This is a genomic window from Neobacillus rhizophilus (assembly GCF_018343535.1).
GTDB classification, from domain to species: Bacteria; Bacillota; Bacilli; order Bacillales; family Cytobacillaceae; genus Neobacillus; species Neobacillus rhizophilus.
The window spans coordinates 953,173-1,068,515 of the sequence record NZ_JAGYPF010000002.1 but is presented as its reverse complement, the minus strand read 5'-3'; the positions used below and the strand labels follow the sequence as shown (position 1 = coordinate 1,068,515).

General features: G+C 41.1%; 111 protein-coding genes, 1 other RNA gene, 3 pseudogenes and 2 riboswitches (1 of these 117 running past the window's edge). Of the genes and pseudogenes, 34 read left to right on the top strand and 81 right to left on the bottom strand.

From position 1 onward, the window contains the following. Positions 1–417: 417 nt before the first annotated feature. The 10 genes from sufB to KHA99_RS12850 all read right to left on the bottom strand — a co-directional run bounded on the left by sufB (position 418) and on the right by KHA99_RS12850 (position 10,846). Positions 418–1,815: a Fe-S cluster assembly protein SufB gene (gene sufB, locus KHA99_RS12895; RefSeq protein WP_213117837.1), complete on the bottom strand. Its 1,398-nt coding sequence runs from the start codon at positions 1,813–1,815 to the stop codon at positions 418–420. Between the two features lie 71 nt (positions 1,816–1,886). Continuing rightward, on the bottom strand, positions 1,887–2,324 hold the full coding sequence (gene sufU / locus KHA99_RS12890; protein WP_213117836.1) for a Fe-S cluster assembly sulfur transfer protein SufU: 438 nt from the start codon (positions 2,322–2,324) through the stop codon (positions 1,887–1,889). Next, positions 2,314–3,543 (bottom strand): cysteine desulfurase, encoded by a 1,230-nt coding sequence (locus tag KHA99_RS12885; protein ID WP_213117835.1) that lies wholly within the window; start codon positions 3,541–3,543, stop codon positions 2,314–2,316. Before KHA99_RS12885 ends, sufU begins: the two co-directional genes overlap by 11 nt. After that, complete coding sequence (sufD, locus tag KHA99_RS12880) at positions 3,543–4,853, bottom strand: Fe-S cluster assembly protein SufD (protein WP_213117834.1); 1,311 nt, start codon at positions 4,851–4,853, stop codon at positions 3,543–3,545. Before sufD ends, KHA99_RS12885 begins: the two co-directional genes overlap by 1 nt. 24 nt (positions 4,854–4,877) lie before the next feature. Next, positions 4,878–5,663 (bottom strand): Fe-S cluster assembly ATPase SufC, encoded by a 786-nt coding sequence (sufC, locus tag KHA99_RS12875; protein WP_213117833.1) that lies wholly within the window; start codon positions 5,661–5,663, stop codon positions 4,878–4,880. A 373-nt stretch (positions 5,664–6,036) separates the two neighbouring features. Next, positions 6,037–6,867, bottom strand: a complete 831-nt coding sequence (locus KHA99_RS12870) for a MetQ/NlpA family ABC transporter substrate-binding protein (protein WP_213117832.1) — start codon at positions 6,865–6,867, stop codon at positions 6,037–6,039. A gap of 15 nt (positions 6,868–6,882) precedes the next feature. After that, positions 6,883–7,548 carry a methionine ABC transporter permease gene (locus KHA99_RS12865; RefSeq protein WP_213117831.1) on the bottom strand — a complete coding sequence of 222 codons (666 nt, stop codon included), beginning with the start codon at positions 7,546–7,548 and terminating at the stop codon, positions 6,883–6,885. After that, positions 7,541–8,566, bottom strand: coding sequence for a methionine ABC transporter ATP-binding protein (locus KHA99_RS12860; protein WP_213117830.1), 1,026 nt, complete (start codon positions 8,564–8,566; stop codon positions 7,541–7,543). Before KHA99_RS12860 ends, KHA99_RS12865 begins: the two co-directional genes overlap by 8 nt. 122 nt (positions 8,567–8,688) lie before the next feature. Continuing rightward, positions 8,689–8,794, bottom strand: a riboswitch (SAM riboswitch). Between the two features lie 125 nt (positions 8,795–8,919). Then, positions 8,920–10,236, bottom strand: coding sequence for an O-acetylhomoserine aminocarboxypropyltransferase/cysteine synthase family protein (locus KHA99_RS12855; RefSeq protein WP_213117829.1), 1,317 nt, complete (start codon positions 10,234–10,236; stop codon positions 8,920–8,922). Positions 10,237–10,305: 69 nt separating this feature from the next. After that, positions 10,306–10,408, bottom strand: a riboswitch (SAM riboswitch). Positions 10,409–10,489: 81 nt separating this feature from the next. Continuing rightward, on the bottom strand, positions 10,490–10,846 hold the full coding sequence (locus KHA99_RS12850) for an SCP2 sterol-binding domain-containing protein (protein ID WP_249366672.1): 357 nt from the start codon (positions 10,844–10,846) through the stop codon (positions 10,490–10,492). Positions 10,847–11,136: 290 nt separating this feature from the next. Here KHA99_RS12850 and KHA99_RS12845 point away from each other — a divergent pair, with 290 nt between their 5' ends. Next, positions 11,137–12,006, top strand: coding sequence for a nuclease-related domain-containing protein (locus KHA99_RS12845; RefSeq protein WP_249366608.1), 870 nt, complete (start codon positions 11,137–11,139; stop codon positions 12,004–12,006). Between the two features lie 791 nt (positions 12,007–12,797). Here KHA99_RS12845 and KHA99_RS12840 read toward each other — a convergent pair. The 8 genes from KHA99_RS12840 to KHA99_RS12805 form a co-directional block, all read right to left on the bottom strand. Beyond that, a complete protein-coding gene (locus KHA99_RS12840; RefSeq protein ID WP_213117826.1) occupies positions 12,798–13,112 on the bottom strand; it encodes a thioredoxin family protein in 315 nt (104 codons plus the stop codon). Positions 13,113–13,120: 8 nt separating this feature from the next. Continuing rightward, complete coding sequence (locus KHA99_RS12835) at positions 13,121–13,477, bottom strand: toprim domain-containing protein (protein ID WP_213117825.1); 357 nt, start codon at positions 13,475–13,477, stop codon at positions 13,121–13,123. 145 nt (positions 13,478–13,622) lie between these two features. Beyond that, on the bottom strand, positions 13,623–13,862 hold the full coding sequence (locus KHA99_RS12830) for a YusG family protein (RefSeq protein WP_213117824.1): 240 nt from the start codon (positions 13,860–13,862) through the stop codon (positions 13,623–13,625). Between the two features lie 109 nt (positions 13,863–13,971). Then, positions 13,972–14,355: a glycine cleavage system protein GcvH gene (gene gcvH, locus KHA99_RS12825; RefSeq protein WP_213117823.1), complete on the bottom strand. Its 384-nt coding sequence runs from the start codon at positions 14,353–14,355 to the stop codon at positions 13,972–13,974. A 73-nt stretch (positions 14,356–14,428) separates the two neighbouring features. Continuing rightward, positions 14,429–14,788 carry an arsenate reductase family protein gene (locus tag KHA99_RS12820; RefSeq protein ID WP_213117822.1) on the bottom strand — a complete coding sequence of 120 codons (360 nt, stop codon included), beginning with the start codon at positions 14,786–14,788 and terminating at the stop codon, positions 14,429–14,431. Between the two features lie 180 nt (positions 14,789–14,968). Then, on the bottom strand, positions 14,969–16,750 hold the full coding sequence (locus KHA99_RS12815) for an acyl-CoA dehydrogenase FadE (protein ID WP_213117821.1): 1,782 nt from the start codon (positions 16,748–16,750) through the stop codon (positions 14,969–14,971). A 70-nt stretch (positions 16,751–16,820) separates the two neighbouring features. Continuing rightward, complete coding sequence (locus tag KHA99_RS12810; RefSeq protein WP_213117820.1) at positions 16,821–17,996, bottom strand: acetyl-CoA C-acetyltransferase; 1,176 nt, start codon at positions 17,994–17,996, stop codon at positions 16,821–16,823. A 107-nt stretch (positions 17,997–18,103) separates the two neighbouring features. Continuing rightward, on the bottom strand, positions 18,104–20,491 hold the full coding sequence (locus tag KHA99_RS12805; RefSeq protein ID WP_213117819.1) for a 3-hydroxyacyl-CoA dehydrogenase/enoyl-CoA hydratase family protein: 2,388 nt from the start codon (positions 20,489–20,491) through the stop codon (positions 18,104–18,106). 220 nt (positions 20,492–20,711) lie between these two features. Here KHA99_RS12805 and KHA99_RS12800 point away from each other — a divergent pair, with 220 nt between their 5' ends. After that, complete coding sequence (locus tag KHA99_RS12800; protein ID WP_213117818.1) at positions 20,712–20,843, top strand: YuzL family protein; 132 nt, start codon at positions 20,712–20,714, stop codon at positions 20,841–20,843. A 167-nt stretch (positions 20,844–21,010) separates the two neighbouring features. Here the strand turns inward: KHA99_RS12800 and KHA99_RS12795 are convergent, their stop codons facing one another. The 5 genes and pseudogenes from KHA99_RS12795 to KHA99_RS12775 form a co-directional block, all read right to left on the bottom strand. Then, positions 21,011–21,259, bottom strand: a complete 249-nt coding sequence (locus KHA99_RS12795; RefSeq protein ID WP_213117817.1) for a DUF2573 family protein — start codon at positions 21,257–21,259, stop codon at positions 21,011–21,013. Continuing rightward, positions 21,219–22,013 carry an IucA/IucC family C-terminal-domain containing protein gene (locus KHA99_RS12790; RefSeq protein ID WP_213117816.1) on the bottom strand — a complete coding sequence of 265 codons (795 nt, stop codon included), beginning with the start codon at positions 22,011–22,013 and terminating at the stop codon, positions 21,219–21,221. The genes KHA99_RS12795 and KHA99_RS12790 overlap by 41 nt, the downstream gene beginning before the upstream one ends. Further along, complete coding sequence (locus KHA99_RS12785) at positions 22,006–22,827, bottom strand: ABC transporter ATP-binding protein (RefSeq protein WP_213117815.1); 822 nt, start codon at positions 22,825–22,827, stop codon at positions 22,006–22,008. The genes KHA99_RS12790 and KHA99_RS12785 overlap by 8 nt, the downstream gene beginning before the upstream one ends. Positions 22,828–22,852: 25 nt before the next feature. After that, positions 22,853–23,913, bottom strand: a pseudogene (locus tag KHA99_RS12780) (FecCD family ABC transporter permease). Next, on the bottom strand, positions 23,910–24,914 hold the full coding sequence (locus KHA99_RS12775; RefSeq protein ID WP_213117814.1) for a FecCD family ABC transporter permease: 1,005 nt from the start codon (positions 24,912–24,914) through the stop codon (positions 23,910–23,912). The pseudogene KHA99_RS12780 and the gene KHA99_RS12775 overlap by 4 nt, the downstream one beginning before the upstream one ends. Before the next feature lie 253 nt (positions 24,915–25,167). On the opposite strand from KHA99_RS12775, the gene KHA99_RS12770 reads away from it, so the two are divergent. Continuing rightward, on the top strand, positions 25,168–26,157 hold the full coding sequence (locus KHA99_RS12770; RefSeq protein WP_213117813.1) for an ABC transporter substrate-binding protein: 990 nt from the start codon (positions 25,168–25,170) through the stop codon (positions 26,155–26,157). Between the two features lie 221 nt (positions 26,158–26,378). Here KHA99_RS12770 and rodA read toward each other — a convergent pair whose 3' ends face one another. Then, positions 26,379–27,548: a rod shape-determining protein RodA gene (rodA, locus tag KHA99_RS12765; protein ID WP_284036269.1), complete on the bottom strand. Its 1,170-nt coding sequence runs from the start codon at positions 27,546–27,548 to the stop codon at positions 26,379–26,381. Between the two features lie 102 nt (positions 27,549–27,650). Then, complete coding sequence (locus KHA99_RS12760; RefSeq protein WP_213117812.1) at positions 27,651–28,409, bottom strand: DUF4931 domain-containing protein; 759 nt, start codon at positions 28,407–28,409, stop codon at positions 27,651–27,653. Positions 28,410–28,605: 196 nt separating this feature from the next. Between KHA99_RS12760 and KHA99_RS12755 the strand changes: the two genes are divergently transcribed. Beyond that, positions 28,606–29,388: an undecaprenyl-diphosphate phosphatase gene (locus tag KHA99_RS12755; protein ID WP_213117811.1), complete on the top strand. Its 783-nt coding sequence runs from the start codon at positions 28,606–28,608 to the stop codon at positions 29,386–29,388. 36 nt (positions 29,389–29,424) lie between these two features. Here the strand turns inward: KHA99_RS12755 and KHA99_RS12750 are convergent, their stop codons facing one another. Next, positions 29,425–30,087 (bottom strand): FMN-dependent NADH-azoreductase, encoded by a 663-nt coding sequence (locus tag KHA99_RS12750; RefSeq protein WP_213117810.1) that lies wholly within the window; start codon positions 30,085–30,087, stop codon positions 29,425–29,427. Positions 30,088–30,323: 236 nt separating this feature from the next. On the opposite strand from KHA99_RS12750, the gene KHA99_RS12745 reads away from it, so the two are divergent. From KHA99_RS12745 to KHA99_RS12725, 5 genes are all read left to right on the top strand, one after another. After that, positions 30,324–31,268: a helix-turn-helix transcriptional regulator gene (locus KHA99_RS12745; RefSeq protein ID WP_213117809.1), complete on the top strand. Its 945-nt coding sequence runs from the start codon at positions 30,324–30,326 to the stop codon at positions 31,266–31,268. Beyond that, positions 31,265–32,134, top strand: coding sequence for an ABC transporter substrate-binding protein (locus tag KHA99_RS12740; RefSeq protein ID WP_213117808.1), 870 nt, complete (start codon positions 31,265–31,267; stop codon positions 32,132–32,134). Before KHA99_RS12745 ends, KHA99_RS12740 begins: the two co-directional genes overlap by 4 nt. 62 nt (positions 32,135–32,196) lie before the next feature. Continuing rightward, positions 32,197–32,895 (top strand): ABC transporter permease, encoded by a 699-nt coding sequence (locus tag KHA99_RS12735; RefSeq protein ID WP_213117807.1) that lies wholly within the window; start codon positions 32,197–32,199, stop codon positions 32,893–32,895. Beyond that, on the top strand, positions 32,892–33,635 hold the full coding sequence (locus KHA99_RS12730; RefSeq protein ID WP_213117806.1) for an ABC transporter ATP-binding protein: 744 nt from the start codon (positions 32,892–32,894) through the stop codon (positions 33,633–33,635). Before KHA99_RS12735 ends, KHA99_RS12730 begins: the two co-directional genes overlap by 4 nt. A 363-nt stretch (positions 33,636–33,998) precedes the next feature. Further along, entirely contained in the window at positions 33,999–34,757 is a 759-nt protein-coding gene (locus KHA99_RS12725) for a (S)-benzoin forming benzil reductase (RefSeq protein ID WP_213117805.1), read from the top strand. A 39-nt stretch (positions 34,758–34,796) separates the two neighbouring features. Here KHA99_RS12725 and KHA99_RS12720 read toward each other — a convergent pair whose 3' ends face one another. The 5 genes from KHA99_RS12720 to KHA99_RS12700 form a co-directional block, all read right to left on the bottom strand. Continuing rightward, positions 34,797–36,170: a HAMP domain-containing sensor histidine kinase gene (locus KHA99_RS12720; RefSeq protein ID WP_213117804.1), complete on the bottom strand. Its 1,374-nt coding sequence runs from the start codon at positions 36,168–36,170 to the stop codon at positions 34,797–34,799. After that, entirely contained in the window at positions 36,148–36,858 is a 711-nt protein-coding gene (locus tag KHA99_RS12715) for a response regulator transcription factor (protein WP_213117803.1), read from the bottom strand. The genes KHA99_RS12720 and KHA99_RS12715 overlap by 23 nt, the downstream gene beginning before the upstream one ends. Before the next feature lie 362 nt (positions 36,859–37,220). Next, positions 37,221–38,522 (bottom strand): group II intron reverse transcriptase/maturase, encoded by a 1,302-nt coding sequence (gene ltrA, locus KHA99_RS12710; RefSeq protein ID WP_213116059.1) that lies wholly within the window; start codon positions 38,520–38,522, stop codon positions 37,221–37,223. 570 nt (positions 38,523–39,092) lie between these two features. Then, positions 39,093–41,087 carry a galactosyltransferase-related protein gene (locus KHA99_RS12705; RefSeq protein ID WP_213117802.1) on the bottom strand — a complete coding sequence of 665 codons (1,995 nt, stop codon included), beginning with the start codon at positions 41,085–41,087 and terminating at the stop codon, positions 39,093–39,095. 40 nt (positions 41,088–41,127) lie between these two features. Then, positions 41,128–41,928, bottom strand: coding sequence for a UTP--glucose-1-phosphate uridylyltransferase (locus KHA99_RS12700; RefSeq protein ID WP_213117801.1), 801 nt, complete (start codon positions 41,926–41,928; stop codon positions 41,128–41,130). A 285-nt stretch (positions 41,929–42,213) separates the two neighbouring features. Between KHA99_RS12700 and KHA99_RS12695 the strand changes: the two genes are divergently transcribed. Beyond that, positions 42,214–42,663, top strand: a complete 450-nt coding sequence (locus KHA99_RS12695; protein WP_213117800.1) for an ATP-binding protein — start codon at positions 42,214–42,216, stop codon at positions 42,661–42,663. Between the two features lie 11 nt (positions 42,664–42,674). Beyond that, positions 42,675–43,604 (top strand): ROK family protein, encoded by a 930-nt coding sequence (locus KHA99_RS12690; RefSeq protein ID WP_307852054.1) that lies wholly within the window; start codon positions 42,675–42,677, stop codon positions 43,602–43,604. 121 nt (positions 43,605–43,725) lie between these two features. Here the strand turns inward: KHA99_RS12690 and floT are convergent, their stop codons facing one another. From floT to KHA99_RS12665, 5 genes are all read right to left on the bottom strand, one after another. After that, positions 43,726–45,243: a flotillin lipid rafts scaffold protein FloT gene (gene floT / locus KHA99_RS12685; RefSeq protein WP_213117799.1), complete on the bottom strand. Its 1,518-nt coding sequence runs from the start codon at positions 45,241–45,243 to the stop codon at positions 43,726–43,728. A 27-nt stretch (positions 45,244–45,270) separates the two neighbouring features. Beyond that, positions 45,271–45,813 (bottom strand): NfeD family protein, encoded by a 543-nt coding sequence (locus KHA99_RS12680; protein WP_213117798.1) that lies wholly within the window; start codon positions 45,811–45,813, stop codon positions 45,271–45,273. 380 nt (positions 45,814–46,193) lie between these two features. After that, positions 46,194–46,928 (bottom strand): amino acid ABC transporter ATP-binding protein, encoded by a 735-nt coding sequence (locus KHA99_RS12675; RefSeq protein ID WP_213117797.1) that lies wholly within the window; start codon positions 46,926–46,928, stop codon positions 46,194–46,196. 270 nt (positions 46,929–47,198) lie between these two features. After that, entirely contained in the window at positions 47,199–47,894 is a 696-nt protein-coding gene (locus KHA99_RS12670; RefSeq protein ID WP_213117796.1) for an amino acid ABC transporter permease, read from the bottom strand. After that, positions 47,881–48,711 (bottom strand): amino acid ABC transporter substrate-binding protein, encoded by an 831-nt coding sequence (locus KHA99_RS12665; protein ID WP_213117795.1) that lies wholly within the window; start codon positions 48,709–48,711, stop codon positions 47,881–47,883. The genes KHA99_RS12670 and KHA99_RS12665 overlap by 14 nt, the downstream gene beginning before the upstream one ends. A 651-nt stretch (positions 48,712–49,362) precedes the next feature. On the opposite strand from KHA99_RS12665, the gene spo0A reads away from it, so the two are divergent. Further along, on the top strand, positions 49,363–50,136 hold the full coding sequence (gene spo0A / locus KHA99_RS12660; protein ID WP_213117794.1) for a sporulation transcription factor Spo0A: 774 nt from the start codon (positions 49,363–49,365) through the stop codon (positions 50,134–50,136). A gap of 46 nt (positions 50,137–50,182) precedes the next feature. Here the strand turns inward: spo0A and nadE are convergent, their stop codons facing one another. Next, the gene (nadE, locus tag KHA99_RS12655) at positions 50,183–51,004 is read right to left on the bottom strand and encodes an NAD(+) synthase (protein WP_213117793.1); all 822 of its coding nucleotides are present in this window, start codon (positions 51,002–51,004) and stop codon (positions 50,183–50,185) included. Between the two features lie 123 nt (positions 51,005–51,127). Here nadE and KHA99_RS12650 point away from each other — a divergent pair, with 123 nt between their 5' ends. Further along, positions 51,128–51,640, top strand: a complete 513-nt coding sequence (locus KHA99_RS12650) for an acyl-CoA thioesterase (protein WP_213117792.1) — start codon at positions 51,128–51,130, stop codon at positions 51,638–51,640. A gap of 56 nt (positions 51,641–51,696) precedes the next feature. Here the strand turns inward: KHA99_RS12650 and KHA99_RS12645 are convergent, their stop codons facing one another. After that, entirely contained in the window at positions 51,697–52,698 is a 1,002-nt protein-coding gene (locus KHA99_RS12645; protein WP_213117791.1) for a DUF3231 family protein, read from the bottom strand. A gap of 158 nt (positions 52,699–52,856) precedes the next feature. After that, the gene (locus KHA99_RS12640; RefSeq protein ID WP_213117790.1) at positions 52,857–53,828 is read right to left on the bottom strand and encodes a cation diffusion facilitator family transporter; all 972 of its coding nucleotides are present in this window, start codon (positions 53,826–53,828) and stop codon (positions 52,857–52,859) included. Between the two features lie 123 nt (positions 53,829–53,951). Here KHA99_RS12640 and KHA99_RS12635 point away from each other — a divergent pair, with 123 nt between their 5' ends. Further along, positions 53,952–54,659 carry a DNA alkylation repair protein gene (locus tag KHA99_RS12635; protein ID WP_213117789.1) on the top strand — a complete coding sequence of 236 codons (708 nt, stop codon included), beginning with the start codon at positions 53,952–53,954 and terminating at the stop codon, positions 54,657–54,659. A 21-nt stretch (positions 54,660–54,680) separates the two neighbouring features. Here KHA99_RS12635 and KHA99_RS12630 read toward each other — a convergent pair whose 3' ends face one another. The 4 genes from KHA99_RS12630 to KHA99_RS12615 all read right to left on the bottom strand — a co-directional run bounded on the left by KHA99_RS12630 (position 54,681) and on the right by KHA99_RS12615 (position 57,690). Continuing rightward, a complete protein-coding gene (locus KHA99_RS12630) occupies positions 54,681–55,118 on the bottom strand; it encodes a GtrA family protein (protein ID WP_213117788.1) in 438 nt (145 codons plus the stop codon). Between the two features lie 114 nt (positions 55,119–55,232). Beyond that, on the bottom strand, positions 55,233–55,466 hold the full coding sequence (locus tag KHA99_RS12625) for a ubiquitin-activating E1 family protein (RefSeq protein ID WP_213117787.1): 234 nt from the start codon (positions 55,464–55,466) through the stop codon (positions 55,233–55,235). A gap of 86 nt (positions 55,467–55,552) precedes the next feature. Next, the gene (locus tag KHA99_RS12620) at positions 55,553–56,554 is read right to left on the bottom strand and encodes an AI-2E family transporter (RefSeq protein ID WP_213117786.1); all 1,002 of its coding nucleotides are present in this window, start codon (positions 56,552–56,554) and stop codon (positions 55,553–55,555) included. A 137-nt stretch (positions 56,555–56,691) separates the two neighbouring features. Next, positions 56,692–57,690, bottom strand: coding sequence for a polysaccharide deacetylase family protein (locus tag KHA99_RS12615; protein ID WP_213117785.1), 999 nt, complete (start codon positions 57,688–57,690; stop codon positions 56,692–56,694). A gap of 315 nt (positions 57,691–58,005) precedes the next feature. On the opposite strand from KHA99_RS12615, the gene KHA99_RS12610 reads away from it, so the two are divergent. Further along, entirely contained in the window at positions 58,006–58,227 is a 222-nt protein-coding gene (locus KHA99_RS12610; protein WP_213117784.1) for a hypothetical protein, read from the top strand. A gap of 69 nt (positions 58,228–58,296) precedes the next feature. Then, positions 58,297–58,926 (top strand): DUF2085 domain-containing protein, encoded by a 630-nt coding sequence (locus KHA99_RS12605; protein ID WP_213117783.1) that lies wholly within the window; start codon positions 58,297–58,299, stop codon positions 58,924–58,926. Here the strand turns inward: KHA99_RS12605 and KHA99_RS12600 are convergent, their stop codons facing one another. The 9 genes from KHA99_RS12600 to KHA99_RS12560 all read right to left on the bottom strand — a co-directional run bounded on the left by KHA99_RS12600 (position 58,927) and on the right by KHA99_RS12560 (position 65,656). Further along, the gene (locus tag KHA99_RS12600) at positions 58,927–59,265 is read right to left on the bottom strand and encodes a helix-turn-helix domain-containing protein (RefSeq protein ID WP_213117782.1); all 339 of its coding nucleotides are present in this window, start codon (positions 59,263–59,265) and stop codon (positions 58,927–58,929) included. It lies immediately after the preceding gene. A gap of 63 nt (positions 59,266–59,328) precedes the next feature. Further along, positions 59,329–60,258 (bottom strand): type II secretion system F family protein, encoded by a 930-nt coding sequence (locus KHA99_RS12595; protein ID WP_213117781.1) that lies wholly within the window; start codon positions 60,256–60,258, stop codon positions 59,329–59,331. Positions 60,259–60,263: 5 nt separating this feature from the next. Next, positions 60,264–61,223, bottom strand: coding sequence for a type II secretion system F family protein (locus tag KHA99_RS12590; protein ID WP_213117780.1), 960 nt, complete (start codon positions 61,221–61,223; stop codon positions 60,264–60,266). 2 nt (positions 61,224–61,225) lie between these two features. Beyond that, on the bottom strand, positions 61,226–62,569 hold the full coding sequence (locus KHA99_RS12585; protein WP_213117779.1) for a TadA family conjugal transfer-associated ATPase: 1,344 nt from the start codon (positions 62,567–62,569) through the stop codon (positions 61,226–61,228). 13 nt (positions 62,570–62,582) lie between these two features. Further along, entirely contained in the window at positions 62,583–63,764 is a 1,182-nt protein-coding gene (locus KHA99_RS12580; protein WP_213117778.1) for a CpaE/TadZ family protein, read from the bottom strand. Further along, entirely contained in the window at positions 63,761–64,384 is a 624-nt protein-coding gene (gene cpaB, locus KHA99_RS12575; protein ID WP_213117777.1) for a Flp pilus assembly protein CpaB, read from the bottom strand. Before cpaB ends, KHA99_RS12580 begins: the two co-directional genes overlap by 4 nt. Positions 64,385–64,535: 151 nt before the next feature. Then, complete coding sequence (locus KHA99_RS12570) at positions 64,536–64,898, bottom strand: TadE/TadG family type IV pilus assembly protein (protein ID WP_213117776.1); 363 nt, start codon at positions 64,896–64,898, stop codon at positions 64,536–64,538. Beyond that, a complete protein-coding gene (locus KHA99_RS12565; RefSeq protein ID WP_213117775.1) occupies positions 64,898–65,404 on the bottom strand; it encodes an A24 family peptidase in 507 nt (168 codons plus the stop codon). Before KHA99_RS12565 ends, KHA99_RS12570 begins: the two co-directional genes overlap by 1 nt. A gap of 81 nt (positions 65,405–65,485) precedes the next feature. Continuing rightward, complete coding sequence (locus KHA99_RS12560; RefSeq protein ID WP_213117774.1) at positions 65,486–65,656, bottom strand: Flp family type IVb pilin; 171 nt, start codon at positions 65,654–65,656, stop codon at positions 65,486–65,488. A 233-nt stretch (positions 65,657–65,889) separates the two neighbouring features. Between KHA99_RS12560 and KHA99_RS12555 the strand changes: the two genes are divergently transcribed. Together KHA99_RS12555 and KHA99_RS12550 are read left to right on the top strand one after the other, a co-directional pair. Beyond that, complete coding sequence (locus KHA99_RS12555; protein ID WP_213117773.1) at positions 65,890–66,216, top strand: DUF192 domain-containing protein; 327 nt, start codon at positions 65,890–65,892, stop codon at positions 66,214–66,216. A gap of 71 nt (positions 66,217–66,287) precedes the next feature. Further along, entirely contained in the window at positions 66,288–67,160 is an 873-nt protein-coding gene (locus KHA99_RS12550; RefSeq protein ID WP_213117772.1) for a pilus assembly protein TadG-related protein, read from the top strand. 355 nt (positions 67,161–67,515) lie between these two features. On the opposite strand, the gene KHA99_RS31380 is transcribed toward KHA99_RS12550, so the two are convergent. Next, entirely contained in the window at positions 67,516–67,731 is a 216-nt protein-coding gene (locus KHA99_RS31380; protein WP_307852064.1) for a 2Fe-2S iron-sulfur cluster-binding protein, read from the bottom strand. Positions 67,732–67,848: 117 nt separating this feature from the next. Continuing rightward, positions 67,849–68,014, bottom strand: a pseudogene (locus tag KHA99_RS31375) (bacteriocin); the annotation flags it as partial. 164 nt (positions 68,015–68,178) lie between these two features. On the opposite strand from KHA99_RS31375, the gene KHA99_RS12540 reads away from it, so the two are divergent. After that, positions 68,179–68,868, top strand: coding sequence for a spore coat protein (locus tag KHA99_RS12540; RefSeq protein ID WP_213118002.1), 690 nt, complete (start codon positions 68,179–68,181; stop codon positions 68,866–68,868). Between the two features lie 59 nt (positions 68,869–68,927). Here KHA99_RS12540 and KHA99_RS12535 read toward each other — a convergent pair whose 3' ends face one another. The 21 genes from KHA99_RS12535 to rpoN form a co-directional block, all read right to left on the bottom strand. Next, positions 68,928–70,109, bottom strand: coding sequence for a M20 family metallopeptidase (locus KHA99_RS12535; protein WP_213117771.1), 1,182 nt, complete (start codon positions 70,107–70,109; stop codon positions 68,928–68,930). A gap of 22 nt (positions 70,110–70,131) precedes the next feature. Further along, the gene (locus KHA99_RS12530; protein ID WP_213117770.1) at positions 70,132–71,190 is read right to left on the bottom strand and encodes an alpha/beta fold hydrolase; all 1,059 of its coding nucleotides are present in this window, start codon (positions 71,188–71,190) and stop codon (positions 70,132–70,134) included. A 224-nt stretch (positions 71,191–71,414) separates the two neighbouring features. After that, complete coding sequence (locus tag KHA99_RS12525; protein WP_213117769.1) at positions 71,415–72,731, bottom strand: MFS transporter; 1,317 nt, start codon at positions 72,729–72,731, stop codon at positions 71,415–71,417. A 27-nt stretch (positions 72,732–72,758) separates the two neighbouring features. Beyond that, complete coding sequence (locus KHA99_RS12520) at positions 72,759–74,345, bottom strand: class I adenylate-forming enzyme family protein (RefSeq protein WP_213117768.1); 1,587 nt, start codon at positions 74,343–74,345, stop codon at positions 72,759–72,761. A 14-nt stretch (positions 74,346–74,359) separates the two neighbouring features. Further along, on the bottom strand, positions 74,360–75,124 hold the full coding sequence (locus KHA99_RS12515) for an SDR family NAD(P)-dependent oxidoreductase (protein ID WP_213117767.1): 765 nt from the start codon (positions 75,122–75,124) through the stop codon (positions 74,360–74,362). A gap of 237 nt (positions 75,125–75,361) precedes the next feature. Next, on the bottom strand, positions 75,362–76,780 hold the full coding sequence (locus KHA99_RS12510) for a sigma-54 interaction domain-containing protein (protein WP_249366606.1): 1,419 nt from the start codon (positions 76,778–76,780) through the stop codon (positions 75,362–75,364). Positions 76,781–76,872: 92 nt separating this feature from the next. Further along, positions 76,873–77,181, bottom strand: a complete 309-nt coding sequence (locus tag KHA99_RS31515; RefSeq protein WP_372447599.1) for a sortase domain-containing protein — start codon at positions 77,179–77,181, stop codon at positions 76,873–76,875. A gap of 325 nt (positions 77,182–77,506) precedes the next feature. Then, positions 77,507–77,842: a transfer-messenger RNA gene (ssrA, locus tag KHA99_RS12505) on the bottom strand. A 177-nt stretch (positions 77,843–78,019) separates the two neighbouring features. After that, positions 78,020–78,487, bottom strand: coding sequence for an SsrA-binding protein SmpB (gene smpB, locus KHA99_RS12500; protein WP_213117765.1), 468 nt, complete (start codon positions 78,485–78,487; stop codon positions 78,020–78,022). A gap of 288 nt (positions 78,488–78,775) precedes the next feature. Then, positions 78,776–81,163: a ribonuclease R gene (gene rnr / locus KHA99_RS12495; protein ID WP_213117764.1), complete on the bottom strand. Its 2,388-nt coding sequence runs from the start codon at positions 81,161–81,163 to the stop codon at positions 78,776–78,778. A 36-nt stretch (positions 81,164–81,199) separates the two neighbouring features. Then, on the bottom strand, positions 81,200–81,946 hold the full coding sequence (locus tag KHA99_RS12490; RefSeq protein ID WP_213117763.1) for an alpha/beta hydrolase: 747 nt from the start codon (positions 81,944–81,946) through the stop codon (positions 81,200–81,202). Positions 81,947–82,145: 199 nt separating this feature from the next. Then, positions 82,146–82,379, bottom strand: coding sequence for a preprotein translocase subunit SecG (secG, locus tag KHA99_RS12485; protein ID WP_213117762.1), 234 nt, complete (start codon positions 82,377–82,379; stop codon positions 82,146–82,148). A gap of 117 nt (positions 82,380–82,496) precedes the next feature. Beyond that, positions 82,497–83,039 (bottom strand): DUF6241 domain-containing protein, encoded by a 543-nt coding sequence (locus tag KHA99_RS12480; protein ID WP_213117761.1) that lies wholly within the window; start codon positions 83,037–83,039, stop codon positions 82,497–82,499. A 237-nt stretch (positions 83,040–83,276) separates the two neighbouring features. Further along, positions 83,277–84,575 carry a phosphopyruvate hydratase gene (gene eno / locus KHA99_RS12475; RefSeq protein ID WP_213117760.1) on the bottom strand — a complete coding sequence of 433 codons (1,299 nt, stop codon included), beginning with the start codon at positions 84,573–84,575 and terminating at the stop codon, positions 83,277–83,279. A gap of 207 nt (positions 84,576–84,782) precedes the next feature. Further along, complete coding sequence (gene gpmI, locus KHA99_RS12470; RefSeq protein ID WP_213117759.1) at positions 84,783–86,315, bottom strand: 2,3-bisphosphoglycerate-independent phosphoglycerate mutase; 1,533 nt, start codon at positions 86,313–86,315, stop codon at positions 84,783–84,785. Further along, positions 86,308–87,069: a triose-phosphate isomerase gene (gene tpiA / locus KHA99_RS12465; RefSeq protein ID WP_213117758.1), complete on the bottom strand. Its 762-nt coding sequence runs from the start codon at positions 87,067–87,069 to the stop codon at positions 86,308–86,310. Before tpiA ends, gpmI begins: the two co-directional genes overlap by 8 nt. Positions 87,070–87,220: 151 nt before the next feature. Then, the gene (locus KHA99_RS12460) at positions 87,221–88,405 is read right to left on the bottom strand and encodes a phosphoglycerate kinase (RefSeq protein WP_213117757.1); all 1,185 of its coding nucleotides are present in this window, start codon (positions 88,403–88,405) and stop codon (positions 87,221–87,223) included. A gap of 164 nt (positions 88,406–88,569) precedes the next feature. After that, complete coding sequence (gene gap, locus KHA99_RS12455; RefSeq protein ID WP_213117756.1) at positions 88,570–89,577, bottom strand: type I glyceraldehyde-3-phosphate dehydrogenase; 1,008 nt, start codon at positions 89,575–89,577, stop codon at positions 88,570–88,572. 66 nt (positions 89,578–89,643) lie between these two features. Next, entirely contained in the window at positions 89,644–90,666 is a 1,023-nt protein-coding gene (locus KHA99_RS12450; protein ID WP_213117755.1) for a sugar-binding transcriptional regulator, read from the bottom strand. 143 nt (positions 90,667–90,809) lie between these two features. Next, the gene (locus KHA99_RS12445; protein ID WP_213117754.1) at positions 90,810–91,058 is read right to left on the bottom strand and encodes a glutaredoxin family protein; all 249 of its coding nucleotides are present in this window, start codon (positions 91,056–91,058) and stop codon (positions 90,810–90,812) included. Positions 91,059–91,113: 55 nt separating this feature from the next. Continuing rightward, positions 91,114–92,436 carry an RNA polymerase factor sigma-54 gene (gene rpoN, locus KHA99_RS12440; RefSeq protein ID WP_213117753.1) on the bottom strand — a complete coding sequence of 441 codons (1,323 nt, stop codon included), beginning with the start codon at positions 92,434–92,436 and terminating at the stop codon, positions 91,114–91,116. Between the two features lie 301 nt (positions 92,437–92,737). On the opposite strand from rpoN, the gene KHA99_RS12435 reads away from it, so the two are divergent. The 4 genes from KHA99_RS12435 (at position 92,738) to KHA99_RS12425 (ending at position 94,412) form a co-directional block, all read left to right on the top strand. Further along, positions 92,738–93,364 carry a hypothetical protein gene (locus KHA99_RS12435; RefSeq protein ID WP_213117752.1) on the top strand — a complete coding sequence of 209 codons (627 nt, stop codon included), beginning with the start codon at positions 92,738–92,740 and terminating at the stop codon, positions 93,362–93,364. 8 nt (positions 93,365–93,372) lie between these two features. Next, positions 93,373–93,648 (top strand): alpha-helical endospore appendage domain-containing protein, encoded by a 276-nt coding sequence (locus tag KHA99_RS31700; RefSeq protein WP_504740123.1) that lies wholly within the window; start codon positions 93,373–93,375, stop codon positions 93,646–93,648. Positions 93,649–93,722: 74 nt separating this feature from the next. Then, positions 93,723–93,950: a hypothetical protein gene (locus KHA99_RS12430; protein WP_213117751.1), complete on the top strand. Its 228-nt coding sequence runs from the start codon at positions 93,723–93,725 to the stop codon at positions 93,948–93,950. Between the two features lie 177 nt (positions 93,951–94,127). Further along, positions 94,128–94,412 carry an alpha-helical endospore appendage domain-containing protein gene (locus KHA99_RS12425; RefSeq protein WP_213117750.1) on the top strand — a complete coding sequence of 95 codons (285 nt, stop codon included), beginning with the start codon at positions 94,128–94,130 and terminating at the stop codon, positions 94,410–94,412. 664 nt (positions 94,413–95,076) lie between these two features. Here KHA99_RS12425 and KHA99_RS31510 read toward each other — a convergent pair. Next, positions 95,077–95,145, bottom strand: a pseudogene (locus tag KHA99_RS31510) (sugar phosphate nucleotidyltransferase); the annotation flags it as partial. Between the two features lie 450 nt (positions 95,146–95,595). Between KHA99_RS31510 and KHA99_RS31370 the strand changes: the two are divergent. The 7 genes from KHA99_RS31370 to KHA99_RS12375 all read left to right on the top strand — a co-directional run bounded on the left by KHA99_RS31370 (position 95,596) and on the right by KHA99_RS12375 (position 104,012). Beyond that, entirely contained in the window at positions 95,596–96,408 is an 813-nt protein-coding gene (locus KHA99_RS31370) for an alpha-helical endospore appendage domain-containing protein (protein ID WP_307852050.1), read from the top strand. Between the two features lie 1,032 nt (positions 96,409–97,440). Continuing rightward, positions 97,441–98,568, top strand: coding sequence for an alpha-helical endospore appendage domain-containing protein (locus tag KHA99_RS12405; protein ID WP_213117748.1), 1,128 nt, complete (start codon positions 97,441–97,443; stop codon positions 98,566–98,568). A 649-nt stretch (positions 98,569–99,217) separates the two neighbouring features. Continuing rightward, a complete protein-coding gene (locus tag KHA99_RS12395; protein WP_213117747.1) occupies positions 99,218–100,417 on the top strand; it encodes a glycosyltransferase in 1,200 nt (399 codons plus the stop codon). An 89-nt stretch (positions 100,418–100,506) separates the two neighbouring features. Continuing rightward, positions 100,507–100,839, top strand: a complete 333-nt coding sequence (locus KHA99_RS12390; protein ID WP_213117746.1) for an alpha-helical endospore appendage domain-containing protein — start codon at positions 100,507–100,509, stop codon at positions 100,837–100,839. Between the two features lie 233 nt (positions 100,840–101,072). Next, on the top strand, positions 101,073–101,399 hold the full coding sequence (locus KHA99_RS12385) for an alpha-helical endospore appendage domain-containing protein (protein ID WP_213117745.1): 327 nt from the start codon (positions 101,073–101,075) through the stop codon (positions 101,397–101,399). 1,652 nt (positions 101,400–103,051) lie between these two features. Next, on the top strand, positions 103,052–103,810 hold the full coding sequence (locus tag KHA99_RS31365; RefSeq protein ID WP_307852049.1) for an alpha-helical endospore appendage domain-containing protein: 759 nt from the start codon (positions 103,052–103,054) through the stop codon (positions 103,808–103,810). A 58-nt stretch (positions 103,811–103,868) separates the two neighbouring features. Continuing rightward, on the top strand, positions 103,869–104,012 hold the full coding sequence (locus KHA99_RS12375; RefSeq protein ID WP_213117744.1) for a hypothetical protein: 144 nt from the start codon (positions 103,869–103,871) through the stop codon (positions 104,010–104,012). A gap of 558 nt (positions 104,013–104,570) precedes the next feature. Here KHA99_RS12375 and KHA99_RS12370 read toward each other — a convergent pair. The 4 genes from KHA99_RS12370 to KHA99_RS12355 form a co-directional block, all read right to left on the bottom strand. After that, entirely contained in the window at positions 104,571–105,389 is an 819-nt protein-coding gene (locus tag KHA99_RS12370; RefSeq protein ID WP_213117743.1) for a hypothetical protein, read from the bottom strand. Between the two features lie 298 nt (positions 105,390–105,687). Further along, positions 105,688–106,962, bottom strand: coding sequence for a group II intron reverse transcriptase/maturase (ltrA, locus tag KHA99_RS12365; RefSeq protein WP_213115845.1), 1,275 nt, complete (start codon positions 106,960–106,962; stop codon positions 105,688–105,690). Between the two features lie 528 nt (positions 106,963–107,490). After that, positions 107,491–108,093 (bottom strand): recombinase family protein, encoded by a 603-nt coding sequence (locus KHA99_RS12360; protein WP_213117742.1) that lies wholly within the window; start codon positions 108,091–108,093, stop codon positions 107,491–107,493. A gap of 611 nt (positions 108,094–108,704) precedes the next feature. Next, positions 108,705–109,715 (bottom strand): hypothetical protein, encoded by a 1,011-nt coding sequence (locus KHA99_RS12355; protein WP_213117741.1) that lies wholly within the window; start codon positions 109,713–109,715, stop codon positions 108,705–108,707. Positions 109,716–110,231: 516 nt separating this feature from the next. On the opposite strand from KHA99_RS12355, the gene KHA99_RS12350 reads away from it, so the two are divergent. From KHA99_RS12350 to KHA99_RS12335, 4 genes are all read left to right on the top strand, one after another. Continuing rightward, on the top strand, positions 110,232–111,020 hold the full coding sequence (locus KHA99_RS12350; RefSeq protein ID WP_213117740.1) for a hypothetical protein: 789 nt from the start codon (positions 110,232–110,234) through the stop codon (positions 111,018–111,020). Continuing rightward, entirely contained in the window at positions 111,021–111,827 is an 807-nt protein-coding gene (locus KHA99_RS12345; protein WP_213117739.1) for a radical SAM protein, read from the top strand. It abuts the gene before it with no gap. A 446-nt stretch (positions 111,828–112,273) separates the two neighbouring features. Further along, entirely contained in the window at positions 112,274–113,356 is a 1,083-nt protein-coding gene (locus KHA99_RS12340; RefSeq protein WP_213117738.1) for a hypothetical protein, read from the top strand. A 437-nt stretch (positions 113,357–113,793) separates the two neighbouring features. After that, positions 113,794–115,002 (top strand): protein kinase domain-containing protein, encoded by a 1,209-nt coding sequence (locus tag KHA99_RS12335; protein ID WP_213117737.1) that lies wholly within the window; start codon positions 113,794–113,796, stop codon positions 115,000–115,002. 247 nt (positions 115,003–115,249) lie between these two features. Here the strand turns inward: KHA99_RS12335 and KHA99_RS12330 are convergent, their stop codons facing one another. Then, a protein-coding gene (locus tag KHA99_RS12330) for a hypothetical protein (protein ID WP_213117736.1) crosses the window boundary here: on the bottom strand, positions 115,250–115,343 show its 3' portion. It continues 671 nt past the right edge of the window; the window shows 94 of its 765 coding nt (coding positions 672–765); the start codon falls outside the window, past its right edge — the gene reads right to left on this strand; the stop codon is at positions 115,250–115,252.

Here is a 115,343-nt window from a genome sequence, read left to right as displayed (position 1 = left end):
ACTTTGCTTTAATCGCATCAGCTATAAATCAAACATCCGTTGTTGCGCTATCACCATATTCAACATAGTGTTTCTAGGATTTGCACATTGCGTTGTGGTACTAGCACAAAAACTATCAGACCCTCTGAATAAGCGATGCTGTGCATGGAGGTATTTTAAGGAATTATACAAAAGACAAAATCCCCCAATATAGTCTCCTTATGTTCTTCATCATTCACATGGGGGGCATTTACTTAAAACTGGTGTAAATAAAAATACGTATCCGTGCGACTCAGGCATGTCAGAACCCAAGTCACATCAGATACGTATCTACACATTAAAGAATTGAATACGATGCATTAGCAATGTACACCAGTTACATCGAAAATAAAATGACAAACGCTTCAGAAGGCTCATGATAACCTTGATATATCTAGGTTATCCTATACTTCCTTCCATCTCGAACTTGATCAAGCGGTTCATCTCAACGGCATATTCCATTGGAAGTTCCTTTGTAAATGGCTCAATGAAGCCCATGACGATCATTTCAGTAGCTTCCTGCTCGGAGATACCACGGCTCATCAAGTAGAATAATTGCTCTTCAGAAACCTTAGAAACCTTTGCTTCATGCTCAAGGGAGATGTTGTTATTTAACACTTCGTTGTATGGAATCGTATCTGAAGTAGATTGATTATCCATTATCAAAGTATCGCATTCGATATTAGAGCGAGCGCCATCTGCTTTACGGCCAAAATGTACCATGCCGCGATAGTTTACACTTCCGCCATGCTTAGAAATCGACTTTGATACGATCGTTGAAGAAGTATTTGGTGCTAAGTGAATCATCTTAGAACCTGTATCCTGCACTTGGCCTTTGCCAGCAATCGCAATGGATAAGGTCATCCCGCGAGCGCCTTCGCCTTTTAAAATAACAGCAGGATATTTCATCGTTAATTTAGAACCGATGTTACCGTCAATCCATTCCATTGTCGCATTTTCTTCGCAGACAGTCCGCTTTGTTACAAGGTTATATACGTTATTTGCCCAGTTTTGAATCGTTGTATAACGGCAGTAGCCGCCTTTTTTAACGATGATTTCTACAACTGCACTGTGAAGGGAGTTAGTTGTATAAACAGGTGCTGTACAGCCTTCAACATAGTGGACATGGGCACCTTCATCAACAATGATTAGCGTTCTTTCAAACTGCCCCATGTTTTCCGAGTTAATCCGGAAATAGGCCTGTAATGGTGTATCCACCTTAATACCAGGCGGTACATAAATGAAAGAGCCGCCGGACCAAACAGCTGAGTTTAGTGCAGAAAACTTGTTATCAGTTGGCGGAATAACTGTTGCCCAGTGTTTGCGGAAAATATCTTCGTTTTCCCTTAACGCAGAATCGGTATCTTTAAAGATGATTCCTAATGCCTCAAGGTCTTCCTTCATGTTATGGTAAACAACCTCGGATTCATATTGCGCAGAAACTCCAGCAAGATATTTTTGCTCGGCTTCTGGAATTCCAAGTTTGTCAAAGGTCGCTTTAATTTCTTCCGGTACTTCATCCCATGACTTTTCTGATTTCTCCGATGGTTTTACATAGTACGTAATTTCATCGAAATTCAATGAGTTTAAGTCACCGCCCCATTGCGGCATTGGTTTACTGTAGAATATTTCAAGTGATTTTAAGCGGAAGTCAAGCATCCACTGAGGTTCACCCTTCATTTTTGAAATCTCTTCAACAATCTCACGTGTTAAACCACGTTTTGATCGGAATATGGAAACGTCTTTATCGGCAAAACCATATTTGTACTCGCCAATCTCCGGCATTTTCTTCGCCATCGCAAGTATTCCTCCTTTTTTTACGAGAGGTGAAAGCTCCAGGCAAGAGGCCGGATACTTTCAGAACCGTTTTAATCTTGATTCTCTTCTTTTAAGCTTTTTTCCATAGCCTTCCACGCCAATGTAGCGCATTTAATTCTGGCTGGAAACTTGGCAACCCCTTGAAGCGCTTCGATATCGCCTAAATCGATATCATCATCCACTTCTTTGCCTTGCATCATATCCGAAAAAATCTTTGACAGCTTTAATGCGTCTTCGATTTTCTTACCTTTAATGGCCTGTGTCATCATCGAAGCAGATGACATGGAAATCGAACAGCCTTCCCCTTCCTGCTTGGCATCAACGACAATGCCGTCCTCCACCTTCAATGTTAATTGAATACGATCACCGCAGGTCGGGTTATTCATATTGATCGTATGGCTTCCATCCTCCAAAATCCCGCGGTTGCGCGGATTTTTGTAATGGTCCATGATTACTCTTCGGTAAAGTGCATCTAAGTTAGAAGACATCGCTGAAATACTCCTTCGTTTTGACAAGCCCTTCTACGAGTTTATCAATATCTTCTTCTGTGTTGTATAGGTAAAAGCTGGCACGAGCTGTTGCCGATGCCTTAAGCCATCTCATCAGCGGCTGGGCGCAGTGATGGCCGGCGCGGACAGCGATTCCTTCCGCATCCAGAACCGTCGCTACATCATGCGGGTGAACATCGCTTAAATTGAAAGTCACTAGACCAGCGCGTTTAGTCGGATCATGCGGTCCATAAATCGTGATGCCTTCAACAGTTGACATTTTTTCAAGCGCATAAGCAGCTAGCTTATGTTCATGCTCGACAATATTGTCTAAACCGACTTCATTCAAAAAGTCAATTGCCGCGCCTAAACCGATGGCACCAGCAATGATTGGCGTTCCACCCTCGAACTTCCACGGCAGCTCTTTCCAGGTTGATTCATATAATTCCACGAAATCAATCATTTCACCGCCGAATTCAACCGGCTCCATTTTTTCAAGCAGATGCTTTTTCCCGTAAAGGACACCAATCCCGGTTGGTCCGCACATCTTATGGCCGGAAAAAGCAAGGAAATCGCAATCTAAATCTTGAACGTCGATATTCATATGCGGAGCACTTTGTGCACCGTCAACTACCATGATGGCGCCATTTTCATGGGCAATCTTGGCGATTTCTTTAACAGGATTGATGACGCCAAGCACGTTGGATACCTGCATCACCGACACAATTTTTGTGTTTGGTGTGATGGTCACGCGAACATCATCTAATGAAATTGTTCCATCCTCTTGGAGCGGAATGTATTTCAACTGGGCACCAGTCCGTTTAGCTATCTGCTGCCATGGGATGATATTGCTGTGGTGCTCCATATAGGTAATGACGATTTCGTCGCCTTCCTTCAGGTTGGCGGCGCCGTAGCTTGCCGCCACAGTGTTAAGGGAGGTCGTCGTTCCTCTTGTAAAAATAACTTCCTGAATGGACTTGGCATTGATAAACTTACGAACCTTTTCCCGTGCTCCTTCGTAAGCATCAGTTGCTCTTGTTCCTAGTGTATGCACACCGCGATGAACATTTGAATTGTACTCGCGGTAGTATCTGTCAAGTGTTTCAATAACTTGGACGGGCTTCTGCGATGTCGCAGAGCTATCCAGATAAACTAATGGCTTACCGTTAACTTCTTGGTCTAAAATAGGAAACAGTTTGCGAATATCCTGGATATTCATTATCTTACTTTCCTTTCAATAACTTCCACTAATTGCTGTTTTACTTTTTCAATTGGAAGCTGATTTACCACCGGTGCAAGGAAGCCATGAATGACTAAACGTTCCGCTTCCTTCTTCGGAATACCGCGGCTCATCAAATAATATAATTGCACTGGGTCAACGCGTCCTACAGAAGCAGCGTGGCCAGCCATAACATCATCTTCGTCGATTAATAAAATTGGATTCGCATCGCCGCGAGCTTTTTCACTAAGCATTAACACGCGTGATGTTTGCTCAGCGTCAGATTTAGAGGCGCCATGTTCAATTTTTCCAATTCCGTTGAAGATAGAAGTAGCGTTATCCTTAACAACGCCATGATTTAAGATATTTCCTATTGTATGTCTGCCAAAGTGAACAACCTTTGTCGTAAAGTTCTGGGTCTGCTCACCACGTCCGACCACAACAGTTTTAGTATCCCCATTAGAGCCGTCACCAAGGAGATTGGTAGTATTTTCAGAAATAGTATTGCCTTCATTCATCATGCCAAGCGCCCACTCGATTCGGGAATCGCGGCCGGTGACACCGCGGCGGTTCACATAGGTTGTGATGCCTTTTGCCAAAGTATCAACAGCACCGTATTGCACCTTTGCATTTGTATTGGCAATTACCTCTGTCAGGATATTCGCCAAGGTATTAGACTCTTCCACTGTGGAAATATAGTTTTCCACGTATGTCAAAGAGCTGTTATCTTCTGCGACGACAAGAACATGGTTAAACAGGTTTGCTTCCGCATTGTCATGAACGAACACTGCCTGAATAGGTTCCACAATTTCGATGTTCTTCGGAACATACAGGAAGGCTCCGCCATTGACAAATGCTGCATGAAGAGCAGTCAAACGGTGCTCATCAGCATTGATCGCCTGTGTCATATAATATTTTTTCAGTAAATCGCCGTGCTCTCTAGCAGCAGTGAAAATATCGGTAAACACAACACCCTTTGCCTTTAGGTCTTCTGATAAGGAAATAAAGGCTGGCGTTTGATTGCGCTGAATATATAAATTTTGTTTTGCCGCATCCAAATCAACTAATGCTTTAACCTCTTCTGGCAGTTCTGCCAAAGATGTATATGGAGCACTTTTAACTGTATGCTGCTCAAACTGCGTAAAATTCCATTTATCTATTTTTGTTTTATCTGGCCGAGGCATCGGCAGTTCGTGGAAATGCTCAAGTGCCTTCAGACGAAGCTCTTCAAACCAAGCAGGCTCGCTCTTTTCTTTTGAAAAAGAGCTCACAAAACCCTTATCAAACGGTAATGTTGTTTCTGTTGTCATTGCTAACCCTCCTAACAAAAGCTTTTAAGCTTCTTGCTCAACTGTTTCATCTTCAATACCAAGCTCTTGCTTGATCCAGTCATATCCTTCTGCTTCTAAGCGCTGTGCAAGCTCTGGCCCGCCGGATTTTACCACACGGCCTTGCATCATTACGTGCACATGGTCAGGAGTGATATAGTTTAACAGACGTTGATAGTGAGTAATAATTAAGCAACCGAAATCCTCACCGCGCATTTCGTTAACACCTTTCGATACTACCTTTAAGGCATCAATATCAAGACCGGAGTCGATTTCGTCGAGAATCGCAATTTTCGGTTCCAACATCATTAATTGCAGGATTTCATTACGTTTTTTCTCACCGCCGGAGAAGCCTTCATTTAGGTAACGCTGCGCCATATCTAGATCCATTTCAAGGTATTCCATTTGCTTATCCATTTTACGAATGAATTTCATTAAAGAAATTTCGTTGCCTTCGCCAAGACGGCTGTTGATAGCTGAACGCAAAAAGTCAGCATTCGTTACACCGTTAATTTCGCTTGGGTATTGCATGGCTAAAAATAGTCCAGCACGAGCGCGCTCATCTACTTCCATTTCTAAAACATCTTGCCCATCAAGCGTAATGCTGCCGCTTGTTACTTCATATTTAGGGTGACCCATGATAGCAGAAGATAATGTAGATTTACCAGTTCCGTTAGGACCCATAATGGCGTGAATTTCGCCGCCTTTTATTTCAAGGTTGACACCCTTTAAAATTTCTTTCCCATCAATTGCTACATGCAGATCTTTGATTGTTAAAGTTGATCCAGCCATATTCATACCTCCGAAAATGTATTGTATCTTTGCAGATAGATTTTTTAAGATCTTCCGCATTCATTCTCACTTTATTCTCATTACAATCTTATAACAAATGAAATTTGTTAGCAACTTTTTAATAGTAATAACTAGCATGTATTTTCACTAAGAACATGCTAAATGAGAATAGCAGGAAGTTTTTAAAGTAATTGCAGATAAAGACTTTTTATGTAATACAAGCCCGAATAAAATGATACCTTATTTTTTGCTAAAATGCCATCGGTGGTTATGGCATCTATTTTTTACTGAATAATGGGCTTTCATGTAATGAATACAGAAAAGCCAGTGAATCCTCACTGACTTTCCTTCAATATTCCTACTTATTTAATAATTACTCAGTTGCTGCGATAACAGCACCCTTGTATTTATCCTTAATAAAATCTTGAATTTCTTTCGATTGAAGAACCTCTACAAGTGTTTTGATTTCCTTACGGTCTTTATCCTCTGAACGAACTACTACAAGGTTTGCTGGAACCACGTCACTACCTTCAAAGGCAATACCATATTTTCCAATATCAATGCCGCCTTCTAATGCATAGTTGGTATTAATGGCAACCGCATCACCCTCACCGTTTTCGAAGGAAGATGCTAGTAATTTTGCTTCAATTAATTTAGGGAACTTCAGGTTCTTTGGATTTTCAACGATATCGTCTATTCTTGCGTTTGCACCCACGCCTTCTTTAAGCTTGATTAGTCCAGCCTTTTCAAAAATAGGCAGGATACGGCCGTGGTCACTTAAAGAATCGCTCATAATAATGGTTGCACCATTTGGAAGATCTTTTAGACTTTTATACTTTTTTGAGTAAATGCCGATTGGTTCTTTATGAACCCCACCCACACTGACAAAATCAAAATCTTTATTTTCTTTCATCTGCAGATCTAAATACCCAGGTGTTTGGAAATAGTTTGCATCTAATTCTTTATCCTTTAATGCTACGTTTGGCAGAATATAGTCTTGGAAAACTTGAATTTCCAAATCAACACCTTTTTTCTTCAATATTGGTTTTGCTGCTTCAAGTACTTCTGCGTGTGGTACAGCAGTTGCACCAACAACTAATTTTTTGTTCCCATCTTTATCTGCTGAATCATTTTTTGCACCGCCGCAGGCCGCTAAGGCAAATACGGTAAACGCAATGAAAATCAAACCCAGAACTTTTTTCATTCTTTTCTCCTCCTGTTATCGTTTATCTGTTTTCTTTGTGAAATAATCTCCAATAAATTGGATAATAAAAACTAAGATTAAAATAGCAATCGTTGCCACTAATGTAACCATTGGCCTGTTGCGTTGAAAGCCTTCTAGATAGGCAAAATGGCCAAGTCCACCGGCTCCAATGACCCCAGCCATTGCAGTAAAGCCAACAAGTGAAATCGTGGTAACGGTAATCCCGGAAATTAATGCTGGCAAGGATTCAGGTATTAATACCTTAAAAATAATATGTCCATGTGTGGCACCCATTGATTGTGATGCTTCAATCACCCCTTTATCAATCTCCCTAAGGGCGATTTCCACCATACGCGCATAAAACGGAGCTGCTCCAATAATCAGTGCCGGCAGTGCAGCATTGGCACCGAGCATTGTCCCAACGAGAATTTTAGTAAAAGGGATTAATAAAACAATTAAGATAATAAAGGGAATGGATCTAAAAATATTTACAAAGCCGGCAGTAATAATGTTTACCCCACGATTTTCCCATATGTTTCCTTTACTCGTTAGAAATAGCAGCAGGCCTAGTAACAAGCCCAAAATAAATGTGGCAAGGACCGAGATAGCGGTCATATAGATCGTTTCACGTGTTGCCAGTAACAGCCCATCCCACTTAACTAATTCCATAAAGTCAGCCATTACTGATCACCTCCACGCCCACTTGCTGCGAGTGAATAAATTCGATGGCTTTCTGAATTTCATTTGCTTGGCCATCTAAATGAATAAATAATGTTCCATAAGACCCGTTTTGCGTATGTGAAATATTCCCTTGCAGAATATTTACTACGACATCAAAATCACGAATAACACGTGTGATTAAAGGCTGTTCTGTTGCTTCCCCAAGAAACGATAGTTGAATGACCTTTCCATGCGGATAGCGCTCAAGCAAATGCTCTGCTGTCTCTTTTGTTTTTTCCGGTTCGGTTACCTGCTGCACGAAACGCTTCGTGATCGGCTGCTGCGGGTTTTTAAATACATCAAGCACCGGCCCAAGCTCCACAATCCGCCCGCTTTCCATGACAGCAACGCGATGACAGATTTTCCGAATGACATGCATTTCATGGGTGATGAGGACGATTGTTAGACCAAATTTTTTATTAATATCAACTAAAAGGTCGAGAATAGAGTCAGTGGTTTGCGGGTCGAGCGCTGATGTTGCCTCGTCACATAACAGCACCTTTGGGTTATTGGCAAGGGCCCGGGCAATCCCGACCCGCTGCTTCTGCCCGCCGCTCAACTGTGAAGGGTAGGCGTCACCTCTGCCCTCAAGGCCAACTAACTTGATCAACTCTTCAACTCGTTTTTTCCTTTCCGGTGCGCTCACACCGGCAATCTCTAATGGAAAAGCGATATTTTCGCTGACTGTTCTTGACCAAAGCAGATTAAAGTGCTGGAAAATCATGCTGATTTCCTGACGGGCCTTTCTGAGCTCTGCACCCTTTATTTTTGAAATCTCCCGGCCAGCCACGTTGACAGTTCCATCCGTAGGCAGCTCAAGGCCATTTAACATGCGGATTAAGGTACTTTTACCAGCCCCGCTATATCCAATCACACCGAAGATTTCTCCCTCTTTTATATCCAAGTTTACTTCATCAACTGCTTTTAACAGTCCCTGCTTGGTAGAGAAAATCTTTCGTACATTTTTAATTGAAATCATTGAATCACCTACTTCTTATCCTTATTTTAGGATTTGATAATTTTCACGAAAGGATTCTATTTTAGTAAAATAAATAGCCTCTCTGCGCAGGCAGAAAGGCATCATCATTAAATGAATCCTTCCTCCCATCTCTCAAAGCCGTAAGCTTTGTGTGAATTGGCACCATTTCAATAAATTGACGGTTGCCGGGCTTCATAGGGCACATCCCTCCACCTCTCTTGATAAGAGCAAAAGCTATCCTATATTTAATTATTCATTCATTAATACTATTATTATGAAAGTAATAGTATCACGGTTAGAAAGTAGTGTCAACGACAAAATTCTACATTTTCAAAAAACTTTTTTAGAAAAATTCAGGCATTTGTTTTTAAAGATGTTAGGCCAGTTGCAGCTTCGATTGCGTCCTCTAAATCTTCCACTAAGTCCTCAACATTTTCAATTCCAATGGAAAGACGGATTAAATCCTCGGAAACGCCTGCTGCCTTTAAGCCTTCCTCATCCAGCTGCTGGTGTGTGGTGCTTGCTGGGTGGATAATTAAGCTCTTGGCATCGCCAACATTGGCCACATGCGCCCATAAGGTGATGGCATCAATTAATTTCGCACCAGTTTCCCTGCCGCCTTTAATGCCAAATACCACCATAGAACCAGCACCCTTAGGCAAATATTTTTGCGCCAATTCATAGTCAGGATGTGATGGATGCCCCGGATAAGAAACCCATTCAACCGCAGAATGATTTTGCAAGTATTCCACTACCTTTTGGGTGTTGGCAACATGCTCTTTCATCCGTACATGAAGCGTTTCTAAACCAAGAACAAACTGGAATGAGCTTTGCGGGCTTAAAGCCGGCCCCATGTCGCGGAGAAGCTGTACGCGTGCTTTAATAATATAAGCTACCGGTCCAAGTGCCTCAGCATAGACCAGGTCATGGTAACTGGCATCTGGCGTTGTAAAACCAGGGAATTTTGGCGAATTCCAATCAAACTTGCCGCCGTCGACAATAATGCCCCCTGTAGTTGTTCCATTTCCTAAAAGCCACTTGGTGGCGGAGTGAACGACGATATCAGCGCCATGCTCAATTGGACGGCACAAGTATGGTGTCGCAAATGTGTTGTCCACGATAAGAGGAACCCCTGCTTCATGAGCAATATTAGCTACCTTTTCAATATCAAGGATTCTTAAGCTTGGGTTGCCTATTGTTTCAGCGAAAACGGCCTTAGTTTTTTCGGTAATGGCGGCACGGAAGTTTTCCGGATTCTCAGGGTCTACAAACTTCACATTAATCCCGTATTTTGGGAGGGTCACTGCAAATAGATTATAGGTTCCGCCGTATAGGTTGGATGCTGCAACAATTTCATCGCCGGCTTCGGCAATGTTTAAGATGGCCAATGTGATGGCTGCCATGCCGCTGGCCACTGCCAGTGCGCCAACGCCGCCTTCTAGAAGCGATACTCTTTCTTCAAAAACGGTAGTGGTTGGATTGTGAATCCGCGTATATATGTACCCAGGCTCTGCTAAGGCGAAAAGGTTGGCGGCATGCTCTGTGCTTTTGAATTGGTAGGCGTTATTTTGATAGATAGGTAGCGCCCGTGCTCCTGTTACAGGGTCTGGTGTGAGGCCACCGTGAACACTTAATGTTTCAAACCTTAACTTCTTTTGTTTTTCTGACATAGTTCTTATTCCCTCCCAATATAAAAATAAAACCCATGCTTCCTATAAGAAGATGGGGGTTCTCCGCTCTTCTTATCTTTCAGAGCCTGTTTGCTCTGCTGGATTTAGCACCGTGTGGTCTACCGGTTGCCGGGCTTCAACGGGCCAGTCCCTCCGCCGCTCTTGATAAGAATGTTTATTTAGTTCTTTGATCGTTGCTTGAATATTCTAAAAAAATAATACCTGAAGTTTAATTCCGAGTCAATACCTTTGATTAAATTATTTCGGCAAGATTTGTCTGAGCTTTAGTTAAATAAAATAGTGATTCCAGTAATAATACTGTCCTTAGTGCGCCTTTTACGTTCAGGACTCCATTCCGTTGCAGTACCCTTAATCTTTCTTTCCCTTCAAGAAGTTGCTTTAGTTCTTGTAGGCCGCCGTGGATTTGGCAAATCGCCTGATCCTGTTGTGATTCATAGAGGGCGAATATTTCCCCGTTTTTAATAACCAGTTGAACCGATTGCTGTTCGGTGGTACTTAGGCTAATCCTAAGTTCTGCGTGCTGAATTAGCGGAAGAATATGTCCTTGGTCTTTAAATGTTTTTAAAAAGCTATTAACCTCTTCTATCATTTTAATCACTCCGAAATCCTCGTCTATACCAATTACTATTCAGCAGTGATTTATTTATTCCTTTATGATTTGCTCGACATTTATCTTCGGACGGATGGGGAAATATTAACATTTCCCGAGAAATATGTCGGACTATGCTGGATGCTGGTAATGTTAACAAAATATTCATACATTCTAATTTGCGTTTCAGTAAGTTGGAGTAAAATTGGATATGGGTATTTTAATTATTTGAGAGGATGTGGACTATGCCTACACCAAAAAAATCGCGCCGAGTAACAAAGGAGTTGCTTATGTTACGGGCATTAAACCCGCGTATGGCACTTACTGATACAGACAGGAAAAAGTATTATGCTCTTGAAAAAGGCTATCAAGGAGAAGTGATGTTTGATGCTTTAACCGAAGGATTGAAGAATAACTGCATCGTTTTAAATGGCTTGCTTTTTAAATTGAAAGAAAAGCACTTTCAAATCGACACTATTATTATTTTTCAAAAAACAATTTACCTAATTGATGTTAAAAATTTTGAAGGAGACTATATTTATAAGTCTGACCCCGACCGTTTTTGTAAAAATGATACCGAAATTGACGACCCTATCCTTCAATTGTTTCGAAGCGAGTCAAAACTGCGGCAGCTTCTCGATGAGTACAGATTTAATTTGCTGGTTGAATCCTACGTGGTTCATATCAACCCCACGTTCACCTTATACAAGGCTCCTCAAAACAATCATGTTATTCTCCCAACACAAATCAATCGCTTCATAAGAAAATTAGAAAATATCCCATCAAACCTGAATGGTGGCCATGAGAGGTTGGCAGACCTGTTAATTTCTTTGGATCAAGGTGATTATCCTAATGCTCCAAAGCCGACTTATTGTTATGAGCAGCTAAGAAAAGGTACTTGTTGTTCGAAGTGCAACTCATTTTCGGTTTCGGTTGGGGAGAGGAAAATGGTTTGTAATTTGTGTGGGTTTGAGGAAAGACTGGAGTCGGTAGTGCTGCGCAGTGTTGGGGAGTTAAGGTTGCTTTTTCCGGAGTTTAAGATTACGACTAATTTGGTGTTTGAGTGGTGTGGGGATGTTTTTTCTAAGAAAATGATTCGAAGGGTTCTTAAGGCAAACTACACACTAGTAGGACATGGGCAATGGTCGTTTTTTGAGTAAATAATTACCTTTTTGAGTATCGGGGGATAATAGGTTTACGGCCAGGGCACCCATTCCCTTTATTGGTTACCTTTCCTCTTGGTTTTGCGGCGGACCTGGCACCCATATCCCCTATTGGTTACCCTTCCTCTTGGTTTTGTGGCGGACCGGGCACCCATTCCTTTCATTGGTTACCTTTACTCTTGGATTTACAGCGGTTCGGGCGCCCATATCCCCTATTGGTTACCCTTCCTCTTGGTTTTGTGGCGGACCGGGCACCCATTCCTTTTATTGGTTACCCTTCCTCTTGGTTTTATAGCGGTTTGGGCACCCATATCCCTTATAGGTTACCCTTTCTCTAGATTTTAAGGCGGACCGGGCACCCATTCCTTTTATTGGTTACCCTTCCTCTTGGTTTTACAGCGGTTTGGGCACCCATATCCCTTATTGGTTACCCTTCCTCTTGTATTTACAGCGGTTTGGGCATCCATATCCCTTATTGGTTACCCTTCCTCTTGGTTTTACGGTGGTTTGGGCACCCATATTCCTTATTGATTACCCTTCCTCTTATTTTTGCAGCGGACCGGGCACCCATATCCTTTTATTGGTTACCCTTCCTCTTGTATTTACAGAGGTTTGGGCACCCATTCCCTTTATTGGTTACCCTTCATCCCGGTTATCCGGCCGTTCAGGCATCCATTCCCTTTATTGGTTACCTTTCCTCTCGGTTTTTCAGCTGGCCGGGCTCTATGACCCTTTAATGCTTATCTCTTTCCTCAAATAAAAAAACAGACGCCTCACCCGGCGTCTGCTCATCCTCTCAAATACCCTTTTATCTTCTCTAACAAGTACGGAACCGAATGAAATGCGTAAAGCGTCTCTGCCACACGCCCGCCTTCAACAAACAACAGGCACGGCACACTCTCAATCGCAAAAGACTCAGCCAGATCAGGGTAGTAATTTAGGTTCATTTTTCCAACACTAAAATCCCCTAGGGCAGCCTCCACAACCATAAGCATTTTTCCGGCCACCTGGCAGGTCCCGCACATGGGTGTATAAAAGTAAACTACACCGCGCTCGCCGCTCTCCCAAAACGCGGAAAATTCATTTCGATTCCACTCTAACATCTGTAACTTCAGCCCATCTCTAAAAACTCTTTATGCACGTCAATGTTTGCCCCAAGCAAAACTGTTGCTAAGTGGTGCTCTGGGGCGGTTGCCACTTCGCGGTACATTCGGTCTATATATAAATGCTCTGCATTTGGAAATTCTCTTTTAAAAAGCTTGCGCAGCTTTTCGCCTGCTGCATCGGCGTCGACAAGAATGTAGACATCTTTGTCCTCAAGAATATCAATCCATTCATCCAACTTTGTGTGACTAATGGTTCCGTTTGTACAAATTATTTCGACGGGCTCTTTTAAAATATTCTTGACTTTGTTTTTGTCCGATTTTCCTTCCACAATAAGAACTTTGTCAACATACGAATCATTCATCATCCATCACCTGATATGAAGTGGTTTACTGTTAACATATTCCGGAATTCCTAATACGTGTACACATCTTTGTATGTCAACTATACCATCATTGTTATTTTTAAAATAGGAATTTGCTTATAAGATGATGAAATTCTTTTATTTCTCAGCACCATCCGCCATCATCACAGTCTGTATACTTAGCATCCCTGCCCTCTGTTGTGGAGACATGCTGATATATCTTTTGGCCTTCGGCTTCAAAATGGTGTTCGAGATTCATTTGAATATTATCTGGAAGTTTACAAATGCCGATTGACTGATTTTCCAAAAATAGCTCTAATTCTCCATTTTTGAGCTTGCCCACGACCCTGTCTGTTACGTCTATCTTATGTTGATTCAATGCCATTTTTTCCACCTGCCATATAATTTTATTTATAGTTTCCCCATTAACGCAGAAGAAAAAGTGGTAATAAAAAGAAAAAGCACCCGCAATAGGCGCTTTTTCGCTCAAAAAATTAATCTGCTTTAATCATTTCCTCGTATTGCTCAGCAGTCATCAGATCATCCAGCTCGCTGCTGTTTGAGACTTCAACCACAATCATCCATGCCTTTTCATAAGGAGATTCGTTCACATATTCAGGGTTATCATTCAAATCTTCGTTAATTTCCACAACCTTGCCGCTTATAGGGGAGTAAAGTTCGGAAACCGTCTTAACAGACTCGACGCTGCCGAATGGTTCGCCGGAATTGATCTCATCGCCGACTTCAGGAAGTTCAACGAAAACGATGTCTCCTAATTCATGCTGTGCAAAGTCGGTGATTCCTACACGCACGCGGCTGCCTTCCGTTTTTACCCATTCATGCTCTTCAGTATAACGCAATTCTTTTGGTGTGCTCATTGTCTAAATCCCTCCATAATTTTTCTAAAAATATCTATCATCGAAATATATCGATTGCCCTTTTAATGACGGACTATTTCGTCCATACTTTCTCAAACTCATCTTCTTTAAAGCCGACAGTGACATGTTCACCGTCTGTTAAAATCGGCCGTTTCAGCAACATGCCGTCAGACGCAAGCAAGTCTAACAGTTCATCTTCGGAAGCGGTCTTTAATTTGTCTTTAACGCCTAATTCACGATATTTCATTCCGCTAGTGTTAAAAAACTTCTTTAATTCCAAGCCGCTTTTTTGATAAAAATCTCGAATTCCCTCACGGGATGGAGGATTTTCCACGATATGTACAGGCTCATAATTAACTTCATGTTGGTCAAGCCACTTTTTTGCGTTTCGACATGTTCCGCACTTCGGATACCAGTAAAAAGTCAAAGACATCCTTTTCACCGCCTTTTACTAAAATTCAGTCATAATTGAATATTACCATAACTATTTTCAAAAGAAAAAATATCCATCCAACAAATTCGACTAATTTCGTGAAAATCCTGCCAAGTTTCGAAAATATTCAAAAATAAAAGGCCCCCACAAGAATGAACAAAGGGAGCCCTGTAAAAGGTATTAAACTAGATAACGTTCAGCTTCGACGATGACATCAGCAGCTTCGCGTTTTTTTGCAATTACGTTGATTGGAGTGTGGCGAGTCAGCTTTCTTAGTGTGGAAAGCATCATGCGCAGCATGTCGCCTTGTTCAACAGCCACAAGTGTTTCTTTCGCAACAGCTTCGATGCGGTTGAACGCTTCTTGGCAGAAGATTTGAGTGTAAAGAAGCTTCTGCTGGTTCTTTTCTGCGTCGTCTTTGGCAATTGCTTTTTCAGTACGCAACACAACAGATTCCATTGAATATACGTCTGAAATGATATCAGCGATATTTGCAAGGATTTCCTGCTCTTTTTCAAGGGCCTTGCCAAATTTTTGAGCTGATAAACCAGCGGCAACTAGCGCAAGTTTCTTAGCTTGCTTTACTAGATATTTTTCCTGTGCTAATGGCTCATCGCCTGGCTCTTCAGGCATTAACATCATTAATTCTTCTTGAAGAGCCATTGCTTTTTGGAATAATGGAAGCTCGCCTTTAATCGCTTTTTTCACAAGAGTACCTGGAACAAGAAGACGGTTGATTTCGTTTGTTCCTTCGAAAATACGCTGGATACGGGCGTCACGGTATGCTCTTTCAATTGGATACTCCTGCATGAAGCCGTAACCGCCATGGATTTGAACGCCTTCGTCAACCACATGGGCAAGTACTTCACTGCCGAAGAATTTGTTTAATGAACACTCTATTGCATATTCAGCGATTGAATCCGCAAGTTTCTTAATATCTTTAGTTTCTTCATCGGAAAGCTTGCCTTGGTTTTCTTCATATAGGCCGATTGTGCGCCATACGGAGCTTTCAGCCGCATAAATTTCAGAAGCCAATGTTCCGAATTTTTCTTTTGTTAAATTAAATTGAGAAATTGGTGTTTTGAATTGCTGACGGCCGTTTGCATATTTTACAGTCATTTCAAATGCTTTCTTGGAACCGCCCACAGCACCGATTGCAAGCTTGTAACGACCGATATTTAAGATGTTGAACGCGATAACGTGGCCTTTGCCGATTTCACCTAATAGGTTTTCAACTGGAACTGGGACATCTTCTAAAATAAGGGTCCGAGTGGATGAGCTCTTGATACCCATTTTCTTTTCTTCAGCGCCGGTAGAAACGCCAGGGAAGCTACGGTCTACGATAAATGCTGAGAACTTTTCACCGTCAATTTTAGCGTATACAACAAATACATCTGCGAAGCCGGCGTTCGTAATCCATTGCTTTTCGCCGTTTAGAATATAGTGAGTGCCTTCTGCATTTAATTTGGCAGTAGTTCTTGCGCCTAGAGCGTCTGAACCTGAACCTGGCTCAGTTAATGCGTAAGCAGCTAGTTTTTCACCAGATGCAAGGGCTGGTAAATAGCGATTCTTTTGGTCTTCGTTACCGAATAAAACGATTGGCAGTGAGCCGATACCTACGTGTGCACCGTGGGAAAGAGCGAAACCGCCTCCGCCGGCCATTTTTTCAGTAATTAGAGATGAAGTGATTTTGTCCAAGCCTAAACCTTCGTACTCTTCAGGTACGTCAGCAGCTAAAAGACCCAGTTCGCCAGCTTCCTTTAAAAGCTTGACTGTGATATCAAATTCATGGTTTTCAAGACGCTCAAGAACAGGATGAACTTCTTTTTCCACAAAGTCTTCAGCTGTCTTGGCTATCATTAAATGTTCTTCAGTAAAATCTTCCGGGGTAAAGATTTGATCATAAGTAAGATCTTCAATTAAAAAGGCTCCGCCTTTAACGATTTTTTTAGTTTCAGTCATCGAAAATTCCTCCTAATTTAAATTGGTAGGGTGGGGGCGACTCGCTCGAGGGCAGGGCCGCCAAAAAAATTTAAAGTAATTCAAATACGCCTGCAGCACCCATTCCGCCGCCGATACACATGGTAACGACACCGAATTGTTCCTGTCTGCGTCTTAGTTCATTGATTAGCGTTAAGGTTAATTTTGCACCTGTACAGCCAAGCGGGTGACCTAATGCAATCGCACCGCCGTTTACATTCACTTTCTCTTCATCAAGGCCAAGCTCACGGATAACCTGAATGGACTGGGAAGCAAATGCTTCGTTTAATTCAAACAGGTTGATATCGGAGACTTCAAGGCCAGCAAGCTTAAGAGCCTTTGGAACGGCAACAACCGGACCGACACCCATGATTTCCGGCGGAACGCCGCCGACAGCGAAGGAGCGGAATCTTGCCAATGGCTTAAGGCCAAGCGCTTCTGCTTTTTCACGATCCATAATCATTACTGCAGCCGCACCATCACTTGTTTGTGATGCGTTACCAGCAGTTACTGAACCTGTTACCGAGAATGCAGGACGAAGCTTTGCCAATGTTTCAAGATTTGTTTCCGGACGAACACCTTCGTCTTGAGAAAACTTGATTGTTTTTTCAACCAGTTTATTGTCTTTGCCGACAGAGCGGAAAGTAACATCAACTGGAACGATTTCATCAACAAATTTGCCTTCCTGGATGGCTTTGAAAGCGCGTTGATGGCTTCTTACTGCAAAAGCGTCCTGCTCTTCACGGGTAATGCCGTATTTTTTCGCTACCTCTTCAGCTGTATGACCCATTCCCATGTAATATTCCGGTGCGCTTTCGACTAGTTTTGCGTTTGGCCGGATCACGTGTCCGCCCATTGGCAGCAAGCTCATTGACTCTACTCCGCCAGCGATGGCTGTGTCGATGTGCCCAAGCATAATGGATTGTGCCGCATACGCAACGGCCTGCAAACCGGATGAACAGAAACGATTGACAGTGATGGCTGGAACCGTGTGCGGAAGTCCTGCCAATGCCCCAATATTTCTTGCCACGTTCATGCCCTGCTCTGCCTCAGGCGTCGCGCAGCCAATCACTAAATCATCGATATTACCGTCATAATTTCCGGCACGCTTTAATGTTTCTTTTACGACTAATGCCCCCAAATCATCAGGACGAACTTGGGCAAGCGTTCCTTTTTTCGATTTGCCGACCGGTGTTCTTGCGCCGGCAACGATTACCGCTTCTCTCATGCAAGTTCCCTCTCTTTCTTCCATTCTTGGAATATACGAATCTATATGTCTGCCAAGGGCGAGGGCCCCTGGCTGTCTCATAATTTTTAATGCTTAGAGCTCGTTTTCTAGTTTCTTAACGGCTTCCCTTTCACAAGCATGTGCTGCATGCGCTTCTGTGTTTTCGGTTCTTTGATTAAGCTTAAGAAAGCTTCTCTTTCAAGGTCTAATAGATATTCCTCGTCGACCTCAGTACCATATGGTACTTTACCGCCGGCAATAACGTAGGCTATTTTCTTCGCAATTTTTAGATCATGCTCGGAAATATAGCCAGATAGCTTCATCGCTTCTGCGCCAAGTAAAAGCGTGGCATAACCAGTTTCACCAACAACTGGAACCTTTTTCTTCACGCGTGCTTTGTAGCCTTTCTCATGCAGTGCAAGAACAGCCTGCTTCGCATCGTATAAGAGATGGTCGCCGTTGACGCTGATGCCGTCGGCTTTGCTTAAGAAGTTATTTTCGCGTGCTTCTTCACCTGAAGTGGAAACCTTCGCAGTGGCAATTGCTTCAAAAACTTTATTGGCAACCTGCTGCAGGTCAAATTGTACGCCGTTTGGAATGTTTTCCAAGTGCTTAATGTAAAGTTCTTTGTTTCCGCCTCCGCCAGGCAGTAGACCGACACCGACTTCAACAAGACCCATATACGTTTCAGCAGAAGCTTGAATATGTGCAGATGGCAAGCAAACCTCAGCACCGCCGCCAAGTGTCATGCCAAATGGTGCTGCGACAACCGGTTTGGCGCTGTATTTTACTTTTAATAATGCTTTGTGAAGCTGACGAACTACCATGTCGAGTTCCCAATAGTTGTCATCCTGGGCTTCCATCAGCATCATCGCCAGGTTTGCACCTACACAGAAGTTCTTGCCTTGGTTACCGATGACAAGGCCCTTGTAGTTTTTCTCCACTTCATCAATAGCAAAGTTGATCATTTGGATTGAGTCCATACCGAGTGCATTGTTTGGTGAATGGAACTCTAAGAGTGCTACACCATCACCGATATCGATTAAGCTTGCACCGCTGTTTTTCTTAATAACGCCTTTTTGCTTCTTAATTTTCTTAAGGTCAATCACCTTTGGATTGAACTCAACAAGCTTGTATTCACCTTTATCGTAGTAGTAAAGCTCGTTGTTTTCTTCTTTATAGAAGGTGGTGAAGCCTTTTTCAAGCATTTCGGTTACCCATGCAGGGATTTCCATGCCTTGTTCCTTCATCTTCGCTACTGATTTTTCAACACCGATTGCATCCCATGCTTCGAACGGTCCGTGCTCCCAGCCAAAGCCCCATTTCATGGCCCGGTCGATGGACACGATATCATCTGCAATTTCTCCTAAAAGCATAGCCGAATAAACTAAGTTTTGAGAGTTGGTATTCCACAAGAATTGTCCTGCACGGTCATTTGCATAAACAAGCGCTTTCAATTTGTTGCCAGTGCCTTTTTCCTGTTTCGCCAACTCCATGGAAGGAGTGGACAGTTTTTTGCGCGGTCCGTATTCAAGTGTATGTGGATCCAATTCAAGAATTTCTTTACCCTGTTTCTTGAAGAAACCTTGCCCAGACTTGCTTCCTAACCAGCCGTTTTCAATCATTTGCTTAAGGAAAGCAGGTACTTCAAAAACTTCCTTCTCATGGCCTTCGACTTTTTCGTACACGTTTCCAGCAACGTGATAGAAAGTATCAAGTCCAACTACATCAAGAGTTCGGAAGGTAGCACTTTTTGCACGACCAATTAGTGGACCCGTGAGGGAATCAACTTCACCGACACTGTACCCGCCCTTTAACATTTCGCGGACAGTTACGAGCAGGCCGTAAGTTCCGATGCGGTTGGCGATAAAGTTTGGTGTATCCTTCGCTACTACAACACCTTTACCTAATACATCCTCGCCAAATGTTTTCATGAATAAAAGCACTTCTGCATCAGTATATTGTGTAGGGATAATCTCTAATAATTTCAGGTAGCGCGGTGGGTTGAAAAAGTGTGTTCCAAGGAAGTGCTTTTGGAAATCCTCTGAACGGCCTTCCACCATCGCTTCAACAGAAATACCGGAAGTATTAGAACTAATGATGCTGCCTGGTTTGCGATATTGGTCAACTTTTTCAAAAACTTGCTTCTTAACATTGAGGTTTTCAACGACTACTTCGATCACCCAGTCTACATCTTTCAGTTTCTCTAGGTCATCCTCCAGGTTACCTGCTTCGATTAGCGCGATATTCTTTTTAGCTGAAAGTGGCGCTGGCTTTTGCTTAAGTAATTTTTGAATGTTTGTGGCTGCGATGCGGTTACGTACCTGTTTATCTTCTAATGTAAGTCCTTTGGCTGCTTCTTCTTTTGTCAGTTCACGTGGCACGATATCCAATAATAGTGTTGGAATACCGATGTTTGCCAGATGTGCCGCAATACCTGATCCCATCACTCCGGATCCTAAAACGGCTGCTTTTTTGATTAATTGGTTCAACATTGTCTCCCCCTTCAAACTTTGAATGAATCCTCATTCATTTTTTGGGTAAAAAAAATTTCAAACACCTGAATGAGTTTTTCTACTAATTACTATAAGATATTTCAAAAAATTGTGCAATCGGTAAACGTGGAAAATTGAAATTTTTTTGAATAATGATTCTTCTTCTCACTTCAATATATATTTTGGGCGCTGGGCATCCTATGTTTTGAGGTGATAAATGATGGCGAAAATGAAAAAAAATCCGTCTAAGGCAGGCGTCAGCGCAGCGAGTGTGCAAGGAAATGCCGGACCAGGCCGCGAAGCAAGCGGAGTGGACAAGCAAAACAGCCAGAATAGTCAATTTAAACGATAATTTTTAAAAGAAGGTGCTCCTGAATTAAACTTGGAGCACCTTCTTTGATGAAATTTGCATTAAAAATGCTCTTTTGGAATTTCTATTGGCGAATTTTTGAGTGCTATTGGCGAATTTGAGCGTTCTATTGGCGAATCACAGACTTCTATTGGCGAATTGCAAAATTACTATTGATTCGATTTCCGATGCTGCTCATTTAAGACTTTAATATCGTTAATAATTTCCTTCATCTCGGCACGCGCCTCCGGATAAAGCGAACTCCAATGGCCAATTAGTGCGGGCATTGACTTGGCAATATGGGAGTACAACGCCCATGCCTTTACTTTTTCCTTTGTTGCTTCATCTGTTTGGCCAACCAACAGCTCACTGTATTTTTCAAGCAAGGCCTCGAATTGCTGAGCAAAATCCTTCTCCATCCTGACACCTCCCATTCCTGGCATTTAGATTGCACGGACAGGTTTTGCAGCGTTTGCTGCTCCCTTCCAGCTTATATGTAAAGCAGCACGTTTTTCTGATCCGCACCTCTTCTGACCATTCTTCCAGATAACTTTTTTCAGCGTAATATTTTTGCAAAGGGTTCTGTTTATAGCGTCCAAACAAAGAACCATTTGCTTCAAAGATTAGAAATGTAAAATCTTCTAAAGCATTCTCATGTTCTGTTAACTCGGATTCGTACACCCAAAATACATACACTGCGATATTTTCCCATAAAATGAATCGCGAAATACCAAATGTCTTTTCAAAGAAAGCTATAATCGGGTAAATATTTTTCGCAAAAAGATCCCTAATTACACGTTTGCGCCATTCGGAACGCGCTGCGGCACCATTCCACTCTTGGACTGTTATATCCTTGAAAGAAAAAGACGGTAGCCAATTACCCTCCCCGGAGGCGGATTCCATTGTCACACCATCCAAAGAAACATTGATTTTCTTACTCCACGCTGTCATTGCATAAAGCGCAATAACCGCCAGAAATGCATACCGTTTGATAAAAATGGAGGCCGCTACTTTTTCCGAGGGGGCGCCGATTCTACTCGATAAATTCGCCATAAATTTTTTCAAAAAGGCTTCATCCAAAACATTAGAAGCCTCAAAAAATCTGTCAAGCTCTTCGTTGAACCTGTATTTACTTAATTCAGTGATTTCCTTCTCCGTAAGTAGTTTATCCATTGACAGCGGCCGCCTTATCTAGAATACATCTTCCCTTGCCATAAGGAATGCAAAGCGGCGTCCCGAACAACGGGTCCATTGTTACTTCGCAGTCCATATCAAATACGTTTTTCACCAGGCTGCAGTTGATCACATGCTCCGGCTTTCCCTGGGCGCAGACATTTTGATTCTTGATGGCGACAATATTATGGGCATAACGGCAGGCAAGATTTAGATCGTGTAGCACCATGACCACCGTCCGTTTTTTCTGTTCATTTAATTCAAAAAGCAAATCAAGAATCTCGATTTGGTGGGTCATATCCAAATACGTTGTCGGCTCATCTAGTAAAATAATTTCCGTATCCTGAGCCAGAGTCATGGCAATCCAAGCCCGCTGTCTTTGGCCGCCGGAAAGGGAATCCACAGGTCTGTCCTTTAAATCCTCTAGCCGTGTTGCTTTAAGAGCATCGTTTACCTTTTTCTCATCCTCTTCCGACCACTGCCGCAGCCAAGTTTGGTGTGGATATCGTCCCTGTTTAACAAGCTGCAGGACAGTTAAGCCTTCAGGTGCAGTCGGTGACTGTGGCAAAATGGCCATTTTTTTTGCAATCTCCTTTGTCGATAATTTGGAGATTGCTTTACCATCAAGAAGAACAGAGCCGCTTTTCGGCTTTAGAAGACGGGCAATTGAACGAAGCAGAGTTGATTTTCCGCATCCATTTGCACCTATAAAGACAGTAATTTCACCCTTTGGAATTTTTAAATCTAATTCCTTTATGATGAGAGTTTCCCCGTAGGATATGGACAACTCCTTTGTTTCAATCGAAATCGTCATATAAAGCCAGCTCCTTCAGCAAGATTTAAATATTTCTAGTTTTAAAAAGTAAGTAAATAAAGTAAGGGGCACCGATTCCTGCTGTAAATACTCCAGCCGGCACCTCCAACGGTGAAAACATCGTCCGGCCAATAAGGTCTGCAAGCATCACAAGGATTCCGCCAAGCAAAGCCGAAACCGGCAGCAACGCACCAAAGGACGACCCGACAAGTCTGCGAGCCATATGCGGTGCCATTAATCCGACAAAGCCAATGCCGCCGGCAAATGCCACGGAACCTCCGATTAGTGCCGTGCTTATCATTAATAATAGAAAGCGATGTTTCTGAACCTTTTCACCCAAGCCAGTCGCTATGTCATCGCCAAGCTCTTGGATATTTAGCGTCCGCGCTGCCACAAAGGCAAGAATCAAAAAAATCACAGCCCACGGGGCAAGAATGGCGACGTTTTTCCAATTGGAGCCATAGACGGTTCCGGTAATCCAAATATTTGCCTGACTCGCCTGATAAATGGGACCCATCACCATCAAGAGGGTTGTTAATGCCTGCATAAGGGTGGAAATTCCGATTCCTTTCCTATTAACACAAGCCTAATCGGTGAAACTCCATTTTTCCAAGCAAGGAAATAAACTAAAAATGCTACAACCCCAGCGCCAATAAAAGCGGCAAGCGGTAACCAGGCAATACTTACTGTCAGCGAATGGTTTTTGTCGCTAAATATCGCTAAAAAGCCGACAACAGCAACTGCCGCCCCGCCGGTAATTCCCAGCACATCAGGAGAGGCCAGCGGATTGCGGATCATCCCTTGCAAAATACCGCCAGCAGTCGCTAAACACATGCCGACAATAAGGGCGACAATAATGCGCGGCAGGCGGAAGGAGGTGATCACCAGCGTCTCCATATCCGGCCCCGAGCCCAATAAAACCTTTAAAACTGTCAGAGGATTAATTTTCATTTCCCCGGATCCCGTACTTAGGACAAAAACCGCAAACGTGATGATCAGCAGGACGGTAAAAATAATCCCAGCTTTTCGGTCCATTAAAACGGAAAAGCTGCCATTTAACAGACGGAAATTTTTATATTTGCTCATCGTGCATTGAACCCCTTTCTTGCAATGAAAATGAAGAACGGAGTTCCAATGATGGCAGTCATCACGCCGACAGGAACCTCTGACGGCATTAACAAATATCTAGCAGCAATATCGGCTGCCAATAATAGGATTGCACCTAAAACCCCGGCCATCGGAATGACCCAGCGATGGTCAATTCCTACAATCGACCTGGTGATATGAGGAACGACAATCCCTACAAAACCGATCGGTCCGGCCACGGCAACCGATCCTCCTGCTAATAAAATGACTAGCACCCCGATGGCAATTTTAATGAACCCTGTATTCAACCCCAGTCCTTTCGCTACATCTTCCCCCATAGCAAGGATATTCATTTTTCCAGAAATCATGAGGGAACCAAGCCAGCCTACTCCTATGTATGGCAAGACTGAAACAAGCGTTTCGAGCTTGCGGCCTGAGACCGAACCAGCGAGCCAAAACAGCACCTGGTCCAAAAGGGCATCGTTCAAAACAAGCAAGCCTTGCGTAAAAGACGAGAACATAGCCGCCATTGCCGCACCCGCTAATGTGAGTTTCATTGGTGTTAAGCCGCCGTGTCCTACGGAGCCAATGACATATACGCTGATAGCCGCGACCGCAGCTCCAAGAAAGGCTAAGGCATTAAATCCCTGAGTACTATCAATAGAGAATAAGGTAATCGCGACGACTACAGCGAACCCTGCCCCCGCATTAATCCCCAAAATCCCTGGTGATGCCAACGGATTTTTCGTTAAGGTTTGCATTAGCACTCCGGCAATGGCGAGGCTTGCTCCGACTACGGAAGCAATCAGTGCCCGCGGCAGCCGGACCATTTGAATGATGATATGCTCATTTGAGCCATTATTGTTTGTAAAAGCGTCAATTGCCATCTGCAAATTCGTGTCTGTATATCCGAAGATGACACTGGCACACATAAGTAACAGCATTAGAATAATAGCCGCCAATAAGCCGGCCAATTTTAAGGAAGAACTTTTTAAAAGCATGTTGAAAAACCTTTCTCTCTTTATCCTTAGTTAAATCCTCTCGCTACTTTAGTCTATCTCTAATTGATAATGATTGTCAATTAAATTGATAATAGTTTTCAATTATGATGCTGCCAGCCTTCATGAAATTGTCATTGATTTTGAAAATCATTTTCAATAAAACTGTTGACAGCTGAACGGCAAGCACTTTATGATTAGGATGTAATTGAAAATGATTATCATTCACATTTGAATAAGGAGGATACATACCTTTATGAAAGCTTTAAAATCATTTTTAACTCTCTTTTCCGTCATGGCTGTTTTCTTATTAGCAGCTTGCGGCGGAAATACAGAAAAATCAACAGAGAAAAAAGAAACTGGAAAAACTGCTGAAAAGTCGTATACAGTTGATCATGCGATGGGCTCTACAACAATTAAGGGGACACCTAAACGCGTGGTGGTTTTGACAAACGAAGGAACTGAAGCATTATTAGCTTTAGGCATTAAACCAGCCGGCGCGGTTCAATCATGGCTTGGTGACCCATGGTATGATCATATTAAAAAAGACATGAATGGCGTAGAAGTTGTTGGAACTGAAAGCGAAGTTAATGTTGAAAAAATCGCTGCTTTGAAGCCGGATTTAATTATCGGGAACAAGCTGCGTCAGGAAGCGGTTTATAACCAGTTAAGCGCCATCGCTCCGACGGTTTTTTCAGAAACATTACGGGGAGACTGGAAGGAAAACTTTAAATTATATGCAAAAGCTGTCAATCAAGAAGAAAAAGGCAACAAGGTGTTAAGCGATTTCGATAATAAAGTTGCATCATTAAAGGAAAAACTCGGTGACAAAGTAAATCAGGAGGTTTCAGTCGTCCGCTTTATGGCTGGAAAATCCCGAATCTATTATACAGATTCCTTCTCTGGGGTGATTTTTAACGAGTTAGGATTTAAGCGTGCTTCCCAGCAGGCAGAGCTATTTACACCTTCTAATAAACTTGGCAACCTGGCTGTCGAAGTTGGCAAGGAAGTGATTCCGAAAATGGACGCGGACGTTCTTTTCTACTTCACTTACGCTCCTAACGGCGACCAGACTGCTTTAAATACTGCTAAGGAATGGACAACGGACCCGCTTTGGAAAAACTTAAATGTTGTTAAAAACGGCAATGACCATGAGGTTAGCGATGCTGTTTGGAACACTGCCGGCGGGGTTATTGCGGCAAACTTGATGCTCGATGATCTTGAAAAAATCATGCTTAAGAAATAGTTTTTTTTAAAACTTCCTATATACAATTCACATTGAAAGAGCAGGGCAAGACAATAGCCCTGCTCTTTCTCCTTTGGAGACATATTTAGAGGGTATCCGCCGAAATATAGGAGTTATTCGCCAAGTTCAGGGGGATATCCGCCGATTTTCAAATATAATCCGCCAACCCCCATATTGACAGAAAAAAAAGAGCGGAACCATGTCGCTCTTTTTCAAACCAGTTATGCCGTTGTCGAAAACATATACTTTTTATAATGATACCTAATGGAAAAAATCAATCCCAGCCCCAGCATGTTCCCCATCAACGCGCTTCCCCCGTAACTGATGAACGGGAGCGGAATACCGGTGATTGGCAGGACGCCGATGGTCATGCCGATGTTTTGGAAGACATGGAAGGTAATCATGCTGATGACACCAACACAAATATAGGTATAAAAATGATTCTTTGTTTCCATTCCGACCTTTGTAATATGGTAAATAAGCAAAAAGAATAAACTAATCAGCACACTTGCGCCAATAAAGCCGAATTCTTCGCCGACAACACTGAAAATAAAGTCAGTATGGCTTTCCGGCAAATATACTTCCCGGTGGCCATAGCCTTTCCCTCCAGTTTGCCCAGAGCCAATCGCCATTAACGATTTGGTTAGCTGATAACCGGCTGAGCTTTGGAAATTATAAGGGTCAAGCCATGAATAAATCCGGCCGAACTGATACTGTTTAACACCTAGATATTTTTCCAGCAAATCAGGCTTCCATAAAACAAAATAGAGAATTGTTGATGCAAGCACGATTCCGGCTGAGAAAATGGGCACAAGCAGTTTCCAAGAAATGCCCGAGATAAAGATCATCCCTAATAAAATGGCCAGAAATACGAGCGAGGTTCCTAAGTCTGGCTGCTGCATCACTAAGAGCAGCGGCACCATCGTCACAAGACCAAGCTTCACCAACAGCCAGAAATCGGTCTGCAATGTTTTGACAGGATTTTTATGGTGATGGTCATCAATCACCCGCGCCAGTGCCAAAATGATAAAAATCTTTACAAACTCAGAAGGCTGCAAAGAACCCATGCCAGGAACCTTATACCAGCTTTTCGCCCCGTTGATCAAAGGAGCAATGCTGGTCGGAGCAACAATTAAAAAGCCGAGCAAAAAGATCCCGAAGCCGTAAGCGTACCAGGTTAATTTGCGGAGCTGATCGGAATCCAGCGTCATCACCGCCGCGACAATCCCGCCGCCAACCGCATACCAGACAATTTGCTTCAGCAGAAAGTTTTCCTTATATTGACCGCTCGCCTGCGCACTATATATCGACACACAGCTAGCCAAAAACAACAATAATACTATCAAAACAAGACTGTAATCAATCTTGGAGGTTGTGTTCTTTGAAGTCACGAAGAAGTCCCACCTTAAAAAAAGACTTGTACATTCCTCCATTATATTTTTAATGAACACAAATCACAACTTTCAAACCGTGTTTGGGTGAATTTACATATTCTAAAAATAAATTCGCTTCAGCTCGTCCGCCATCCAATTCAGATTGTTCGGCACCTGTGGAAGACCGTAGCCAATATAGAGCGGCGTCGTTATAAACCTAGGTACAACCTTGGCGTAAATTTTCCCATCAAGATGATGGAAGAAAATATTATAGCTCGTCGCCTTAAAGGGAAAATGATGAAGAATATAATCGGCAGCCATTTGCATGTATTCCGCAAAGCGCTCTTGATAGCCGAACTCCGGCATTTCCATATTAAACTCGTAAAAACCAACACGCGGCTTTGTGGAAAGCGTAAATCGGACTCCATTTTCTTCAGCAATCACAATGCCATCAAACATTTCAGGCTCGACTTTTTCTTTATAGTCAAGATCATTCAGTCCAATAATTTGCATATGCGGATGGGCCAGGGTGCCTCCAGATAACGGACCATGATTTTTGAAAAAAATAACCGACTTAAAGCCTCCGCTTTCTTCCATTTCCAGCCAATGCTTCAATCCAAACCTAATCAATCTATGTAAATGCTCTTTTGAATAGGTGGATAGTTCCGCATGACAATCGTCCGTTTCAATTAACACGGTTTGATAGGCATTTTCCAATACGGGATATTTATTTTTCAAGAGAATAATCGGACCATCAACCTCAATCAGGTCGGTAAGCTCTTCTCTGGCGCAAAATGGACAAGCCTGCTCTTTATTACGATAATTTTCCGGCTTTTTGACCCCTATGGAAGTATTAAAATAAAGATGTTTATTTTCCAACCCGATTCTCCTCTCAGGAAAGCTATACTTTTATATTATGGGAGAATGCAGTACCTTTGCACCTATTTTGTCTTTTAGGAGATAATTTGTTTTTCATAACTGTAAAAACACAGATGATTTTCATGAATAAGTAAAAATACGCATATGAATGGAATGTACAGGCTTAGCCAAAAAAAAATGAACTGAGAGGGAATGTATGTTAACAAAACTTGAAGCACTTATCCTCGGAATTATTCAAGGGCTGACGGAATTTCTGCCGATTTCAAGTACCGGCCATCTTTATTTAGGTAGAAATTTGTTTGGACTGCAGGAAGCAGGCCTTTTGCTTGATACAATGCTGCATGTTGGAACATTGCTGGCTGTGTTCGTCTTTTATAAGGATGAATTTATTAAAATCCTCAAGAAACCGTTTAGTAAATTAACGTTTTTGCTTATTGTCGGAACGATTCCGGCAGTGATCTTCGGACTGGCCTTTAAAGATTATATTGATGAAATTTCTAAAACAGGCGTAACGATTGGCTGGGAGTTTTTAATTACAGGTTTATTCCTGTGGCTGGCCGATTCGGCGAAAAACGGCCATAAGAGGATGGACGACATCAGCTATAAGGATGCTTTTATCATCGGCACGTTCCAGGCGATAGCGATTATGCCGGCCATTTCGCGTTCGGGAATGACAATTGTGGCGGCGCTTTGGCGTAAATTGGACCGGGAAACAGCAGCCTATTTTTCCTTCCTGTTGTCAACACCGGCGATTGCCGGGGCGATTGTTCTGCAAACAAAGGATTTGTTTGGCGGCAGCGCTGAGGAAATTTCACTGTCTGCCTTACTCGTCGGAATTGTCTCTTCTGCCTTCTTCGGCTATATTGCGGTCCGATGGATGATCGGCTATTTGAAAAAGCATTCCTTGAAGCCATTTGCAGTGTACGTTTGGGCGCTGGGATTAATCGTCCTGTTCTTTCAGTTTACCGGGAAATTCTAAAAAACACGGCTCGCATTCCGGTGCGAGCCGTGTTTTTTAGATGGTAACAGTTGCTTTCGCCATTTCTCTGGCCGCATCTGCCGCTTTTTCCTTTGCCGCTGCCATGATTTCCGGGATTTGTTTTGGGTAATGGTCCAGCCCTTCTGCGTAGACGGTGTCCATTAATTCAAAGCCAAGGAATTCAAGCGCCTTTCTTAAATAGCGGTCACCCATTTCAAATTCGACCATTGGGCCGGTTGAATAAATGCCGCCGCGGGTTTGGATATGAAGTGCCTTCCTTCCTGTCAGCAATCCTTTCGGACCTGCTTCCGTGTTCGTAAAGGTTTTTCCGTGAAGAAACATACAATCCATAAACGATTTTAAAATCGGCGGTGCGCCGAGATTCCAAATTGGCGTCACGAACACATAGTAATCGGCCGCAATAAATCGCTCGGCCAGCGCATGCATTTTTTCAAGCTTCGTCCGCTCGTCTTCAGACAACTGGTCCTTCGTATACCCCATAAAAGAAAGCTTAGCCCGGCCATATAATAAATCCATGTCTATTTCCGGGATATCCATGCTGTAAAGGTGCATATGCTCAATTTCAACATCTGGCTGTATTTTCTTGAATTCTTCAAGAAACACTTCCCCGATCTGTGCCCCCTTTGAAAGCTTTGAATCTATTTTCGGATTGGCGGTTATATATAAAAGCTTGGACATTCAAATCCCTTCCCTTTTTCAAAAATTAATCTCCTTCTATTAATAGTACAACAAACTTTATATCCTCACTATTGAACAATAGGTGAAGTTTGTGAACGTATTATGAATTCTGATTAAAACCATGAACGATTCATGACATTTCTAAACAAAACTTAATAAAACCTTACAAAACTTAACAAAAGTCACATTCAGTATGATATGATTTTTTTAAAATAATGGCAAAAGGAGGGATTGTTATGGAGGAAAAGGCCTATACTCCCGATGAGGTCGCCCAGATTTTTCAAATTTCCAAGCACACCGTTTATGAGCTTATCAAACGCGGAGAGCTCCAGGCCTTCAAAATAGGAAATAAAATGAGAATTGAACATGCCGAACTGGAAAGATATAAAGAAAACATGAAAGCTCCAACAAAGAAACCGGCTGCAGAACAGGCTTCACCCGTTTACCATCATACAGTACCAATTCGTTTGTCCGGCAGCCACGACTTTTTGGTCGAGCATTTTTCCAAACAGGCGGCGGGGGCCCTAAGCCTACAAATCCAGCCTTCCTATATCGGAAGTTTGGAAGGGTTGATGCTCTTGTATCGTGGACAATCTGATATTGCCGCCATCCATCTATTAGACCCGACATCACAAGAATATAATCTGCCATTTATCCATCAGTTATTTATTTATGAGTCGATTTTGGTGATGAGATTGGCTGCACGAGAACAAGGATTTATTGTTGCCAAAGGGAATCCAAAAGGGATACAGGATTTCCACGACCTGACCAGAAAAGACGTGCATTTTATTAACAGGCAAAAAGGGGCAGGAACACGATTTTTACTAGATTCTAAACTATCAAGCTATGGAATCGATCCTAGTAAAATTTTTGGCTATGGGAACGAAGAATGGAACCACCTATCTGCCGCCTCCTACATAAGCCGGGGAATTGTCGATGTCGCCTTTGGCATTCAGTCCGCTGCCATTCAGTTAGGGCTTGATTTTGTACCGGTTGCAAAGGAAAATTTCGACCTTGTTTTTCGCTTCACAAAAGAGAACAAACAAAGCTTGGCGGAACTCATTCGCTTTCTGCAATCAGACAGTTTCAAAAACAGCTTAACCAATCTCGAAGGTTATGATGTTTCAGATTTAGGAAAAATCATCTATCAAACAACTACATCGGAGGAACTAATTTTATGAGAAAAAATCGTTTATTGATTACTCTATTTGCTTTTATGCTTTTAATTTTATCAGCGTGCGGCAATTCCGATACGAAAACAAATGCTGCTCCTAAAGAAAAGAAGGCAGCAGAGAAACCAGCTCCAACGGAAATGATTCTAGCAACCACTACCAGCACACAGGACAGCGGCCTGCTGGATGTTATCATTCCAATGTTTGAAAAAGAAAATAACGTAAAAGTGAAAACAATTGCCGTTGGTACAGGACAAGCCCTTGAAATGGGAACAAAAGGTGAAGCAGATGCCCTGTTAGTTCACGCTCCCGCAGCCGAAAAAGCGGTAGTCGACGCTGGCGATGCCATCAACTACAAACGCGTTATGTACAATGATTTTGTTTTAGTAGGGCCGAAGGAAAACCCAGCCGATGTTAGCGGCCAGGACATTAAAGCAGCCTTCAAAAAGATTGCTGATACGAAAGGTGTTTTCATTTCACGCGGTGACGACTCTGGTACACACAAAAAAGAACTAAGCATCTGGCAGGCAGATACGATCAAGCCAGAAGGAGAATGGTACGTGTCCACTGGTCAAGGAATGGGACAAACCCTTCAGGTTGCGGCTGAGAAAAAAGGCTATGTATTAACAGACCGCGCAACATGGCTTGCCCAGGAGAAAAATCTAAACACGCTTAAAATCGTCGTTGAAGGCGGACAAGATTTAATGAACATTTACCATGTCATGCAGGTTAATCCTGAAAAACATAATATGGTCAACAGCAAAGACGCAGAAAAGTTTGTTAAATTTATGGTAGATAAGAAGACTCAAGAAGTCATTGAAAACTTTGGCAAGAAAGAATACGGACAATCATTATTTATTAGCTATACAGAATAAAATTTTACTTAGCTGAAGGCCGCCCTTTAATTGGACGGCCTTCCCGGCACCAGGAGGTACTTATGGAACTGCTAATCGATGGACTGAAGAAAGCGATAGAGATGATATTTACCGGTAATCCCGAGGTTTTTGCGATTACATGGCTGACTCTAAAAGTTTGTCTCATTGCCATTCTGATTAGCACCCTCATTGGTTTGCCGCTTGGGATCCTGCTTGGGTTGTCGCGATTCCGCGGACGCCGGTTTTTATTATTATTCATCAATATGGGCATGGGCCTGCCCCCGGTTGTTGCGGGTCTGTGGATAACGATGTTTTTATGGCGTTCCGGTCCGCTTGGTGAGTGGAGACTTCTATATTCGCCGACTGCCATTGTGATGGCCCAAGTACTAGTCTCATTGCCGATCGTGACAAGCTTGACAAGTTCAGCCTTCCAGCAAATTAACGAAAAAATGTTACTACAGATTAAGGCCCTTGGCGCTACTAGGTTGCAAACATTAATGATTCTCGTCAAGCAGTCGAAAATTGCGATTGTGGCTGCAATTATGGCGGGATTTGGCCGTGTCATTGCCGAGGTGGGGGCCGCGATGATGGTCGGCGGGAATATCCAGGGAGATACCCGCATCCTAACGACCACCATCGTGATGGAGGTTTCAAAAGGTAACTTCGATATTGCATTGGCTTTGTCGTTTATCCTGTTATCCCTTGCCCTGATGATTACAGCGGCGTTAACCTTTTTACAGCAAAGGAGGCGTTTCTCATGACACCGTTAATTGAAATGAAAAATATCACTTATCGTGCGGGCAACCGCAGCATCCTAAACATTCCGGAATTTCAGATTGAAAGCGGCGAATTTCTGGGGATTATGGGCCCGAACGGTGCGGGAAAAAGCACTTTGCTAAAGCTGATTGCTTTTTTGGAGAAGCCTTCGGGTGGTGAAATTCTTTACCGCGGTGAGACAATTCCCTCTGGCAACGCTCCTCTTGAGTTGCGGCGGAAATTTTCAATTGCCCTGCAGCAGTCGTTACTATTAGATGGTACTGTTTTTTATAATATTGCAATTGGTTTAACGTTAAGAAAGGTTCCTAAAAGTGAAATTAAGGAAAAAGTTACTCGCTGGCTGGAATTGTTTGGGATTAGTCATTTGGCGAAAAAAAATGCCCTCTATTTATCTGGCGGCGAGGCACAACGAGTCAATTTGGCGCGAGCGATGATTGTCGAGCCGGAAATCCTGTTTCTTGATGAGCCATTTTCAGCATTAGATTTTCCTACGAAAATCAAACTCATGGAAGATTTTAAGGAGATTATTTCCACAACCGGGACAACTGCTGTGTTTGTGAGCCATGATTTGATGGAAATTCATTATCTGACAAACCGGCTGGCAATTATCGTTGGCGGCGAAGTAAAGCAATCCGGACCTACCCCTCGGGTCCTTGAACATCCCAATTCTTCCACCCAGTCCTTCCTAAACGAGTGGAAGAAGTTCTATCCGATTGCACGTTAGTATTTTTGCAGTTTTCCTTTATGGGAGGCTGCTTTTTTTTATTTGTCGGGCTTAACTGATGGGGGTGGGAAATTATGATTCGCCAATAGGAAGGCGTAATTCGCCAATAGAACCCTTCAAAACGCCAATTGAACGTTAAAATTCGCCAATAGAGTGCTTAGATTCGCCAATAGACTTAAGATTCGCCGATAGATTGATATAATCCGCCGATAAACTGCTTCAATTCGCCGATAGAAACCAAAAATTCGCCGATTGCCCCCTTAGATCCGCCGATAGAACTTATTTTTCCCAAGCCTCTTCCTTGAATTAAACCTTTTACAAACATAAAATAATGAAAGGATGAAAAATAAGGGGGATTTTCTCATGAAATATGCGATTGTTACTGGTGCATCGAAGGGATTGGGCGAGGCCATTACGAAGCGCCTTTTCGAAGAACAAATGGCCGTAATATCGGTGTCCCGAACTGAAAATGAGGAACTAAAAAAGCTTGCTGCTGAAAAAGGCGTAAATTATAGACACTTTTCCTGCAATCTTTCCTTGGATAAAGAAATCCAGGAAGTCTTTATGGAAGTTGCCCATGTTATCTTTAAAGGAGAGCCTGAAGAGATTCTTCTTTTCAACAACGCAGGTGTGATTGAGCCGATACATACGGTTGGCAGCCTGGACCAAACCCCGACTATTCGGAACATCAAGGTGAATTTAATTGCCCCAATCTTGATTACCAATCTATTTTTAAATAAAGCCCAGCATACAAACACTACCATTCAGGTCATCAATGTGACTTCGGGTGCTGCTGTCCACCCGATCGAGGGCTGGAGTGTGTATTGCAGCTCAAAAGCCGGGTTAAATATGTTTACGCAAACAGCGGCTCTTGAGCAGTGGGAATTAGGAACCAATCATAAAATTTTCGCATTTAGCCCCGGGGTCATGGATACAAAGATGCAAGAAACGATCCGCTCTTCATCCCAAGATGCCTTTAAAGATCTCGAAAAATTCATCGAGTTTAAGGAAAAAAATGTCCTATTAAAAGCGGATGTAGTGGCTGGAGCACTAGTAGACCTCGTCTTAAGCGGAACTGTTGAAAGCGGGAAGGTTTACCATATTAACGATTTACTTAAATAAAGAAGGGCCGCAGCGACATGTTGCGGCCCTTTCTTTACACTAATCTTCCCGCGGAAACCACAACGTCATAGTTGTTCCTTTTCCAAGCCTGCTTTTCACCTTGATCATCCCTTTATGAGTGTCCATTAAGGCTTTCACAACGGAAAGTCCAATACCCGCTCCACCTGTTTTTCGGTCCCGGGACTTATCTCCGCGATAGAAACGTTCGAAAATGTGCGGAATGTCTTCCTCCGCCATGCCGGAGCCTTCATCCTGTATCCTAAAGCCGACGTAGCCATCGCGGTCCGTTGACACCGAAATGGTCACATTTTTTCCTTCCGGCGTGTACTTCAAAGCATTGTTAAGAACATTAGAGAGAATTTGCATCAGGCGATCCTTGTCTGCTTCAAAAATCTCCTCCTGCTCAGGCTCTTCAATATGTAGCTGAACTCCTTTTTCCTTAAAAATCGGCATAAACATTTCCCATAAGGCCGCCAGCACACTGCCGGCATCGAGCTCTATTTTTTCGAGCTTCATTTGCGGGTTTTCTGCAGCGAGCAATTTTTCCAGCTCGTTCACAAGCCTAACCAAACGCATCAGCTCCTCGTGACTGGCCTGCAGACGCTGCTGGGTTGGCTCCCAAACTCCATCTTGAAAAGCCTCGATTTGACTTCGCAGCGTGGCAAGAGGGGTTCGGAGCTCGTGGGCCAAGTCCCCCGTAAACTGTTTCCGCAGCATTTCCTCCTTTGCCAGCGATTCTGCCAGATTATTAAAGGAAATGGCCAGCTGCTTGACCTCGGTTGGAAGCCCCTTTAATGGGATGCGGATATTGAGGTTGTGCTGCTGCAACTCATCGGCCGCAAACGAGAGCTTTTTCAAACCAGAAGTTAATTTTTTTGAAAAAAGCATGCTGAAGACAATCGCTAAAACGACTGTCAAGCATACGGCGGCATATATGTATAACTGGATAGTTTGGATAAATGTATACTCGTCATCAATTAAGCCCTCCGGATAAATGGCGACGAGTTTTCCGATCATGGTGTTGTCGACCTTAAGTGTATAATTTTTCGAATGCCATTCCTCACCGCTTGGCTCCGGTTCGGTCAGGCCGAGACTGTTTAGCATGCTGCGGATATTGGAGGAGTCCATCTGGATTTGTCCGTAGCGGTCATACAGCTGAAAATAAAGCTGGTCACCCATCGCATATTCGTGCAGCATCGCAAACACCGGGTCCCTTGTAAAATGGCCATTTTGCCGAAAATCCTTTTCAATTTCGTTTATCACCCTATCAATCTTTTTTTCGCGATTCCGATCCAAGTAACTATTAAAACTCTCTTCAAAACCGTACTGAATAAAAAAGCTGACGATCAATATACCGATCATCGAAATCAAAAGCAGGTAAAAGAGAATTTTAGACCGGAGCGTTTGCAGCATCGGGAACCCCTCCAAATTTGTAGCCCATGCCAAAAACAGTCATGATGAACTCCGGCTGCCGTGAGTCGGTCTCGATTTTTTTGCGCAGGTTTTTGATATGGGTATCAACACTGCGCTCATATCCTTCATAATACATGCCTTCATCCTGAATTTTTTCGAGCAAATCCATACGGCTGTATACCCGGCCGGGATTGCCCGCCATATTGGTTAACAGCTTGTATTCAATGGGGGTAAGCGTAATATATTGTCCGTTAACGGTTACTTCCTTTTTCTCTAAATCTATCGCCAGTTTCTTTCTGTTAAATTCAACGCGGTCCACCTTTTCGGTCTTTTTGACGCGCCGTAAAATGGCCTGAACACGGACAACGACTTCGCGCGGGCTGAACGGTTTCGTTAAATAATCATCAGCGCCCATGACGATGCCGTTAATTCGGTCGTCTTCAGCTGACTTGGCCGTCAGCATCAGAATCGGTACATCGGATTCCTTGCGGACAAGCCGGCAAACCTCTTCACCTGATATGTCGGGAAGCATCAGGTCTAATATTATTAAATCAGGCTGAAGGGTTTTGGCCTTTTTCAGAGCATCTATTCCATTATCTGCACTATGAATTTCATAGCCTTCTCTTTCAAGGTAAGCTTCGAGAACTTCTATGATTCTACGTTCATCGTCGACTAATAATATTTTCATTATTATCACTCCCCATATCCTTAATATATCATCTTGGGTCTGTGATTTTTGTAACTTCACAAAATCATCATAAGTTCTTCATAACATCTTCAATCTTTCCCGCTAAAATAAGAACATCTAAGAAGAAGGGATGCTCGACGGACCCCCAAGTTATCGAAGCAATCCCCTCTTCGGAATGGTAGTTGGTCTTTATGGCCTCTTACTCATCCCAAAACACCTCTCTTAAGTAGAGTAAGAAACTGATTTCAGAGGGATAGCCTTTCGGCTATCTCTTTTACTTTCAGTTCCTCCTCATCAAACCGTACGTGAAGTTTTCCCTCATACGGCTTTCCGACGTTCTTCTTTCTTTGGCTTTACGGAGACTAACTAGCCAATTTCACTAATAAATGACCAATTTCTTTTCGTACGTCTATTAAATTCCCATGTTTCATACGACTATTTCTTTTCTTGTTATAGAATAATGTTAGGCGTTCTAACACATACCAATCAATCCGATTAAGCCATTTCTTTGCATTAAGTGATATGAGATAGTAATTTTTGAAACCTTGTAGTTTCTTGTTTAATCCGATCACCAAGTCATGAATATCCATGTACAATTTTGCCCTTGGCTCAGTGTATGCCTTAATTTTTGCACGCATTTTCTTCATTGCGTTCTTTTTCGGGATGTGTGACATCACAAATAATGTGTAACCGCCTTTCCGACGGATTGGAAACTTCCTATTATGAAATCCTAAGAAGTCAAAACCCTCTATATCATCCCAAAGATGAACCAATCTTGATTTATCTCGATTAATTGAAAGGTCCAGTTTTCCCATTATTGCTTGAATAACTTTAATGCTTTTAAGTGCATGTTGTTTAGTGTTGCACATGATGACGAAGTCATCCGCATACCTGACCAGTTCACCTAAATGATTAAATCGCTTCTCCCAAATTTTATCCATTGTGTTTAAATAGATATTCGCTAACAGCGGGGAGATAACACCACCTTGCGGTGTTCCAGAAATCGGATTTCTAATCTTACCTTCTTCCATGATGCCCGCCTTCAGCCACTTACGAATTAGCTTTAGAACTCTGCGGTCACTGATACGTTGTTCGACCAATTTCATCAATTTATCTTGGTTGATGTTATCAAAATATCCTTGGATATCGACGTCTACTACCCAAAAACATTTCTTACTCGCTTTTCGTATCTTTGCCATGGCTTGATGAGCATTACGTTTAGGACGAAAACCAAATGAGCAATCATGAAAGTCAGCCTCAAAAATAGGTTCAATAACCATCTTAGTAGCCATTTGTGCAACTCTATCTTTAATGGTTGGGATTCCTAATGGACGTTTCTTCCCGTCATCCTTTGGTATGTAGGTTCTTAGGACTGGATTGGGATGATATCTGTTCTCTTTCAACTCTAGGTAGAGTTCGTTCAAGAACTTCTTCTCTCCGTATTCCTCGACGATATTTACAATCGATTGTCCATCTACGCCCCCACTGCCTTTCTTTCGTTTCACACGTTGCCAGGCTTCCCATAGGATATCAGGACGATAAATTTTGTCATATAAAGCATGAAATCTACGGCTAGTGTTTTCCTTGGCACAAAGATATAACGTCTTCCAGAGTTCTTGAGCTTTTACTTTATTGGTGTAGTTAGCCATTTTCTTGGCATTCACTGACTCTTACCTCCTTCCAACATATGAACGAAGTAGGGTATTGGCTTTTGCCGTCCTTCCCTAGACAATGTTATGTTGTCATTGTCATCATTGGTACTATGACCCCCTCCGACTCCCTCTCATCCATTCACCACTTCGTTTACACTTATAGGTTTCTGCTTTACTTTCGTATGAAAGTGACGAGGAGGGTATCCCCAGTTCCGTTAATTACTTTCCTAACATGTCGCTCCCCTTACCCCGAGAGATTCCTTGGTGCTGCTTTCCCAAGTTCTTCACACCTTCCATGGTCTTCGCCCATATACTCAAGGCTCGACTTCTCTTTAGCCACCGACGGTGGGTTCCTTTGACGAGACGGCAGGATTCACTTAATGTTACAACCTGTTAGTTTGCTCGCACTCTGCTAGAGAGTTACTTTGTCACAGGGCTTCAACCTTAGAGTTTCTTCACCAGTTGCCTGTCAGCTACTGAGCGTCTTGGTACTTACTCAGATTGGACTTTCACCAATTAGCAATTAACGGCTTGCTGGGCACGCAATATAAAAAGGTGTCCCGACGTCGGGGCACCGATTTTTTATTTGGGAAAGATGTCTTTCCATATTTTTTTATCAAACTCCCAATAATAAAATTTATTGTTGGATTTATACACAATGACACAGCCGTTGTCCTGAAGCTGGGTTCCCATTATAAGCTCATCTACATTCTCCTGCCGGGAAACAGCCCGGCCGTACCATGGGTATCCAGACGCTTCGTTGTCTCTCAGCCAAAATCCAATATTGCCTGTTTTTAATTTACAGACCACCACAAATTGACCTGCATTATTTTGAAAAAATATCGGGGTTCCGACAACACTCTCAGCAAACGTCTCACTTTTATTCCACTTCCCATCCGGGTCCTGCCAATAGTGGGTCAAGAACGAACCCGACCTTACAATAAGCTCGTTGTTTCCAAATTTACTTTTGATTGGAATCGAAATCGAATAATAATTTGGATTATTTTCATACCATGGAAAATCCTTAGTTTTATATTTTTTTGTATGATTATCACTGTTTATATGAAGGATTAGTTTTCTGACAGGATCATCATGATCTCTTATTACCGGGTGGCATAGCCCACCAGTATCGTTATTATTTAGGCAGGAAATCATTTCGTCCAGTGTAAAATAAGGACGATAGCGAATCATCTTTGAGGCAGTCTCATTTGGATAGTTTTTCAACCTGAAGCCAAGTTCCTTTGCCATATTGACAAAAAGGACCTCATCTGTGCCGAAGGAAATCGTTTTGATTAAAGCATTTTTTAACTTTTCCAGCCTTTCCTGTTTCAGTAAAGCTTGAACGAGCGGCCTTGAAATTACCTGACCCACATTAAAAACGCCGTAGAAAGGGGTAACATTAAATAATTTTTTCCAGCGATTGATATCTTTCTTTAATTCTTTTCCAATATACCAGCCGCTTTTTGGAATTCTAAGTTTAACGGCCATATAATCAGTATCTTTCATTTCTTTTTGAACAAATTCCTCATAGCCCTTTCTGATAAATAATGCATCCGAATCAATATTAATAAAATAATCGTACTGTATCCCCTGTTTCTCCAGCCATTCCATTGTTTCCAAAAAATAAATGGTCGTCCATCCCCGCTTTAATTTATGGCTGGAAGGGCAGACAGGAACACCTAACCCCTCACAAAGTTTCGGGTCCTCCCCCCCGTTGTATAAGACAATGGTACTGCTTGGGCAATAGTAGCGAACATTATCAATTAGCTGCTTGACTAACTCTCGGTCTTCATGAACAAGGATGGCAAAACAAATTTTACTGTTGGATGAAGCTGTTGATTCATTTTCACCACTATTTTCATTGTCTATTTTAATAGTTTTATCCTTTTCGAGACGTTCATTAATGATCTCGGCCATTTTCTTAATGTTTCCACTGGCACGTTCATAGCGTCCGAGAAGATTGGCATTCGCTTTTCCGTTTGGGTTTGTTTGATAGCTTGAACTTGGGTGCCATAAATGATAGATTCTTCCTTTAACATTAACAATGTCCCCGCATAGGGTACGGACAGAATGTGAAAAGGCATCATCCTCCCCTCCCCAGCCAATAAACCGTTCATCAAAACCACCGACTGCTTCGAAGTTTGCCCTTGGTATGACAAAGAGTTTACCGGCAAATCCTTGATAAAGCCAATTTGCTTTTGAACAATCTCCGGAGTTTACATCCATCGGCCATTTTGGTTTCGTTTGAAGCAATTTTTTAGTGCCTTGCTTTTCAACATTATATATCTCAGTAAAAGGAACAACCCATGCTGCTTTTTTTAGTACTTTTATAGCTTCCTCAATAAGTGAGGGGGCATAAACGACATCCGCATCTGCTATGACAAAAATATCTTTCGTTGCCTTTTTTGCTGCTAAGTTTATGGCCTTCGCTTTATTAATGTCTCCACTGATGATTCCCAAACATAATTCAGCTTCGGGCATGACCCTGGCATAGTACTTTTTGATCCATTCAAAAGCCTTCGCCCTAGGCCCATTGTCTGTTTGGAATGGTATAATGATAGATACATTTTCTAACAACGACAACGCTCTCCTTTTTTCTCCCGTTTTTCTCCCTTTTTTATCTTTTGCTCATGATTTTCATTAGTTCGACGTATTCCTCTAAAATCCCAATATCGTAGCGATCCCCGGAAATGATTTTTCCATAGATGGATTGTGTGCCAAGCAAGTTTTTAATGGCATCCGTCAGTTGAATTTCCCCATCGACCCCTTCCGTAATATCCTCCAGACATTTAAATATTTCTGGGGTGAAAATATATCTTCCGATAACAGCCATATCAGAAGGAGGGTCTGTTTTAGGTTTCTCCACAATATTCTCAATTTCGATTGGATTTGTTTTATCAGAACATTGAATGACACCATAATTTTTTAAATGTTCTTGTTGGACTTGCTTTAATCCTATAACACTGCTATTTGTCTCCTTATAGACATCAATTAATTGTTTGAGAGCAGGAGTTTCGTCTGATATGACAAAATCATCCGGCAGCAGTACACCAAACGGTTCGTTTCCAATAAATTCTTTGCCAAGCCGAATAGCGTCCCCAAGTCCTCTGGCATACGACTGCCTTGTATAAAAAATTTCTGCATTTGGCAGTTCCAAATGTTTAAGCAAATATTCTTTGTTTTTGCTTCTTAACAAGGTCTCTAACTCCAATGAATGATCAAAATAGTCCATAATCGCGTTTTTTGAATTTGAAGTGACGATTAGTACTTGTTCAATCCCCGATTGAACTGCTTCCTCGACTATATAATGAATCGCCGGTTTAAAACCTACAGGCAACATCTCTTTTGGTATTACTTTTGTGATAGGTAGATTTCGCGTTCCGTACCCCGCAGCAGGAATTATTGCTTTCCTGACCATAACTTTTTCTCACCTTCTTCTGGATTGTTAATAAACAAACGAACTTTTTTCTCCTAAGAGGACATTAGAAGTTTCTTTTATACTTATGTGAATCGATATGGGATGGAAACGGCTTGTATCCATACCCAAGGAGAATATTTCGGTAAATTAAACATAGTTTTTTGTACCTTTCAAATGTATGCTCATTCGCATTCAATAAAATAGAGAACCTGTTGCTTAAGTGATGATGTGTCTGTTCCTGTCATTTTGATTACAGGCAGGAATTTTTTTGGGAGGAGATGAACAGTGAAACTGGGAATAATGTGCGGGATGCCGCTTAGTGGAAAATCAACATACGGCAAAACTCTTCAGAAGCAAGGTTGGGTACGTGTATCTCTCGATGATCTTAGGCTTGCTTTACATGGCCAAGTTTATAAAGCAGAGGCAGAACCTCTCGTGTGGGAAAACGCTGAACTCATGGTCCGGACATTGCTAAAAAGCGGACATGATGTGCTCGTTGATACCACCAACAGAACAAGAGACAGACGAAAAAGATGGAGACGAGTGGCAAAAGAATTTGGCCTGACTTTGGAAATTTTCTATGTAGATACTGATTATAAAACTTGTAAAAACCGAAACAGAATTTTAAAGCGGTTATCAGATGATGTTTTAAAACAAATACACAACGAATTCCAGAAACCGACTTCGGATGAGGGGACTATTAGTCAAATTTCTGGGCTTGATAATCGCAAATAGGAGGATGAAAGGTGAAAGAATATACTAGTTTCGAAATTGACGGGAAGGAAGCTAAAAAATATATCAGTTTTGATGTTGGCGGGACAAAAGTAAAGCATGGGCTATTGTTAGAAGATGGAACCATTCTTTCAAAGGACAGTTACGATACCCATTGCACTAACCTGGACCTATTTTTAAAAGAAATGACAGAAACAATTAACATGTATACCCAAAATCATCAAGTGAGCGGTGTTGCCATTAGCTTACCGGGCTTTATCAATCCGCATACAGGTTACTCAGAAAGCGGTGGCGCGGTCACAGCTCTGGATCACCAGAATCTAAAAAAACTACTGGAAAAAAGAACTTCTCTGCCAATTGAAGTTGAGAATGATGGGAACTGTGTCGCGTTAGCTGAAAAAGTGAGCGGCAACGCAAAGAATTGTACCGATTTTATTTGTATGACCATTGGTACCGGTATTGGCGGCGGTATCTTTGTAAACGGAAGTCTTTTACATGGACACAGCTTTAGGGGCGGCGAAATTGGTTTTATGATTACAAGGGCAGGAAATTATGACATGGACATATTGCATTCCAATGCTTCCACTAATGCCTTAATAAAAGCCTATAAAAAGCTAAAGGGTATTAGTGAGCACCAAAATATTGAAGGAGAAACAGTTTTTCTGGAATCCAGGAAAAATAGTTCGGTACGAAAACTAGTTGATGAGTGGGTTCAACACATAAGTTATGGAATTTTCAATCTAGCCGCAACCTTAAACCCGCAAAAGATTTTAATTGGCGGAGGGGTCATCGCCCAACAAGGATTGATTAGTAAAATCAATCATAAACTTGACCAGCTCCCTTGGTGGAAACGGATTAAGATACCGGTTGAGCGCTGCAAGTATCAAAATGATGCTGGAATGATTGGCGCGATGTACAATTTTATTAAAAAACAAGGGAGCTAGATTGTGAGTAAGCCTCTTAGTTTGGTTGGAATCCGGCTGCGGCCCATGGACTTTATTAATGCTGTGAAGCGCAAATTGAAAAAGGGGGCGACCGCAATATAAGCGGGTCAGCCCCTTTCCATTAGTCTTTCTTTTTGATTTCGTCCGTTAATTCCTCAATGCTTCTTTTCACATTGGATTTGCCGGAGTAGTTTTCAATCATCTCTTTAAGGTCCAAGCCGCTTGATGCCTTTAATGACTCCTGCAAGCTTGCCATCAGATTGGTAGCATAGCCGGTGATTTTATTGGCGCCGCCATTTGGGCCGGAACCGCCGCCTGTATCCACGACAGTAATTTTTTCAATATTGGACAGCGGGCTTGCCACCTGCTTTGCGTATTCCGGAAGCATTTTGATGATCATGTCGAGAATCGCAGCCTGGCCGAATTGTTCGAATGCTTCTGCAATCTTTTGCTTTGCTTCTGCTTCGGCAAGACCTTTCATGCGGATGATTTCAGCTTCAGAAAGCCCCTGTGCCCTTTGCGATTCCGCTTTAGCAAGACCGTCCAAACGCACGCGCTCAGCTTCCGCTTTCGCCATCGCTTCAATCCGGTATTTATTCGCTTCTGCATCAGCAATTTGCCGGGCTTTTTCTGCGGCAGCAGACTGTTCAATCGAATAGCGGTCGGCATCGGCTTTCTTTTTCACTTCAGAATCATATTGACGTTCACGACGAAGGATTTCTTTTTCCTCGAGTTCAATTTGCTTCTGTCTTTCAATGATTTTAACTTGCATTTCCTGTTCGGTTACGTCCTGCTTGGCCTTGGCACTTTCAAGGTCGTAAGCCATGTCGGCACGGGCCTTGGCGATGTCCTGCTCGCGGCGGAATTCCGCTGTTTTCAACTGATTGACTTTTTCAGCCTCGGCGATTTCTGTTGCCCGCTCCAGCTCTGAACGTTTCGCTTCCTTATCGGCCTCCGCCTTTTTAATGCGGGTTTCTTTATCAGCTTCGGCAGTGGCGATATCAGCGTCGCGTTTTACTTGGGCAATCCGCGGTTTACCAAGGGCATCGAGGTAGCCGTTTTTGTCACGAACGTCTTTAATCGTAAAGGAAACAATGATCAGACCCATTTTCGCAAGGTCCTGTGATGCGACACGCTGTACTTCCTGCGAGAATTTATCGCGGTTTTTATAGATTTCTTCAACTGTCATCGAGCCAAGAATGGAACGCAGATGACCCTCTAGAACCTCTTTTGCTTCATTTTCCCTTTCTTCCTTCGGCTTGCCAAGGAACTGTTCAGCAGCTGTTGCAATCTCAGTGATGGAGCCGCCGATCTTGATGATTGATACCCCATCTGCCATGACCGGCACGCCCTGCTCAGTGTAAACCTCCGGGGTTGTTACTTCTAGTTTGCTAGATAACAAGCTTAACGGTTCTGCTTGTTGAAAAACTGGTAAAATAAACGTACCGCCACCGCGAATGATCTTTATTTTGTTACCCGATTCGTCGAGGTGGACATTTTTGTTCCCTAGGAAACTACCGGTTACAATCAGTGCCTCATCCGGCCCGGCCGTCCGGTACTTGGTAATAAATACACCGATTAATGCGATTAAGATAAGTGCGACAATCCCAATAATTACCCAAATAAATCCAAATTCCATATTGTGTACCTCCTCTTTCTCTCTCTTTTATAAAAAGCTTTCAAGTTCCTGGTGTATGGTTACTTCAAGGACCCCATTTTTCACCTGAACAATAAGCACTTTCACACCGTTTGGTATGGATTCCCCTTCAAAGCTGGTGGCAGGCTTGGCAATCCGGCCGCTGGCATTCTCAATAATGACCTCGCCAAAGCCATCGGCAGGAATCGGCGTGATGACGGTACCAATCCGACCTCTTAAATCAGATTCTTTATAGACAAGTGATTCCTCCGCGGAGGATAGTGGGACGAGAACAAATACATTTAATAAAGTAACGACTATTAATGCGATAACAGCTGATATTCCTAGAATCAGTAGGTAATGAAGGGCCGTCAATCTTTCAAATAGGTAGCCGCTTGCAGATAGAACTGTGATGAAGGCAAAGACAAGGACTGGGTTGAGAAAGTGCAAGCCGCCGTCTCCAGTGTCAAAATGAAACACATCAGCAAACAACACATATAAAATAGTTAATACTCCAGAAATGATGAGACCGTACAAATAAATCGTGACTAATGGCAAGCCGAAAAGTTCCATGTGCATCATCCTTTTCCTTCATTAATGGGGAAAGTTTGTTTTCACTTGAGCATGGGGCATCGGTCCCTTCCCTATTGTCTATGTATAGTCAATAATACGGATGAAAAAGGGAAAAGTTTCACTTTTTGGGGATTATTTATGAAATTTTTCACAAAAATCTTTCGGGAGTTTTAAGAGACAGTTAAAATGGTTTATGCGACAGTACGAGCGGACTATACGACAGTAAGTCGGTCTAACGACAGTAAAACAGGGTTATCCGACAGTTAACCAAGTTTATACGACAATACGACCAGATTATCCGACAGTTAAACCAGGTTATACGACAGTAAACATGTTTATACGCCCACAACAAAAAGTGCCCCAGCCCACGGCTGAAGCACTTATTGAATCATATTCAAAAACTTCCTGGTTCGTTCCTCTTTAGGGTTGGTAAAGATTTCTTCTGGCTTATTACGCTCCACAACGACGCCGCCGTCCATGAAGATTACTTCGTCTGCCGCTTCACGGGCAAAACGCATTTCGTGGGTAACGACAATCATCGTCATCCCCTCTTGCGCAAGGTCCTTCATGACCCTTAACACCTCGCCGACTAGCTCAGGGTCGAGCGCTGATGTCGGCTCATCAAACAGCATTACCTCCGGCTCCATCGCCAATGCCCGGGCAATGCCGACCCGTTGCTGCTGACCGCCCGATAGCTGTGAAGGATAGTAGTCCATTTTATCACCGAGGCCAACTTTTTGAAGAAGGGCCGCCGCCTTCTCTCGCGCTTTTGATTTATCCATCCCCTTCACCACCACCGGCCCCTCCATAACATTTTCAAGAGCCGTTTTATGCGGGAAGAGATTATAGTTTTGAAACACCATTCCGGTCAAGCGGCGAAACAAGGCGATGCTTTTTTTCGGAACGTTTTTTGAAAAATCAAGACTGTGACCTTCAATGGAAATGATACCTTTTGTGGGAATCTCAAGCACGTTCAGGCAGCGAAGCATCGTCGTTTTCCCCGATCCGGACGGACCGATCACAACCACAACCTTCCCTTTTCCCACCTCAAGGTCTATTCCCTTTAATACCTCTAATTGATCGAATTGCTTGTGTAATCCTTTAATTGAAATCATTGGAATACTCCCTTTTTCATTCGGGTTTTTTCTAAAAAAGGTCATTAAAAATCGATTCGCTGATAGAATGGCTCGATTCGCCGATAGAACGGTGAAATTCGCTGATAGAACGGCCTAATTCGCCGATAGACATGTAAAATTCGCCGATAGGATCCTATCGAATGCTAAAAACAGTAAACGAAACCCTTTTTAAGTATGAAAATTTACCTATTTAAGTCCTTTTGTTATTGATTTTGTGAAAATTCCTTCATCTTTTGGCAAAACAATATTTCACACATACCGATCCAGCCGCTTTTCCATATATTGCTGGAGCACAGACAAGAAAAAGCAAATAACCCAATAAATGAGGGCTGCTTCGGTATAGACCAACAGAAACTCATAGTTCCGGGAGGCGATTTCCTGGGCGCGGCGGAACATTTCCGTTACAAGCACAAGTGATGCGAGTGAAGTATCCTTAACAAGACTAATAAATGAATTCGATAATGGCGGTACGGATACCCTCGCTGCCTGTGGCAAAATGATTCTTTTTAAAGCTTGCGCGTAGGTCATGCCAATAGAATAGCCTGCCTCCCACTGTCCTTTTGGGATCGAAAGAATCGCTGCGCGGATAATTTCCGATGCATATGCCCCAACGCTCAACGAAAAGCCGATGACAGCAGATATAAATGGATCAAGCGTAATCCCGACGTTCGGCAGCCCGTAAAAGATGATAAATAATTGCACTAACAGCGGCGTCCCGCGGATGGCGGACACATAAACTCCGGCAATCCCCCGCAATACTTTCCCCTGTGAAATTCGGGCAAGGGCTGTCAATACAGCTAAAATGATCCCGACAATAAACGAAATAATGGTTAAGGGAATGGTGTTCATAATTGCACCCTCCAGCATCGGCTGGAGGGAGGTTTTGGCGATATCCATTAACCGGGCCGTTCGTTCCGGGTCAGCGAAAATACTATTTAAGTACATCTACACCAAACCATTTCTCAGAAATTTTTTTGTAGGTGCCGTCATCGACCATGTCTTTTAAGGCCTTGTTCACGGCATCAACAAGCGTATCGCTTTTCTTACGGAACATAAAACCGCTTGATGACGCATCTTCACCTGTAGCCACAATTTTAATCGGTGCATCCGGCTTCTGCTTTGTATAATCCAAATAAGCGATTTTATCATTAATTGTTACATCGACGCGATTTTGTGCAAGCAGCTCTACTGCCTGCTGGAAGCCATCCACCCCCACAAGATTTGCGCCGTACTTTTTCGCCATATCGCCATAGTTGCTTGTCAATGATTGCGCGGAGTTTAATCCTTTGATATCTTCAAATGATTTAACCTTTGTATTGCTCTTGTTGGTAACTAGAACAGCAGCAGAAGTAATGTATGGATCTGAGAAATCGTATTTTTCCTGACGGTCAGGTCGGATTCCAACCTCGTTGGCAATCATGTCAAAACGCTTCGCGTCAAGGCCGGCAAACATGGCATCCCACTGGGTTTCCTTGAATTCTGCTTTTACCCCAATCCGTTTGGCAACCTCTTCAGAGAGTTCCACATCAAATCCCGTTAATTTCCCATTTGCATCATGGAAGGTGAACGGTGGGTATGTCCCTTCTGTTCCGATTAAAATTTTCCCGTCATCCTTAACCTTGGCTAATAAGTCGTTGGCCGTTTTCTCAGCCGTTTTATTGTCATTCTTTTTATTATTATCGGCCTTGTCATCCTTATTGCAGGCTGCCAATACAAGCATGAAACCTAACAGCAAGGCGAAAATAATGGATAGTTTTTTCATGATGGTTACCTCCTAAGTTTGAGTTATTCTTATCCCATAAAAGTGATGGGTTTATTTTGCCCTTTTATAAAAATTAAAAACCTATCAGAATGGTTCTGATAGGTTAAAATTTCTTATATAATGGCGTTCAGTTTGGAGAGAGGCTCCTGATATAGTCCAGTTATATACATGATTGTCCCCAGGGTGACGTCTTTATTATAATAGCTAACAGCAGAATAATGGCAATAGTTGAACAAAGAGCGAACGTTCGCAAAATCCCACAAAAAAAATGAGACTTATATCCCAAAATCTAAAGATAAAGGGTTTTACGCCTCCGTTTGATAAAACGGTATCTACCCCTTACCGCCTTTACAATTATTTAATTTTTATGAATATTTGGTAATTATTTTCAAAATAGACCATTTGTAGTATAAGTACTATCTTTTCATACTCTCTTTGAATTAGACATTAATACCGAAATTGAAAAGTACAGTCTAGTTCAATAGCCTTTTATTTTTACAATAAAGCTAAAAGTTCGACAGGAACAAACAAATACCATAGGGGTTTTATATAAATACTAAGTTTTTTGTTGGAAAATATTACTTGTCTCCCAACGAAATATATCGAAAAATACTTAGTAGTGGGATTTTTTTAGGAAGGAATTGGTTAAACATGATAAAAATTGGAATTATAGATGATAATTTTCAATTAACGGAAATACTTAATGAATACCTGTCAAAGCTAGTCGATATGAAGGTGGTCGGAATCGCCCATAATGGCATGGAGGGATTGGAGTTGATCAAACGAGAACATCCGGATGTGGTCGTTCTGGATTTAATCATGCCTCATACCGACGGATTTTCTTTACTCGAAAAGCTTTATGCCGATCATATTTCGACCAAAGTCTTAATGTTAACGGCCTTTGGAAAAGAGGATATCATTAAGAAAGCAAATGAGTTAGGGGTGTCCTATTTTCTGTTGAAGCCATTTGAGCTGTCGCAATTATCCGATACAATTCGAACGATTTGTTCAAATGAAAGTTATTCTATAAAAATCTCGAGAGAAACTAAGCCGTCAAACGAGAATAAGAGCGGCGAGAGCCTAGAAGTAAGAATCACCGATGTGCTCCGCTCGATGGGAATTCCAGCAAACCTAAAAGGGTATATTTTCTTACGGGAAGCCATCCAAATGGTGTTCCGCAATGTGGAATTATTAGGTGGAATTACAAAATTGATTTATCCGGCCATTGCCAAATTGTACAATACTACCCCAAGCCGTGTTGAAAGAGCCATCCGGCATTCGATTGAAGTGGGCTGGAACCGCGGCAGTATCGAGCATTTAAATCTGGTCTTCGGGAATACGGTAAGCCCATTAAAGGGAAAGCCGACGAATAGTGAATTTATCGCACTTATTGCTGATCATCTGCGGCTGCAGAAAGTGGGTTGATTTAAATGAGACTGCCATTTAAGCGGGCAGTCTCATTTTGGTGTTCTTACTTCCACCATTCATCAAACATACTGGCGGGAAGTCTCCGTTTATGTTCGGTCAAGATATAGCGCTGTTCGATTTTTTCCGCAACCTCCTCAGAAACCTGCTTGCCTTCGAGGTAATCGTCGAGTTCATCGTAGGTAATGCCTAACTCCGTTTCATCGGCCTGACCAGGCTTTTGATCGAGCAGATCGGCAGTGGGGATTTTTAAATAAAGGCGTTCGTCTGCACCAAGTTCTTTCAGAAGTGCCTTGCCCTGCCTTTTGGATAAGCCAGTCAGCGGCAGAACATCAGCCCCGCCGTCACCGTATTTTGTGTAAAAACCAGTGACCGCCTCGGCTGCATGGTCTGTCCCAATTACAAGCAGCCCTTCCATCCCGCCGACGGCATACTGGGCAATCATTCTTATTCTTGCTTTCACATTTCCTTTTTGATAGTCGCTTAGCGGCTGTGTTTGTGACGCTATGTTATATTCCTTTTGGACCTCATCGACCGCTCCTTTAATATTAAACACCATTTCCCGGTCAGCGCGGATAAAATCAAGCGCCCTCTTCGCGTCTTCCTCATCCTGCTGGACTCCATATGGCAGCCGGACTGCAATGAATAAGGCATCCGTCCCTTCGTTTCGCAGCTCTTCAACCGCTATCTGCGCCAGGCGTCCTGCCAGCGTGGAATCCTGCCCGCCGCTGATTCCAAGCACGTAGCCTTTTGCCTTCGTTTTTGTTAAATACATTTTTAAGAAATCGATTCTCTTCCGGACTTCTTCCTTCGGCTGTATGTTGGGAGAGACGTTTAACTCCTTCATAATTTGTGCCTGTATGCTCATTTATTTGAAACCTCCTGGAAAGTGCTATTATATTGTAATGTACCACAATCGCTGATTTTTCACTAAAAATTGAACGGAATTGGGGCAAAATAGAATTAGTTAAGCAAATGGAGGTTTTTATAAATGGAAGCTAAAACATGCAATGAGTCTCGAGTAGTCAGGACAAGTCGGGTGTTCCCGAACGATGTCAACAACCATAATACGTTGTTCGGCGGGAAGCTGATGAGCGATGCTGATATGCTCGCATCGATTTCGGCAACAAGACATTCACGAAGCGAATGTGTGACCGCTTCGACCGATTCTGTCGACTTCCTTCATCCGATTACACCGTTGGATTCGGTCTGCTTCGAATCGTTTGTCACTTGGACTGGTACGTCTTCAATGGAGGTTTTTGTGAAAATTATTGCCGAAAACCTGATTTCCGGCGATAGAAAAATTGCCGCCACTGCCTTTTTAACATTTGTGGCATTAGATGACGATGGCAAGCCAACTAAAGTCCCTGGTATCATCCCTGAGACAGAGGAAGAAAAAAAGTTATACGATACAGGGAAAGAAAGGGCCGAAAAACGAAAAGAACATCGAAGACACAGTAAAGAACTGGCCGGATACTTTACAACGCAAAAACCGTGGGAATAACCTGGAGTCTTTAATAGGTAAACAAATAGACTAGGTTCACCGCACACTGCTCGAACCTAGTCTATTTTCTGAAGGTCTCTTCTGCTAGGAGCATGAGGCGGCTTTTGGAACCAGCCGCGGTCCATCAAAAGTTCGACTCCCTTTGCAGAATAAATAAGAATTTCAGCGATATATTTTTGATAGTGGGCCACTAAATCAGATCTCAGCGATAACGATACCGCATGACCGAGCAGAGCGATATCAATGCCGTTTAAGGAATGAAATAGGGTAACAACCAACCGATCAGAAAATGGAGAGACGGTTGAATCCGTCACTTCAACATTGGTTGTAATAATGCCATACAGCTCTTCTTTCATTAAGATATCATTAAACGTTCTAATTTGTTGTTCTGAGATTTTTTTTCCTTCTTTAATAAAGCTATGAATTTCTTTATCCTTAACCACTTGAAGAAGTCCCATACAAAGCAATAACGAAAAATAATTTCGTTCAATATTAAAGAAAATCTCCATTATTTCAGCAACATTCAATGGCCTCTTTTTTCCAAAACCACTAATATAGGAAAGTTTGTCTTCATATTCCACCTTATCGGGATAAGGAACGTATGGCGGACGGTCGTAAATCCCCTTTGACAGCATTAACTCAGTGGCTTGCCTATAAAGTTCGGTTGATTTGTAGTTCATCGTGATAAAAAAATCCAAAACATCCTTCCTTGCAACATTAGCCGTCAAAAAACTCCCATTAATCATCAGTAGACGGGTTAAGGAATAAACGAAGCTGAGTCCGAACATATCATAAAATAAAGGCGGGGCCGCCAAATTCACATCTTTTTCTGAAAAACCATCAGGTATTGGAATGCTTTCTTTTTGAAAAATGTCAGTAATCTGTTGAAGGTGAGTTTCCGAATTCTGCAATGCCCTCTCAAGGATCGGCTTAATTTCCACATCCTGATTGTGATGCAGGAAATAGATGAGCAAACAGACCGTCATGTTTTCCTGTATGTACGTAGCCCATAATGCGGCAATTTCCGAACTTGACAATCTAATGCTGCGCTCAGACATACGTAAGCCTCCCTAAAAAGTACTCTAAGAATATATTCCCTGTAATTCATCCATTTTATACAAAGTGAAACATGGGGACCTTTCTTGTGCATCACTCAATATGATGCACCTTTAAAAAACACCATTATAAAGAACAAATCGCGAGGAAAAGAGACCTACTATACAGTAGGCCGTGGTCTATTTTCCCAATTCATAACTTCGTCTTCTTCATCAATTTCAATCTTGACATCGACTACGCCGTTTTCAGCCAGTATTTTTTCCGCTAAGCGGTCTCTAATATCATCCGCCTCAGCAACTGTAAGCTGCGGGTCGACTTCGATTTCCAATTCAACATGAAGGTCTTCCCCTTCCTTAATAACAGTAATTCCTTGAATATCCTTGACATCCGGGTCTGCGATAACAAGCGAACCAATTTTGTTCTCCATTTCTTCATCGGCTTGGCCAATTACCCCTGCAGCATTGTCTAAAAAGACCCTGCCGACCACAAAAAACATCATGGCTCCAATCAAAATAGAGGCCAATCCTTCGAGCCAATGGATGTTGGAAAAATGAGCAATAACTACAGCGAGAATGGCCAGTAAACCGCCCATGGTTGCTACAAGATCTTCCATAAACACCAGCTTCGTCGCTGGCTTGGCCCTGCCCAGATTCGCAAAGCTTTTAGCAAATACCCCTGGACCGCTAGCTTCCATGCCGATTTCATGAAGGACCTCTTTCATGGCTTTAAAAAGAACAAATGTCTCAAGGATAGTGGCAACCCCTAAAACAATGATATTGATGATAAAACCGCCGGATGCCGTGGGATGAACCATGTGGTGATAGCCTTCTTTAATGGTTTCAAACGCCATAATCCCGACAATCAACACCGCGCCAAGTAAAACTAGATTAACAAGCCGGCCAAATCCGTTTGGAAATTTTTCAGTCGGGGCTTTTTTACTTAAAGCCGAACCGATAAACACAAAAAACTGGTTTGCAGCATCCCCTAAACTATGCATGGTTTCCGCAAACATCGCTACATTTCCGGTAAACATATAAGCCACACCTTTGATAATGGCAATGACGGTATTCACAATCGCAGCCAGCATCGCTGATTTATTTCCACGCTTTAATAATTTAAATAGTTCTCCCATCCGAATCCTCTTTTCTCTTAAGATTGGCTAATCTTAATATTTTCTAAAAAGGTTTATTGAATGCGATAACAGAAAAATTTCCATAATGATGGTAATATAGGAGAAAAGGGTGGAGGGCAGAAAATGAATTTAGAAGAGATAATGCAGACTCTCGAGGAACTTGGTTCTGAACAAACGAAGAAGACATTTATCAATCATGGGGCACGCGGGCTTTTATTTGGAGTAAAAGTCGGCGATTTAAAAAAGCTCGTCAAACATGTGAAAAAGGATCAGGAATTGGCGCTTGCTTTATACGAAACCGGAAATAGTGATGCAATGTACCTGGCTGGTTTATCAGTTAAACCAAAATTAATGTCGAAGGAAACACTCCAGCTTTGGGTGCAGAAAGCTGATTGGTACATGCTTGCCGAATACACGGTTGCCGGAGTTGCTGCAGAAAGCCCGTTTCCACTTGAACTTGCCCGGGAATGGATGAAATCGGATGAGGAAATGATTGCAGTGGCTGGATGGAGTACATATTCGAACTATCTCTCGATAACTCCTGACGAATTGCTGGATCTTGGGGAGATTCGGAGCCTGCTGCATCAGGTTGAGTCTACAGTCCATCAGGAGAAAAACCGCGTCCGCTATGTGATGAATGGGTTTGTTATTAGTGTGGGTGCCTATGTGACTGAACTGAATGAAGAAGCCAAAAGTGTGGCAGAGAAAATTGGTAAAGTTCACGTTGATGTCGGCAGGACAGCTTGTAAGGTGCCATTAGCAACTGATTACATTAAAAAAATTGAAAATCTCAATAGAATTGGCGTAAAGAGGAAGACGTGCATTTGTTAATTTGAAAGGACCCCTTATGTATCAACATTGGGGTCCGTTTTTTATAATTCTTCGTTTTTCTGCATCTTTAAAAACAAAATGCTTCTGACCTAAATAATTCATAATAGTATAAATTCCAGTCCCTAATAAAACCGCTAAATCCTTTGCAAACTCCTTCGGAAACAAAGGCAATTTTTCTAAAAACCAATTAGCCAATTTCAATCCTAAAGAGTAAGAAACAAAATAACAAATACCAATCACAATAGCAAACCGGACAAGGCTGCCGCCAATCGCAGCCTCGTTTTTAAAAGTAAAATTTCTGTTTAATATAAAACTGATCCCTGCCCCTACGATATTGCCAAACAACGTGGACCACCAGTAGGACAAACGGAACCCGTTCAGCAGTACATACATGGCGGTTAAACCTACTATCGTATTGATGACTCCAACAATTAAAAAACGAATAAAGGAGTACTTCATTAATGAACCTCCGTATAATACTGTTCAATTGTTTCTAAAATGCCCTAGAATCGCCAACATTAAACCACGAAAACGCCCCCCCAAGTTTAATACAAGGGAGGCTGCTACTTCATTTTATAAATTTCTCAACACCATATTCAAACGGTTTGTCCGCTCACTCTTTTCTTCCTCGGATGCCAAATCAAATTTTTTCAATAAATGAAACACTTCATTCAAAATGTCCTGGGTGTGGTCTTTTTCGAAAAACTGCTCAAACAATGGATTCATTTCCTCCGGTAAAAAGGCCGACTGCGATTCATATTTCTTTTTCACATCATCGTGCGAATGATCTAATTTGCATTCACTCATAAGATTCCCTCCCATGTCTAATTAACATTAGAATACCATTTTTCTAGCAAAACAAAAAAGCCCCCGAGTTAAGGGCTTTTCGCAAATTAAGGTTTCTTGGTTTCGGTAACTTCCAAAACATCAAGGAGGAAGACAAATACCGGAATCCCGATAATTAACCCCCAAACTCCGAAGAAGTGCTCAGAGAAAATCAACACAATGAAGGTATAGAAAACCGGTAAATTCGTTTTCGAGCTCATTAAATTTGGGTTCAAAATATAGGCCTCGATGCCATGGATGATGGCGATGGCAATCCCGACATAAAGGACCTTCATCAGCCCACCGATACTATAGGCGATGATGGTTAGCGGAATCAAAGAAATAATTACCCCTGCAACCGGAATCAAGCCGAGCAGGAAAATCATGATGGACAAGCCGCCGAGCTGCGGGAAGTCCAGCAGCCAAAGAGAGATGGTTGTTAAAATACAGTTTACAACAGCAATAATTAATTGCGCTTCGATTACTTTACCAAACGTCCGGACAAACTTCTGCGCAAAGAATTCAATTTCAACATAAATCGAGGCAACCTTACTCGTCTTAAATTTCCCGGTAAATTCAATCAGCCTTGGTTTTTCTAACAGGAAAAATAAACTTAAAAGAAGCGCCAGCAAAACCTGCAGACTTATTTTACTGATATCCGTAAAATACTTGAATAGGTAAGTAACGCCCTGTTCTAGGTAGCTGGAAATTTTCACTTCATTCATTTGGCTGACGATATAATTCAGGACCACATTATCATGCTGGGAGGTATAAAATGCCGTCAGCTGCCTAATTAAGGCGGTGATTTCCCCCGCTATCATTGGCAGGTACATGACCAAACCATAGGTAAGCAAACCAACAATGGTGGCATACGAAATAACCACCAGCAGCTTTCTATTTAGCGGGATTTTGTCTTCAATGAATTGAACGAGCCGATCCATTAAAAACGCAAAAATGAAAGTCAGCAATATTAAATTAATAATTGACTTCATCGCGTATAAAGCCAATGCAATCACAATAAAAATTAAGATTCTCTTGAAGCCTCTGCTTTGGTAAAGTTTATTCATCATCAGTAATTATCGAACCCCATTTTGTTTACTATAACCTTCACAATTATTGTGAAATTTACAAATTTATTATATCAAATTTGTTCCTATTTTTCCGAATATAAAGTTGGATTAAATGTGAACACCGTCCGTATAGCTATTTAAAATTGAACCGGTATCAACGAACTGTCAATCGCTTTACTTTCAAACCCCTGCTGGGTTAAATAATCGAGCAGCCGTGGTAAATGGGCGAGCGTTTCTTTTTTCTCATGTAGCAGAATCACAAGCGGACCATTATAACTGGCCTTGGCTTTAATTTGCGAGATGACGTTGTCGACGTATCGTGCATCTTTATAATACCAATCCTTGCTGTCAATATTCCAATCCCACATGAAATAGCCGTTATCCTTCACCGCTTGTTTATATTCAGGAGTCATATAAGGTGAACTCCCGTATGGTGTTCTTGCCAGAAAAGAATCTACTCCTGTAATTTCCCTTAATGTATTTCGATTCTGGGTTAATTCCCCCAATACAGAATTGGCTGAAGCGTAGAACACTTCTTTCCGGTGCGAGACGCTATGCAGTCCCACCGCTTCCCCTGTCTGTACCATTAATTTTGCCGCATCCTGATATTTGCGGATGTTCCCATCAATCATAAAAAAGGTTGCTTTGTAGTGGTGCTGTTCTAAGAGTGCAATGATGTCACCCGATATGGCCGACGGCCCATCATCAAATGTTAAATAAATCGTTCTTTTTCCAGATGGCTGAGCAGGCGGCTGGGCTGCTGTCGGCTGTTGCGGATTCGTGTTGGGTTCTGTTGTAGTTTCAGGAGCAGGTGTATTAGCTGGTGGTTGGACTGAAGCCGGATTAGATGGTCGATTTTCCTGGTCCTTCCTTTTCTCTAGTTCATTTCTAGACGCCATGGCTTGTTCCGTGCGTTTTTTTATCATTTCTTTTTCCTGCTCGTGATCAAGGGCCCCTTTTCCCTTCATCGCAGCATTTGCCTTTTTTATAGACTCGTTGTTTTCCTGATTGGCAGATTCTCCTGCCGCGTTTGCCTGAAAATAGTTTACGGCAAACATTCCAATGGCCAGTAACCCAATCATAGTAAGAAGGAATACAGCCCCCCTCACCTGTCTTCTCCTCTTCAGTTTCCCCATTGTTCATCCCTCTTTGAAGGTATTTATTTTTCATCCACCATTATAGACGATTTCTTCTCTCGATTGTTACAAATCTATTAAAAATATTACAATTCTTTTAAAAGGCTGGCAGATTAATAGTTTTTTAGACAAGTACCAACAAAAATCTCCACTTCCCATTTTAACCCAAAAACACTGCAAACGGGTGGAAAATTACTCAGGAATTTCCAAAAAGTACAGGCAAATTCCATTTCCCTATGTCATACATATCATAGTGTGAGGATTTTCCAGTCCCAAGAGGAAATCCGCAAGTTTTCGTCATTTGGAGGTGATCTCGTGTCGGGTGGATTAAAAGCACTGCTTTACATTTTATCGTTTTTCATACCCATTATTGGAATTATATTAGGGATTATCTGGATGAATGACCAGGACATGGAGAAAAAGGCTATTGGGAAAACTTGTTTAATTATCGGCATCGTCTCAATTGTGTTAAGCTGCATCTGCTGGTTCGCGTTGTCGGCGTTGTCACTGTCTCCGGCGTTTATGACGGGGTATTAGGATAGAATGGATTCTAAAATAAAGAACCCAACTCCAGAAGGTTGGGTTCTTTTGATGAAGGAGATGTGTATGCTGCATGAGATACTGCATTTTCTCGGAGGGGCGATTTGCCACCAAATAGAGGAACGCTCACTCCATGCCTCTGGGAAGGCCTTGTCAGTCTGTGCCCGAGACACAGGGATTTACATTGGTATCTTTTCATCGCTTATCTACTTACATTTAGTGAAACGAAAAACCAGCATCACCATTTCGTCAATAAAAGTAAGCTTTTTTCTTCTTTTATTTATGCTTCCTTTAATAATTGACGGTGTAGGCTCATATGCGCACTTATTTGAAAGTACGAATGCACGGAGGCTAGTGACCGGGATATGCTTTGGATTAGTACTTCCGTACTTTCTTTATCCGTTACTTTCGGCAAAAGCGCTTGAACCATCCAGCCAGCCAATTATAAATCAACGGAAGGATGTACTTATTCCCCTGTTTCTAAGTGTTGGCCTTGGAAGTTTGGTCTATTGGGGAAGACTTCCATATTATTTGCTTGATGGCTACATCATTTTGATGATCGTCATATGGTTTAGCTTATGCTCCTCATTCCTATTCTCACGGCTTCGTGTAAAACCGCTAAAATGGGTAATATCTATATTGAGCAGTTTTGCGTTTCTTTCTATTCTTTCTCTATTGCATCAATTGGTCATTTAATTACTCGTCTGCATTTATGGCAGCAATCAATGCTTTGATTTGTTTTAATTTCTGAGGACTCAATTGGTCCTCAGACAATTCGATTTCGACCTTTAACACACTCTTAACTGATTTTTTTCTATTATTCGATATGATACTATCTTCTTTATTTTTCACTAAGTGTTCAACATCAACCTCTAAAGCTTTTGAAATTTTTTCTAGTATTTCTAAACTAGGGTTTGTTTGAATATCACGTTCGATTAAGCTTAAATAGGACTTCGAAATACCTGTTAGTTGACCAAGCTTTGTGATTGAGTACCCTTTTTCTTTCCGGAGCCTCTGAAGTTTTTTTCCATCCATCGTACCTCTCCCTTTTGTTAACACCTTCCAATACAAAAATATCTTATACTATCTATCGTACTCTTAACCTCCAAATCCCTTAGTAATCAATGTAATAACTAAAGGACCTAATATTACTATAAAAAGTGAAGGAAAAATGAAAAATACCATTGGGAACAGCATTTTTACGGGAGCCTTCATCGCCTGCTCACGAGCCGCCTCACGCCGCTGCTCACGAACCCTTATTGTTAAATTCCCTAACACCTTAGCCATCCCGATTCCAAGCTGATCGGCTTGAATAAGCGAAGTAATCAAACTTTGAAAGGAGTGTGAAGGAACTCGCCTCCTAAGCTCATAAAATGATTCCCTTCTTGATTTGCCTAGTTTCATATCCTCGAGCGTAAGCAGGAATTCATCTGCTAATGGACCTTTGATATTAAGTGAAACCTCTTTTAATGCCAAATCAAGCCCCATCCCTGCTTCAAGCAGCAGATTAACAGTATCAAAGAAATCCGGCATTGCTTTGTTAATCGCCTTGATTCTTGCTGTTTTCTTTTTTCCAAGATAAAAAATGGGCAGTCGGAACCCCAATAATGCCACGACAGCGACCATGACCCAGGCTAACGTTTTATTCTCAGCTATCGGCATAAAAAACATGAAAACAACAAGCCCCATTACAGCACTAAGGAGTATCTGGAATAGCCTGAAATCGATAGGTGACTTAAATGGATATCCCGCATCTCTTAGTAAGGAATTAAGCCTTCTTCTTTCCTCTTTTGAAACCTTTTTGTTCAAAACATCGGTTCCTTTTTCCCAATATTGACTAAAGAAATGTTTAACATCCTTCTCTTGTTTTTCCGGGATTCGCTCATCACTTTTTATTGCCACGCTGCCAAAATACGTATTAACACGCTCATTAAAGGCAATTTTCCTTTTATAGATCGTTAATAATATGGCAGCAAACAAAGTCGTAACAAACCCGGTTACTAAAAAAATTAACAACAAATCTCCCATCTTTATTACACCTCAATTTGGATGATTTTCCTGATAAAAACCCAGCCAATGATATTTCCGGCTGCCCCAACAAATATCATCATCCAGCCTAGTGGGTGCTGCAGCATCGGCGCAAAATATTCCCAGTTTACCAAAGATAAATAGGCAGCAAGTGCTACTGGGAGAAGAGTAATAATCCACGATGACATCCTTCCCTGTGCTGTCAACGTCCGGAGCTCCTCTAAAATCCTGACCCTGCCCCTAATCGTTTCTTCCATGGTTTCCAGAAGTTCGGCCAAATTCCCCCCGCTTCTCCTTTGTGCGAGGATTGCCCTAACAACAACCTCTAATTCATTATTCGGCAGACGCTCCACCATTTCTTCGAAAATATCCTCCATCGGCATGCCTAGGCCTGCCTGGCGGAATGCACGGTCAAATTCCGGACCAAGCGGATCTGGGACTTCCTTGCCGACTAGCTGCATGGCCTGCATGAAGCTAAAGCCTGCCCTCATAGAGTTTGCCATCATCCCTAATACCTCAATTAACTGATAATTAATTTGTGCTAACCGTTTCTTTCTTTTTTGCTTCATGAAAGTTTTAGGGACGATAAAACCAATAACAAAAGCCGCTATCCACAGGTACCAGGGAAGCCCTAGGAGAAGCGTCAAGAGGACGAGTCCAGCTGCAGTAATAAGCCTAAACGCCAAAAACTCTTCCGGTTTAAAGCTGCTTCCAGCTTCATTCAATAATTTTATTGTATTGCTACTAAACTCCATATTTTTGAAAATATCCGCAATCCTGGAAAAAAATCGCTTAATAATCGAAGGCTGTTTCTCTTCTTCGCTTTCCTCAGTTGTCTGTGATGATTGCAAAAAGGTTTTCATGCGGTTATCGAGCCTTTTTCTCGCAGTAAAGCTTCTTAAAAACAAATAAAATCCAATGGTTACGCCAATACAGATTAGAATCAGTTGGAGCGCTGTATCCATTTCTACCAACCTCCATAAAACCATGTTGCTGGTAAAGAATAGCCATTCATCTCAAGCTGTTCGGTAAACCTCGGGCGGATGCCGGTGCTGACAAAATTGCCGATAATCTTGCCATCTTCGGTATAGCCTTGTTCCTTAAAAACAAATAGATCCTGAAGAACAATGGTATCCCCTTCCAAGTTTAAAACTTCGGTAATATGAGTGATTTTTCTTGTTCCATCCTTCATTCTGGCTTGATGAACAATTAAATCAATCGCATTCGCAATTTGTTCCCGGATAGCCTTTACCGGCAGTTCATAGCCTGCCATTAACACCATCGTTTCAATCCGGGATAGGATATCGCGCGGTGAGTTGGCGTGACCTGTACTTAGTCCCCCGTCATGGCCTGTGTTCATCGCCTGTAGCATATCCAGCGCTTCGGCACCGCGAACCTCACCGACGACAATACGATCTGGCCGCATCCTTAGGGCGTTTCTTACCAAATCCCTGATGGTGATTTCACCTTTTCCTTCGATATTCGGCGGCCTTGATTCCAATCCCACAATATGCTCCTGATTAAGCTTCAGTTCAGCCGCATCCTCGATGGTGACAATCCGCTCTTTATTCGGAATGAAGGAGGATAACACATTTAATGTCGAGGTTTTCCCTGAACCAGTACCACCGCTAATAAAGACATTAAGTCTTGATTTCACGCAGATTTCAAGAAACTCCGCCATCGTTTGATCAAGAGTTCCAAATCCTATCAAATCCTTTATCGTAAAGGGAGTTTCTGAGAACTTACGAATCGTTAAACTTGGGCCCTTTAATGCTAGTGGAGGAATGATTGCATTAACACGAGAACCATCGGGCAGGCGGGCATCTACCATAGGGGAGCTTTCATCGATACGGCGTCCAATCGGTGAGACAATTCTTTCAATAACCCGCATCACATGCTGATTATCCACAAAATGAATATGGCTCTTGGAAATTTTCCCTTCCTGCTCGTAATAAACCTCATCAAAATGATTAACCATTACCTCCGAAATTAACGGATTTTGCAAAAGTGAAGTAATGGGACCATAGGCAAGAAGCTCATTTGTTACATAATCAATGATTTCCTGTTTTTCTTCAAAGGTAAGCCGGGTGCCTTCCTGTTCAAAGAACGCATCTGCCAATTCCACGATTTTACGTTTTTCCTTTTCCTTATCTTGCCCTGGGTATTTTTTTAACTCCTCCAGAAGATAATTATGGAGGCTGGTTTCAATTTCCCAGAATTCCTGCGACTTTCTTGCTTCAGTTAAAACGGGAGCATCCTTTTTCGGGGCACTCCCCTGGACCTCTTCTAAATACCGTTTAAATAATGACATTTACTTCACCGCCTCACTTTCCAAGTTGATACCATTTTTTCTCTTTCTTTTTCCCGCTAACCTCCACTGTTTTTTGAAAATTAGAGTTTTCAGCCATTTGCCAAACTGCCTTACCAAGATGACTGCGAGAATTCGATAACATGAATGGCTGCCCCGCCTTTATGGAGGAGACAGCGACATTAACCTGCTCTGGAAGAGTTTGATAAACCTTGGATTCTAAAATTTCTTCAATTCGATTAAGTTCAAGTCCCTGACCCTTAACATAACGATTCAAGACCAGTTTTACTTTATCCTTGAGCTGAATAGCTTCCAAGGTTTCCAGGTAAAGCTTCGTTAACCTTAAAACAGATAAATCGTTTCCTGTCATCAGCAAAATTTCATCCGCCATATTAAGGCTTCGCAAATGAATATCAGATAGATAGGCAGGCAAATCAATTAGGATAATATCAAATAGTTCCCTTGCCTCCTCGATTGCCGCTTTCATATGTAATTCTGTAATCCCTTCAAAAAATTCAGGGCGTGTTGGTGCGGCAAGAACTGAGATGTCCCCATCCACAACGGTCATGTATTGACGTAAGGAATAATGGTCTTGCCCATACCCTTCCTTGACCCATTCGTAAATGGTTCGCTTAGGCTTCACATTATAGAAGATAGAGATTTCACCAAATTGGAGGTTGCCATCAATCACAGCTACCTTTTTTCCCATTCTGGCATAAGCAACTGCCAGATTTACGGTTAGAACCGTTCTGCCAATGCCTCCCTTAGGACCAGAAACCGCAATGACTCTCCCGATGTCCTTTCTGAGACTGGCAACACTAGGCTCCATTTTTGCCCGATGCTGCATAAATTTCTTGGCATGGGCAACTGTTTCAGCAAGGTCCTCGATTCTGTAGTTTGTTCGAAGTGTATCTGAAGCACCCACTTGCATCGCCTTTTTCAGGTTTTCCATTTCCTCAGGTACCATAAGAATGATGTAAACCTGGGGGTATAGTACCGAAATCTCTTGAGATAGTTCATAGACATCATATTGTGATTGGACATTAATAAATAAGACCGTTATTTGACTTTCTAATGCTTGTCGTAATTTTTCAATCTGATTAACGAAGATCAGAGTGTATTCCTGTTTTTCTAAAAATGTACTGACGCCTTCCGGAAAAGTGTAAGAGTCTGAAAAATAAACCCAATTTATGTTCATTTCTTACCAGAATCCCCCTCTTTAATGACTTCCCTTGTCTGCTTAAAGCCAGCTTTTCCTGTTTCTGAATCTTTTGTATTGCGAAGCATTAAATAGAAACCATCCTTATCCTTCGATGCTAGACTAAGCATGACCCCTTCCTCCGGCTTCACTTCCAAAGTAACCGTTTCATAGTTAAGGGCAGCTTCCTTGTTATCCGCTGATTTACCGGACGTAAGGACTTTCACATTTTCAAGGACAAGCACCGCTGATCTGTACTCTTTGCCCGTAGCATCGTCCTTCATAGATTCATAGGCAATCACATCGACCATCGAATTTGGTGCAATATAACCTGAAACGCCTTCTTCCTTTTCAGCTCTTATTGAAATGGCCCTTTTCCCTTCACTAACATCAACCATCGGGTTAACAGACTCCCGCGCCAGCGCCTTTTCTTTTTCTGCTTGCTTCTCTTTTTCAACCTCTGCATCTGTCTTTTTTCCTGTCCCATCCTTCAGTTTCTCACTGACTGTGGCACTTGCTGGAGTAGAGCCGTTTCCTTTTGCGAATACTGTAAAATAAACAACACCTGCGACAGCTATTCCGAAGATTAATGATATGATCCAGATTTTTTTTGTGTTCATTGTGAGCCTCCCTATTTCCCTTATGACCTGAACTTTAATAAAATAATTACCCACTCTTTTTCTATCTTTAAAGCTATAAGGAGATTAATAAATTCGCAAAAGTCCGACTTTTGCAATCTCTCACTGCCTGGTTTTTTCAATTTTAACTTGATTACTCAACTCTCATTACCGTTTTATCCTTAAGTTCAACTTCCCCAATTACACTACTGATTATTGGTGTAAGAAATGTAATTGGGTAGGTAATAGCAATAGTTACATCGTTTGAAGTTGGTGATCCTTTAGTTACTTTCACATTTCCTGTAGTTAAACTAATTCCTACAGCATTTTCAACAGCAACTTGTTCGATATTTGCACTGCCAATACTTGCAGCACGAGCTGCTTCTCTACCAGCGTGATCAATCGTAAGATAGGCATGGAGGATCCGTCCAAAGTCAACAATTCCAAATAAAAGTAACAGTAATACCGGTAAGACTAAGGCAAATTCAACTAGTGATTGGCCTTTTTCCGACTTCATTAAAATCCACCCCAAACCAGTGTGCAAAGTGTACCAAGGGCAATTGCAACTCCATAAGGAAATGAAATTCTCCCCTTTTTATCTTGAGATATAATAATCTCCCCAAGATTACTTCTTAAAAATACTAAATTAAAAAGAGTAGACTTAAGCAGGGGTATAAAGCCTTTATTTTTTATGATTAATAAAAGACCAATTACTCCACCAATCAGTGCAGTATAAATAAACGAATAAAATACAAATTCGGTGCCCATTAAGGCCCCAATTGCTGCCATTAACTTTACATCCCCTGCACCCATTCCACCTAAAATAAATGGGATTAATAGTAAGCTTAAGCCTACTAGGAATCCTTTGCCGCTAAATAAAAGTCCATTAAAGCCAGATATAATTATGGAATATACAAATCCAAAGATAATTGTTGGTACAGTAACTATATTTAATATTTTCCTTGATTTTAAATCAGTTATGAGACAAATTATTAGAACAATTCCCAAAACTATTATTTGCATGTTTTTACCTTCCTCCCTATAAGAAAGCCCTGCCTCTTTTTAGATGAGCAGGGCTAGAGATAACAGTTCTTATTTTAGCTATTAAATTGCACCAACAAGTTTATCTTTAATGTTTGTAAATACATCAGAAATACCAGTGCTCAATAATGCCACTGCTGCAACAACAACAGCAGCCACCAATCCAATAATCAAACCATACTCTGACAAAGTCTGTCCTTCTTCTTCTTTCCACAACTTTGTAATAATGTTCATTCTGTTCTCCTCCTATTATTCTTTTTAGAATTCTTTTGTTCTATATTTAGAACCTGAATTAAATATATAATGAACCTAGGGTTTTGAAAACTATCATTTTTGTTCGTTTTAGCGTAATATTAAGTATTTTTCATCAATTCCCTTAATAATTCTAGGTATTTCTCACTATTTCGTTCTTTAAATAAAACGTTTTGTTCATTATAATAAATATATAAAATGAAAGGAGCACGTCTATGGAAAAGAATATTGTTCACATCCCCTACGTGATACATTTAGCAGACTCAATTATGAAAAGAGTCATTGGGTTAATGTTTCGAAAGAAACCTATTGTAAATGAGGGACTTTGGATTATTCCTTGTAATGCGGTGCATATGTTTTTTGTGAGATTTCCCATTGATATCGTTTTTATTAACAAACAAAATGAAGTTGTAAAAGTTTATCATAGTTTGAAGCCCTGGAAAATGACGAAACCAGTAAAAACTGCCTACTCCACATTAGAACTTCCGGATGGATCGATTAAAAAGTTAGGAATTGAGATAGGTTGTATTGTTAAATTCTAATGAACATAAACTATAAAAAAATTTTTAACTAAATAATTCGTTTTAAAGAACGACAAAAAGTGAGGTAAAGGATGTTTACTAAATTAAAAAATATTATCAGAGAAGAATCTGGTCAGTCCCTTGTTCTAATTGCCGTATCACTTGTAGCGTTACTTGGTTTTACATCCTTAGTTACTGATGTTGGATATATGTATTTTCAAAAGAGTAATCTACAAAAAGCCGCTGATTCTGCTGCTTTAGCCGGAGCACAGGATCTGCCGAATGCAAGTACTGCTAAAAACACAGCAGAAAACTATGCAAATGCAAATGGAGTCAAAAAGTCAGAGATTACTTCTATTAATCCTTCTTATCAAAGCGACCCAACAAAGATAGAAGTTAAATTAAAAAGGAATGTTTCATTTAATTTTGCCCGAGTTTTGGGATTTACTGACACAGATATATCAGCGCGTGCTGTAGCTCAAAACAGCCAATGGGACGGGGAAGCACTACCTTTTATAAACCTGGATAACAAATATGGAGCAGAAGGGACAATACTTGAAGGCTGGAATAAAGTAGATCCTGGTGATAAGGAAAGAATTCATAATAATGATTTGGTGATTTCAGATGATAATACTAGTATCAAAGTAAAGTATGCCGATGGTTCTCTTATGTTTAAAAAAGGTAAAGATAACAGTATAAATGCTGCATTGGATAATATTTTAAAAGTGGGAAGGACTGTTTACTTGTTTAGTTTATCTAACGAAGTAATTGATTCTGGAGATTACAATAAAAAAGGTCCTAAAGAATTAAAAGAAGGAGATCTAATTCCACTTGAAGATACTGTTCTTTTAGAATGTCAAATCATTGAAGTTGAAGGGAAAATTGTTACTTTAAAATTTATGAAAGTTTACGATATATCTACTGGCGTTTTCCCGCAAGGTGATTCTTCAAAATTAGTTGAGTAAAAATGTACTATTCACCAAAATAGCTAGAACATCATTAACCACGTGAATTAAATTGCTGTCATACAACCCTTGCTTCATAAAATTAATCTGCCTGCTGTGAATAATACTTATTTTAAGCAAATGATGCTTCATGATACCTTACAATATTTACAAAAATTAGGTGAAGTGAATGATGGATTTGTAACTCAATCCTTTAAAAAGAATCTCTCAAGCTTGTTAGTGATATCAGTGTGAAAGAACTTAAGAAACACGATATTACCTTTCCGTTCTCTGTTGAAGATAATTTAGTTCATATGAATAATCGCATGCATACGTAAATAAAAAAACGAGGTTCCGCTCAGTGGGCCTCGTTTTTTCATTTAAAGAATTTCTGCCTGCCAAGCCAAGCGATAGCCATTTTGGATTTCCTTTTGGAGTTTTGCATGCTCTTTGTAAGACCCGTGCTACTGTCTACAACTTTAACTGTACATTGCCCGCATGTTCCTTTCCGGCATTTAAAATTAATGGACTGGCCTTGATTCAGTGCCGCATCAAGAAACTTCCCTTTTACCGGAGAAATCGTAAATTTCATTGTCTCTTGGAACACGATAATTTCTTTAAACAGCAGGTACAGGCTTTTCAGGTGGTACTGCCACAGCAACTGCATGCTGCACGATGGCCTACCGTAAAAACACGACTTCTCACCGTTATCCTCAATCGCTTCCAGCTTACAGATCGCGGAAGGACGTTTTATCCGCAACACTACCGTCTCGTATAATCGGAATTTCTGACCCCAGATAAGCGGTATTGAAATCCTCTGAGACAGCCAAGTCAAAATTATTTCTTCCAGTATTGGCCAATACACCTTTTTTGCCTTATAAAACAAGTGATTGGAAAACATCGTCTACCCCTTATAAATTTCCTATCTGTCATTATGAACGTGGAAGATTTTTTTTAACCCAAAAGCGAATAACAATTCCCGCTTTATCCAAAATAATGAGTGGCTGTGTCCAATTTTTTTGAGGAGGAGATTCGATTGATGATACAGAATCAGCAGGGGCAAATGCACCAGAATATGCATACAGGGGCTGTGCCGCAGCAACTGAACCATGGCGGCCATGAAATGTTTGATGTTCATGAAGTTTTGAATGGCTCGATTGGGACTTTAAATCAATATTTGATGCTGCGTCCGCATGTGAAGGACCCCGAGCTTCTTGATATTTTAGACCGTCAATATCAATTCATTCAGGATGAATATAATATAACATTGCAGTGCTTCCAATCCGGGCAGGACCCGTCAAAGCCAACGCAAAGCTATAAAATGAAGCAGGGGAATGACTTTGTATATGGGTTAACTCCGACTCAGCCGAAGAAGCCAATGCAGAACATGACGGAAATCTCCGATGAGTTTATTTCAGGCTGCATGCTGGCGGCTTGTAAATCCGGCGCTTCCCATAAGACGACAGCCGCATGTGAAACGACCAATCCGGTTGTCCGCCGCGTGCTTGCGGATTCTGTGCCTAACTGCATTGAAATGGCTTACGAGCTGTCTATTTACCAAAATAAAAATCATTATTACCAGGTGCCGCAGCTTGCCCAGCAGGATATGACGCAAATTGTTAACTCCTTTGCTCCTGCACAAGGCATGCCGCAAACGCAAAACATGAATATGAACATGAATGCTAATATGAATATGGGCATGAACAACAATATGAATTTTAAACACTAAACATAATAACTGGAGCTGTCTTAAAGGGTCAGACCCCAATAAGACAGCCTCCAGCTCGTTTATTTCTCTCCTAAATACTCAATGGCCAGTGCCATAAAATAACGTATGGATTCGATGAACTTGTCAATTTCCACATATTCATCCGGCTGATGTGCAAGTTTTGGGTGCCCCGGGCCAAAGATGAACGTCGGAATCTGCAAATGAGGCTGATAAACAGAAGCATCAGTATAATAATTGACACCGGTTGGATTCAAGTCCAAGTTCAACTCTTTCTTACCAGTTCGGACTGCCATTTGGACAAATTCGTTGGATTCCTTTGTACTAACCGATTCCATTCGATTAATTATTTTGATTTGATATGTTGCCTTTGTTTTTTTAGCGATTACCTTCAGCATCTCCTCAATATCCTTTAAAATCCGGTCGACATCCTGTCCCTGAACTGTCCGAATATCCAGCGTCACACTGCATTGGTCCGGCACGACATTTGTTTTGACGCCGCCTTCGATGGTGCCGATATTTAAAGTTGGGTGCCCCAAGATTGGATGCGGTGTATAGGAAAACTCATACTTAAGAAGCCCATTGATGAAATCGTTCATGGCCAAAATGGCGTTAACACCTTGATCCGGCATGGAGCCGTGGGCGGTTTTTCCATTCGTAGTAATCTCCAGCCACAAGCACCCTTTATGAGCGGTATAGATTTCGTTTTCGCTTGGCTCCGAGATGACCATGGCTGTAGCCTTGTCAATCTGTCCCTTTTGGACAACCGTCTTGGCACCATAGCCGTCCACCTCTTCTCCGGCAGTTCCGACAAACTGCAGCTTACCCTTTAGTTTCACACCGGCGCGGGATAAATAATCCATCGCCAGAATCATCGCGGCAACTCCAGCTTTCATGTCAGTAGTGCCGCGGCCATACATTTTGTTGCCGACGATTTCCCCGGAAAAAGGATCATGCTGCCACTCTACTTTACCAAGAGGAACAGTGTCAAAATGACCGCTGTAAACTAAATACTTCTCGTCTGTTTTTGTATCCGGATACGAAACAAACAAGTTGGCCCGGTTATTGCCTAGGTCATCCAGTTCCACTTGAAGCTTGGATGATGCTAAAAACGCTTGAATGGCTTCCGCTACTCTTTTTTCATTCCCATCTGGATTCACGCTGTTTACTTGGATAAGAGATTGCAAAAATTGAACCGATTCTTCTACATCTACCATCTCATAAATCGAATGCAGCTTCTGCATTTGTTTCCCCACCTTGATATTTTTATTTTGTTGAACGTTCACTAAGCCAGTCATCCAAAACTCCGGCAAATTTACCGGACATCGCTAAGTTCACATGGCCGCCTTCTATACGTAAAAAAGTTTTATCTTCACTTGAAACCAAATCCATGATTGGCTTACTTTGCTCTTCTGGAATCAGGTTGTCGCTTTTCATGCTGACGGCCAATAGATTTGCCTTAATATTTTTTAAATCTGCTTTTTTGCCGTGAATGGTAAACTCACATTTAACCAGCTTATTTCCTTTAAACAAGTCTTCGTTTAACTGCTTGAACGCTCCACCGGTTAACGGGACGTGCCCCTTTGTCCATGTGTTCATCCGATGCCATTTTTCCGTAAACCTTTGATCATGGGCCCGTGATAATAGGAGCGTGTAGGGGGTATTGTAGACCGGTGAAGTGATCGACCTGAACATGGCCTCAACATAAACAGGCGGTACTAATCCATACACTTCAATAAAGCGGTCGAGATCCATGTTCCCCTCAAGCATCGCTTCCGCCCAGTTTTCCGGAACGGAGGCCGTTACACTAAAATCAATCGGAACTGCAGCAGTCACTAAATTTTTGATTGGCTCCTCTGCTATGGAAGCATACATTGCAGCAAGTGTTCCACCCAGACAATAACCGACCACCGATATTTCCTCCGCACCGGAATGCCTTAATGCCCGCTGAACCGCTTTTTTGATATAGCTAGCTACATAATCTTCAATTGAAATATTTTTATCCTCATAGCCGGCGATGCCCCAGTCTAATAAATAGACATCATACCCTCTGTTTACCAACCCTTCGAGAACACTTGAGCCTGGAGCAAAGTCAAGAATGGTTGGCTGATTAAACAGTGAATACACAATGAAAATCGGGACATCATATTTTTTTGTTTGTGCCGGATAGTGCCATAAGGTGGCTTTATTTTTTTTCCAAACTAATTGTCTGGACGTATGACCGAATTGAAAGTCACCACTGTTAAGGGTTTTGAAAAATCTTTCCCATCGCTTCTGTTCTTTTTCAAGAAGAGATGCCTCTTTGTTTACTGTGTTTGTTGGCACGATTTGTCCTCCTTGCTCTAATTAGCGGGAACGAAGCAGCTCCTGAAGGCTTCGTCCGGTTTATTTTAAATGTTGTTTTTACATTCTTTGGGCCGGGTTGGGGCTTAGCGCGGCTCTTTTTTTACCGATCCTTCATGTTTTGGACCGATACGGGTAAAATAGCGCCTCTAATTTTACCGTTCCCTCAAGTTTTCAAATCGTACAGGTAAAATTCCGAACCCTAACTAGCTAACCGACTTCTCATCTTTCACTAAAGCCAGCGGATTTATCTGCTTCTCTTTCAAAATAATCGCACACACGGCCGCCAATGCTGCTGTCAACGCAAAGAAAATGAAGACGCCGCTAAAATCTTGGGAACCATTTGCGCCAACCTTTACTAAATATCCGGCAACAAGCGGTGACACAAACGATCCCAATTGACCGATACCATTTGCTAATCCAGTTGCACTACCTACGATTTCCTTCGGATAGCGCTTTGGCAGATAAGCATAGATGGAACCGAAATTTAAGTTAACAAAGAAACCAGTAAGTAAAAGGAGCGTCAGTAACATGCCGGTATTTCCTTTTTCAACAGCACCAAGCATCCATAGGACAGGTATACAGCCGATATAGGCAATCAAGGCAACAGGTTTCATGCGATGAAGAACCTTATCCATCAGCCAGCCGCCAAGCATCATCGCAAAGAATGCCACGATGTAAGGAGCAGATGCGAAAAAGCCCATTTCTTTAATATTTAATCCGTGTTGGGTGACTAAGAAAGAAGTAAGCCAAGTGGATGAACCCCAATAGACAGCCAGCTGGCAAAATAAGCACAAAGTATACACATAAAAATTGCTATCCTTTAAGAAAACTCCGTATTGCTTTCTTTTCTCTTCTTTTGTAAGAGTGGCAGAAACCGCTCCATCTTCAATATCTTCGTCCTTGCTCAGTCTTCCCTTTGCGATCAACTCTTTTGGAGAATCCGCTACAAAACGCCATAATAAAAAGATTCCAAGTGCACCCGGGATGGCAAGAACGTAGAATACAGGGCGCCATGCACCTGCAAAAAAGTAAACAGAAATGCTGGTAACGATGACCGGAACAATCGCCGGCGCAACAGCCCAAGAGGTGGCAAAAAACGAAACGGCCCGTCCTCTTTCCTTGAATGGGAACCAGTTATTGATGGCACGGATAGCCGGTGCAAAATGATGGCCTTCTCCTAGACCTAAACCGATTCGGAGAGCTATAAACTGTGCGAAGTTTTTCACCATACCGGTTACGGCTGTAACGGCGGTGAATACGGTAATCGCAATATACATAACTTTTTTCGCGCCAATTTTATCGGCAAGAAATCCGGCGCTGATTTGCGCGGCTGCGTAGGCAAAGAAAAACACGGAGGCAAGCTGTCCAACCTCAACCGGCGTCAGATTTAAATCCTTCTGGATAAACGGAAGGAAGGTAAGAACGGCCATCCGGTCAAAATAATTAATAATGTAGACTAACCAAAGAATGACAAGAACGACATAACGATATTTCCAAGCTTTTTTTGCCACAGTGGACATTGGAATCAAATCCTTTCGAATGTAAAATTAGCTTTGCAGATTCTTCAATGCGTTCTTTAAAACTTTCCCCCCAGGGTTGCGGGGCAGCTCGGAAACAAATTCTATTAGTTTCGGAACCTTGTAATTTGCTAATCTTTCCGCCACAAAATCTTTGATTTCCTGCGGGTCGATGACTTCCTGATTTTTTGGTACAATCACTGCTTTGACAACTTCCCCAAAAATAGCATCAGGAACGCCTAAAACGGCCGCTTCATGCACCTTTGGGTGATTATAAAGGACATTCTCAACCTCAATGGAAAAGATTTTTTCACCACCGCGGTTAATCAGGTCTTTTTTCCGGTCAACTATATAAACAAAGCCGTCCTCATCCATTTTGGCTAGGTCGCCGGAACGCCAAAATCCATCAACAAAAGAGGTTTGATTTGCTGCTTCATTATCCCAATAGCCCTCTACTACCATTGGCCCCTTAATTAATAGTTCTCCGACTTCTCCCGGCGGGCATAGCTCATCGTTATCATTTACGACCTTTAACTCGCCAACCGGCACGGGCATGCCGACCGATTGAAATTTCGCATCGCTATATGACCGTGGCATAAGCGTTGCGGGTGATGAAGTCTCCGTAGCCCCATATGCATTTTGTAAATAGGCGTTTGGAAAATATTTTTTCAATTTATAAATGGTTTCTGTCGACATCGGGGCGCCGCCGTACGCGATACAGTTAACATTTGTGTAGCTGTATAATGAGAATTCCTGATGGGCCATCATCATGACATAGATGGTTGGAACATTGAACAAAAATGTTACCCGCTCTTCGACTGTCAATCGGATGAATTCCTCCGTCTTAAATCTCCTTATGATCACGGATGTGCCGCCCACTCGTACCATATGAAAAAGCTGGCCAATCAATCCGGTCACATGAAAGAGCGGAACCGCAATCAGCGTCTTCGCCTTGTGCGTTGTTTTAAATACTGTTTCATAATTGATGGAACTGTGTATGGCCCCTATATGGCTGCCCACCGCTCCCTTTGGCAATCCGGTAGTTCCAGATGTATACATAATAAATAGTGGGTCATCCTCTGAAACAGGAAACTCAGTAACCGAAGCAGGCTGCTCGAGAATTTCAAAAGGTAAATAGTCTTTCCGTTTAGGCGTTTTATTTCCGATTAAAAAGAAATTTTGGATTGAATCGATTGAACTGCTGTCTCTCATGCTTTCGACTGTTTCTAAAAATTCATCATCGACAAACAAAATCTTGCTGCCTGATTGCTGCAGCATATAAGAAAGCTCGTTTTCCTTTAAACGAGTATTTAACGGTACAAAAATGGCCCCCAATTTGGCACAGGCAAACACCAGCAAACTAAATTCGATGCTGTTCCCCAGTAACAGGGCAACTCTGTCCCCTTTTTTTACACATAAGGAACTTTGTAAATTACCGGCAATTTCTAGCACTTTATCGTGCGTTTCTTTGTAGGTTAATCGTACTCCGTTCATGACCAGCGCTTCGTGTTCAGGGTACTTCCGGGCTGCTTCCTCCAACATTGCAAAAAGATTCCGGGGCCGGTTCTCAAATACTTTTAGTTCTCGGTTAAAATGGGTTTCTTTTACGATCTTCATGTAGTAAACCTCCTTTAACGTGCCGTCCAACCGCCGTCGACGTGGAGCACTTGGCCTGTCACATATTTTGATGTATCAGATGCCAAGAACACGACTGGACCAACGAGGTCTGATATTTCCCCAAATCTTTTGATCATTGTAGAGTTGACGATTTTTTCGACCCGCTCAGGATCGGAAAGCCAATCCTGCGTCATCGGCGTCATAATATAGCCAGGTCCAATCGCATTGACAGTAATATTATTTGGTGCCAATTCCTCAGCCCAGATTTTTGTTAATTGATTAATGCCGCCTTTACTGGCAGCATAGGAAGTTTGAAACGACATTCCCACGCTTCCAAAAATGGAGGAGATGTTTATGATTCTTCCGTAGTTTTGTTTGATCATCTGCTTGGCACAGGCCTGCCCGACCAGAAAAATCCCTTTTAAATTGACCCCCAAAACTCGGTCCCAATCGCTTTCTTCCACTTCGACCAATGGCTTGCGGATATTCATGCCGGCATTGTTGACCAAGATATCAAGCGAGCCAAAGCGCTCGACGATTTCATTAACAAGCCTTTCTACCTGCTCCTTTTTTGTCACATCGGCTTGAATATAAGCCGCATTCATGCCCTCTTCCTTTAATTGTTGGACGGCCGTTTCTCCTTCATCAGCCCCCCGGCTGGTAATGACAACAGTTGCCCCATAACGACCCAAAGCTTGTGCCATACCTAAGCCAATTCCTTTACTTCCTCCAGTTACAAGGGCCACTTTTCCATTCAGCTCAAAAGTTGGGAAATTCATCAATTTTCATCACCTTCCGTCGAATTTATTTTTTTTATGACAATCCATCCTTTTATAATGCAATTATCGTGCCAATTTTTGAATAGATAGAAAATATTTAATATTTAGATATTATTCGACAAAACTCACTGAAGGATCTTGTCAAACAATGTTGAAATGAACAGAAAAAAGCCGACAAATGAACGTCGGCTCTTGAATATAGTTGATGAGGTTTGATTCCTTTTTTCATCAAAAATTTTATATACCTAACTTTTGCATCTTTTTTACTAGCGCAGACTGACTAATTCCTAATTCCATCGCAGCACGCCTGGTCGTCCTGGATTCCTCCATTTGTTCTTTTATGATCTTCCGCTCCACATTGGCCAAAATTTCCTTTAACTTTCCCTTTTCTGTTGTTGTTTTTTCCAAACCTCTGAGTAAATTTGGCGGCAGATCTTTAATATGGATTTCGTCATGATCGGAGGTAATAACCAGTCTTTCCACCAAGTTTTCCAATTCTCTGATATTTCCTGGCCAGTGATATTTTTCAAAAAACTGAAGAATTTCTGGATGAAATCGTTTATTCAGCTTGCTTTTTTTATTCGTTTTATTTAAAAAATAGAACGCAAGCGGCACAATGTCGGCTTTCCTTTCCCTTAATGGCGGAATCCGGATAGGAACGATGTTTAGCCGGTAATAAAGGTCCCTTCGGAAATCATTTTTATCCACCATTTCCTCTAGATTCATATGGGTTGCCGAGATGACCCGCACATCAATTTTGATGCTTTTCCGGCCGCCGACTCGCATGATTTCAAACTCCTGCAGTACCCTTAATAATTTCACCTGGAGATCGATCGGCATATCGCCAATCTCGTCTAGAAAGATGGTGCCCCCGTTTGCCAGCTCAAACAACCCCGGTTTTCCATGGCTGTCCGCACCGGTAAACGCCCCTTTTTCATAGCCAAATAGTTCGGATTCAAGTAGGTGTTTAGGAATGGCACCGCAATTGACTTTAATTAATGGCTTATCGGCCCGGTCGCTTTCGTTATGCAAATAATTGACAATAACCTCTTTCCCTACTCCAGACTCCCCCAAGACCAGCACACCGGAATCAACCTTGGCCACTTTTCTTGCGAGATGGTAAACCTTTATAATTTCCTGGCTTTGCGCGACAATCCCGTCAAGATGCATCTGGATTAATTCCCGTTTTTTTAAATCCTCAATTTCACTTAAATATTTTTCCGTTAATTTTCTAGATTGATAGAGTGCGTTTTTCATTTGGTTTAAATCTGATATATCTCTTACGTTCGTCACGACAAACGATATGGCACCGCCCGGGTCGAACACCGGACTCCCGGTTACAAGCAGTTCCTTGCCCCTAACGGTTTGAATAATCGTGACCGGTCTTTTTTCATCCAACACTTTTAACGTAACAGACTCGGAAACAATCCCTTCTTTTACCACGGTCTCCATGCTTTTTCCTAGCAGCTCATTGTTTTTTACACCGGTTATTTTGGAGTAAGCCTGGTTGACCATGACGCCGACACCATTTTTATCAGCAACATATACACCATCATAGCTGCCTTGAAAACTTGATATTAGAATATGGACGATATCTGATTTGTTCATTCCGTTCTTTTTCAGGACTTCAGAATTAAAGAAGTTCTCCGTTTCCAATGGGGCTCCCTCCATTTTTAAAAAAAGCTGATGAAATTTCGAATCAAATTTTCTAGATGATTCCTTTTGTAATCAAATATTCTCCATCTAATTCAGAATTTCCTTTTTTTGTGTATAAAAAAAGCCGGTTTACTTAACCGGATAGGCATAAATGATATATCGTTCCGGCGCTTTGCCGACAAAATGGAACGGGTGGAAAGGACCAATTCCTCCTTGCCCGCCTTTCTAATGATGGTCCGATCATTTTTATCGACAATTTTCGAAGAAGCCATTTTGTATTTAAAAGTACCATAAGGGAATTCAAGGATAAAAATATCGCTTGGTTCTAGTTCGCCAAACTTTCTAAACACCGTGTCTCTGCGTACTGCCTGAGAAAAAAGAGCATAAAAAAAGACCAGCATTTCTGCTGACCTTGTATCCACCTTATGTATGGTGGAGACGGCGGGACGTGCGTTTCCATGCTTTCGACATGGCACTGACTATATCTTGAACCTGCATTTATTACAGGTCCTCCGGCGTCTTATGCGAATCATATATTTGTCCATTATGACAGGATTTCGCATCTTAGTACTACCATTTTCGAATGGCAGCCTATAAGTCGATACACGGCTGTTGGATTGCTCCACATACCGCTCGGCATTGCCTTATCGCTTTTTAAAGCGACGTAGGTTTCACCGATAAAGCCGGATTTTCACTTATGTGTTACCACATAAGGCGACTAATTACTAATCGAACCCGCGTCCAAAGATATCGGCACTTAAGCTTCTACGAGTGTAGTCGATATATTCGCGCTTCGCTGATCCATATGCCTATCGACGGGCGTCCGGTAAGCTAGTCTGGTTGTTCTCTTCCTTCGCCCTCAGACGGTGGGCTCCGGCGTAGCCTACTTAGAGTGAGTCCGCTACCCTACCACATAGGCGATGGAGGGGCGAACAGCTATGCAGTATTAAGCTGCGAAAGCTAAGTTGTTGTTAGTTTTGCCAGTTATAGGCTTTGACGTTTTAACGAGGCCGATCCCCTCGACTCGCAACCCAAGCTCGAACTACCCCTGTCGAATCCGTAGCGTCCCCATATAAAAAGTTGCTTTTATGAAGCAAGACGTTAGGAAACTGGCAAGTTGCCTGAGCTAAGTTGTTTGCCGCTCATCTCAGCGACAAATTTATTATAACACATTTAATGCGTTTTTCAATTGTAATTATTTGTAAGGCAAACCAACTTTGTTTGTGAGGTTTAATGGTCCTACATTTTCTGGCGATCGCGGAATGCGCGCTCGATTTCGCGTTTTGCTTCTTTTTGCTTCAAGGACTCACGCTTATCGTAGTTCTTTTTACCTTTTGCAAGCCCAAGCAGCACTTTGCAAAAACCATTTTTTAAATAAAGCTTTAATGGTATTAAAGAATAGCCCGCTTCTCTAGTATCTCCAAAAAGCTTTAAAATCTCGCGCTTATGAAGCAGCAGCTTTCGTTCTCGTTCCGGGTCATGATTGTAGCGGTTTCCTTGCTCATATGGGCTGATATGCACTCCGATAAGAGTGATTTCTCCATTCTGAATCCGTGCGTAGGAGTCTTTTAAGTTCACCTTTCCAGCACGGATGGACTTGATCTCCGTTCCCTGCAGGACAATTCCAGCCTCATATGTTTCTTCGATAAAATAGTCATGATAAGCCTTTTTATTCTGGGCGACTACTTTTCCTTCACCTTTTGGCATAATTTTCACCTCATTTACGTGTTAATTTTAACAGAACGGGTGAGTCTATACAATTAGAAAAGAGGGTGAAAGGGTGATGTGGTGGATGAAAGACATTTTTTAGCCTTGCACCTCTGCATTTCTTTGCACTTTGTCCTTCATCCGCCTTATGAAGGACATTTTACGATTAGCACCACTCCATTTTGTCCTTCATCCGCCTCATGAAGGACATTTTCCAGCTCGCACAACTGAGTTTTGGTCTTCATACTCAATTAAAGTTAATAAAGAGAGCCCAAAACAGGCTCTCCCCTAATATTTCTTTTTCTTCCGCTTCGTGCTTTTGTTTTTCGGAACGTTCTCAAAAAATTTGCGTTTCTTTTTCGACTTTCCGTCGCCCTGGCCGCCACCGCCGCCGGCATCGGATTTGCGGTCGCCTTGTTTGCCTCCACGGCCGCCTTGCTGCCCTCGCTCACCCTGCTTATTCCGGCGTGGCTTGGACTCATTGCTGCCCGTCTTAAAGACCTTTGGCACAGTAGAACGCTCACGCCGTGGCGTGCCCTTCATACCGACAATTTCAAAATCAATTGAGCGCTCCTCTTTATTGACCTTAACTACCCGAACGGTAATTTCATCACCGATGCGGAACACATTCCCGGTCCGCTCGCCAATCATCGCATAATGGCGCTCATCAAAACGGTAATAATCATCGGTCATGTAGCTGACATGGACAAGGCCTTCGATCGTATTCGGCAGCTCGACAAACAATCCGAAATTCGTGACGGAGCTGATGATTCCATCGTACTCTTCGCCAATCTTGTCTTCCATATACTCCGCTTTTTTCAATTCATCAGTTTCACGCTCAGCATCAACGGCACGGCGCTCCATTTTTGAAGAATGCATTGCAATATCTGGAAGTTCGGCATTCCATTTTGCCCTTGTAGCCTCATCTAGTTTTCCTTCAATGATATAAGTCCGAATCAACCGGTGCACAATCGTATCCGGATAACGGCGGATTGGCGAGGTGAAATGGGTGTAAAACTGGGCTGATAACCCGAAGTGGCCAAGATTTTCCGGATCATATTTTGCCTGCTGCATCGAGCGGAGCATTACCGTGGAAACGACCATTTCCTCGGGCTTTCCCTGGACCTCTTCAATAATTTCCTGCAACGCCCGCGGGTGGACGTTGTTTGCCGTCCCCTTCACGATATAACCAAAGTTAGTGATAAACTCGAAAAACTTGCGCAGCTTATCTTCCTTCGGATCTTCGTGAATACGGTAAATGAACGGGACCTCCATCCAGTGGAAATGCTCGGCAACTGTTTCGTTGGCCGCCAGCATGAATTCCTCAATCAGGCGTTCCGCCACTGAACGTTCGCGCAAGACCACATCGGATGGCTTTCCTTCTTCATCGACCAATACTTTCGACTCTTTAAAGTCAAAATCAATCGCGCCCCGCTTCATTCGTTTAGCACGGAGAATCGCAGCTAATTCACCCATCAATTCGAACATTGGTACCAACGCCTCGTAGCGCGCCCGGGTTTCCTCGTCCTTATCCACAAGTATCCGGTTGACATCGTAATACGTCATCCGCTCAGTCGTTTTAATCACGCTTTGAAAAATTTCATTAGAGACGACTTGGCCTTCCTCGTTGATTTCCATTTCACACGATAGCACAAGACGATCTACCTTCGGATTAAGGGAACAGATTCCGTTAGACAACCGATGCGGAATCATCGGAATTACACGGTCTACTAAATAAACACTTGTAGCCCGGTCCGCAGCTTCGACATCAATCGGCGTGCCTTCTTTTACATAATAGCTGACATCGGCAATATGGACGCCGAGCTTGTAGTTACCATTTTCGAGTCGCGTAACGGTAACAGCGTCATCCAAGTCTTTTGCGTCCGCGCCGTCAATCGTCACAATCGTTTCGCCACGAAGGTCACGGCGGTTTTCTAGCTCACTTTCATCGATTGTGTCTGGTGTCTCATTTGCCTGTTGCAGAACTTCTTCCGGAAACGCCATCGGTAACCCGTGCTTATGTATGACAGACAGAATATCCACACCTGGGTCATTTTTATGGCCAAGGACTGAGATAACTTCACCCTCAGCACTTTTTCTCCCCTCAGGATAGGAGGTAAGCTTTACGACTACCTTATGTCCTTCGACCGCACCCTTTGATGCCTCTTTTGGGATAAAAATATCACTAGCAAATTTTTTGTCATCTGGTATGACGAAACCAAAGCTTTTGCTTTCAACATAAGTACCGACAATTTGCTGCGTACCCCGCTCGATGATCCGGATAATACTTCCCTCGCGGCGCTGGCCAGAGCTTTCAGAGGAAATTCTAACTAGCACGGTATCCCCATGCATGGCATTATTCGTTTCTGTTGGCGGGATAAAAATATCATCCATCCCTGACTCTTCAGGAATTACAAACGCAAATCCCTTTGCATGCCCTGTCAACTTGCCACGGATTAGATTCATTTTTTGCGGAAGACCATAGCGGTTCGCTCGGGTTCTTACAACAAGACCCTTTTCCTCCATTTGCACAAGTGCTTTGACAAATTCCTTAAAATCAGCAGAATCCGAAATATCCAACGCGGATTCCAGCTCCTGAACCGTTAATGGCTTGTATGCCTCGTCCTTCATATATTGCAAAAGCCTGTCGACATGCTTTTTAATATTCTCTTCCATGTTAATCCCTCCTTTAAAAAGGTTTTTAAATAATCGTTATACTAGCCAATCTAGTTTTTCTAAAAAGGCGTATACATCTTCATGCAGTTGTTCCTTCTCTTTGTCCAGCGTAATGACGTGGCCGGACTCTTCATACCATTTGATATCCTTCTTTTCTGATTCAATATTTTCGAAAATAATATTGGCGCTCTCGGTGTTGATCATGTTATCATGGCGGGCCTGAACTACAAATGTTGGGGCATAAATCATATCGACATTGTCGCGTACATCGGCAATCAATGCCTGAAGAGCTTTTAACGTCCCCATCGGTGTCTTTTTAAACTCATCCATTTCCAATTCGATTTGCTCGTTTGTTTTTCCTTCCCGCTTTTTAAATTCACGAGCATATTCCAGAACTCCTTCGTACATAACCTGTTCACTTTTTATATGCATCGGGGCGCACATGGTGACAATTCCCTTTACAGGTACAGTGTAACCCAATTTCAAGGAAAATACGCCGCCAAGGGATAAACCGGCTACTGCAATTTCCTCGTGGCCTTTATTTTTCAAATATTGGTATCCATTCAATACGTCCTGCCACCAATCCTCTGGACCTGTATGGACCAGTTCTTCCGGGGGGACTCCGTGGCCCTTATAATGCGGCGCATGGCAGGTGTAGCCCTTCTTTTCTAGAAAACGGCCCAGCATCCGGACGTCCGAAGAATTCCCAGTAAATCCGTGCAGCAGCAAAACCGCCCGCTTCCCTCCCTCAAAGGTAAATGGTTTAGGCAATGAAATTCTCATACTTACTACTCCTTCACTAACACAAAATATCGCTATTCCTTAGTTTAATCAAAGAAGAAGTGAACATTCTACCAAAATGCTTGAATAGTGGTGTCAGGCACCGCTCGTGGACATTGTCCACTCCAGATGGACACACCCCCTCACGTTCCTGCAGAAACGCAGAAAACCCGGCGCGGGGCCGGGTTTTTGTTTAGTTATATTAGATTTTGAAGTAGGTAACGGCTAAGGTGAGCAAGAAGAATAGGACTGATAGGACGACTGTGATTCGATGAAGGATCAAGTCGAGTCCACGTGCTTTTTGCTTACCGAATAACTGTTCCGCACCACCGGAAATGGCACCGGATAAACCAGCGCTTTTACCTGCCTGAAGTAAGACAACAACAATCAGTGCGATACTTACGATCACTAATAATGTAACTAATAATGCATGCATGAAGGCCACCTCCTGTAGACGTACAATACACAGTATATTAAATTTACCATAATTAAGCCTTTTTAACAATACACGTTTATGTGACATGTTTTGGATTGGAGGACAGTGTGAAAAGGTTTATTGCTTTACCTTAATATGGAAGTTTTTCTCAATATACGCCTTTTCCTCATCTAATGATAATACCCCAGTCGCTTTCCCAATGGTTCCTCCTTGAAGATTCCAAATAGCATTGTGGTCGTTATCGACCCGGGAAAACTCCCCTTTATCCCAGCGATTTAATATGGCAATGTAAAGGGTAGCATTTTCATATTTGGCGGGGTGGGTATTGACTATTTCCAGCAATCTTTCCACCCGTTCCTTTGTTAAAGGGATTGCTCCCCACTTTTTATTGGCGATCACCTTTTGGTGAGACATTTTGTGAATAGCATCCTGAATTGCGGTTTCTGACATATCCATTGGGAACTCGACTGCAATTTGGCTGAGGTCAGCATCCTCAATTTGAATGACGGTTTCCCCACTTTTTGTTTTTTGCTCCTTCATGGTGACATCTACTTTTTGAAAAGGCAAAGCTCCGTTGAAAAGATAGTATCCGGCAGCAAGAACAGCAACAATTATAAGCACCCACTGTATCTTCGATAACCTTTTCAGAATTTTTTTCATTCCCATCTTCCCCAGTCTATCTGTTTTAAACAATGTTGTTATCTAAGTATTATTATACAAAGGCAAGTTGATTCCCTGCTTTTTATTCCAATTTTTTCATAAATGGATGCTGCGACAGTGAAAAAACTCCTTACGACAGTAAACAAGTTTTATCCGATAGTTCAAACAGTAACCCCCGAAAACATAATAAAAGGACCTCCAGCCAAGTACAGCAGGAGGTCCTAATTTTATTAATAATTACTTCTTCAAGTTGTAGAAAGACTTGATTCCGTTATATTGTGCAGTTTCACCTAATTGGTCTTCTATACGAAGTAATTGGTTGTATTTCGCCACACGGTCTGTACGGGATGGCGCACCTGTCTTGATTTGGCCAGCGTTTGTTGCAACAGCGATGTCCGCAATTGTTGCATCTTCTGTTTCACCAGAACGGTGAGAGATAACAGCAGTGTAGCCTGCGCGCTTAGCCATTTCGATAGCATCAAAAGTTTCAGTTAATGTACCAATTTGGTTAACTTTGATTAGGATAGAGTTACCGATTCCTTTTTCGATCCCTTCAGCAAGCTTCCTCGTGTTCGTTACGAATAGGTCGTCACCCACTAATTGAATTTTCTTGCCAAGACGCTCAGTTAAAAGCTTGTGGCCTTCCCAGTCGTTTTCATCTAAACCGTCTTCGATGGAGATGATTGGGTACTTAGAAGCAAGCTCTTCATACCAGTCAACCATTTCTGCAGATGTTTTCACAACACCTTCACCAGATAAATGGTATTTGCCGTCTTCTTTGTTGTAGAACTCAGAAGATGCAGCATCCATAGCAAGCATAACTTCTTCTCCAGGCTTGTAGCCAGCTTTTTCGATTGCTTCTACAATGGTTTGAAGTGCTTCTTCGTTTGATCCTAGATTTGGAGCAAAGCCGCCTTCGTCACCAACAGCTGTATTAAGGCCTTTACCTTTAAGAACTGATTTTAATGTGTGGAAGATTTCTGCGCCCATGCGAAGTGCTTCTTTGAAGTTTGGAGCACCTACAGGCATAATCATGAATTCTTGGATATCCACGTTGTTATCAGCGTGCTCGCCGCCGTTTACGATGTTCATCATTGGAACTGGAAGCTGCTTGGAGTTGAATCCGCCAAGGTATTGGTATAAAGGAACATCTAAGTAGTTTGCTGCAGCATGAGCCACTGCCATAGATACGCCAAGAATTGCGTTTGCACCTAATTTGCCTTTGTTTTCAGTTCCGTCTAACTCGATAAGAGCCTTATCAACAGATACCTGATCAAGTACGCTGTAGCCTTCTTCTACTAGCATTGGCGCGATAATGTCGTTCACGTTGTCAACTGCTTTTTGAACACCTTTGCCAAGGTAGCGGCCTTTGTCACCGTCACGAAGTTCAACTGCTTCGTATTCACCAGTTGAAGCACCACTTGGTACTAATGCACGGCCGAATGCGCCTGATTCAGTGAAAACTTCAACTTCTACTGTTGGATTACCGCGGGAATCTAATACTTCACGAGCATAAACATCAATAATATATGGCATTTTTAATTCTCTCCTTTGAAAAATTAATTTTATTAATTAAGTTCTGTTAATTTTAGATGAAAATTACATCCTGTTAGCGTATTTTCAGGTTTTATTGGCGAATTCGGAAGTCCTATTGGCGAATTTCGCGGTTCTATTGGCGAATGCCAGCATTCTATTGGCGAATTTCAACGTTCTAAAGGCGAATCAAATTTTTTAAGCGAACTCCTACTTAATCAACGACTTTCCAGTCATTTCCGTAGGCTGCTTCACGTTTAAAAGATCCAGTATAGTTGGCGCCAAGTCTCCAAGGATACCGCCGTCACGCACCTCAACACCCTGTTTTGTGACAATCACCGGCACTGGGTTGGTGGTGTGCGCTGTCATTGGATTTCCCTCAAGGGTCACCACTTCATCAGCATTTCCGTGGTCGGCAGTAATAATCGCTGTACCGCCTTTTGCAAGAATTGCATCAACAATTTTTCCTAAACACTCATCCACTGCCTCGATCGCTTTAACAGTTGGCTCTAGCTTTCCGGAGTGACCAACCATATCTGGGTTGGCGAAGTTTAAGAGAATCGCATCGAACTTATCCGCTTCGATTTCCTTCAACAAAGCATCGGTCACTTCGTAGGCGCTCATTTCAGGCTGCAGATCATAAGTCGGTACCTTTGGTGAGTTGATTAAAATCCGCTCCTCGCCAGGGAACTTATCCTCGCGTCCGCCGCTCATAAAGAACGTCACATGCGGATATTTTTCTGTTTCGGCAATGCGCAGCTGTTTCAAATTATTTTGAGACAGTACTTCACCTAACGTGTTGTCCAAGTTCGTCGGCTTAAAGGCCACGTAGCCGTCGACCGACTCGCTGAAATGCGTTAAACAAACAAAGTGTAAATGTTTCGGATGCTTCGGTCCGCGGTCAAACGAACGGAAGTCTTCGTTTGTAAATGTATTCGAAATCTGGATAGCCCGGTCCGGACGGAAGTTATAGAAAATAACGGCATCGTTGTCCTGGATAGTTGCAACAGGCTGACCGTCTTCCTTAACGATGACCGATGGCAGGACGAATTCATCATAGATTCCGTGAGAATAAGAGTCCTCTACAACCTCTTGTGGGCTCTTGTAAGAAGGACCTTCTCCATACACCATTGCCCGGTATGATTTTTCAACACGCTCCCAACGCTTGTCACGGTCCATGGAATAATAGCGTCCAGAAATGGTGGCGAATTCACCGATACCAATCTCCTTCATTTTTTCCATAGTCTCTTTAATATATGTTGGTGCTGTTTGCGGACCGACGTCGCGGCCGTCAAGGAATGCGTGAATATATACTTTTTCCACGCCTTCTTCCTTGGCCAATTTTAAAAGGGCAAACATATGATTAATATGGCTGTGCACACCGCCGTCTGACAGAAGGCCAAACAGATGCAAAGCTGTGCCATTTTTCTTCGCGTGCTCCATTGCGCCAAGGAAGGTTTCATTTTTTTCAAATTCCCCTTCACGAATAGCAATGTTCACACGAGTTAAGCTTTGGTAAACAATCCGGCCAGCACCGATATTTAAATGGCCAACTTCTGAGTTTCCCATCTGCCCCTCAGGTAAGCCGACTGCTTCACCGCTCGCGGTTAAATGGTTATGCGGATATGTTTCCCAATAGCGGTCAAAATTTGGCTTTTTCGCATGGTAGACCGCATTACCTTTATGCTCATCCCGGCAGCCGAAGCCGTCAAGAATGATGAGGGCAACAGGAGCTTTACTCATATTTACCACCCTCTAGTAATTGCAAAAATGATTGCGGTTCAAGGCTTGCGCCGCCAACAAGGGCACCGTCAATATCAGGCTGTCCCATGTATTCTTTAATGTTTTCTGGTTTCACGCTGCCACCGTACTGAATACGGATAGCCGCTGCCACATCTTCGGAAAATTGCTTAGCAGCAACTTGGCGGATGTGTGCACACACTTCGTTTGCATCTGCAGCAGTCGAAGATTTACCTGTTCCGATTGCCCAAATTGGTTCGTAAGCAATGACCGTTACTTTTACTTGATCCTCCGTTAAGCCTGTGAGAGCTTTTTCAATCTGAGAGCCAACAAGGTTCATAGTCTCGCCATTTTCACGTTGCTCTAATGTTTCACCGCAGCAAACAATCGGTGTTAGGCCGTGTTTAAATGCTGATAAAACCTTTTTATTAACTGATTCATCTGTTTCATTGAACATTTCACGGCGCTCAGAATGGCCGATGATAACGTATTGAACGCCTAAATCAGCAAGTGCTACAGGGCTGATTTCACCTGTAAAGGCACCCTTTTCTTCGAAATGCATATTTTGTGCACCGATTTTCACTTCGCTGCCTTTGACCGTTTCCACAAGGCTTTGTAAAAATAACGCCGGTGCACAGATAACAGAATCCATCTTATCAGCAGCAGGCACTAGGCCTTTCACTTCTTCAGCAAAGCTCTTCGCTTCGGAAAGTGTTTTGTGCATCTTCCAGTTACCTGCAATAATTGGTTTACGCATGCTGGAACATCCCTTTCTTTGGTAAAAAAATTGAAATGTAGATATCAGTCCAAGATTTGTAGATATCTGCCTAAAATTTGTAGATATATTTTAAAAATTGTAGATATCGGCTCAATCTTTGTAGATATCCCTCTTAAATTTGCAGATAAAATTATTTATCGTTCAACGCCACTACACCTGGAAGTGCTTTTCCTTCCATAAACTCCAGTGAAGCGCCGCCGCCTGTGGAGATGTGGCTCATTTTTTCAGCAAGGCCGAATTTTTCAACTGCCGCTGCAGAATCGCCGCCGCCAATAACGGAATACGCACCTTCAGCATCTGCCAAAGCTTGTGCAACAGCCTTCGTACCGCCAGCGAACTTATCGATTTCAAACACACCCATTGGCCCGTTCCAAATGACAAGCTTGGATTTTTGAATGACATCGCGGTAAATTTCCGCTGTTTTTGGTCCGATATCTAATGCTTCCCAATCGGCAGGAATCTCTTCGATCGCAACCACTTTTGTGTTGGCATTGGCTGAAAAATCGTCAGCAACGATCGCATCAACCGGCATATAGAAGTTAACGCCCTTCGCTTTTGCTTTTTCCATAAAGGATTTAGCTAAGTCAATTTTGTCTTCTTCAAGCAGCGATTTACCGATTTCATGGCCCTGTGCCTTAACGAACGTATAAGCAAGGCCGCCGCCAATAATCAAGTTATCGACTAATTCTAATAAATTTTCAATAACACCAATTTTGTCCTTTACCTTTGCCCCGCCAATAATTGCTGTGAATGGACGTTCCGGATTTGACAATGCCTTGCCAAGAACATCAAGCTCTTTTTGCATTAAGAAGCCTGATACTGCTGGCAAATGGTGTGCGATTCCTTCTGTGGAGGCATGGGCACGGTGCGCAGCACCAAATGCATCATTTACGTAAACATCAGCAAGCTCTGCTAATGACTTCGCAAGTTCTGCATCATTCTTTTCTTCACCAGGGTAGAAACGAACATTTTCAAGCAATAAAACGTCTCCTTCAGTCATGGAGTCGATTAATGCTTTAACAGAATCGCCGTAGCCTTCATCTGCTTTCTTCACTTCTTTTCCAAGCAGTTCAGACAGGCGGACCGCTACTGGAGTTAGTCGCATTTCTTCAACCACTTTGCCCTTTGGTCGGCCTAAATGGCTCGCCAGAATTACTTTTGCACCCTGTTCCATTAAATATTGAATCGTTGGCAGTGCCGCACGAATTCGCGTTTCGTCGGTAATTTTTCCATCCTGCATTGGAACGTTGAAATCCACCCGGCAAAACACGCGTTTACCCTTCACATCAACATCTTTTACTGACTTTTTGTTCATCGAAAAAGGACCTCCTTATGTATGGCTATTGAAAAAATCCCTGGTAAAACACAGTAAAAAAGGAGAGGGGCTCCCATCACCCACTCCCCTTGGAATACCATTAATCATTATAAATAGTTTGCGGTAAAAATTCCATTCCTATCCAACGGGATTCTGAAAAAGAATTAAAGTCCTTTTTTAGCGATGTAATCAACAAGGTCAACAACGCGGTTAGAGTAACCAACTTCGTTATCGTACCAAGATAATACTTTTACCATGTTTCCTTCAAGAACCATTGTTGATAAACCATCAACAGTAGAAGAAACTGTAGCACCGTTGTAGTCGCTAGAAACTAATGGAAGATCGCTGTATGCAAGAATACCTTTTAATGGACCTTCAGCAGCTTCTTTAAGAGCTGAGTTAATTTCGTCAACAGTTACGTCTTTTTCTAATTCAGCAACTAAGTCAACGATAGAAACGTTAGGAGTTGGTACGCGCATAGCCATACCATTTAATTTACCTTTAAGTTCAGGTAAAACAAGTGCAACTGCTTTTGCAGCACCAGTTGAAGTTGGGATCATGTTTTCAGCTGCTGCACGGGCACGACGGTAGTCCTTATGTGGTAAGTCTAGGATTTGTTGGTCGTTAGTATATGAGTGAACAGTTGTCATCATACCGCGTTTGATTCCGAAAGTATCATTTAATACTTTAGCAAATGGAGCTAAGCAGTTTGTAGTACAAGATGCGTTTGAAAGTACATGGTGGTTAGCTGCATCGTACTTGTCTTCGTTAACACCCATAACAATTGTGATATCTTCGTTAGTTGCTGGAGCAGAAATGATAACTTTCTTAGCGCCTGCTTCAAGGTGTTTTGCTGCATCTTCGCGCTTTGTGAAACGACCAGTAGATTCTACTACTACGTCTACACCAAGGTCGCCCCAGCCTAATTGTGCAGGGTCACGCTCAGCAAGAACCTTCACTTTGTGGCCGCCAACTACTAGGTATTCACCATCAACAGTTACATCTTCTGTAAGTGTTCCGTGAACAGTGTCATATTTTAAAAGGTGAGCAAGCATATTTGCATCTGTTAAGTCATTGATTGCTACGATTTCCACTTCGCTATTGTTTAATGCCGCACGGAATACGTTACGACCGATACGTCCAAAACCATTAATACCAACTTTTACTGTCATGTTAATTTCCTCCTTTAAATGGGCAGGGTTTTATTATTAAAAAGGAATAATCCTTTTCATTAACTATTACTGGTTTAATAAATTGTTTGCGGCCCCTTCATCCGTAATTAATATCGTGGATGGCGGTGCCTGCTTCATATAAGCCCTGATTGCTTTCGCTTTTGACGCTCCGCCAGCGACTGCAATCACGTTTTGAATCTTTGCCAAATCCTCTAGCTGAAGCCCAATGGTGACCACTTTGTGGACAATCTCGCCTGCTTCGCTAAAATAATAGCCGAAAGCCTCACCGGCAGCTTTACCATTTTCCAGCTTTTCCAATATATCAGGGTTCGTCTTGCGCCGTTCGGCCATTGTCATAGCATCCCCAATTCCATGGAGAACCATGTTGGCTGAGCGGATTAATTCCAAAACTTCGTGGATGCCGGGTTCCTTAATCAAGGAGTCATAAATTTCCGTGCTGACCTGATCGGGAACATAAAAGACGCGGTGTCTTGAATGGGTGTTTTGCGCCATATTGGAGCAAATCGTGTTGGCTTGATTTTGAACATCCTCGCCAACCCCGCCTCGTGCCGGTACAAACAGCAATTCCTTGCCTGAGGCTTCAGGTGACAGCCATTCCGCTACGGCAGCCATCGTTGAACCGCCTGTAACAGCGATGATATTTTCCCCTTGAAAAAGCTTTTTCATGCAGGCTGCAGACGCCTTGCCAAGCTCGCTTTTTACCATGGGCGATTCGTCGCTGTCTCCTGGAACAATGATGACCTTCTTGATGCCAAGCTGATGTTTTAGTTCCAGCTCCATGACGTCGATACCCTTCAACTCACGCATAAATCCGTTTAAATCCTCAAGCAAATTTTTTCCTTCAAGAGTTAAACTCATTCCTACATTGTTTGTATAAATAAGATTTTGCTCTTTGAGGAATTCTACTTCACTACGAAGGATTCTTTCGGTTAGTCCAAGGCTTGTGGCTAAACTCCTCCTGCCTACAGGCTGCATCATCCCTATGTATCTTAGGATGGAATGACGTTTTTGCAGGACTGGAAGGAAATCGGGCAATAATCTTTTTGTCATATCGATGAATGACTGCATGCTTTCCATACTCCTTTATTATATGCAGTTGGTCAAAAAATGTCCACCATAGACATATTATGTCCCACAACCACCAAAAAAAAATCACCCTTACTACGTTTTTTATTGTAGCAGGAGTGAAAATTTAATTCAACCAATAAAACTTAGGATTTTTCTTGCAAACGATTACTTATTTCAAACTTGTTAATGAACCCGTAAGCAGCTTCTTCCCCATCAATGTGGACAACCGGGATCATCAGCCCATAGCGCTCATGAAGCTCATCATCCTGCTCAATATCGATTTCATCCAGGGAGAAATCATATTCCTCCTTCAGCTCGAGCAAGGCCGCTTTCGCTTTGTCGCATAGAGGGCAGCCGTTTCTTGTATATAGGGTAATGATTGTTTGCGGCATTGTTTGTATCCTTTCTACCTTTTATCCTGGGGGCAGCTTATCCCAAATGCCCCCGCTAGTTAAACCTCTTCCTCTTCGAAGAAGACGGGATGCCAAGTTGGTCCCGGTATTTGGCAATCGTTCTTCTAGAGACGACGATGCCCTCCAAGACCTTTAATTGCTCCGCGATATCCTGATCAGAAAGCGGCTTTTCTTTATTTTCTTTTTCAATCAGCTTGCTAATAGCATTCTTTACCTGTGTCGACGAGGTGGACTCTTCCTCAGATACGGTTTGGATAGTACTCGAGAAAAACGATTTCAACGGAAACGTCCCAATCGGAGTTTGCACATATTTTTCCCGAACTGCCCGGCTGACAGTCGATTCATGAACATCCAACTCGGAGGCAATTTCCTTCATCGTCATCGGCGCCAAATATTGCGGACCCTTTTGGAAAAAAGCCGGCTGCTTTTCGACAATCTTGGTAACTACCCTTGTCAGCGTTTCCTTTCGCTGCTCAATGCTTTTTAAAATCCATTGATAATCCTGTACCTTCTCATGAAGAAATTTGCTGACCTGCTGATCCTGGTCCTTAAATTTATGAAAATATTTATTATTAAAACTAATTTTCGGTATGGGGTCATCAAACATTCGGACGATTAGCCCTTCTTGTGTTTGTTCGATAATCACATCTGGAATGATGTAAGAGGCTGCCTCTTTTCCTAGAAGCGCCCCCGGTTTCGGGTTCAAAAATTGGATCTCGTCAAAAACATCTTGGATCTCTTTTAACGAGACCTGTAGCTCCTTCGCAATTTGCTTCCATTTCTTTTCGGCAAACGGGACAAAATAGTCCGAAATAATTTTTTTGGCGAGCTCGTTGTCAGGCAAAAGATAATCTACCTGGATATGCAGGCATTCCTGCAAGCTTCTCGCCCCAATTCCCGCCGGTTCAAGCGTCTGGAGAACGGCCAGGCCGTCTTCAGCCAGTTCAAGCGGTATTCTTAATGTTGCAGCTACCTCGTGTAAATCGCCGGTAAAGTAACCGTTTTCATCTAAATTCTGAATAAGATAGCGAATTGCCTTTAACTCCCCCGCCGGTAGCTTTGATATATTTAACTGTGAAATTAATTGTTCCTCAAGCGAGTATGGCTTTGTGCCAATCTGCTCAATCCAGTCTTTTTCCGTCTTTTGATGTTTGCGCCGGTTCCGGTCAAGCAGCGGATTCATCGGTCGCTCATTGACATTTTCAATTTGTACTAGGGGATTTTCAAGTGCCTTATTTTCTAAAAATGCTGTCAATTCTTGCGCTGAATACTGCAATAAGGCAATCGCCTGGGACAGTTCCTGCGTCATGGTCAATTTCAGAGTTTGTTGCTGCCATAAACCTGCCTTAAAATTCATACGTTTCCCCCCTTCTGTTTTATTTTACATGAAAGGGGTGAATTCGTGAATGGGAATTAGTTGGTTGGATTTAATTAGTCAGTTTAAACACCTGTTCCTGTTATACTGCCATTTCGGTCCCATCAAATTTAGTAAGAGTAAATTCTAACCAATATGGTATTCCCTCCAATGGTTGTAATTCGTTTTCTATAGCTCTTCTTTTAGCATCTTTCGAATTTCTTTTTCGCCACGTTATGTTTTTAAACACCAATCCGGGCATTAACACATATATATACCGTGTGAAAAAAAATCAAAAAGAGGTGTGGAACAATGCCGAAGCATCATGACAAGGATGGTGGCCCAAAGCGACCGCATAAAGGTCCCGGCAGTAGTGGCAGAAGTGGTAGCAGCAGAGGTAGCACCAGTAAAAAACATCCGCATAAAGGTATCCACAGCAGCGAAAGCAGCGACAGCTTCGGAAGCAGCGACAGCAGCAGCAGCTTCGGAAGCAGCGAGAGCAGCAGCAGCTTCGGAAGCAGCGAGAGCAGCAGCAGCTTCGGAAGCAGCGAGAGCAGCAGCAGCTTCGGAAGCAGCGAGAGCAGCAGCAGCTTCGGAAGCAGTGAAAGCAGCGACAGCTTCGGAAGCAGTGAAAGCAGCGACAGCTTCGGAAGCAGTGAAAGCAGCGACAGCTTCGGAAGCAGTGAAAGCAGCGACAGCTTCGGAAGCAGTGAAAGCAGCGGCAGCTTCGGAAGCAGTGAAAGCAGCGGCAGCTTCGGAAGCAGCGGCAGCAGTGGCAGCCGTGGCAGCAGTGGCAGCAGTGGCAGCAGCGGCAGCAGCGGTAGTTGTGGTAGCAGTGGTAGCAGTGGTAGCAGTGGTAGTTGTGGCAGTAGTGGCAGTAGAAATCGAAAAAAACGCTCCTCGAAGAAACGCCGTAAAAAACGATCATTAGATAAAGTTCTGTTTAAATTAATTGAATCCATTGCTAAGGAAGAAAAGGCTCTAGCCAAACTTATTAAAGCTGAAGCCGAAAAAATCAAAGCCTTTGTAGGCAAAAAGGGCAATTTTCCTACTAAACCATGTAATGATGACATCCTTGATATAAATCATTCGGTAAGACAAATGCTCGAAACCATTGTGATGAAGGAATGGCTTTTACTAAAGAAATTGGAAAATACACTAGAGGTCATCAAAAAGGAAAAAATTGTTTGTCATAAATGCAAAAAAAGGCATTGAAAATGTACAGATCATAAAGACCCCAAAGATTAATCACTTTTGTCTTGTCTTCCATGGGAAAGGGGGAAATATACATGGAGGAGCATGTTAGTGAAAAGTTTAGCCAAATGTTTGAAGAATCTCTCTCCCATATTGAATCATCCTTCACTCACCTTTTAAATTCCCTCAGTATGCTTGAAGAAGCGGCGGAGGAAAAGGACGATTTTTTTATTGTATTAAGAGATATAAAGGCTATAAGGGATTCTATTCTAGAATTTAAGAAACTGGCGGACGAAAAGAGAAAGATGTTAATTGTAAAATGAACAGACCGCAAAAATGCTGTCTGTTTTATTTATGGGTCCAGTTTGGGCTCATTTTCTAAAGAACGAATTGTTTTTTCTTTCTATTGCACAAAAAGATATTGAAAACATAGGGTATAGTGTGCAGAAATTTGCGGAGGTTTAATCAGTAAAAAGCATAACGAAAAGAGGAGGTCCAAAATGGGTTTACCGGAAATTCCAAAAGATTTTCATATCCCCAAAAGGCGGGATGTAGTTACATTGAAGCTGGCAGGTATTGCCTTGATGGAACAATCACTGGCAAATTTATTAGAAACAGAGGTAAAAATACTTCGAAAAACAGTGAAGGATGTTAAATGTAAAAAAGCATCAAGGAAAGATTTAAAAAAGGCAAACAGGAAGGCCGAACGAGTGCTGCGCGCAATCATTGCGAAAGAAATTTTGTTATTGTTTGAGCTTGAAGATACGATTGATTTCTTACTTTAAAAATTTTTCAGGGCAATCCTTGAGAACTGGATTGCCCTTATGCATAAGTTTTAACTGAACTTTCACTCACTTCCAATAGATTTCTTTCATTTCTTCCCGTGACATAAACAACCGAACAATATCTCCTTCATCCAGTTTACTCCCCATTTGAACTTCCTGATTTCAAGATCCTCACTTGCCTTGATTCCAACTTTGCGCTTAATGGAATAGTTAGCACATCGCCCTTTTTTACAATGGACAATTTGTCTTCCAGAACGAATTTTCCCTCACCTGCAACAGCCACTCATACTTCACTCCGGTGATGATGATATTGATAGCTGAGGTTATGCCCCGCAAAAACGAACAATCGCTTTGTCGGTACTTCCATTCCCTCAGTGGATTTCTTGTATTCCAAGACAGGATACCGCCCCCAACGGCGCTCCACGAACATAGGCCGTTGTTCGATATCTTTGACAATTTCTTTGACCTGATGGCTTGCGGATCTTTATGAAACCAAAATACCATAAGGACTAGCTGCTACCATAAGATTCGAAGCACCTAATACAAATACAGGTAAATCTATAAGCATGATTTACTAATTGATTCAAATCTTATTGCCGCCAGATATTTAGAATATGGATTCAAGCTCATCATCAAATCGTGACAGCACCTTTAAAAATTGCTACGATCTGGAGTCATTGGAAAGAGGCCACAATCGTTTCCCGGAACCTCCTGAGAGCAATATAAGTTTCATTTTAGGCACATCTATATCATAATTATCCAATTTTTACATTCGCTTGAATTACCATCATATGAGTGCATATAGCATTATGAAATAGATAAAATCCCATTAATTCAGGTTTAACAAATAAGCTGTATTTAATAAAAGTAAGCAAGTGGATTTTAGTAAGGTTTTTTCACCCCCTAAAAAAAATGGGCGAATAGAAACAATTTTTTGTTGAAAAGCCCGTACTATTCGGAACTTTATTCGTATCCTGCTAGTGTATAAGTTTTAATAGTAACCTGTACTATTCTCGTATCATCCACTCTGTAAGGATTCATATCTGTTTCCGGATACCAAAATGAAAGTGCAGGTTCTATTTCAAACTTAATAAAATAAATGAAATGGAGTGAGTAAATGTCGAATCCAAACATCTTTAATATCACACCCACAATTTTGCTTAGTGTGGGACAAACTGTTCCATTGCTTCTTGCTTCAGTCGCACTCGAAGAACTAGCTTTGGCTCATTTGCTGAATGCGGAAGCCGAGAAGCTTCAATTCGTTCTCGGAACAATAACCCCTACTAGAACAACATTTTCCCCTGCAGTCGTTTCTTTATCAAATCTTATTGATCTCGATACAAGTGTTCAAAGAACCATTCGTGATATGATTAAAAAGGAAATGCTGCTAGAGTTCAAATTTGAAAACATACTGGATCTTATACCAACAATATGTACTCCAACAACAGGTGCTACTTTCTCAAACCCACAGCCAATCAACCCTATAGATGGGGTACCTGGAACTAATCCTTATCCGTCAAATATTACGGTCTCTGGTTTACAAGGTACCATTTCTAAAGTAACAGTTACAATTACTAACTTTGTTGACGACGGCGGCGCCCCACAACCACCTGCTAATGTTGCAAACCGTCAACATGATATGTTCTTAGTCGTCGCTCCGGACGGCACAGCTGTCCTTATATTTTCACATAATGGAGATAATGGTCCTGTCGGTCCGGTAACTTTGACGTTTGACGACGATTCTCCAAACCCATTACCAGTAGCCGCGGGAGGAACTTTGACTTCCGGTACGTTCAGGCCGAGCAACCAGTTTGATAATCATACTTTTCCTGCCCCTGCACCGCCTGCACCATATGCATTAGCATTGAGCGCGTTTAACGGTCTGGATCCGAATGGCACATGGAGCCTTTATGCGTTCGATGAATTTGGGGGAGCACATTCACGTATCGAAGGTGGATGGTCTCTAACGCTTTCTACAGCTTGTCCCTTAATCTAATAATCCAGACTGAATAGGAGAATAAAGTTATAAAATATAGAAAGCTCAGTTCAAAATGGACTGAGCTTTTAATGATTAGGTTTTTGACTTTATAGTAACGCTTCAATGGCTACTAGACATCGAAAACTACCGGCTGCTCTTCCTTCACAAAACACCTAACCAGTAATCATAAATTTCCTTTAATGCATTCTCAAGTTTCCGTTTTGGTTTGCATCCCGTTAATTTAAACAATTTTTCAGGTTCTCCTGCTAATCAAGGGAATTCTGCCCCTTTTATTCCCTTGGGTAAATTAGTAAATCAATCTTTTTGTTTGAAAAATTTATAAAATGTCTATATATCTTGAATATTAACACCCTGACCAGTTCACATATTATAAGTTTCCCCTGCACTGCCAAAACGTGAAGTAGGGTAATAAGCCTCCTCAATATCCCCATACATAGGTAAAATCCCTTTCATTTTTAAAATTCCCTATTTGGGGGTGATAGAATCGTTCGTTATTTCTTTGTTAAAAAATGCAATCTGATAGGCAAAATCAGAGGTTACGAAACTCAACCTTTGGCCGGAACCGAAAATGAGTGAATGATACGAGAATAATAAAGGTTACTACCAAAACTGATACCACCAGCACCACCAGTACCGCCAGAGATAATTGAGCCGCCGCCGCTGCCACCGCCAGAAATCAACATCTTCAAGTGACTTTCTGACAACCTGATCACAAATGGAATCAATTTCGGCTCGGGGAGAGGGATCTATAGAGAGAATCTTAGATTGGAGTTCCTGATCCTTAATAGCTTTATTATGTCTTTTTCCCAGCCCCTAAAAAATGGACAACCTGAATCAATTTATAAAGTGAGTAAGCCCGTACCAATAGGAATTTTTTTCGTATTATGCAAGTGTATAAGTTTAATTTGCAACCTTATTGATTCTTAACATCATTGATTCAGTAAGGATTGATTTCAGTGTCCTAGAAACTAGTTTAAGCTGCAGGTCCTAAATCGAACTTATATAAAATAAATGAAATGGAGTGATCAAATGTCTAATCCAAACATCTTTAATATCACACCCACGATTTCGCTTAGTTTGGGACAAACAGTTCCATTGCTTCTTAGCTCAGTCGCTCTCGAAGAACTAGCTTTGGCTCATTTGCTGAATGCAGAAGCGGAGAAGCTTCAATTCGTTCTCGGAACATTAACCCCTGCACGTACTACTTTTACTCCCGCAACCGTTTCTCTTACAAATCTTCTAGATCTTGATACTAGTGTTCAAAGAACTCTTCGTGACGTGATCAAAAAGGAAATGTTATTGGAATTCAAATTTGAAAACACATTAGATTTAGCTGGATTTTTGGCAAACTTGGGGACTTTCACATTCACCACACCAGGAATTTTTACAATCACTGTTCCGGAATTCGCGACAACCGCTCGAATCACAGCAATAGGAGCAGCAGGCGGCAGCGGTACTACAGCAACAGGTGGCAGAGGCGCCTCTATGCAGGGTGACTTCCCGGTCACACCTGGACAAACATTGTCCATCCTAGTGGGACAACAAGGCGGCGTAGGAAACAATCCAAATGCCGGACAGGGCGGTGGTGGCGGTTCCTTTGTATGGAGCGGAACACCACTTAGCTTTACTTCCCTACTGATCGCTGCCGGCGGCGGCGGCGGGTCTGGTGACAATAGTGCCAATGGAGGCGACGCTAATACTAATTTTACCGGCGCTAACGGCACCGGTGCAGGCGCTGGTCTCGGCGGTCTGTCTCCTACAGGTGCCATCGCGGCTACTGGCGGAACAGCAACTGGCGGAGGCGGAGGCGGAGGCGGCAGTCTTACGATAGACGGCACAGATGGAGGTCCTAATCCGAACGCTGGCGGCAAGGCAGGAAAGTCTATTGTTTCTGGCGGGGCTGGCGGGGCTGGCGGTTCCCTCGCTGGTAGACTTGGAGGTAGTGGCGGTAGTGGAGGCGGTGCTGGAGGCGGTTCCAGCGCTGGTGCAAATGTCGGCGGCGGCGGTGGCGGCGGCGGCTTCAACGGCGGCGGCGGTGGCGGGGCCAACGGCGGCGGTGGCGGCGGCGGTTCGCTTAATAAAGGTGCAAACCAGGTGAATACAGCTGGCGGCGGAACTGGAGATGGAGTAGTTATCATTAGTTTTAGTGGGCTCTAGATGTACGATATGTTGGAAGTTCTTTAATAACACAAACGGTGGGGCAGCCCGATACTTTAGGGTTGCCCCATTGTTTCTATCAAAGCAAGATTTCAATGGTATCTTCACAATAAAAGTATTACAATCGAAAATAATAGCACGCAGAAATCACTCGGCCTTCCTGTTTGCCTTTTTAGGTCTCAATGGGAAGGCTTTTTTACGTTCAAATTACAACAATTTGGCTAAAGAAAGCAAAGGTTCCAATCAAATTATTATTTCTGTTCTTGAACAAAGCTTGGAAATGGTAAACCGCGATTGTGTAGCTGCATAGCATAAAAAAGATGCTGTCACTTAAGGGATAAGAATTTGAAAGCTGTAATTTTGCCTGGATGTTACGGGACGAGAATCAGTGAAGAAACAGAATTTAAGCCTAAGCCAATGATTCGATTGCAAGACTATGACCGGTAAATTGAGGACCGACTCAATAAATTTTTAGATTTCCAGTCTTCAACAGCATCCACCTCAAGTTTCATCACGGGGGTTTCTTTCTTCACTTCCACATTATATTGAATAACGATGAGGTTGTTGCCAAAAAAGCACTTTTACCTAGTTAAAATCATAATATATCAAGTGTTTGATTACTGTTTTTATAAGGAGTGAAAGAAAAAACATGGACTTTAAGCGGTTATCGTTATGCATGATTGTAAAAGATGAAGAGGCATTTATCGAAAAGTGCCTTAACAGCACAAAGGGGGTTGTAGACGAAATCATTATTGTAGATACCGGATCTTCAGACCGAACCGTTGAAATCTGTAAATCATTTGGAGCCGAGGTTTACGAATTCCCGTGGAACAATAGCTTTGCTGACGCACGCAACTACGGATTCGAACGCGCAACTGGGGATTGGATTTTATGGATGGATGCAGATGAACAGGTCGATGCTTCTGATGTTTATAAAATGCGTGATATTCTTTATTCCGATGAAGATATTTTATCGATTCATTTGATTAATTATTATGGCGAACGCCCTGAACCGGAAAAAACCTTTGATATAGCCCATACTCGTCTTTTGCGGAATCATAAAGGATTTAAATTTCAAGGCAAAATCCATGAAATGCTAAACGCAGAAGAGGTTCTGACGGTACCAGAGGATGGCATGACCATCAAGCATGTTCCCATAAAAATTCACCATTATGGTTATTTGGATTCGGTAACTAAAAATAAAAAGAAATTTGAACGTAATATTACCATGTTAGAGGAAGAACTTAAACAAGAAGACCATAGCCCCTGGATTAATTACCATATTGCCGCAGAGTATTATGGGCAAGAGGAATATAGTAAGGCATTTGATCATGTCAATAAATCCATTAGAGATTTCCTAATGCGGTTACAAACCCCCCCATCGCTTTTATATCGATTAAAGTATTCCATATTGATTAGTACTGGAAGCATCGACGGGGCATGGCCAAGTATTGAAAAAGCGTGCGTACTCTATCCGGATTATGTAGATTTACATTTTTATAAAGGCATAATCTTATATATGAAGGATATGCACAAAGAAGCATTGGAGGCGTTTGATCTATGTCTTGAAATGGGTGAAGCGAATATAGAGTATCTTACCCAAAAGGGGATGGGTACCTTTCAAGCATTACACTATAAAGGATGCTGCTTCGAAAAGCTGGGGCAGATTGAGGAGGCTGCAAGGTGTTATGCAATGGCGGCAAGCCAATCGAAAACATTTCATTCTCCCGTAGAAGCTCTTCGTAGCCTGTTGCCGAAGCACCAAGACCTATTTAGTCCATTAACGGAAGATTGCGAAGATGAAACGCTAATCGCAAAGGCACTCAATCTCAATTCTCCTAAAAAATAAAATCAAATAAAAAATAGATTATTTGCCGTGACGCTCATCGAGGGGAATAAATACACTGTAATCAGATATAAAAGAAAGGAGGTGATTTCATGTCACAAGCTAATATTAGTAGTATCACTCCTACAATTTCTCTTTCGACTGCACAGACTATTCCATTGCTTTTGGCTTCTGTTGCCCTTGAGGAATTGGCTCTGGCTCACATCATTAATGCTGAAGCTGAGAAGCTACAATTTGTCCTCGGAACATTAGCAGGAACTACCCGTGTATTCACTCCTAACACTGTTACGTTGACTAACCTGCTTGATATCGACGCAAGTGTCCAAAGAACACTTCGTGATGTGATCAAGAAGGAGATGCTGCTTGAGTTTAAGTTCGAAAATATTCTCGATTTGATCGCTATTACCCCAAGACCTTTTGTATAATTTCCAACATCTCTTTATCGAAATATCATCAAGAGGTTGGGGGTAGTACAAGCTCAAACTGAGCTGGTTTATTCCTGTTTACTTTGCTCCCGATTGGCATACAATTGTATCCAATCGGGAGCATTTTTAATGGAATAAACTCAGCATGGCAAATATCATAAAAATAGTTGTGTCATACTTTAGCCTGTAAAAATAAACTAACATTAGCGCTAAAGAAAAACGAGGTGATAACAATGTCTCAAGCCAATATCCCGAATATTAGTCCAGTCACATCAATTAAAACTGATCAGACCGTTACATTGCTGCTGGCTTCCATTGCCCTTGAGGAGTTAGCCCTTGCCCACGTCATTAATGCTGAAGCTGAAAAACTTCAATTTGCACTCGGAAAATTAAAGCCTACAAAAACAAAACTTTCTCCTAAAAAGCTTTCCGCTTCAAATCTTTTTGCCATCAATGCTAGTGCTGAAAGAATCCTTCAGGATGTGATCAAAAAGGAGATGCTGCTGCAATTTAAATTGGAAAACGTTCTTGATTTAATGGACATGAAGCCTCAACCATAGTCTTATTGAATCCCGGGAATGAAAAGCCTTTCAATTCCGATTATTACTTTGCTATTTTAATTTACCGAAACATAAACTTTCGAAGTCATTCTTTATTTTTTGTTAAGGTAAATTGCTTTTCTAAGTAGCTTTATTAAAATTTAATTCAAGATGGGATTGCGGAGGCAACCCCATCTTTTTTCAATATTCTTACAAGCCTTTGTTCTCTCATATTAATTTTTATGGGACTTTTTTAGTCTTTTCATTTTTTTCGATTCTATTATTGGTGCAGGGTATCATCTACCAATTGGGGCAGACCGTTATCATCACAACCTGTCTCGCACGGTAAAATGGACATCTAAATTTCAGATTTCAGTATCAACACACGCTAAATGCAATGAAATCATTGAAATCATTAAATCTTCTGATACAATTTTTCTTATTCAACTCTCTCCCGAGTAGGCAACATTGCCTGCTCGGGATTTCTTTGTCCAAATGGGCTCTTCATTTTCCTGTTCACTCATACCAGAATTATCGGAACCGATACATTTACTGACATTCTAACTGGCACAATTTGCCCAAGCTGCGACCCAACAGGCAGTGGATTCACACATACACGCATAGAGACAGGAAATTTTCCTTCTACCGTAATTTTCAGATCTAACACAATCACTTTGGTCACATGTATAGGCACATCAGGTAACTTCCGAAGAATGGAAGTAACGGGAACTGGAACAGGATTTGTGGCAGGTGGTGTACCGTTCTCTAGTAACTTCAGTTTGCTATTGGAAGATTTCCCTCTTCAAGATCAGTTCACATTAGTTTAAAATGATCAATTCGGGAACCCCTTCACATTAAATGATACCTAACTGTACCAGGAGCCATCAACAAAACTCCTTGCCCTTAATTTTGTCAAACATTGGGTTCAAACAATTCCCATTCCGATTTGGAATGGGAATTGTTCGTTTTCGTTTGTTAAAGGAGAGGAATAACACTATGAGTGATCAAGGAAACCACGAGCTAATAAAACAAGGTGGTTGCGTCTGAGGAAAACGCCGCCAGTTATAATCCAGAGACAAAAATGAGACGGAGCAAATCCTTATCAATTCGGTTCATTTTTCTTGGCTATTTCAGCTAGTTATTCTATCTCTTGGCGTACCATTATTGAGCGGAAAAAGGAAAACGATTAAGTTATACGGCTCGCACACCCCTGAAATACGAAATGCGAATGTCCAATTTCTGAGTCTATAATTGCAGGAGGCTATCCTCTACCAATTGGGGACGGACCGTTAACAGCCGATTTCATTCTATAAACTATAAAATGGGCATTTATATTTCTAGGTTCTCGTGTCAAGCCTGTACAAAAATGTAATATTGAAATAATATATCACAGGTGTAATATTGGAAATATTCAGGTCATGCATAGTGTTCACCTCTTCCTGAGTAAGCGCAGGACCCTGCTTGGGAATTTTTCTCCAAAAATCCAGCTTCATTTTGTTATATCAAAAAACTGTTAAAACGAATGGGCGGCAGCCTTTTTTTTGCTAGTTTATACGAAAAAACAGACAAAAACACAATCTCTTAAATTTTACTTGAATATAAATAATAGGGAATGAAGGTTAAAACAGCTTTTGTTCCACTCTAGGACTACTTATCAAGGAGGTGAAAAATTTATGAGTTTACCAAATTTCCCTAGTATGACACCTACCATTTCTCTTAGCACTGCACAAACTGTTCCATTACTGTTGGCTTCGATTGCCCTTGAGGAGTTAGCTCTCGCTCACCTTGTAAACACAGAAGCGGAAAAAATTCAATTTGTTCTTGGCACCTTAACCCCAGCAAGGGCATTCACTCCTGCAACAGTTTCGTTAACCAATCTTCTTGCTCTCGACGCTAGTGTTCAAAGAACCCTTCGTGACGTGATCAAGAAAGAAATGTTACTAGAGTTCAAATTTGAAAATGTTCTTGATTTGATCGCTGCTGTTGGAGGCGGAGGTCCAACACCAGGTACATGTGGGTGTAGTGTTTTACTACCTGCAACTTCAATCACACTTAATCCTCCTATTCCAATCCCTATTATACCTGGTTTCGTGGCTGCTATAGCAACACTGAATATCAACATTTGTCCTAGTTGTGTAGCAGGCGATTCTGTTTTCGAATTAACATTGATTGCGTCGGGTGGTTTAGGAACCTTAGGTTTTACTATTGGTGCAATTTCAAGTGTTGTTTGCACAGCTGAAACTGTGACCATTATGGGTACCGGAGATGTAACCTTTAATGGAAATCCACTTGTAACTGGTGTTAGTTTTACTATTACCATTAATCGTATTACTAATACCGTGACTGTAAGGGTACCAAGCGATACAGGTAATATACTGAATGTAACAATCACAGTACCAGTACCAATAACTATTGGCAGTACTTGCCCGTAGCTTTTAATGGACGAAGAGACAGCATTTTTGCTGTATTTTCTAAAAGGGGGGGGAAAAAATGAATGAACAAAGCAATAATGAGCAAAGTACAGCCAACCAACAAAACACTATAAAATCATCAAATTCCCAGCCAATCGTAAAAAGATCGATTCAAATCATTAAACACGGTGGTTGCGGCTGTGGAAAACGCCGTCAAATATAAAATAATGGCAAACTAAAAAATAAGGCGGAGCAAGAAAAGCAAATAATTATAGAATACAGACTTAAAAGGTGCATGCCAGATAACCTTCTTTTAAACCAAAGGAAGGTTTTGTTGTATTTTGCTTGATATAGTTGTTATCCTATATCATAGGAAATTATTTCTACTTATAGGTAAGAATCAATAAATGTACTATTGCTGTTCCTAATCCTACCACAAGTATTTTCGATCTGAGTAAGAGAGATTTTCTTACTTGCCATTGATGAGTTCTACCATCAAAGGTTATACACGAATGAAAAAGGAAATTAAAAAAGACCTTGCCATTGCTGAAAAACTCAACAATAACAAAGTCTGTAGTACGCCCTCGGCAGGAATCGAACCCACATTTTAAGAACCGGAATCTTACGTGCTATCCGTTGCACCACTTTCGGTTCAAAAAGCTTTAAGGCGTTAATATACCAATGGTTTATGCTTGTTGAATGTTTTTCATTACGTGTTATCCCTACAAATAATGATACTGAAACATGTACTAATTTGCAAACAATTCAAAATTAGACGTTATTAATTAGGTTTATTGTTGGTTAAAAGGTCGAAGATAAATGGTATTACTGCACCTAAAACCGCCCCTAACAACAATATCACAACAGCATAAATCCAGTGGTCTTTAATGGCTTCATAAACTGCTTGTGGAGACAAACCATAGGGTTCATACCATTTAGCATTTGTTTTCAGATTTCCTGATGCTACCTTGTCCAAAATAGAATGAAATACATCAACTTTCTTAAGTGTTGACATGTGGAGTTTTACATATTCTTTGTTAGCAAATGCTACAGCTTCAGATTGTCCATCCAAAAAATCTCTATTGGAGATTTTATTTTTTTCAATTAGTTTTTCTAACCGAGGATGCCCGATATAACCTACTCCATAAATATCGATAAGTAATCTTGCTAAATCATACTTTTTTTCATCATCTATTGTTTCTGGTCTTCCTCCCAAGACCCTAAACCTATTTTCTAAAGCTTCAAAACCAAAATTTAAATCCCTCATATTCCAGTGAAGCCAATTATAAGATTTATGTTTCTTAACAAATTGAAAAAATTCCTTTAACATTTCTTTTTCTAAATCATCATAATTTTGTTCTATATCCTCGAACGGTATTTTTTTTATTTCCGCTAATTTATGAATAGAAAACGATTTTGTTTGAGCTGTATTATAATACCTTACTGCAATTGATGTTACTCTTGGTGTATAGCCACTCTCTACATTATAGAAACTTTCACAGGAATAATGGATTAATACAAGATGTGAAGCATTATTTACAAGTTCATTAATTGACTCAAGAGCCTTTTTTCTTTTTTTGATTCTATGATTAAGATTCAAGCTATCGCCACCCTTTAATCACATAATGTACCAACCTTAGCAATCTTTTATTATACTACAAATTCACAAATTTTAACATCTAACTCCAATATTAATTGCCTTTAAAATATTTTCAGATTTATAAATTTTTTATATTGTGTGGATGAGTCTGCCTAGCCCATAACCCACCAATCCCCATGATAGAAATGTGTAAATATACCCCCATATTTATTGCAATCGAGTAGAGGGAAAATAAAGCAGTTTATTTTCGCCCCTCTCACAACACCGTACGAACGGATCGCGTATACGGCGTTTCAATTTATATTACAGTGTGTACTTTTAAGTAACGTTCAAGAGCAGAGGGTATCCCCCTCTGCTTTAGTCTTTTGTTTGAGATTGCTCTTTGAACAACTTTCGATAACCCGATATACCGGTAACCTTTCCGGCAGAACGTTAATCCTTTTGCTTCTTCTTCGGGTATACCTAGTTGGATTAGCGACTTGATTTGTTTTCTAGGAACTTTCCATTGTTTCCAAATGATTACTCTTATTCTTGAGCGTAATTTCATATCTATTTGGGTCATTGCTTTTCTCATGTTTGCAATTCTAAAGTAGTTCACCCATCCAAAAATGACTTGTTTAAGCTTAAGAATTCTGAAATCTAGAGAGACGCTCCCGTTTCGTTTTGTAAGTTGTCGTAGCTTTCTTTGAAATTTCTGTAATGACTTTGGGTGAGGTTTCACTTGGTATCTCTCAGTTTTGAAGTCATAGTAGTATCCAAATCCTAAGAATTTTAACTCTTTAGGGCGAGAGATTTTACTCTTTTCTGCATTAACTATCAACCCTAATTTTCCTTCTATAAATCTCACGATTGATTTCATCACTCTGTTTGCTGCTTGCTCGCTCTTCACAAAGATTAGGGAGTCATCCGCATATCTAACGAAACGCAATCCTCTACTTTCTAGTTCCTTATCTAGTTCGTTTAACATAATATTACTCAATAATGGACTGAGGTTTCCTCCTTGCGGAGTCCCGACGGGAGTCTCTTTATATTTCCCATTTACCATAACTCCACTTACTAAGTATTTTCTGATTAACGAGATGACATCACCATCATCGATTGTGTTTGCGATAATTCGCATGAGTTTATCATGATGAACTGTATCGAAGAATCTTTCAAGGTCAATGTCTACTACCCAATCGTGTCCATCATTCAGAATTTCCAAACTTTTTATAATAGCCATCTCACAGCTTCTTTTTGGTCTAAAGCCGTAACTGAATTCGCTGAATTGCTTTTCGAATATCGGACTGAGAACTTGATGAATTGCTTGTTGAACTACTCTATCCACTACTGTTGGTATTCCCAACATGCGCATCTTGCCATTTTCTTTTGGGATTTCCACTCTTAAGGCAGCTTGTGGTTGGTATTTTCTTGTTCTGATGCGCTGACGTAGCTCATCTTTGTTCTCTTTCAGATATCGCTTCAGTTCATCGACTGTTATTCCATCAATCCCACTAGCACCTTTGTTTTTATAGACACGTAAGTAGGCTTCATTCATATTTTGATTGCTTAGAATCTGTTCTAAAAGTTCCACACTCGTTTCTCCTTTCCTCTCACGTAATAAGTGATAGCTCCATTTTGGTTATCCTTTGAGATACGCTCATACTTTCCCCATTAACACATTCGGAGTACGTCACTTATGCATTCGTGGCGTTGAAACACTATAAATTGTTCAGCCCTTCATGAACTAATTTCACTACTATGGCTTCTGCTGACTTCTTGCGGCTAACCTTTTTCGACTGTACTAGTTGTACACCCGCAAGACCTCCCAGGGTAAGACAACAATCTTTCCTCTTTTACTCGCCTGATTTACTCTACAAAGTTACGCACATCTTTTGGACTTTGACTTGAATTGGAGCCTCATCCCTTTGTAAAGCCTTAGTATCAGATTTCTGTTCGTCGAGCCAAGATTTTATTCCACGCTTCCTCCAGCCCTTACCTCACGATAAGTACCTTGCGCTTCCTTAGTGGTTGGTTGATGTGTACCCCCACAGTGGACTTTCACCACCTAGATAGTTGCCATGCCTGGCACACAATTGAAAGAGACCCCTTGGGAGTCTCCTTAGCTTGCTTCAAATTCCTTAACCTTGCGATAGAATGTTGCCTTTGTCATGTTTGATTGCTTCATTGCTTCAACTGCCGTGATATTTCCTGCTCTCCATTCCTTATAAGCCTTTTCAAACTCAGATGTAATAGATGTTTTAGGTCTTCCTAGGTGTTTACCCTGTGCCTTTGCTGAAGCTATTCCTTCAGCTTGACGGGTCTTTATCTTAGTTCTTTCTTCTTCAGCAACCCATGATAAAACCTGTAAAACCAAGTCAGCTACGAAAGAACCGATCGAGTCATTGTATTTACGTGTATCCAATAATGGCATATCAATTACAACAATATGTGCTTTGATGTTTTGGGTAATATCTTTCCACTCGTTAAGAATCATCTCTTTGTTCCGACCTAGTCTATCTAAAGAATGAATGTACAGTGTATCTCCTTTACGCAAACGCATTTTCAAAGCTTGGTATTGAGGTCTGTTAAAGTCTTTGCCGCTCTGCTTATCGATATGAATATCACGCTCATCAATTCCAAGAGCATACATACTATCCAGTTGTCGTGCTTCGTTTTGGTCTTTACTACTTACTCGTACATATCCGAACTCTTTGTTATCCATGTTTAAATCCACCTTGTTATTTGATACTCTAATCTTACTGAAATAGTATCAAAAGGTCAATGGAAATTATGATACGTGCCAAAATTTGATTTGATACCATATGAGACTATCTAAACACTTATTCTTCCGTTTCATAAATTACGTTTCAAAAAGTGTACCTTTTGAAACGTATAGTTTATCGAGAACAAAGAACAATATGATTAAAGCAGCGATATCTATCCTTTGATATCACAATTAATGTTACACCTCTGTTATTGATTACTCTTATCGAAAAACATCAGTTTATTTCTATATGTTTTATCACTTTACTGCACCAAAATACATCATTTATTTGAGTCGTGTCGGAAATTTACCAAACGTCAATTTGTGAATGAAAGTGGTTCTGCATTCAACAAAAGGCACAAACAAAACCCTATAGCTCCTACAAATACCCTTAGATTGATTCGCAACCACAAAGCAACCATTAGTTAATCACAGCTTGTGTACAACTAAAAAAGCATCCAACTAATTTGGATGCCTTCTTACAACTATTTCACTTGTTCTTACAATAATTCTTTCTTAATAAACAAATATGATATAAACGCATAAGAAAAATTTCTACAAAACATAATTTAGAAAAAGAAAGGTGAACATAACCAAAGTTTAACAATATTTGCGTCATTCTTATTTAACCTCTCTAATAAACTAGGTAAAAATGGCATAGTATCTTTACCTTCATAAATTCCCAAAAAGAACCTATAAAGTAACTCTTCTGATGTTGACCAACCCCATTTAAACCCACTCACAGGTCTAACCATATATGGTGTTTCGATAAACCAAACATCCCTAAATGCTACAATCCTTGAAAGAGAAGACTTTTCCCACATCTCACAAAAAACATAGGCAGGAGTACATTTATTAAATTTTTCATTTATATGACCATGGATAACATTAACAATACCTTTACAAACATTGACTGATTCGTTAAAGTAGTCGACTGTTATAGGTAAGTATTCTCCCAATTTATTTGTCCTTGCTTTTGAACCAGCCTTTCTTAAATAAATACTGTTACTTCTCCACCCGCCATGCATTCCTGCATCCCTAGAAGCCTTCATTTCAATAAAACTATCCCAATATATATCAAGTAATTCCTTTTCAGCTGAAATAATTTCAATCAAAGATTTTTTATATTCTTCTGGTTTCTTATATAAAGAATCAGTGACATGTTTTTCAGCCATCATTTCAATAATCTCTTTCACATCCCCAGAATTGATTATGTTGCCACTATCTGTTGATTTAACACTAATTTTTTCTGGGTAACTAACCAAAATCTCCTTCATTAATTGAGACAGATAATCTTCTATACTTGCTATTGAAGCAATAAAAAGCTGTGAACGTAAAAAAGGTGGTACTCTATTGTCTGGTGAGCTTAATCCTTTTAAATTTCCATCTACTCTACTAAGTTCGCTTGGTAGATTTTCTCCTGCTTTTCTTAAATGTCCAAATAAGGCAAAGCTATCCCCATATCCTGCTTCTATAGTTGATGCAGCAATAAACCTATTAGTATGAATTAAAGCCTCAAATTCTTTAACCTTATTAGTTGAAATTGCGTTAATATTATTTAATAAATTTACCTTATACATACATTTATTCTCTCTCCTAGAATTTTTTGTTTATAGGATAATTATACCATGGGAATTGATAGAAACTTGATGTATTAAACTAGTTTTAATTGAGGCTAAATCGAGACTTTCCTAGTCTTCATTAAATCAAGCGTGACATTATTAGATGAAGCACTTCTTCTTGATAAAGTTTAGTTTTATTAATGTTTGTGTAATGCGGTAGACTGAATACAATCTTATTCAATAATCCGCTTCAATATACGAAAAAGGAGTGCCTCGATGAAAGACACTCCTCATTCTTCAGGCATTCCAATTTCTCCACCTTTGATCTGGCTTTTATCAGTTTTGAAATGATATTCTGCAAGTGGCAATGCCCATTCATATGCCCAAAAAAAGGAATGGTGTATGTTTGAAATATAAAAATCTAGCAAACGTCTCATGCTCGTTACTTTGAAAATAACTAATTTTTTTATAGAACCATAGAATTATTTTAAACACTGTTTTAAAATATGAATAAAATAAAGAGAGGTGCTAAATTTGAGTAATCAAGAAAGGCCTAGCAAATTTTACTTAACCAATACTATTTTAGAAATAGTGCTATTTACTTTAGCTGCTTTAGTTTTAAATTTATTTCTAGGAAATGATATGTTTAAAAGTGCCGTAGCTACTGCAATAATTGCCATAATTCTAGAAATCATTTTAAAAGTCAAAGGAATCAGCCCTTTACTAAACAAAGCAAAAAAAGTAGAAACCCTATATGAAAATTTAGAAAAAAATGGCGTTAACAATATTTATTTCATGTATGACCGTAATTCTAAAAAAGAGAGAAATGAAAAAACTCAAATTGCTATTAGTGAAGCCTCTTATATGTATTTATTAGCTGAAACAGGTCGCTCATATATAGATGCTTCAACAGATAGACATTGGAAAGAAGTTAAATCACAGTTAGATAAAAGTACTTCTTTCAAAGTACTTTTAATACATCCAGAATGTGAAAATAAAATTGTACGAAATAAATTAAATAATTCCACTGGAGTTGACAGGAAATTGAATTTTGAAGAGTTAAAAGTTCTAGTATCAAAGTATCAAACTTTAGAAATTCGATTTACTGATCAAGTTTACAATACACTTTTCTTTACGAACAACTATATGATATACGACCCTTATCATTTAGGGAAAACCTCTGAACGTTTAGAAAACAATTTTTTAGCAATTGAATTTGATAGTTCCAGTAGTAACTATAAAACAATGAAAAGTCATTTTGATTACTGTTGGAGTAAAAGCAAATCGATAGAAGATGTAGAAGTAGAGTTAGGAGGTGTTTAATTGAAAAGACTAATCCTTACATACAATCAAAGTTGTAATTTAAATTGTAAATTCTGCTATATAGATTTTCATCATAAAAAAATTGAAGATAAAACTATATCTATAGTAGAACAAGCAATTCAATTAGGATTCGACATCATTACATTTGGTGGTGGAGATTCATTTAGTAAAAGGGATTTTCGTGAAGCATGTAAAATAGCACATCAAAATCATCTTTTTACTCATGTTGATACTAATACGTTAAGTATTAATGAATCTGACTTTAAATTCATTGAAGAAAATATTGATTTGTTAGGTGTTTCCATCGATGCTATTGGCGATTATTATAATCTATTTAGAGATTCTCACCGCCTTTTTCAAAAACTTAATCATACATTACAGCAATTAGAAAAGTACAATATCGAAATTAAAGTTAATACTATATTAACTGCACAGAATATAAATTCTATACCTGATATTTTTGAATATATATCCACTTTTAAAAATATAAAACGTTGGAGTATATACCAATTTTCCCCTTTATCTTCCGCAAAGAAATTCGAAGATATATACAAAATATCAGATAGTGATTTTGAACAAACCTTAAAATTTGTAAACACTTCAAATACAGATTTAATTATAGAAAAAAATAGATATGCAAATAGAGTGGATGGTTATATATTTTGTGATGAGGAAGGGAACTTATACACAAACAATATTAATGGCAAGTACCTTCCATTAGGGTCTATTTTTAATGAAGAAGATATAAAAAATGTGTTTTCAAAAAATATTTTGATTAACCCTAAAATAAAAAAACGTTATACATAATTATAAAACTTATCGCATCGGTAATGTTTCTTACTATTTAATAAACGATTTTATAGCCTGTTTAAATCATCTATATTTAATAGAAAAAGAGCAGACTTCCTTATCTGCTCTTAATTAATAAAATCGATATTTTATTATTTAACCAAGGATAAAGATAAAAAACTACTAGAAGCGGCTATTATCCCACGATTCAAACCTACAATTTTGAACAATAATTCTACATTCCGTTTTAAATCTAAAAAACCTTTTTTCCCAAAAAGTCAATTTTATGGGAAATTCGTGCCAAATCATTGCAGATATTATCAACGTAATCTTTCCATTTGTACTTATCTTATAGATGCCGATTGATAAAATGTTACATATTTCCAATTAAATATCTCCAAAGGCAATCTCCTAATAAAAATACGTTATAATAGTAGTACACCACCGAAAAAGGAGTAATTATATTGAATATAAATGAAATTGTATCAAATGGCTTCAGTATTAATGATATAGAGAGAAAATTTTCGAGCTTTGCTTTTATATCGTTAAAAACTGCACTTAATTCATTTTTCTCTACATATAAAAGTTCCACATTATTTATTCACAGTATCCTAAATGGTGGTACATCAAATATCAATGAAGTAGATCGTCAGTATGCAACAGATTATATTGAACACTATGCAGAAACAATAATTCATTTTCAGCACTTTATTGAATTAGTTTGTAAGGAAATCTTACGTGAAAAAAATGAACTATTAGTACTTAATATTGATAGACAGCATGAGATATTCTATAAATTACTAAACAATGAAGAAGTCACCTCTTTAGAGCTAGAAGGTATTAGAACTATTGAATTCAATACCACTTATGAACGATTATTTAATTTAATTAAAGCAGGAAAATTAGACTCAAAGTATAATTTTTTTGCAACTCAAAAAAACAAAGACGCTCTAAACAAATTAAATACTCTTAGAAATCGCATATGGCATAGAGGAACGTTCGTTTTGCGTTATGAAGCACTGGACGTTTTTATTGGAAAGTTTATATTACCTATAATTAATGAAATTATTTCATTACCCGAGTTTATGAGTCTTAAATCCAGTTGGAGTTATAAGCCTCTAACTTTAGGAATAGATCCACTTTCTGAAATAATTATTGAATGTTCTAAGGATAGTTATAATGCAGGGAAAGTAGCATTTATAAAAGAATTAGGAAGAGCAGCTTATAATAACCCCTTGCACTTTAAATTCAAATTTTTTAATGACGAAATAATAAAACATTCCTTAAATACAGCTGAAGCTGAATTAAATGCTTATCATTCACAAGCTACAGCCATATACGATTGTCCAGTTTGCGGAGTTAAATCATTAACCTCCTATGAAGATTCAGACGGTGAACAAGAGTCAGATGGAAGTTATAGTTCTTATTGGACATTTTCATGGTATATCAAATGCCACTGTTGCTCATTTAAAATTAGCCGTGAGTTAAAAAATCCAAAAGAGTATGGTTATGATTTACCAGATTATTGGTACAGTTACGATCATTAATTTCATCTATGAGGAGCTTTTAAATTAGCTCCTTATTTTCATTTGTGTTTTTTTACCGAAATAACAATCACACAGACTTAGATATATCCTATTTCAAATTAGTAGTCATCACAAAATAAAAGTAAGGTTTTTAATCCATTACAAAACGACAATAAAAAAAGGCAATAAAATCGCCATCATAACCATTTAATTAATATTTGATTAATATAAGCAGTTTTGGAAAATTCCTGACTTGTGGATGAATCTGTCTAACCCTTGCTCCTATTATGAATATGCGATAATACCCCTAATAATTTACATTTAAAAATAGAGATCCCTTTTAAGTCCCTACTCCTTAATTTTCAAACTGAAATTTCCAATTAGAGATCTAATTTTTTTAGTAAATATGGTAAAATTAAGCAGTAACAATCAATATACTAAGTGATAGGAATGGTGTTATGTCTGAGTTAGATAACTTCTTACAAATAAAACACAACCAGTTTTCAAGTAAATATAATTCTGAAAAGATAGACTTATATAAGGAATATTACACCGGTTTTGGTAATGCACATCTAACTGAAATCTTTTCAATTCTTCATAGTAACTTAAATGACCTTTTCTCTTTTATGAATAGTAAAAACGGTGTATATGGGGGGCATTTTAATGCGGCAGAGAGTAGAGAACTGTTAGATATTATTGAACAAATAAGAATACTTCAAGCCAAGTTAAAGAGTGAATATAGTTTTGAAATTGACCAGTATTACATGGAAATTATTAATTCATGCAGAAGTTTTCTAAAGCAAAGCGGTGGCAGTAGCATTCCCGAAGAATTTCCAATTATCGATATAATCGAAGAAAGACCAATGTTTATAAAAGCTAATATTACAGAAATTCAAAGCCCTGAAAACACAAGTAAAATAACTCTTCATCAAATTGGTGGCGGTTCATATGCTAAGGTATTTAAATACAGTGACCCTCATTACGGAACAGAATTTGCTGTAAAACGAGCAAAAGATGATTTAAGAGAAGATGAGCTTGTGAGGTTTAAAAATGAGTTTAATGATCTAAAGAATTTGGATTCTCCTTTTATTATTAAGGCTTATACATATAGTGATGAAAAAAATGAATATACGATGGAATTAGCTGATCAAACCTTGGAGAAATTTATGAGATATAATAATAACTCTTTGTCTTTTGCATCAAGAAGAGCATTCATAATCCAGCTCCTTAATGCTTTTGAATACATTCATCAAAAGGGGCTTTTACATCGAGATATTAGTTATCAAAACATTTTAATTAAAAAATTCGAAGACGGAACTAATTTTATAAAAGTGTCGGATTTTGGTTTAGTAAAGCGACCTGAAAGCTCATTAACAAGGCAAGGAACAGAAACTAAAGGGGCAATAAATGATTATTCAGATCTTGATATAGTAGGGTTTGAAAATTATGAAATAAGGCATGAAACCTTTGTCCTTGCAAAAGTAATCTACTATATATTAACAGGAAGAGAATCAAACTATCACAAAGAAGAGAGTGAACAATTAAGAAAGTTCATTCTTAAAGCTATTGGAGATAAGGAAAATCGTTTTAACAATGTCGCTGAAATGAAAAAAGTATTATTAACTGAGATATTTCCATCTGTCCGAAACCAACAAGAACAAGTTTAAATAACATTATTAGCTTGTAATTTAGTTTCATTCCAAATTCAGTTACTTTCAATTTAAAGTTCTAAAAGCTTTTATTTTCGATACTAAACTTTCAATCTTCGCAAAATAAAACGTTTACTAATTAAGAAAAAAGGTTAATTAGTAAACGTTTTTTCAAGTAAGAATATCTCAGTTTTTAGTATAGTAATGTCCTTGTATTCAATTATTTGCTTCAATATAAAAAGAAGAGCGTCAATTAAGAGACTACTCATTCTTCTGATACACCATCTCTTCCACCTTTAAATTTTTTATATTCGGTTTTATAATGGAACTCAGCTTCCGAAGCAGCCCATTTAACAGTA

Excerpts from the sequence above, each read along its gene's own strand:
- sufB (WP_213117837.1), bottom strand. The coding sequence starts at position 1,815 with ATGGCGAAGAAAATGCCGGAGATTGGCGAGTACAAATATGGTTTTGCC.
- sufU (WP_213117836.1), bottom strand. The coding sequence starts at position 2,324 with ATGTCTTCTAACTTAGATGCACTTTACCGAAGAGTAATCATGGACCAT.
- KHA99_RS12885 (WP_213117835.1), bottom strand. The coding sequence starts at position 3,543 with ATGAATATCCAGGATATTCGCAAACTGTTTCCTATTTTAGACCAAGAA.
- sufD (WP_213117834.1), bottom strand. The coding sequence starts at position 4,853 with ATGACAACAGAAACAACATTACCGTTTGATAAGGGTTTTGTGAGCTCT.
- sufC (WP_213117833.1), bottom strand. The coding sequence starts at position 5,663 with ATGGCTGGATCAACTTTAACAATCAAAGATCTGCATGTAGCAATTGAT.
- KHA99_RS12870 (WP_213117832.1), bottom strand. The coding sequence starts at position 6,867 with ATGAAAAAAGTTCTGGGTTTGATTTTCATTGCGTTTACCGTATTTGCC.
- KHA99_RS12865 (WP_213117831.1), bottom strand. The coding sequence starts at position 7,548 with ATGGCTGACTTTATGGAATTAGTTAAGTGGGATGGGCTGTTACTGGCA.
- KHA99_RS12860 (WP_213117830.1), bottom strand. The coding sequence starts at position 8,566 with ATGATTTCAATTAAAAATGTACGAAAGATTTTCTCTACCAAGCAGGGA.
- KHA99_RS12855 (WP_213117829.1), bottom strand. The coding sequence starts at position 10,236 with ATGTCAGAAAAACAAAAGAAGTTAAGGTTTGAAACATTAAGTGTTCAC.
- KHA99_RS12850 (WP_249366672.1), bottom strand. The coding sequence starts at position 10,846 with ATGATAGAAGAGGTTAATAGCTTTTTAAAAACATTTAAAGACCAAGGA.
- KHA99_RS12845 (WP_249366608.1), top strand. The coding sequence starts at position 11,137 with ATGTTACGGGCATTAAACCCGCGTATGGCACTTACTGATACAGACAGG.
- KHA99_RS12840 (WP_213117826.1), bottom strand. The coding sequence starts at position 13,112 with ATGTTAGAGTGGAATCGAAATGAATTTTCCGCGTTTTGGGAGAGCGGC.
- KHA99_RS12835 (WP_213117825.1), bottom strand. The coding sequence starts at position 13,477 with ATGAATGATTCGTATGTTGACAAAGTTCTTATTGTGGAAGGAAAATCG.
- KHA99_RS12830 (WP_213117824.1), bottom strand. The coding sequence starts at position 13,862 with ATGGCATTGAATCAACATAAGATAGACGTAACAGACAGGGTCGTGGGC.
- gcvH (WP_213117823.1), bottom strand. The coding sequence starts at position 14,355 with ATGAGCACACCAAAAGAATTGCGTTATACTGAAGAGCATGAATGGGTA.
- KHA99_RS12820 (WP_213117822.1), bottom strand. The coding sequence starts at position 14,788 with ATGTCTTTGACTTTTTACTGGTATCCGAAGTGCGGAACATGTCGAAAC.
- KHA99_RS12815 (WP_213117821.1), bottom strand. The coding sequence starts at position 16,750 with ATGACTGAAACTAAAAAAATCGTTAAAGGCGGAGCCTTTTTAATTGAA.
- KHA99_RS12810 (WP_213117820.1), bottom strand. The coding sequence starts at position 17,996 with ATGAGAGAAGCGGTAATCGTTGCCGGCGCAAGAACACCGGTCGGCAAA.
- KHA99_RS12805 (WP_213117819.1), bottom strand. The coding sequence starts at position 20,491 with ATGTTGAACCAATTAATCAAAAAAGCAGCCGTTTTAGGATCCGGAGTG.
- KHA99_RS12800 (WP_213117818.1), top strand. The coding sequence starts at position 20,712 with ATGGCGAAAATGAAAAAAAATCCGTCTAAGGCAGGCGTCAGCGCAGCG.
- KHA99_RS12795 (WP_213117817.1), bottom strand. The coding sequence starts at position 21,259 with ATGGAGAAGGATTTTGCTCAGCAATTCGAGGCCTTGCTTGAAAAATAC.
- KHA99_RS12790 (WP_213117816.1), bottom strand. The coding sequence starts at position 22,013 with ATGGATAAACTACTTACGGAGAAGGAAATCACTGAATTAAGTAAATAC.
- KHA99_RS12785 (WP_213117815.1), bottom strand. The coding sequence starts at position 22,827 with ATGACGATTTCGATTGAAACAAAGGAGTTGTCCATATCCTACGGGGAA.
- KHA99_RS12775 (WP_213117814.1), bottom strand. The coding sequence starts at position 24,914 with ATGCTTTTAAAAAGTTCTTCCTTAAAATTGGCCGGCTTATTGGCGGCT.
- KHA99_RS12770 (WP_213117813.1), top strand. The coding sequence starts at position 25,168 with ATGAAAGCTTTAAAATCATTTTTAACTCTCTTTTCCGTCATGGCTGTT.
- KHA99_RS12755 (WP_213117811.1), top strand. The coding sequence starts at position 28,606 with ATGTTAACAAAACTTGAAGCACTTATCCTCGGAATTATTCAAGGGCTG.
- KHA99_RS12750 (WP_213117810.1), bottom strand. The coding sequence starts at position 30,087 with ATGTCCAAGCTTTTATATATAACCGCCAATCCGAAAATAGATTCAAAG.
- KHA99_RS12745 (WP_213117809.1), top strand. The coding sequence starts at position 30,324 with ATGGAGGAAAAGGCCTATACTCCCGATGAGGTCGCCCAGATTTTTCAA.
- KHA99_RS12740 (WP_213117808.1), top strand. The coding sequence starts at position 31,265 with ATGAGAAAAAATCGTTTATTGATTACTCTATTTGCTTTTATGCTTTTA.
- KHA99_RS12735 (WP_213117807.1), top strand. The coding sequence starts at position 32,197 with ATGGAACTGCTAATCGATGGACTGAAGAAAGCGATAGAGATGATATTT.
- KHA99_RS12730 (WP_213117806.1), top strand. The coding sequence starts at position 32,892 with ATGACACCGTTAATTGAAATGAAAAATATCACTTATCGTGCGGGCAAC.
- KHA99_RS12725 (WP_213117805.1), top strand. The coding sequence starts at position 33,999 with ATGAAATATGCGATTGTTACTGGTGCATCGAAGGGATTGGGCGAGGCC.
- KHA99_RS12720 (WP_213117804.1), bottom strand. The coding sequence starts at position 36,170 with ATGCTGCAAACGCTCCGGTCTAAAATTCTCTTTTACCTGCTTTTGATT.
- KHA99_RS12715 (WP_213117803.1), bottom strand. The coding sequence starts at position 36,858 with ATGAAAATATTATTAGTCGACGATGAACGTAGAATCATAGAAGTTCTC.
- KHA99_RS12700 (WP_213117801.1), bottom strand. The coding sequence starts at position 41,928 with ATGGTCAGGAAAGCAATAATTCCTGCTGCGGGGTACGGAACGCGAAAT.
- floT (WP_213117799.1), bottom strand. The coding sequence starts at position 45,243 with ATGGAATTTGGATTTATTTGGGTAATTATTGGGATTGTCGCACTTATC.
- KHA99_RS12680 (WP_213117798.1), bottom strand. The coding sequence starts at position 45,813 with ATGGAACTTTTCGGCTTGCCATTAGTCACGATTTATTTGTACGGTCTC.
- KHA99_RS12675 (WP_213117797.1), bottom strand. The coding sequence starts at position 46,928 with ATGATTTCAATTAAAGGATTACACAAGCAATTCGATCAATTAGAGGTA.
- KHA99_RS12670 (WP_213117796.1), bottom strand. The coding sequence starts at position 47,894 with ATGTACTTAAATAGTATTTTCGCTGACCCGGAACGAACGGCCCGGTTA.
- KHA99_RS12665 (WP_213117795.1), bottom strand. The coding sequence starts at position 48,711 with ATGAAAAAACTATCCATTATTTTCGCCTTGCTGTTAGGTTTCATGCTT.
- spo0A (WP_213117794.1), top strand. The coding sequence starts at position 49,363 with ATGATAAAAATTGGAATTATAGATGATAATTTTCAATTAACGGAAATA.
- nadE (WP_213117793.1), bottom strand. The coding sequence starts at position 51,004 with ATGAGCATACAGGCACAAATTATGAAGGAGTTAAACGTCTCTCCCAAC.
- KHA99_RS12650 (WP_213117792.1), top strand. The coding sequence starts at position 51,128 with ATGGAAGCTAAAACATGCAATGAGTCTCGAGTAGTCAGGACAAGTCGG.
- KHA99_RS12645 (WP_213117791.1), bottom strand. The coding sequence starts at position 52,698 with ATGTCTGAGCGCAGCATTAGATTGTCAAGTTCGGAAATTGCCGCATTA.
- KHA99_RS12640 (WP_213117790.1), bottom strand. The coding sequence starts at position 53,828 with ATGGGAGAACTATTTAAATTATTAAAGCGTGGAAATAAATCAGCGATG.
- KHA99_RS12635 (WP_213117789.1), top strand. The coding sequence starts at position 53,952 with ATGAATTTAGAAGAGATAATGCAGACTCTCGAGGAACTTGGTTCTGAA.
- KHA99_RS12630 (WP_213117788.1), bottom strand. The coding sequence starts at position 55,118 with ATGAAGTACTCCTTTATTCGTTTTTTAATTGTTGGAGTCATCAATACG.
- KHA99_RS12625 (WP_213117787.1), bottom strand. The coding sequence starts at position 55,466 with ATGAGTGAATGCAAATTAGATCATTCGCACGATGATGTGAAAAAGAAA.
- KHA99_RS12620 (WP_213117786.1), bottom strand. The coding sequence starts at position 56,554 with ATGATGAATAAACTTTACCAAAGCAGAGGCTTCAAGAGAATCTTAATT.
- KHA99_RS12615 (WP_213117785.1), bottom strand. The coding sequence starts at position 57,690 with ATGGGGAAACTGAAGAGGAGAAGACAGGTGAGGGGGGCTGTATTCCTT.
- KHA99_RS12605 (WP_213117783.1), top strand. The coding sequence starts at position 58,297 with ATGCTGCATGAGATACTGCATTTTCTCGGAGGGGCGATTTGCCACCAA.
- KHA99_RS12600 (WP_213117782.1), bottom strand. The coding sequence starts at position 59,265 with ATGGATGGAAAAAAACTTCAGAGGCTCCGGAAAGAAAAAGGGTACTCA.
- KHA99_RS12595 (WP_213117781.1), bottom strand. The coding sequence starts at position 60,258 with ATGGGAGATTTGTTGTTAATTTTTTTAGTAACCGGGTTTGTTACGACT.
- KHA99_RS12590 (WP_213117780.1), bottom strand. The coding sequence starts at position 61,223 with ATGGATACAGCGCTCCAACTGATTCTAATCTGTATTGGCGTAACCATT.
- KHA99_RS12585 (WP_213117779.1), bottom strand. The coding sequence starts at position 62,569 with ATGTCATTATTTAAACGGTATTTAGAAGAGGTCCAGGGGAGTGCCCCG.
- KHA99_RS12580 (WP_213117778.1), bottom strand. The coding sequence starts at position 63,764 with ATGAACATAAATTGGGTTTATTTTTCAGACTCTTACACTTTTCCGGAA.
- cpaB (WP_213117777.1), bottom strand. The coding sequence starts at position 64,384 with ATGAACACAAAAAAAATCTGGATCATATCATTAATCTTCGGAATAGCT.
- KHA99_RS12570 (WP_213117776.1), bottom strand. The coding sequence starts at position 64,898 with ATGAAGTCGGAAAAAGGCCAATCACTAGTTGAATTTGCCTTAGTCTTA.
- KHA99_RS12565 (WP_213117775.1), bottom strand. The coding sequence starts at position 65,404 with ATGCAAATAATAGTTTTGGGAATTGTTCTAATAATTTGTCTCATAACT.
- KHA99_RS12560 (WP_213117774.1), bottom strand. The coding sequence starts at position 65,656 with ATGAACATTATTACAAAGTTGTGGAAAGAAGAAGAAGGACAGACTTTG.
- KHA99_RS12555 (WP_213117773.1), top strand. The coding sequence starts at position 65,890 with ATGGAAAAGAATATTGTTCACATCCCCTACGTGATACATTTAGCAGAC.
- KHA99_RS12550 (WP_213117772.1), top strand. The coding sequence starts at position 66,288 with ATGTTTACTAAATTAAAAAATATTATCAGAGAAGAATCTGGTCAGTCC.
- KHA99_RS31380 (WP_307852064.1), bottom strand. The coding sequence starts at position 67,731 with ATGAAATTTACGATTTCTCCGGTAAAAGGGAAGTTTCTTGATGCGGCA.
- KHA99_RS12540 (WP_213118002.1), top strand. The coding sequence starts at position 68,179 with ATGATACAGAATCAGCAGGGGCAAATGCACCAGAATATGCATACAGGG.
- KHA99_RS12535 (WP_213117771.1), bottom strand. The coding sequence starts at position 70,109 with ATGCAGAAGCTGCATTCGATTTATGAGATGGTAGATGTAGAAGAATCG.
- KHA99_RS12525 (WP_213117769.1), bottom strand. The coding sequence starts at position 72,731 with ATGTCCACTGTGGCAAAAAAAGCTTGGAAATATCGTTATGTCGTTCTT.
- KHA99_RS12520 (WP_213117768.1), bottom strand. The coding sequence starts at position 74,345 with ATGAAGATCGTAAAAGAAACCCATTTTAACCGAGAACTAAAAGTATTT.
- KHA99_RS12515 (WP_213117767.1), bottom strand. The coding sequence starts at position 75,124 with ATGAATTTCCCAACTTTTGAGCTGAATGGAAAAGTGGCCCTTGTAACT.
- KHA99_RS31515 (WP_372447599.1), bottom strand. The coding sequence starts at position 77,181 with ATGCTGGTCTTTTTTTATGCTCTTTTTTCTCAGGCAGTACGCAGAGAC.
- smpB (WP_213117765.1), bottom strand. The coding sequence starts at position 78,487 with ATGCCAAAAGGTGAAGGAAAAGTAGTCGCCCAGAATAAAAAGGCTTAT.
- rnr (WP_213117764.1), bottom strand. The coding sequence starts at position 81,163 with ATGGAAGAGAATATTAAAAAGCATGTCGACAGGCTTTTGCAATATATG.
- KHA99_RS12490 (WP_213117763.1), bottom strand. The coding sequence starts at position 81,946 with ATGAGAATTTCATTGCCTAAACCATTTACCTTTGAGGGAGGGAAGCGG.
- secG (WP_213117762.1), bottom strand. The coding sequence starts at position 82,379 with ATGCATGCATTATTAGTTACATTATTAGTGATCGTAAGTATCGCACTG.
- KHA99_RS12480 (WP_213117761.1), bottom strand. The coding sequence starts at position 83,039 with ATGAAAAAAATTCTGAAAAGGTTATCGAAGATACAGTGGGTGCTTATA.
- eno (WP_213117760.1), bottom strand. The coding sequence starts at position 84,575 with ATGCCATATATTATTGATGTTTATGCTCGTGAAGTATTAGATTCCCGC.
- gpmI (WP_213117759.1), bottom strand. The coding sequence starts at position 86,315 with ATGAGTAAAGCTCCTGTTGCCCTCATCATTCTTGACGGCTTCGGCTGC.
- tpiA (WP_213117758.1), bottom strand. The coding sequence starts at position 87,069 with ATGCGTAAACCAATTATTGCAGGTAACTGGAAGATGCACAAAACACTT.
- KHA99_RS12460 (WP_213117757.1), bottom strand. The coding sequence starts at position 88,405 with ATGAACAAAAAGTCAGTAAAAGATGTTGATGTGAAGGGTAAACGCGTG.
- gap (WP_213117756.1), bottom strand. The coding sequence starts at position 89,577 with ATGACAGTAAAAGTTGGTATTAATGGTTTTGGACGTATCGGTCGTAAC.
- KHA99_RS12450 (WP_213117755.1), bottom strand. The coding sequence starts at position 90,666 with ATGCAGTCATTCATCGATATGACAAAAAGATTATTGCCCGATTTCCTT.
- KHA99_RS12445 (WP_213117754.1), bottom strand. The coding sequence starts at position 91,058 with ATGCCGCAAACAATCATTACCCTATATACAAGAAACGGCTGCCCTCTA.
- rpoN (WP_213117753.1), bottom strand. The coding sequence starts at position 92,436 with ATGAATTTTAAGGCAGGTTTATGGCAGCAACAAACTCTGAAATTGACC.
- KHA99_RS12430 (WP_213117751.1), top strand. The coding sequence starts at position 93,723 with ATGGAGGAGCATGTTAGTGAAAAGTTTAGCCAAATGTTTGAAGAATCT.
- KHA99_RS12425 (WP_213117750.1), top strand. The coding sequence starts at position 94,128 with ATGGGTTTACCGGAAATTCCAAAAGATTTTCATATCCCCAAAAGGCGG.
- KHA99_RS12405 (WP_213117748.1), top strand. The coding sequence starts at position 97,441 with ATGTCTAATCCAAACATCTTTAATATCACACCCACGATTTCGCTTAGT.
- KHA99_RS12395 (WP_213117747.1), top strand. The coding sequence starts at position 99,218 with ATGGACTTTAAGCGGTTATCGTTATGCATGATTGTAAAAGATGAAGAG.
- KHA99_RS12390 (WP_213117746.1), top strand. The coding sequence starts at position 100,507 with ATGTCACAAGCTAATATTAGTAGTATCACTCCTACAATTTCTCTTTCG.
- KHA99_RS12385 (WP_213117745.1), top strand. The coding sequence starts at position 101,073 with ATGTCTCAAGCCAATATCCCGAATATTAGTCCAGTCACATCAATTAAA.
- KHA99_RS31365 (WP_307852049.1), top strand. The coding sequence starts at position 103,052 with ATGAGTTTACCAAATTTCCCTAGTATGACACCTACCATTTCTCTTAGC.
- KHA99_RS12375 (WP_213117744.1), top strand. The coding sequence starts at position 103,869 with ATGAATGAACAAAGCAATAATGAGCAAAGTACAGCCAACCAACAAAAC.
- KHA99_RS12360 (WP_213117742.1), bottom strand. The coding sequence starts at position 108,093 with ATGGATAACAAAGAGTTCGGATATGTACGAGTAAGTAGTAAAGACCAA.
- KHA99_RS12355 (WP_213117741.1), bottom strand. The coding sequence starts at position 109,715 with ATGTATAAGGTAAATTTATTAAATAATATTAACGCAATTTCAACTAAT.
- KHA99_RS12335 (WP_213117737.1), top strand. The coding sequence starts at position 113,794 with ATGTCTGAGTTAGATAACTTCTTACAAATAAAACACAACCAGTTTTCA.